This is a genomic window from Pseudoalteromonas sp. SWXJZ94C (assembly GCF_015864385.1).
In the GTDB taxonomy this organism is placed as follows: domain Bacteria; phylum Pseudomonadota; class Gammaproteobacteria; order Enterobacterales; family Alteromonadaceae; genus Pseudoalteromonas.
In genome coordinates this window covers 1-115,343 of record NZ_JADYXF010000008.1, presented here as the reverse complement: position 1 = coordinate 115,343, position 115,343 = coordinate 1, and the positions used below count along the sequence as shown (strand labels likewise).

Below are 115,343 nucleotides of genomic sequence, written 5' to 3'. Positions count from 1 at the left end.
TTATTGGGATTTTAATACTTATAAAGCGAAGATACAGCCAAATTATAGCACTATTTATAGAAATTCTAAGATAGAAGATTTTGTGGTTACTGCATATGTAGCGGTTCGCATCAAAGCAGCAAATAAGGCTGGGCGTTCTACTTTGGATACAGTGCGATTTGCAGTTGCACTATACCATGGGATGAGAAAAATGGTAGTTACCGCGCAATCAGCTGTCAAAGATGACATTAATTGGTCACCCGTTGAAGTTGAATTGTTAAGACTGGGGCATAGAGATGAAGTGGATTATGTTAATGAGGTGGTAAAGTGAACCGAAGAAATATTTTCTTTTCGTTAATCTCCGTATCTGTTGTTATTTTTGCCAGCTACAATTGGTATCCAATGGAACCCATATTAACTGTTCATCTGCGTTGTGACAGAGAAATCAGCGGTAGTTTACAAGCCAATATGATTTTACCTAGCGGAAAATCTGAACAGGCTAAAAGCTTTGATATTAAGGAAGTTTGTAAAAATGGGAAAGTGGAATTTGATGATTACCAAAAGGAAAAAACAGTAAAATTTACGTTTACCTACAATGATGATAAAAAATATCAGATAATATCTAAATATGGAAGCGAGATTCAAAGCGATCAAAACGGATATTATTTGATTTTGAAAATTACGAATATGTTGCCTTTTATATCAAATGATAGAATTTAAAAAACACCTAATAAATAGGATTAAGTTAAATAAAAAACTAACAAGAAGCCATCGCTTAATTGAATTACGACAAGGAAAACAAAGTTAGGATGACACCCATCCTAACTATTACGAAAAAAGCCAACTAAAACAGTATGAAGTGTTCATTGTTATATAATGAATCGCGCAAAAAGCTGAGCTATGTAGACAAAATGAAAGTAAAAATAGACAGCCCCATAGGTCGACGACAATATAGCAAACGACTCGGGTGTATTGAGCCAGTGTTCGGGAACATTACAGTGAATAAAGGCATGAATAAATTGACCTTACGGGGTCAAACGAAAGTGAATGCGCAATGGCAACTGTATTGTCTCATTCATAATATAGAAAAGCTGCAAAACACGATGCATTAAGAAGGGTAAGCGCTTTTACCCTAAATAAAAGCCACTCAAGTACCCTTAATCCCTTTCAAAACGTCAATTAAAACAATATCAAACACTTTTTTATATCCTGCGTAAAAACACAGTAATCGATTGAACGAAAATAGGAACTCAGCTATGGTTTGTTTATCAATAAAAACAAATAAAAAATGAGTTAATCTACAGGCTCGTTAGGTGCAAAGATAACTCATGCATTCGAGGCAACATGGATATATATAATCCCAATAAAGTAGTAGAACCCGAAAACTGGTTAGCCCTAGATGAAGCTACAAGAATTGAATTAGTTCATGATTTCCATATTGGTTTAGATCACGAATTAACCGAGGATGCTTTAAGTGTACATTCATCAATTCATGTAATAGTTGAAAATCAATTAGCTATGAAGGTTAAATTAATACCAGAAACTTTCGCAAAACTCATGAGACAAGGCTTGAATAGGCATGAAACAATTCATGCTATTGGAGCAATTATATCAGCAGATATTTTCGATGTTATGAATGGTATTGTAGAAGAGTTTTCACCAAACAAGTACAGACGAAAGCTTGAAAAAATCACAGCAAAAAGATGGCTAAAAGGGCAGTATTAAAATTTGCACTTAACAAGCGCATGAAATTAACATGAAAATCAACAAGACACCCATAGTAAATTTTGCACTTTTCGAGGTTAGAGGCTAGCCTTTATTTAGTACAAAAAACGAGCTGGGTGTCTTATGGCGATTGCAAGAAAGCGTCAAGTAAGTTTGGTTGATACAAAATACTACCATTGTATTTCACGGTGTGTTCGTCGTGCATTTTTGTGTGGTGATGACCACTTTACTGGGAAGTCTTACGAGCATCGTAGAGGCTGGGTTGAAGATAAGCTGCTTGAATTAGCCAAGATATTTTGTATTGATGTATGTGCTTATGCCGTAATGAGTAATCATACCCATTTAGTACTGTATGTTGATGATAAGAAAGCGAATAGGCTGAATGATAAAGCGATTGTTATTCGCTGGCATAAACTCTGTAAAGGCACATTGTTAACGCAAAAATATCTACAGGGTGAAAAGCTAAGTAAAGTTGAACTCATCTTTTTCAATCAAACGGTTAAACAATACCGTGAACGCCTAGCAAGTATCAGTTGGTTTATGCGGTTACTAAATGAAGATATTGCGCGCAGAGCAAATAAAGAAGATAGCTGCACAGGACGATTCTGGGAGGGAAGATTCAAATCGCAAGCATTATTAGATGAAGCTGCACTTGCCGCCTGTATGGCGTATGTCGATTTAAACCCCATTAGAGCCAAGATGGCCAAAACGCCAGAAGAGTCAGACCATACCAGCGTCCAAGAACGTTTAACATACGCAAAGGATGGCAAACAACCCAAAAAACTAATTCGCTTTGCAGGCATGCCACGCCAAATAATGCCAAAAGGACTCCCGTTTGAGCTTAAATCGTACCTAGAACTTGTTGAATTAACAGGCCGTTGTATATGAGAAGACAAGCGAGGGTATATTGAAAGTACACACTTGCCTTTACTAGACAGAGTGAATATCTCCCCAGAAAACTGGTTAAAACTCACCACACAATTTACACGTGTATTTCATGGTGCAGTAGGCAGGCCATCTTCACAAGCAGGTTACTGTGAAAATTTAAACCGAAAGCGGCGGGCAAATATCAGTAATTGCGAAAAGCTACTGGCATAAAATTTAATTTACTCAGCAAAACTATTCAGAACAATAATAAACAAGACACCCATCCTAAATTTTGCACTTTACGGAGTTAGAGGCTAGCCTTTGTTTAGTGCAAAAAACAAGCAGGGTGTCTTATGGCAATCGCGAGAAAACGTCAAGTAAGTTTGGTTGATACAAAATACTACCATTGTATTTCACGTTGCGTGCGTCGTGCTTTTTTGTGTGGTGAAGATGACTTTACAGGTCAATCTTATGAGCATCGACGAGGCTGGGTTGAAGATAGGTTGCTCTTATTGGCAAAAATATTTTGTATTGATGTATGTGCTTATACCGTAATGAGTAATCATACGCATTTAGTAATGTATGTTGATGATAAAAAAGCGAATAGGCTAAATGATAAAGCGATTATTATCCGTTGGCATAAACTCTGTAAAGGCACACTATTAACACAAAAATATGTACAAGGTGAAAAATTAAGTAAAGTTGAGCTTATCTTTTTTAATCAAACAGTGAAGCAATACCGAGAACGCCTATCAAGTATCAGCTGGTTTATGCGATTACTAAATGAAGATATTGCGCGCAGAGCAAATAAAGAAGATAACTGCACTGGCAGGTTTTGGGAAGGCAGATTTAAATCGCAAGCATTACTAGATGAAGCAGCATTTGCAGCTTGTATGGCCTATGTTGATTTAAATCCCATCAGAGCCAAAATGGCTAATACACCAGAAGAATCAGACCACACCAGCGTACAAAAGCGATTAAAAAGCGCCACCATAAGCAAGCAGCCAAAACCACTACTGCGTTTTGCAGGCAAGCCACGTCAAATAATGCCCAAAGGGCTGCCGTTTGAGCTTAAATCGTACCTTGAGCTTGTTGAGCTAACAGGGCGGATAATACGAGAGGATAACCGCGGGTATATTGATAATATGAACCTACCTTTGTTAGAAAGGCTTAATATCTCCACAGAAAACTGGTTAAAACTCACTACGCAATTTACGCGCGTATTTCATGGTGCAGTAGGCAGGCCAAGCTCACAAGCAAGTTACTGTGAAAACTTAAACAGAAAGCGGCGTGTGAATATTAGCAACTGCGAAAAGTTACTCGCATAAATTAAAAAAACATTCAGTAAAATTAAAACTGCAATTATGCAGATATTCTCATGCGTATAATTCAGGTTTAATAGGGCTAATGACTTATTTAATAGATGAAATGAAAGCGACCCAGTAATAAAAGATTAATTCTGAACCTGAAGAGCAAATTTAGTGGCACAGTTTTGTTTGTTCAATTAATGTGGCTGTCTGGTTTGGTCTGAGGGCGAAATTAACAGTGACATCTATCCTAAATTTTGCTTTTAATTAAGATGGCTGTCGAGTTTAATTTTTGTTACTGGTCAATCTTACGAGCATCGACGAGGGTGGGGTGAAGATAAGTTACTTGAATTAGCTAAGGTATTTTGTATTGAAAAATTAACCCTTAAGGATTGTTTTTAGATTGCGTATTTATTAATAATTAAGTAATGTATTAGCATAATTTTATTATAAGGATATATATGTTTAATTTTTTAAAAAGATATGATGTACATTTATGTTCTGCTGTGTCTGGTCGATTACTAAACAACGGAGAGCCCTTAGTAGGTATCAAGGTTAAGCGGCAGCTGGAATACGCAGATAATAAAACAAGGATTGACACTACACGTACAGATAAACAGGGGGCTTTTACGATGCCTGCTGTTAATATACGTTCTAATACCCCAGGTCGGTTATTTGCAGAGCCAAAAACACTTCAATCAATTGGTTTTTTTTATAAAAAGAAATTCTATCCATTGTGGCTAACGTATTTATCTATGATAGAGCCGTGCCCTGCTTTTGATAAAAAACTATCTCAATTAAACGCTGACATAAAGGACGCTGCAGTTTTCTTTAGTTTTGAAAATATCAACGCTCCTAATCGATCTTCTGCTGCTTCCAGTATTTGTCGTTGGGACTCAGACTTTAAAATTCACCACTTCGAAGATGATGATGGTAATAAAATAAAATAAGGATATATAATGCGAGAACTTTCTCCTACACTAGCAGTATACTTTGCTGAAGCAGCATACGAAATAAAAAAGAAAGTTGATGGACGTTATGCCACTCCATCATTAGAATTTTTAAATGAAGATTTCGATTTCGATTTTAATAACGTTGCTCAAGGCGTTAGTGGTACTTTTATAGAGCACCTTTTTGGTCACAAAACAGGTTTTGCTCTTGTCGGTACAGGTATACCTCGTGGTAGATATGATGGCCATACGGTAATTGCTTTACGTGGCACAGACAACAAGCGTGATGCAATAACTGATGGAAATTGTGGTTTTTAAGTACCAGTGCGAATAATTTACCCGCTCACTCAGGGTTTAATAAAACATTCAATTCAATCCGCCCCTCGTTAGAAACTTACTTTAATAATAACACAACAGGACCTGTGCATTTTGTCGGTCATAGTTTAGGTGGTGCATTAGCAACCTTGGCCGCTAACTGGTTGCATAACAAACAAAGTAAACGAAAGATTAACTTATACACCTTTGGTGCACCGCGTGTAGGCTATGCCAGCTTTGCTGACAAAACTAGTAATAGCTTGCATAAAGTATTTCGTTGCGTACATGCGGGAGACCCCGTGACACACTTACCTTTTTGGCCTTTTGTTCATACGCAAGGGGAGTATTTATTAAATGCAGGTCAAACTATTTCAGCTAATGCACACCGTATGGCTGGTGATTCTCCCGGGTATATCAATACTGCTAGTGGTTTTAAATCTTTTGCCGCTATTAATAAAAACTGTGGTTTCCGACATCAAGAGCAGGTCAGACTCGATTATGAAGACCGCCATCAAGCTAGCTTTACTTCAAGATGGGCTTATCGTTTAGGTGCAGCCTTACTTACCTTGTTACGAGATACGGGGTATTTGTACGAAATCCAACATATGGTTACCAACAGCATAACTTTTTACGATAAAGTAGCAATATTACTAACTAAGATTGCTAAAATGCCAGGACACTTTGCTGAGCAACAAAAAGGTATGTTGGGTCATATGTTGGTGTTTGCCGGTAAGCCAGGAGTAGTTTTAACAGATTTATCGTATAGATTAATACGCTGGGTTTTATCTGTTACGCTTGAAGCAGTTGTACTGGTTGCAGGTATTGCATTCGATATGGTCAAACGACCATAAAAAGACAACGAACAACACGCGCTGAGATGAACGACTAGTAAAATTTAGCTATTAATTAATTGTAAATTTTCAAGCAAACAAAGTTAGGATGACACCCATCCTAACTATTACGAAAAAAGCCAACAAAAACAGCATAAAGAGTGCATTATTATAAATAATTAATCACACAAAAAGCTGAGCTACGTAGACATAATAAAAGTAACAATAGACAGCCCAATCGGATGGCGATAGCAGTTTATTAAAGAATGGCAAACGACTTGGCTGTATTAAACCTGCTTGCCTTTACTTTACGCTGCGGCAACTGTATTGCCTGGTTCATAATATAGAAAAGCTGCAAAACACGATGCACTGAGAAGGGGAAGCCCTTTTAACCTAAAATAAAACTACTCAAGCACCCGTAATCCCTTCTAAAACGCCAATTAAAACAACACCAAACACTTCTTTATATGCTACGTAAAAGTACAGTAATAGATTGAACCCAAATAGGAACTCAGCTATGGTTTGTTTATCAATAAAAATAAATTAGTGGTTCGATTAAATAAGCATGAATGCTCTTTGAGGGGGTTTTATGTTTGGCAGCAAGGTATAATAAGAATGAAACTTCTTACAACAGTGTTAACAATTTTATCTCTTAGTTTTTTGAGTTCATGCGAGAACGGTCCATCTTCTCAATCAGTGGAGATATTTCCTTTAAAGCAACTATCTTACACCGACTCAACAGTGTCCTATGCCGGCGATACCCTTAGCATTAATACTAAATATTTTGTTATCGCAAACGCACCAGACGATAAAGTTGCTCTACGTGAAGTGGTAGAGAGTTATAATAAAGAAACGTTAAGTGTAAAAGATACACAAAAATATTATGCTTTTTTCCGCATGTTTTATAGAGAAACGGATGCTATTGGCCGAGATTATGTTGAGAAACATGAAGGGTATTTTAATCATGATCGTATTGAGCACCATGGTGATGATCGTATTCTTGTGGTGAAGTGGGAAAATTATGGCAAGAACGTCACCTATGAGTTTGAATAAATTGAATATTATACCGGTTACCATTCAAAGTGTAGGTTTCAGTGGGAATTAAAATTATTTTAGGTTTAGGTAAAAAATTAATTAGGATGTAATTAGGATGACACCCATCCTAATTATTACGAAAAAGGTCAACAAAAACAGTATGAAGTGTTCATTGTTATATAATGAATCACGAAAAAAAGCTGAGCCATGTAGGCATAATGAAAGTAAAAATAGACAGCCCAGTCGGACGACGATAGCTGTTTATTAAAGAATGGCAAACGGCTCGGCTGTATCGAACCGGCTTTCTTTTAAATAAAAAGCGGAATATTACAGTGAATAAAGGGATGAATAAATTGACTTCACCCACTATAAATTTTGTTCTTTTAACCTCAAATAAGCCACAAAAAAACATCAGTAACTTCTATAAAACACCAATTAAAACAACATCAGATTATTTTTATCTTCTGCGTGAAAATACTGTAATCGATTGAACCAAAATAGGAACTCAGCTATGGTTTGTTTATCAATAAAAATAAATAAAAAGACGAGTTAATCTACGGGCTCATTAGTTGCCATCATCAAATTATGGGGATTCATTTTAGATGCGAGTGAAAGTGGTTGAAGGTGCAATAGTATCGATTCCTTTTGAAAGTACTTATGGGGTATGTAAAGTCCTGTATATATCTAAATATTTTAAAAATATAGCTCTTTTGAAAGTGTTTTCTGAGAAACTAGATAAAAATCAAAAACACCCAATTATACTGAAAAGTGATTCTTTTGAGTTGATATACACAGCAACCAAGCTAATTAAAAATGGTACGTGGCCTATCATTGGCACTGAACCGCTGTCTAAATTAGATCGAGAAGCTAATAAAAGAATTGTTGGTGGGGACGTTTGGGTAGCTGATGAATGCATGGGGGGAGCTACTGATAGTGAGTTAAAAAGCCTTCCTGAAATGAATGTATTTAATGTTATATACCTTGAGGGGAAAGTATCAAAATTCCCTCTTAAAAATGGCTGTCATGTTTAATTGTTCCTTACATTGCGTATAAAAGATTATTAATCTAACTAATTTGAAACAGCCTGATTTACCAACCAATAATATCAATTATAGGAATATTGATGAAACTGAAGAAAATCCAAGTGCCTAAGGAAATAGAACTTAGGTTTGGAGAAAAACAATCATGGAGTTTATATCTTGATGAAGAACAAGAAGTAAAACTTGCAGATGTGTTACAAAATAATTTAGTTGCAATGACTTTTGATTCATCAGTGAATTTTTATCTTGGAAATAATGAACTTGGTTTTTCGCTTGATGCAATTTCAAATGCAAGAATTTATGCGATTAAAGAAAAGCATAAGTCTGGCATAATTTGTCTTGAAGTATTTTTGGTGAGAGCTCAAAAATTGATACGAATACTCGAATCAGAATGCTTTTCTCAAGCCACATTAGATTGGTTTATTTCGAACAAAGAAGCCCTCGAAAATTATATTGGATTACCAATTTCAGTTCAGAGGTCACCATGGGATGAGAATAAGCATGACGGGCAATCTAAGCATTAGATTTTAATTAGTAAATTTTAATTTAAGTTTTTCTAAACTCAGTGTATAAAATGAGAATAAAGTAAGGTTTATTTGGTTACCCCTATAAAACCTTTAATAGGTCATATTAACAACCTTCATTGTGTTAAGTAAGTTATACTCATTTTTCATTACATCACGCATTGAGAATTCGTGGATATTAAAGGCACTTGTATTGCATCAGTTACTGATGAGCACGGCCCTGTTTATGTATATCAAACCCCAAAAAATCTAATCCTTAGCTTTGATGGAAAAATTTATCAAAGTTGCATCAAGTTAAATAACATCAATGGGTTAAATCTTGCTTATACACAAGCAATGATGACCGCACTCTTTTTTATACCAAATTTAAAAACTGCGATGATTATGGGGCTTGGTGCAGGCTCAATAGCAAAAAATCTTTATCATGCTTTTCCTGATCTTATTATACATACCGTTGAGTATCGCCAAGCAGTTGCTGACATGGCAATAAAATATTTTGGAGTCCCTGTATCAGATCGTCTTTTTATTCATATTGATGATGCGGCAAATTATATGAAAAAAACACAGGTAAAAACTGATGTTATTTTCTCTGATTTATATAGTTCAGAAGGTATGGAGTCGGATCAGGTGGATTCATCTTACTTACGACATTGTAAAAATGCGCTAACTTTTGATGGCGTACTTGTACTTAATATTTGCCATACCAAAGCGCAACTTAAAGAAAAATTTGACCAGTTACTTGATAAAGAGTTTGAAGGAAGAGTTCTAAGTTTTACAATAGAAGGTGGCAACAAAATCGTTTTTGCTTTTAACAACACTATGCCTTTATTAGTTAAGAGTGAGCTGATAGATAAAGCTATATCGTTACAAGCAATAATAAATGTACCAATGAAACGTTATGCTGAGCTGTTATTTAATCACGTTTGAAAAAACAGTAATGCGGCAGGCAAGTTTGATAAATATAAACAATAATTCAGATTTGATGAGATAGGTAAAATAAACTATCCAAAATGCTTTTACAAAGTAGGGATAAAATTGAGTAAATTACATTGTAAAAAAGCGATCATTTTAATAATAATCTGTGTATTGTTTATATTATCATTAAACATCCTCTCGTTTAGGAAAATGCTTTTATCGTCACCGCACTCTGTTTTTATGAGTCCTGATAAACAATATAGAATTGAGTTATTTTCCTATGACAATATATTACCTGTTATGCCAGGTAGCTCTGCAGGAGATGAAGCTGGATATATTAGGCTTTATAATAAAGATAATGAATTACTAAATGAGAAAGAAATTGAGATGGTGCAATTAGTAGAACCGATAAACTGGAGTGGTGATAAAGTGAGTATTAAATTAGTTGCTGACTGGAATTTACGTTAATTAGTTGCTGACTGGAATTTACGTTAATTAGTTGCTGACTGGAATTTACGTTAATTAGTTGTGCGGTATATTTAGTTTAACATGAACAATAAAGATATTGTTTTTATTCCTTTTTACATAAATATTTGGGCAATTTAACGTATTAAATTATTTTTAAATGACGTTATAAATATTTATTTGGAACAAGCCGAAGATTACAGGTTAGTAGAGCATTCATATTTATTGAATCTAATTATATTAAATAGAGCACTCTACTACGTGTAGTATTTTGATTATTTTACTGATAGTTCTTTTCGGATAATTTCAGCCCCAGCGCTCAAGGCATTTAGTTTACCTCTGGCTATGTGGTGAGGTAGAGGTGCCATGCCGCAGTTTGTGCACGGGTAGAGCTTGTCGGCATCTACAAATTGCAATGCTTTACGCAGTGTACTTGCTACTTCCTCTGGCGTTTCGATAGTATGATTTGCTACATCAATTGCGCCTACCATTACTTTTTTACCGCGGATAAGTTCTAGTAAATCCATTGGTACATGGGAGTTATGGCACTCTAGTGAGATAATATCGATATTAGATTGCTGAAGCTTAGGAAATGCCTCTTCGTATTGTCGCCATTCAGTTCCTAATGTTTTTTTCCAATCTGTATTGGCTTTAATGCCGTAGCCGTAGCAAATATGCACAGCTGTTTCGCATTTAAGACCTTCAATTGCGCGCTCTAATGTAGCAATACCCCAGTCGTTTACCTCATCAAAAAACACGTTAAACGCGGGCTCATCAAATTGAATAATATCAACGCCTGCGGCTTCTAACTCTTTTGCTTCTTGATTTAGAATTATGGCAAATTCCCACGCTAGTTTTTCGCGGCTTTTATAATGATCGTCGTATAATGTGTCTATCATGGTCATTGGACCTGGCAAAGCCCATTTTATAGGTTGCTTTGTTTGCTTGCGTAAAAACTTGGCGTCTTCAACAAACACAGACTTTTGGCGGCTCACAGGGCCAACAACGGTGGGCACACTTGCGTCGTATCGGTCACGAATTTTTACTGTTTTGCGTTTTTCAAAATCAACACCGTTTAGGTGCTCTATAAACGTAGTTACAAAATGCTGTCTTGTTTGCTCGCCATCGCTAACAATATCAATACCTGCTTGTTGTTGGTCGAATAATGACAAACGCAGGGCGTCGTGCTTACCTTGGGTTAATTCGTCACCTTGTAATTTCCAAGGTGACCAAAGTGTTTCTGGCTCTGCAAGCCATAAAGGCTTAGGTAAACTGCCAGCGGTAGATGTAGGTAGTAATTTTTTCATAATAAATAATGCCGTATATTTTAGTTAATTATTAAACGTAGCGTTAAGCGCGTTATTACTGATTGTTACTATTAGTTGTTATGACAGATAGCGAGTAGAGAATTGCTCAAGAACCGTTTGGTACGGCTTGATAAAATGCTCTTGTGCAAATTTGCCTTGTTCATTTGCTAACTTGCCGCGCTCTTCTCGGTCATACACAATTTGAGTTAATGAATGATCCAAGTTTTTTAAGTTTGGTTTATATGATTTACCCGCTGTTGCATTGGCATTATAAATCTCTGGTCTGTAGATTTTTTGAAACGTTTCCATCGTACTAATGGTGCTTATAAGCTCAAGATTGCTGTAATCATTAAGTAAATCACCAAAGAAAAACAATGCTAAAGGCGCGGCACTATTTTGTGGCATAAAGTAACGTACCTGTAAGCCCATTTTTTTGAAGTATTGCTCTGTTAAAGATGATTCATTTGGTTCGTATTCTACGCCAAGTACCGGGTGTTGGTTTTCGGTGCGGTTATAGGTTTTGTTATCTGACACACTTAGGCATATAACCGGCGGTTTTTTAAAGTTTTGTTTGTATGTTTCTGAATTTACGAATGACTGAAATAGTTTGCCATGTAAAACCCCAAAGTCATCAGGAATACTAAATTGAGACTTACCTTTGTTATGCTCTTGTAGGAGTACGCTAAAGTCGTAGTCGCGCACATACGATGAAAAGTTGTTTCCTACAATGCCTTCAATGCGTTTATTTGTTTTATGATCAACAATATTTGTTTTTAATATTTCGATAGAGGGGAAGCTTTCGCCGCCGTCTTCAATACCTATCTCAACAGAGATAATTTCAAGCTCAACAGCATAACGCTCACCTTTGGTGTTATCCCAATGGGCTAGGGCATTAAAGCGGTTGTTAATCATGTTCAAGGCGTTACGCAAGTTTGATTTGCGGTATTCACCTCTTGCTAAATTAGCAAAATTGGTTGTGATACGTGTATTGGTTGATGGATGATAATTTTCGTCGAGTGAAACGCTTTTAATGTTAAATGTAAAATCTTTTTTCATCGTGTTATGTATCCAATTTTTATAATTTAAACCTGATTGATGCTTTGCGCTTTATTAACCTTTTAACTTAGTGTGCTGGTTTGTTATTCAGCAGCTTTAAGTTGTTAGTAATAGTGTTTAGCGCTAAGTGATGAGTAATTTATACGTGGGTTGGTACATGAATAAAAACGGTTTAATTTCACATAAAACATGAGTCATATTCATTACTTGATATGAATAGATGCAATTACATAAAAATCAGTCAAAATACGTGATTAAATTATAGGATTTTAGTAGGGAAGTGTAGGTGTCTAGACTTCTATTTAGGCTGTTTGTATTTATTTCATGTTGAACATGAATGATATTCAACACTTGTTTTTTAAACTAGAATAAACAAATATTTATATAGCTTTATTGTTTTTAAGTTTTATTTTAATTTAAAACAATGGTTTAGGTTGTTGTGTGGTGTAATTAAAGTCTTGTTGAAATGCACAGAACGGTGTTCCTCCCATTTATAACGTTTAGATAGCTAAGAGTAACTTGCGTTTAGCTACTCAAAAATCTATAGCCTTGTTATTTATTCGGCTGATTTTAATTTGTTAATTAACAGAGGTCGTTTTTTGAGTGAAATGTCTGTTAATGTAAAATCAAAGACATACTACTGACTAAATTGCTTAAAGGAATGATTACAAAATGACGGATAATAAAGTAGCTTTACTGCGGTTTCCCGCTTTTATAATTGACATTACTTTGGTTATGTTGCCATTGTATGTACTAACAACAGTAGGAAAAACATTTAATCTGTTTAATGAAAATATACCGATTGAATGGCTTATGCTTTGCTATATACCTATGATGTTTTTTATTTATTGGGTATTAAATATTAATGTGGGAAAAAGAATATTTGGTCTTAGCATCGTGGATGCAAATACTGGCAATAAGGCGACTGTTTTTCAATTATTTAAAAGGTCGCTTCTATTTTCACTTATAGTATCGTTTAATTTGGCTTTTATAATTCCGCTATTTGTATCTAAAAAGCATCAAAGTTTTCATGATATGTTAGCAAACACAGTCGTCGTCAAAAATCCTAAAAAGTAATGAACCTTTAATTTACGTTATTTTAGTTTACGTTATTGTTAGGTGTGCCAATTCGATATGGCATAAAAATTAACATATAGATAAAAGTACATAGAAAAGTAAATAGCAAATTTAGTTGTAGTACTGAGTAGTTGTAGCAATATTTATGAATGGCTCTATTAGGAGGTGGAAATGACCGATGCTGAACGATTACTAAAAGAAGAACTTATAAAAGCTAATCTAAAAAAGCTAGTTTTAGAGCTTGAAAATAATAACATACAAGAGCCTAAAGGATTAGCCTCAGGTAAAATGGTTGTAGAGTTAAAAGAGGACCATGATGAATGATTCTAAAATAGTAAATCAGATTTAATTTAAAGAACATTCATACAATTACTTAAAAAGTTACTTAAAAAGCTAAATACAGAGATTATTTATGACTAAGAATGTTGTGTGTGTAGTAGCTGCTTTATTTATTGTATCTTGTAGTTTTAACTATGAAGATAACTTTAAAATATTAACTTTTAAAAAAGTGATTGATGAGGAAAATACGCAATATAACGTGTGTGATAATTTATTACTTACTAAAACTGAAATTGCTTTGTATTTTGATATTGCAGAACAAGTGAGTAATGAAAAGGAACACGGTGAGTCACTTATTATGCCTTGTAAATATTCTGGGAAGTTAATAATGGACCACAAAACATATTCATACGACATTTTTGCTGGTGGAACTGGCTATATTTATAACAATAAAGGTTGGGTTGTAAAAAACTTTATCTGTAAGGATACGAGCTGTTGCAATAAATTTTCGAACTTATGCTGAATTTTTTGAACTTAGGCTTTTACATCATCCGATTCCGAGGTTTTTAGTTATCTTATGCCTTGGGAGCCGCAATTCAGTTAACTAAGGTTTTTTAAACTTAGACTTAGACTTAAACTTAGGGCTAGGAAGCACAATAAGAATTACTATCCATACGATCCAAAAACATACTGCGGGCAAAATATCATTAAGAATATAAGGCATGCTGGTATAGTATCCTTTTGGAGCAGAAGACTCAGAAGATACGAGGAAGATACTAATAGGCTTTAAGTAAGCCGGATAGTGGGGGTTTGATTTAAAAACAATACTCGCATAAGGCCAAACAAGTAACCAATAGATTGACCCCGATAACTTATTCCATAATATACGTTTAAAATTACTGACACTTACAAACATTTCTACTTCCATTTACTATTTCCACATAGTGGTTGCTTTGCGAGTTTATTAATAAGCTTATCCAACTACTTAACTACTAATCCACGCTTTTGCTGACTGAACAATACACATGATATTTCATTATCTATTAGAGCCCATAACTGTATTGCATTTAACTAAAAATTTATCTGATTATTTAACCTTACATTATAGTTAAAACAATTTACTAAGACCCTGTTGTGAATAAAGTTTTTATATCTCGTCTATCTGTAGTTCATTTAGAGGTAGGTAAAATTACGAACTTAAATATTACTCTGTAGAGTATATACCCGTAAGGAAGTACTAATAGATGGATTACTTAAAAAATTTAATAACAAAATTCATAAATGCGATGCAAAAACGTCCTGGTTTACTTGCTGTTTTAGCTTTTTTATCTGGTGTTGCTAGTTTTGTACTTGTTGATAGAAAAGAGTCGTTCTCGCAGGTTATTGCTATATTTTTGCTTGTTAGTTGGTTGTGGTTGATTATTGATAATTGGCTGCGTGATAAGGTGGAAGAAAAATTTGGTATTGCCGTTTCTCCTAACGTAATGCGTTTTGCATTACAGATGGTACAGCAAGAAAGTCTATTTTTTGCTTTACCCTTCTTTTTGGCTGTTACTCAGTGGGATCATCCACAAGCCATTTTTACTTCGCTAATTATTTTATGTGCTGTTGCCTCAGTTATTGATCCTTTTTATTACAAGAAGCTAGCCAAAAATCGTACATTATTTAGTATATTTCATAATTTTGCTTTGTTTGTTGTATTGCTTGTAACTTTACCCATTTTATTAAACCTTACAACAAGCCAAAGCCTCTTAATTGCTTTAGTTACTGCTGTATTTATTACACTTCCTAGCTTAGGTAATTTAATGCCTAATGTGCGCTGGTGGCGGTTTCCTATTCTTGTGCTTGTTTTATCTTCATTAAGCGCTGGTATTTGGCAGCTTAAAAGCTATATACCACCGGCAGCATTGCGTTTAACTGATATTACGCTGGCTCATGAAGTTGACTTACAACATAAAAAGCCCGTAGGGAGTATTAAACAGTTAGATTCTTATACGCTGCATCATCAAGGTTTATATAGCTGGACAGCCGTTAAAGCGCCAAGAGGCTTAAATGAAAAAATATTTCATGTATGGATACATAATAAAAAAGAAGTTGATCGGATAACGCTAAATATAAATGGCGGACGAGAGCTTGGTTATAGAGCATGGACACATAAAGTAAACTTTCCAAGTGATGCTGTAGGTAAGTGGCAAGTTAAGGTAGTTACTGAATCTGGTCAATTAATTGGTTTAACGAAATTTATTGTTACACCTTAACTAACTCAGTTGGCTGCAATTTGAACAAATAGCTGATATTGTTTTTTGCAGACTTAACTAATGGATATAAGTTATGAGTATTGCATTTGAAATTTTTATTTGGCTAATAATTGAAACTGGTTTGAGCTTTTTGTTTTACTCGACCGGCTGGTTACTTTTAAAAGTGGTAACGCTTGGGCGGTATAAAGGCGAGCTTAAAGACTTTGCATCGTATAGAGCGAGCAAAGCTAGAAAGGTTGATTTAATATTTCTATTAGGTTTTTGTTTTTATGTTGTATTAATTATCTTTATGGCTTATTTAAGTTATTAATTTATAAGGGCTGCTTATTTAAAGCAGCCCTTAGCTATTAATACAATGAGGTGACTTTATCTCATTGCGTTTAATGAGTAGCTCTATCGCCCCAAATATCTTCTAAGCGGCTATCTCGTCCACAACGCCAGCGGTAAGTATTGTAACGAATTGAGTTGTTTTTATAATAATCTTGGTGGTAGCTCTCTTTTCCTTTAATAGGATAGAAGGTACTCGCGTTTAATATTGGCGTAACAACGGTTTGATTTGGAAATTCAGCTATTACGGCTTCTTTTGTTTTTTCAGCTAATTTACGCTCTTGTTCATTAGCAACAAATATAGCACTTAGGTAACTTGGACCCTTATCACAAAATTGACCTCGTGCATCAAAGGGATCAATATTCACCCAGTAATGATCGAGTATACCTTGATAGCTTACTATTGCAGGGTCGTATGTAATTTCGACCGCTTCGTAATGACCACGATGATTACCATTGTATGTTGGGTTTTTTAACTCCCCACCAGTAAAACCAGAAATAACGTCAGTTACGCCTTCTAGCTTTTCAAAATCGCTTTCCATACACCAAAAACAACCACCGGCTAAAACGGCTTTTTCGGTTTTATCTGCATGGGCGAGTGACGCATAAAACAGTACAGATGAAGTTAAAACTATGCCTAATATTTTTTTCATAAAAATCTCACATCTAAATGATGAATGTATAAAGCGCTATGTAGTTATACAATTAGACCTGTTATTTACAAAACGTCTTTCATTTTTATTAAGTGCTAATTTTTGAAGTGACTATAAATAGATATGCACAAAGAATTAATAACAAAAAGGCTACCTAATAACTTAATAGGCAGCCTATTACTGATAAGTGGTTAAATAGCTTGTTACTTATTTTGTTGTTCTCTTGCTAATTGGTTTGGCAAAAGCTCCTCAACTATTTCGCGAGCAGGGAGGGTGTAGCGTGTACCGTCAAACATCACTGAGGTGAATTCATTAATATTAGTAATACCTGTTAGGGTCCAGCCTTCGCCGCGCTTTGGGCAATAGACAGTCGTTGTGGGTTGTATTACTTTAAACTCGTCGTTCATGGGAATGTGCACTCATATAATACTTGTTAATGGGATATGGTAAGTTAATAATGTATTTCCATAAAGAGCTATTTCAACTGACTAACTAAAAATAAATGTTTAAAAATTTAAAGTTACCTCGCGTTACTCTGCGTTTGATCACTCATAAGCATGCCGCTAAATTATTTACTATTTTAAATAATCCACTTGTTGCTCAATTTAATGATTATAAAACTCCGCTTAGCAAAGCCGATATTAAACAATTAATACAAGACGATATAAGCGCATACTACGAGGGCGAAGTTATTCGTCTAGCAATTGAACATAATACAGATAGAGATTTAATAGGCACATGTGGTTTATATAAAATAGAACATACAAGTAAGACTGCATTTATTGGTTTTGAACTCGATCCGCTTTTTTGGCAACAAGGTTTAATGTTTGAAGCGCTGGTGGGTTTTATAAGTGCTTTGCCAAGCGTACAGCAAATAAACTACCTTTTTGCTGAGGTGAGTACGCAAAATATACGTTCGCATACTTTATTAACTAAACTTGGATTTTCGCTTACGAGTAAAGCGGTCATACAAAGTATGTGTGGAGTGGGTGATTTAAAGTTAGATGAAAATGATGGTAAGGATAAAAGCGAAATTTGGTTTAAGTGCTTAAAAAGCTAAAATGTTTAATAACCACTTTTGAATATTTAATTAGAAAAGAGTCTATAATGTTATAAAAATAATCACTTTGAATAATGATGAAGTGTAAGCAAATGAATTTGTTACCCGAGTTTTATTAAACGTGTTCGCTTAACAAGGATTTTATATGCTAGAAAAACTCTCCCAAGATGCCCTCGTTATTTGGGCTACCATAGACCCAATAGGAACTATGGCGCTGTTTGCTGCGCTAACCTCACACCTAACAGATCAACAACGTCGTAAAACAGCCTTTAAAACGGTGCTCTATGCAGGGTGTGTATTATTAGGCTCTATTTTAATTGGTCAACTTATACTTAATGCAATGGGTATTAGGTTAGTATCGTTTCAATTAGGGGGCGGTATTATATTATTTTTATTTGGTTTACAGATGATTTTTGATAGCGACTCAAATAAAGCAAAGCAAGATCCAGAGCACGATATTGCAGTATTCCCGCTTGCCATACCTGCAACAGCAACTCCAGGCGCTATATTAGCGGTTATATTACTTACCGATAACCATATACATCCAATTTCGACTCAGATAGGCACAGCCCTTGTTACACTTGGCGTATTGGGCATTACATTAATATTGTTATTACTGTCGGGTAAAATTATTAAGCTAATTGGTACTGGTGGAGCATCTATTTTAACGCGTGTGATGGGGATGATATTAGCTGCGTTTTCAGTAGAACTTATTATGACAGCGCTTGAAATAAAACAATGGGTTAAGCTAGATTAAAATTAGCTGTTAATTCAATATTTAGGAAATGCCGTATGGCTGTAAAAATAACAAAACACTATTTTATAAATTTAAGTTTAGCCATTGTAATATTTGCTTTAGGTATTTTAGCCATTCGTTATTACAACCATTATGTATCTGCCTATACAGATATAACAATTAACTCTAAAGTGCTTAACGAATCGCGCAAAGTGTTTATTAGATTACCCGCTAATTACAATCCCCAAAAAGCGTACCCATTAATTATTAAAACAGATGGTAATTTTAATTTAGAAACATGGGATCAAGCACTTACAAAGCAAGCCAAAAGTGAAAAAGGGGATAAGGCTATATTGGTGTCTATTCCTAATTTATTTTTTACTGATACACGCAATCGCGATTTAGTGCCTCCTTATGCTCGACAAGAGGTAAATACAGAGCCTCGTTTAGAGCTTGAAACACTTCCTGAACCGAATGGGGAAGCCGATAAGTTTTTGCAATTTATAGAAACAGAGCTACTCCCGTATTTGTCGGCTAACTATAAGCTTACTGATAATCGTATTTTAAGTGGGTTTTCGGCTGGAGGGAGCTTTGTACTTTATACACTGCATACAAAGCCTGAGTTGTTTAATGGCTACTTTGCATTTAGCCCTGCTGCTTGGTATGACGACATGACCGTAGTTAAAAGAGTAGAGACATTTTTACAAAACGAATCTAGCAGACTTAAATCACGTACTTATTTGTATATATCTGTGGGTGGAGCAGAGAACCCATTAATGTTAGAGGCGTTTAATAATTTAGAGTCAGCTTTAACAGCAAATCCTAATACTAACCTTGTGTGGCAAAGTGCTATAAATGCAGGTGCAGAGCACTCAGATAATCCACCGCTTAGCGTAGCTACTGCTTTGGCGGGGTATAATAAGTTTATTAAAGAGTAAGTTTGTTTGGTTTAAGTATTAACTGTATAAATATACAGTTAATACTGTTTTATATATTTTTAATAACAAACAAACTTTATATTTTTAGACTTAGTTTAATATTATTAAGTACTTATACGTTTGTCTGGTTTTAAAGTCAGTTTTGTATAACGTTCTTAAGAACTGTGTTTATATACAGCTAATGGTCATTGAGTTAAAATGCTATCAATACTTAGCACTTATATAGCCCATAATTTGTTTACAGCTTTTAATGTACGTTGTGTGTTTAGAGGGTTAGTAATATGCTGTGTAAGTATCGTGCAATTTCAATATAACCTCACCAAAGTTACATCATAGTTTTAATACTGTTTTTGTAGTTAAAGAATAATAATAGTTAATGGCTGGTGGCTTTACATATAAAGAACACATCATACTAAATTTAGTTTAATACTTGCCTAAGCAATAGAGTGAATTGTAACTAAAATGATCAAAAAGGGAGTGCGAAATACAAGATGGTAGATTTAGAGAAGTAAAAGAGCATTTTATAAATGCTCTTTTACTACATATTAAGGCTTTGCTTTTTTAAAAACAATACGAGTGTAATTATAAATGCGAATACACTACAACTTATAAATACATTTTGCTCACCACCAGGAATATATTCCATAAAAGACGTAAAAAACTGACCCGAAAATACAGCCATCGTAAAGTAAGATAAATTTTTACCACGTACTTTTACATCGCTTAGTTCAACCGTCATATGATTTAAAAGAGGGATGCTAAAACCAAACCCTATGCCTATTAATATTGCGCCTAAAATTAAAAGTAGGGTGCTTGCGTATGTAAAACAAATATACGATAAACCAAAAGCTAAAAAAGCAAATGCCAACACTTTGGGTTCACCTAGCAACTTTGTTACTTTAGGCATAAAGCCAGCTGTAACCACTGCGACTAAAGATATAAATGCGAGTAATTGACCAATTTGTGACTCGTTATAATTTTGTGCATTCATAGTAATAGGAAGTAAAACGGTTGATGTAAAAAATATGGTCATTGCTAAAGTCGAGATTACATAAACACTTTTTAAAGAAAGTCCGTTAATCGTTTCAGCCGTGTTGAGCTCAACTATTTCTTCATTATTGTGGTTTGTTAAATTTTTATTTGGCACAAATAACAAAAGCATCGCTAAAAATACCCATGCAATTAAATAAAGTGAAAGTGGTAAGCCCCAAAACTGCGACGCAAGTAAACCACCTAAAAATAAAAATACAACACCACCTAGCTCTATTGCCATGCCTTGTTTTGCAATCATACCTAGGCGCGCTTCGCCTGTGTACCATGTTGAAATTAAAACAGTGCAACTAGCCATCACAACAGCAGTTATGCCACCAAGTAAAAATCGATTAGCAAATACTAATGTAGGACCATTTAAAAAATAAACACTGGCACCTGCAAGACCATATAAAAACAAACCAATTATTAAGAGTTTATAAGCGCCGTGTTTATCTATTAGTTTTCCCGCAATAGGAGCAAACACAACGGCACCTAACGAGGGAAGTGTAATTAAAAGTACGGCGTTATCGGTTATACCTAATCCTTGTGAAATACTTACTAAACCCGGAGCAAGTAAGGTGCCTACCATTATAGTTAAGCTAGCTATGCAAAGGAGTGTAAAGCTACCTGCTGTTTTTAATTTATTCATATGTACTCCTAAATTTTAAAGTAATTATTTTTTAGCTAAAGAGTTAAAAACTGCGCTTAGTAAAATAAATATAATGCTTACAACTACAACTCCTGGCCACTGATAAAGTGCAAATGCTTTTACACCAACCATTGAGCCAACAGCGCCGCCAATGTAATAACCAAGCATGTAAATTCCATTTATGCGGCTTTGCGCTGATGGATCAATACTAAAAACACGAACTTGGTTAGCGACTTGAGCACTAAATATGGCAAAGTCGATTAAGATAATACCCACTATTAATGATGCCAAACTGCCATTAAATAAACCGGTAATTGCAAAACCAATGGCCGCTAACGCAAGAGCAATCATTATTAAAGTTTTAGATCCTAGTTTGTTAACCCATTTACCAGATGACTTAGCACCAATTACTCCTGCCAAAGCAATTACGCCAAATAAACCAGCTTGTTGTGCGTTGTAGTTAAATGGTTCATCGCTTACATAAATAGCAAGTGTTGCCCAAAGTACGTTAAATGAAGCAAACCAAAAAGCACCTGAAAGTGTAAAATGTTGTAGCGATTTATGTTTAGTAAATAATGCCAATGTACTTTTAATAAGCGCCAAGTAACGCAAGTTAGTGCTGGGCTTGTTTGAAGGTAAAAAAATGCGGAGTAGTACACCAAATAAAGCTGCAAGTAATGCCGACATTAAAAATACATTTCGCCAGCCAAATTGCTCACCTACAAATCCGCTTAACGTTCTTGAAAGTAAAATACCAATGGTTAAGCCCATCATTAAGGTGCCTAATGTTGCACCTTTTTGATCTGCAGATACAAGCGATGCCGCAAACGGTATTAGCTGCTGGGTAATATTGGCGCTTACACCAATTAAAAATACCGAGATAAGTAACAACGAATAGTTTGGCGCTAGCATTGCAGTACCGCAAGCAAACACCAATAAACACGATAAAAGACTAATTAAACGCCTGCGGGTAATTGAGTCACCCAAAGGAGATATAAACAATAAGGCAAACGCATAACCAATTTGTGTTAACGCAGGAATACTACCTAGTTGCGAATTACTTAAGTTAAACTCGCTCGCTATAAGCGGCAAAATAGGTTGGCTGTAATATAAATTGGCAGCTGTTGCAGCAATTGCAGTGGTCATCAGTAATAATATAAACCGACTCAATGATTGATTATGTTCAGGCTTTGCCATAGTGCTCTCTGATTTTTAAACATGGGGTAATAATAAGAGTTCTTTACCTATAACAAAAATCATATTATTTTATAGAATCTATACAATAATTGTATTTAAGGCATGTTATGGACATAAAAACATTAAAGAGCTTTGTAAATGTTGCTAAGCATCAAAGTTTTTCAGAGGCAGCGAAAGAGCTACACACCGTGCAGCCGGCAATAAGCAGGCACATTGCACAGTTAGAAAACGAGCTTGATGTTGTATTATTTATAAGAAACTCGAGAGACGTTGCAATAACTCAAGCCGGTGAGCAGTTATTAAAAGATGCCAACGCAATTTTGGCGCTCGCTGCAAAAGCTAAAACTCAAGTTAAACGAGCGCACAATGGGCAGGTAGGTACACTTAATATTGCCCATTTAAGTTCAGCATGCCTAACCTTTATGGCAACACTTGTACGAAAATATAAACAGCAATATCCGCATGTGCATGTCACCTTGTTCGAAATGACCGCGACGGAACAAATAAACGCTTTTAAAAATGAATTAATTGATATTGGGTTTTCGCGACCATTACCTGAGTCAATTAGTGATGAATTTATAAAACACGATATTTATATCGATAAGTTAGTCGCTGTTTTAAATAAAGATCATAACGAGTCTGACAAATTGAGTATTGATTTGAATGACTTAAAAAATGATAAATTTGTTATTTTTGATCGAGACGAAGCAGTTGGTTTATTTGATGAAACCATAATGCTTTGTAAAAGTGCTGGTTTTTCGCCAAATATAATAAGCCACCCTCGACATATGCAAACATTAGTTACCGAAGTTGCAGCAGGGCTTGGAATATCGATTGCTCCACATTGTGTTCGTAAATTATATAGCGAAGGGTGTGTGTTTGTGGCAATAAAAAATGCGACTAAAAAAATACCGGTAGAAGTGCAATATAAACAAAGTAACTTAAACGCAACAGTACACGCTTTTGTTGATATAGCGCTGGCCGCAAAGCCCGAGATACAACGGAGCATGGCTTAAACACTTACTTAAAATCCGAGTAAAACTACTAAAACCCTACAATATAATTATCGTAGGGTTTTAAATAAATTTAGCTTAAATTAGCATTAAAGTTTATATCTAAAGCCAATAGCGATGCCATCATCTTCCGACTGTTCCATTAAAGCTTGCTGTTCTTTGTTATTACTTTGAAAGTCACCAAAATCTTTACGTGCTTCTACGTAAGCAATAGTGTCTGCATCAATAAGATAGTGCAAACCAATAACAGCAAATTGACGTTTAAATACATCATTTGGATCGGCGTTAAAGTTTGGCTGAATAACGTAGTCGTCGCCGGCGTCAAACAGGTTATAGGCAATAAAAGGGCGTAAGTCGTTATCAAAACGATACGATGCAAAGGTTTCGACCCCAATAGCATCTTTAATTAAACGTCCTAGGTTGTCGGTATCATGATTTTGGTTTTTATTAACGTTAGCCGCTACATATAAGCCAGGTGCATTAAAGTCGCCCCATTTAATACCCGCACCGTATATTAAGTCCTCAACTGAGCGGGTAGTACCATCACCAAAAGTAAGGTCAAACTCTCCTCTGTTTACACCTGCAGTAAGGGTAAGCATTTTAGTTACGTTATAAGTAACTGCACTGCCAAACGTTGAGTTAAATTCGACTCTTTGGGCTGCACTATCACCAGACTCCCATAATGTTTGGCATTGCGATTGTGATATATCGGTAATATCGCAGGTATAAAAATCATCGTTTTTTAATTGAGCTTGTATTGTAAAATCAAATTTTTTGTAGCTATTACGATACTGCACGAGTTTGTCGCCACGACCAGTTCCATTCACTGCGCCATCGTCTTTATTGTACGTATATACACCAGCGGCATTACCATCCCACACAAAGCTATTATTTGTGGCATAAACTACGTCGTACCAAGCACCCCATTGTTTACCAATTGTAAGTTGCCCGTATTTTTCATGAGAAAGACCCGCATAACCTAAACGGTTATACAAAAACTCATCTTGAATGGATTCAAAGCGGTTATTGTAAACAATGTCACTACTGCCCACAGGGTTTACACCCCATTCTACAAGTGCAAGTGCCATCCAATCATTTTTAAGTTTTCGCTCAAAACTAAAGTTGATTCGTGAAGTTCCATTGACGACTTCGGTCTGACCTTGAGTATTAATTACACGAACATCTACATAACCACCAACATTTAAGGCGTTAGTGTCATCTTTATACAATTCGACTGCGAATACAGTCGGAGCAGCTACAATAAGTGCACTAAACAGTGCCGCTAATTTTATGTTCATTTTATATTGCCTCAGTGTGTGAACGACTGTTTTTACCAAAGTGAAATTTTAATAGTTGCAGACTAACAAAGCACTATATAGCTCAAAAGTGAAAAATACTCATTAAAAGTGACAACAAAACACCATGAATATTCACTCACCGTTAACGTTGTTTTTATTGTGTTAAAAACATTTGATTATTGATGTGGTTAGATAGGTAAATAGTGCTGTAAAACGCTTAATAGCATAAATATTAATTTGAATTTATTTCACGTTGATTAAAAAATAACGTGTAGTGTAATTGCTCTAAAATAGCTTTATTTTCAATGGTATAACTAAAAATAATTTTAAGGTAATAAAATGCGATAGATTAAACCAGATAGATACCATCCATCATTTATCAATAAGAGATGCAAGACGCTGAGTTGTTTTTAAATATAGTTTTATTAATTGAAATAATTGAAATAATTGATAGAAGGTTACTTTAAGCCCAAATTTAATTCTTACTAAAATAAGCCACCAGCATTCCTATAAACTTTATTTATTACTGTACATTTAAATAAGGCTAGTACGCATTAAAAATGCACTGTAATGCCTGTGTTTGAAAATAATCTTTGATAGAAAAAAGGCCTGATTTGGTATAAACTGCGCGCAATTTAAATACATCCTTACACCCTCGGAGGGTAGCGCTATTATTAGTACAGCTAATGTCACCATGCAATTTGGTGCTAAACCATTATTTGAAAATATCTCAGCAAAATTTGGCGACGGAAACCGTTACGGTTTAATCGGTGCAAATGGTTGTGGTAAATCAACATTTATGAAAATTTTAAGTGGTGAGCTTGAAGCGTCTTCAGGTAATGTAAGTACTGATCCAAATGAACGCGTTGCTAAATTAAACCAAGACCAGTTTGCATACGAAGAATACTCAGTAATTGACACTGTGATCATGGGTCACAAGCAATTATGGGAAATTAAACAAGAGCGCGACCGTATTTATTCTTTACCAGAAATGAGTGAAGAAGACGGCATGAAAGTAGCCGATCTTGAAACTGAATTTGCCGAAATGGATGGTTACTCTGCTGAATCTAAAGCAGGCGAGCTTTTATTAGGCGTAGGTATTGGCACAGACCAACACTTTGGTCCAATGTCTGAAATAGCACCTGGTTTTAAACTGCGTGTGCTACTTGCTCAAGTATTGTTCTCAGACCCAGACATTATGCTACTGGATGAGCCTACCAATAACTTGGATATTTATACTATTAAGTGGTTAGAAGACGTGTTGAACCAACGCGACTGCACCATGATCATCATCTCGCATGACCGTCACTTTTTAAACTCTGTGTGTACACACATGGCCGACATTGACTACGGCGAGCTACGTATTTACTCAGGTAACTACGACGAATACATGTTTGCAGCAACGCAAGCCCGTGAGCAGTTATTAAGTGAAAACGCGAAGAAGAAAAACCAAATTGCTGAGCTTCAACAGTTTGTTTCGCGTTTCTCTGCTAACGCATCTAAAGCTAAGCAAGCAACATCGCGTGCTAAGCGTATTGATAAAATTCAGTTAGATGAAGTTAAAGCGTCATCACGTCAAACGCCGTTTATTCGTTTCGATCAAGAAAAACAGTTATTCCGCAACGCACTTGAAATGAATAATCTAACGCAAGGTTTTGACGATACAACTTTATTCTCAGGCCTTGAAGGTTTAGTAGAAGTTGGCGAACGTATTGCTATTATTGGTGAAAATGGTGTTGGTAAAACAACATTACTTAATACTTTAGCAGGGCGCTTGGCGCCTAAAGCCGGTGAGTTTAAGTTTTCTGAAAACGCGAACATTGGTTATTACGCGCAAGATCACGCTGACGAATTTGCAACCGACATGAACTTGTTTCAGTGGATGGAGCAATGGCAACAAGAAGGCGACGACGAGCAAGTAGTTCGTAGCTTTTTAGGTCGTATGTTGTTTTCGCAAAACGATATTAAAAAGTCAGTTAAAGTAATATCTGGTGGTGAGCAAGGTCGTATGCTGTTTGGTAAAATTATGATGCATAAACCAAACATATTACTTATGGATGAGCCAACCAACCACATGGATATGGAATCTATTGAAGCGCTTAACTTAGCACTTGAAGCCTACGAAGGGACATTGATGTTTGTATCGCACGATCGTCAATTTGTATCCTCTGTTGCTACTCGTATTTGGGAAGTTAAAGACGGTGAAATAATCGACTTTAGAGGCAACTACGCAGAATACTTAGCGAGTAAAGAAGCTTAATAACCTATTTACCCGTTAACTCTAAAAAGCCATGTTTAAACATGGTTTTTTTTGTTTTTGTGAGTCGCAATTAAACTTGGTTTGGGTATAATACCCGCCTAAAACCGGACATAAGTCCGCTATTTTGAAAATACATTACTGAGGAATATTTATGACTGTTGGCATTATTATGGGTTCTAAATCAGATTGGCCAACCATGGAACACGCAGCACTTATGCTAGAACACTTTGGCATTAAGTACGAAACTAAAGTTGTGTCTGCACACCGAACTCCTCAATTACTTGCTGATTACGCAAGTTCAGCCGCAGAACGCGGCATTAAAGTTATCATTGCGGGTGCTGGCGGCGCAGCGCATTTACCAGGTATGGCGGCTGCATTTACTTCGCTTCCTGTACTGGGTGTTCCAGTAAAATCAAAAGCATTAAACGGTGTTGATTCGTTACTGTCTATTTGCCAAATGCCAAAAGGCGTTGCAGTAGGCACATTAGCAATTGGCGAGCCCGGTGCTGCAAATGCAGGTTTATTAGCTGCGCAAATTTTAGGATGTCAAAATCCAGAAATTTTTGCAAAAATTGAAGCGTTTCGTAAACAACAAACCGAGACTATTTTAGCTAATCCAAATCCTGCAGAGTAATAATGAATATTCTAATTTTAGGTGCTGGTCAATTAGCTCGAATGATGAGCCTTGCCGGTGCACCACTTAATTTAAATGTGGTTGCTTACGATGTAGGCAGCAAAAAAATCATGCACCCGTTAACTGGTGAGGTTTATACAACCACACTAGAGCAGGCTATTATAGACGCTGACGCAATTACAGCAGAATTTGAACACATTCCTGATGATGTATTAACACTTTGTTGTAATAGCAATAAGTTTTACCCAGGAAAAGCGGCGATTAAAACTGGCGGCGACCGTGCTCTTGAAAAAGCATTACTTGATAAAACCGACGTAGCGTGTGCGCCGTATCAATTAATTACTGAAAAAGCACATCTAGAACAAGCTGTTAAAAGTTTAGGTAAGCCATTAGTCATTAAAACCTGCCAAGCGGGTTATGATGGTAAAGGTCAATGGCGTTTAAAATCTGACTTAGAAATAGATAAAATTTGGTCAGAAATGGCAGACTTTATTGCCTCTGGCACAGAGCAAGCACCGCACACTATTATTGCAGAAAAAATGATCCCATTTGATCGCGAAGTCTCCATTATTGGCGCACGCGATATACACGGTAACGTTGCTATATACCCATTAACAGAAAATGAGCACACAGATGGTGTGCTAACGTTTTCTATTGCAGGTAAAAATAATCATAGCGTGCAAACTCAAGCCACTACTGCATTTACAAAGTTAGCGAATGAACTTAATTATGTAGGCGTGCTAGCTATTGAGTTTTTTGACGTACAAGGCACGTTGCTTGTTAACGAAATTGCTCCACGTGTTCATAACTCTGGTCATTGGACGCAGCAGGGATGTCATTGTTCGCAGTTTGAAAACCACATGCGCGCTGTTGCCGGCTTACCTTTGGGTAACACTGAGCTTAAACAAATCACCGCGATGATAAATGTTCTTGGTCAACCAAGCATTCCAGCTGACGTTCTAAAGTTTGCAGATGTTACTAGCCATTGGTATGGTAAAGCACCAAAGCCTGGGCGTAAGATGGGTCATATAAACGTATCGGCAGATAGTATGAACGACTTGGCTGATAAAGTTGGAGAGCTCACAGAATATTTACCTGAGGAACAATACCCAGGTCTTTTAAAAGCGGCTGCAAACCTAATTTTACATTAAACAATTAATTCTTTGTTTTACTAAATGCCGAGCTTGCTCGGCATTTTTTTTGATTAAATAAAGCGCTTGGTTATCAAGTTTGTGAAATAATAAAGTTGTCTACAATTTTACAGTGAAATTATTTAATGAAACTTAAAGCAATTTATAGCGCAATACTTGTTGCGGCTTCTTTCAGTATAAGTGCATTTGCATCAGACTCTCTTCGTGTTGCTACATTTAATGTCAGCATGGATGCAACAAATCACACACCTAAAGGCGAGCAAGTTAAAAGCGATGCCTTAGTTAACGCACTTAAATCAAATAACCAACAAATTAAAAATATTGCTGAAATAATTCAACGTGTTCGTCCTGATATTATTTTACTTAATGAGTTTGATTTTGTACCTAAAGAGCAAGGTGTAGAGTACTTTAATAAGCACTATTTAAATGTAAGTCAGCAAAAGCAAGATGCTATAAATTATCCTTATTTTTATATAGCGCCTGTTAACACCGGTTTAGCAACAGAATTTGATTTAGATAACGATGGTAAAAAAAATAGCGTAATGGGCGATGCACAAGGTTTTGGCTTTTTTGAAGGGCATTACGGCATGGCCGTGCTTTCTAAATTCCCAATTGATTTTGATAAAATAAGAACGTTGCAAACCTTCAAATACAAAGACATGCCTAACGCGCAAATGCCATTAATGCCTAAAACAGGTGAAAACTGGTATAACGAGCAAGAGTGGCAAGCACTGAGACTGAGCTCTAAGTCGTTTTGGGATTTACCTGTTACTGTAAACAACAAGACCATACATGTACTTGCATCGCACCCAACGCCACCGGTGTTTGATGGTGAAGAAAATCGTAATGGTAAACGTAATCATGACGAAGTAAGGCTAATTGCCGATTATGTAGCAAATGCTAATTATATTTACGATGACCAAGGTAAAAAAGGGGGGCTAAAAGCCGATTCTCGCTTTGTTATTTTAGGCGATTTAAATGCAGCTCCCGAGGGCGACAAAGCACGTACTAATACAACCGATCAAATACTTAAAAATCCACTCATTAACGCCAGCTTTACTCCAAAAAGTACAGGCGCTAAAGAGCAATATAGCAGTGTACCTTATGGGCAAAACTACAGTGCAAATTGGCAGGCTCGAGTAGATTACGTACTACCGTCAAACTATGGATTAAAAATTAAAAACGGCGGTGTGTTTTGGCCAAGTAAAACAAGCGATGAGCATCGTTTAATTGAAGATAGAAACGCTTCAAGCGATCATCGACTGGTTTGGCTTGATTTAATAGTTGAATAAGCATAACCAAACGGCTGTAAAGCGCTATTAAACTGAGCTTTACCTTGTTTAATAGCTATTTATCTTAAAAAATTGCAATAACTTGAGTGCTTCTGCTTAAATACGGTCTAATTATAATAATTGTATAGAAGCACTATGATTTTTAATTTTTCTTCATCTAAAACGTTAGTGGCATTAGCTGTTGCCTCAAGTGTGATGCTTGCAGGTTGTGCTGCTACAGCAAATACTTCTTCTCCAACACAGCAAAGTGCTTTACCAGCAACTAATGTTGCTGCGGTTGTAAACACGCCAGCAGATACTGGCTCGCAAAATATAACACTAGAGCAAGCAATGGCCGATCCTGATTGGATGGGTAATCAACCAGAGCGTGCTTACTGGGCGAGCGATTCGGCTACTATTATTTATGCTCAAAAAGAGCAAGGTAATACACTACGCGATTTATTTAGCCAATCAGTTACCAGCCAAACAGCAGAGCAAGTAGCACTTAATAAACTTCATACTGTGGGCTCAAATAAAGCCGTTTATTCAAAAAATAAAACAATGGCTGCCTATACGTTTAAGGGCAATGTATTTGTTAAAAACCTAAAAACCGGTGAACTTAAACAAATTACAGCGACATCAGCGAGTGAGTCTAAACCACAATTTTTAAATAATGGCGATTTAGTTTACCGTCAAGGTAATGTATTTTTTAAAGTTGATTTAAAAACAGGTTTAACTACTGAGCTTGCTAACTTAAAACTTGCTGATGAGCCAAAAGGTATTGAAGAACCAAGCACTTATATTGCTAAAGAGCAGCATAAACTTATTAAATTTGTGGCGCTACAACAAAAAAACAAAAAAGATAAGCAAGCACGCAGTGAGCAAATTAATGAGCAAAACGATTCAATTGCTAACACCGCTTACTATTTAGGTGACGGTAATAAAGTTGCAGAGGCACAGCTTTCACCAAATGGCGATGCGTTATTAGTCGTTGTACAAAAGCAAAGTGATTGGCGTGGTGAGGGCGATATTATGCCAAATTACATTACTGATGATGCAACCATTGAGCCTAAAAAAGCACGCCGTCGTGTTGCAGATGCTAAAGAAGAAACATCGCAGCTTGTGTACATCAATTTAACTAGCAAAGAGCAAACATCACTTAGTTTTGATACTTTACCGGGCTTTGATGAAGATGTTTTAGCCGCAGTTAAAAAAGAAAACTACGCACGGATAGGCAAAACATATAAGTCTAAAAAGGCGCCTCGTGGCATTAACCTTATTATGGACTGGGGTTTTGAGCAAAGCCCAATAGTATGGAACGATGAGGGCTCACAAGTAGTTGTCATGCTTGAAGCGTGGGACAACAAAGACCGTTGGCTTGCGAACGTTGATTTTAAAAACAACAAACTTGTGTCGCAACATCGCCTGTATGACGATGCATGGATTGCTTACGCATTTAACGACTTTGGTTGGTTACACAACTCAAACACGCTTTATTACCTATCGGAAGAGTCAGGTTACAGCCAGCTTTATAAAAAGCCCGTAAATGGTAAAGCAACCGCGCTAACACAAGGTCAATTTGAAGTTTCTAACTTAACGCTTACCAGCGACGACAGCGCAATTTACTATAAAGCGAATGTTGAGCACCCAGGTCTGTACGAAATTTATCGTGTAAACCCGCAAACAGGTAATAGCGAGCAAGTAACTGATTTAAATGGTATGACCGATTACACGTTAAGCCCAGATGAAACCAAGTTACTCCTTAAGCACTCAACAATTACAATGCCTAATGAGCTTTATGTAGCAGATGCTAAAGCGAATACAAAAGCAACGCGATTAACGCACACTGTCTCGGATGAGTTTTTAGCTAAAAAACTAACTGCCCCTAAAATTGTTGCCGTGCCATCGAGCCATACAGATCAACCAATATATGCAAAAGTATATTACCCAGCAGATTACGTAGAGGGTGAAGTAGGCAAAAACCGCAAAGCGGTTATTTTTAATCACGGCGCGGGTTACTTACAAAACTCACACATGGGGTTTTCGGTTTATTTTCGTGAATTTATGTTTCATTCATTACTTGCAGATGAAGGTTACATAGTGATGGATATGGATTACCGCGCATCTAAAGGTTACGGACGTGATTGGCGTACCGCAATTTATCGTCAAATGGGGACTCCTGAAACACAAGATTTAGCCGATGGCGTTAAATGGATGGCACAAAATGCCAACGTTGATACCAAAGCAGTCGGTACTTATGGCGGCTCATACGGCGGCTTTATGACCTTTATGGCATTGTTTACTGCGCCTGAGTTATTTCAATCGGGTGCTGCACTTAGACCTGTTACCGATTGGGCACATTACAATACAGGTTACACGGCTAATATATTAAACCACCCTGACGTTGACCCAATTGCATATGAGCGCAGCTCACCAATTTATTACGCAGAGGGCTTAAACAAACGTTTATTAATTAATTCACCAATGGTTGACGATAATGTGTTTTTTCAAGATTCAGTACGTTTAGTGCAGCGTTTAATTGAGCTTGAAAAACAAAACTTTGAAACAGCTATATTCCCTGTTGAACCACATGGCTTTGTTCAGCCTTCAAGCTGGTTAGACGAATATCGTCGTATTTATAAGTTATTTAAAGAAACACTTTAATTCTTAATTCTTAATTCTTAAAGTATAAAAACAAACACGCCGCGTTAGTTAAATAAACTAACGCGGCGTTTTTTGGATTGAACAAAAATTACACTTTGCCTTTCTTTTTTAAGTATTCAACAACCAGCGGTATGGCTAATAAAGTGCCGCCAATTACGCCAATTAAATGCGCATCAATAGCGACAGTAGAGTTAATAAGTTTGCCTATATCAGCATTAGGGCCACTAAATTGCTCAAACGCTATTTTAATCCATACACCAATAAATAATAAATAACCCGATTTAAGCCCTACGGTTATGTCTTTAACAGCGCCCCAAATCAGCACGCCATGAAGCAATGCGCTTAAACCAGTATAAATATGGATACTTGGACAAAACCAGTACACACCTAAACCACACCAAAGTGCCAACGTACATATATTAAATGCATAGCGAGTAGGGGATGTATATTCACCATGTAGTAACCAAATTAATAAAACACCGCTGGCATTTAAACCTAAATGAGCCCAATTAGCATGTACAAACTGGCTGGTAAATATTCTCCATAGCTCGCCTTGATTAACTAAAGGTCGGTTAAATTCAAGTAAATTATTTAAATCAAATGCAGCAAAAATGGTACTAAAAAGCAGCAAAGTTATAGGCGGTAATAAATAACGTGGTTGTAGTGGTAAATTAAACATTTTATTGTAATTTTTTAGTATAAATTTTTGCATATTGTGCCCGTTTAACTTTAAGATGCCAATTACCTCATCGTAATTAAGTGTTTTTAGTATTTTTATGCATTTTAAACTTAACTCATTATTTGCCATTAGCCTGTGCGCGGTAACATTGCCTTCTTTTGCACAGCAAACAATTGAAACTCGCGAACCAGAAGCAGCAACAGGTCTTATTCATAAACAAGTTGTGACTGGTGATAAGTATATGGTTGCAGCAGCAAACCCATATGCTTCTCAAGCTGGGCAACGTATTTTAGCTCAAGGCGGTAGCGCAGTTGATGCTGCTATTGCTACTCAACTAGTGCTTACCTTAGTTGAACCGCAATCGTCGGGAATTGGTGGTGGTACATTTATGATGTATTACAACAAAGCAAACAATAAGCTAACAAGTTTTGATGGTCGTGAAACTGCACCTGCAGATGCAGATGAAACCTTGTTTTTAGATAAACATGGTAAAGCAGTAAAATGGATTGAAGCTGTTGTTGGCGGACGCTCTGTTGGCGTACCAGGTATTTTACATGCTTTTGCTAGTGCACATAAACAATACGGCACCTTACCGTGGAGTGAATTATTTACACCCGCAATAGAACTTGCTGAGCAGGGTTTTGTGGTGTCGCCTCGTTTACACGGCCTATTAGCGCGCCAACTAAATCCGGGTGTAATGAGCATGCCGGTAATTAACGAATATTTTTACCCTAATGGAAAATTAATTGAAGCGGGCACGGTTAAAAAAAACCAGCCACTTGCTGATTTATACAAAGACATTGCAAAACAGGGTATTGATGCGTTTTATAAAGGCGATAACGCTAAACAAATGGTTAATGCTGTTCAAAACTCTAAAATTGCACCTGGTAAGTTAAGCGTACAAGACTTAGCTGATTACAAAAGTAAAGAACGAGACGCTGTATGTATTGAATACCGTGCTTATAACGTATGTTCAATGGCACCACCAAGCAGTGGCGGTGTAGCGGTACTGCAAATGCTAGGCTTGCTTGAGCATAAAGATATGGCTGCCCTTAAACCAAATGGCGAAAAAGCAATTCATTACTTTAGCCAAGCATCGCGTATTGCATTTGCTGATCGTGACGTATACATGGGCGACCCCGACTTTACGCAAGTACCAACAAAAGAGTTACTAAACAAAGACTATATTGCATCACGCGCTAAATTAATTACCGAAACAGACCAAAAAGCCGTAGCCGGTAATCCAGTCGGGTATTTAAGTTATGCAATGGATGATTCTTATGAGTTGCCGTCAACGTCGCACGTATCGATTGTAGATAGTAAAGGTAACGCAGTGTCGATGACCAGCTCTATTGAAATGGCATTTGGCTCTACAGTTATGGTTAACGGGTTTATTTTAAATAACCAATTAACTGATTTTTCGCTTTCTCCACGCATTAACGGCAAACTTGTTGCTAACCGTGTAGAAGCCGGTAAGCGCCCGCGTAGCTCTATGTCACCCGTAATGGTATTTAATAAAGATGGCAGCTTACGTTTAGTTGTAGGCTCACCAGGTGGTAGTCGCATTATTGATTACGTAGCACAAGTGGTGGTTGGGGTTATTGATTGGAATTTATCAGCGCAAGATGCGATTAACTTACCTCGTACAACAAATCGTAACGATTACACCAGTCTTGAAAAAGGCACAGCGCTTGAAGCGATTGCACCTGCATTAACTAAACGTGGGCATAATGTGCGCGTTATCGATTTAAACTCAGGCTTACATGCTGTTGAAGTGAAAAACAACAAACTGTATGGCGGTGCCGACCCTCGTCGCGAAGGTGTTGCGTTGTCTGATTTAACGAAGAAAAACGCCACTATCAAATTTTAAATTATATAAATACCCAAGCCATCTAAAGAGAGTTTAGACGTTATTTATGCTGCTTTTTTGATTTTAGTAATAGGGTGACTATTATTTACAATCAATGGGTTGCATAAATAACGTTTAATTCCAACTGAAACTCGCATCTTAAGGCAGCTTGGGTATAATACAAGAACGAGTAAAGCTCGTATTTGTATATTCTCATTGGTCTGACAAGTTTCATATTCATTGCAATTAAACCTTTAACAATGATAATGGCAGATCATAACTTAAGACTTCGTTAAAGCCTGGAAATATGACAACAAATACTGATCCAAATTATCTTTACATACACCATTCTGGCCCTGGCCTAATTGAAACTCCGCTATTAAATAAAGGCAGTGCCTTTAGCAAAAAAGAACGCGAAAATTTCAATCTTGCTGGTTTACTTCCTCCTCGCTTTGAAACGATTGAAGAGCAAGTTGAACGTTGTTACCAGCAGTACTCAAGCTTTACTGACAACCTTAACAAGCATATTTACTTACGTGCGATTCAAGATAATAACGAAACACTTTACTACCGTTTAGTGCGCGATCATCTTGAAGAAATGATGCCAATTATTTATACCCCAACAGTGGGTGATGCCTGTGAAAAATTCTCAGATATCTACCGCAGTGCACGCGGTTTATTTATTTCGTACGACGATCGTTACCAAATTGACGATATTTTACGTAACGCTACAAAAGGCAAAGTAAAAGTTATTGTTGTAACTGATGGCGAGCGTATTTTAGGTCTTGGCGATCAAGGCATTGGCGGTATGGGTATCCCAATTGGTAAATTATCACTTTACACTGCGTGTGGTGGTATAAGCCCAGCATATACATTACCTGTAATGCTTGATGTAGGTACTAATAACGAAAAACTTTTAAACGATCCTATGTACATGGGTGCGCGTCATAAGCGTATTGCTCAAGACGAATACGATGAGTTTTTAGATTTATTTATTAAAGCAGTTAAACGCCGTTGGCCTAGTGTGTTACTTCAGTTTGAAGATTTTGCACAACCAAATGCAATGCCATTGCTTAAGCGTTACCGCAATGAAATATGTAGCTTTAACGATGACATTCAAGGTACTGCAGCTGTAACTGTTGGCTCTTTACTTGCCGCATGTCGTGTTAAAAATTCAACGCTAAGCCAGCAAAAAGTAGTTTTTGTTGGTGCAGGTTCTGCTGGTTGTGGTATTGCTGAGCAAATTATTAGCCAAATGGTTTTTGAAGGCATTACTGAAGCTCAAGCGCGTAGCCAAGTATTTATGGTTGACCGTTTTGGATTACTTTCTGAGGGAATGGAAGGCTTACGTGATTTCCAACAAGCATTAGCTCAACCGCAAGATAACTTAAGCGAATGGACTTACAGCGGTGAATACGCGTCATTACTTGATGTTATGCACTGTGCAGAGCCAGACATTCTAATTGGTGTATCTGGTCAACCGGGTTTATTTACAGAACAAGTAATACGCGCAATGCATGCTGGTTGTGAGCAGCCTGTAATTTTCCCATTAAGTAATCCGTCTAAGCAGGTAGAAGCGCTTCCTGAAGATGTAATTAAATGGACCGACGGTAAAGCACTTGTTGCAACCGGTAGCCCATTTGATCCGGTTGAATATAACGGTGAAATTTTCCCAATTCCACAATGTAACAATAGCTATATTTTTCCTGGTATTGGTTTGGGTGTTATTGCGGCTAAAGCAACCCGTATTACGGATGCAATGCTAAGTGTGTCTAGCGAAATGCTTGCTGAGTCTTCACCGCGTGCAAACACAGGTAAAGGTAGTTTATTACCAGCGCTTACTGAAATTGAAACGCTAAGTAAGCGAATTGCCTTTGCAGTTGCTAAAAAAGCAATTGAAGAGGGCGTTGCCCTTGAGATTTGTGATGACGCGCTATGGGCTGCAATCGATAGAAATTACTGGTTACCAAAATACCGTAATTACAAACGTTGTAGTGTTTAATTACGGTTATACGTAATTTAAAGTAAATGGCGTAATAGCATTAGTTACAACGCTTAACAAAAAACAGGCAATTGCCTGTTTTTTTGTGCTTGTTCATATTTAATTAACCACGTAAGGTCTTTAATAGCATTTACAAAATTAAAGGATCGACTTATGAAAACACTGACTCTCGTTTTAGGTAGTGCACTGGCTTTAAACGTTCTTAGCTTTGATACACTCGCTGCTGCAACTCCCGACGCCCCTCATATTTATGTTAAAGGCGAAGCCACACTCACAACAATGCCAGATTACGTACAACTTAGCGTTGGAATTACAGAAGTTGATAAAGATTTAATTGCGGCTAAAAATAAAACCGATTTAACTATCGCTAAAGCAATTAAACTCGTAAAAGAAATTGGTGTTTTGGAGAATGATATAAACGCGGGGCAAATTTCAATAAATCGAGATAGCCAATATAACCGCACTACCGGTAATCAAGAGTTTAACGGCTTTAAGGTTTCTCGCACGCTAACTGTAAAACTCAGCGATATAAATAAATACCCAGAGCTACTACAAAGCTTAGTTAACAACGGTATTAACGAAATTAATCAAACGCATTTTTTAGCAAGTAACTACAACGAGCTGCATAAAAAAGCGCAAAAGTTAGCAATTAAAGATGCACGTGACGCAGCAAAAGAGTTTAGTGAAGATTATGGCGTTGACTTAAAAGGATTGTACAGCGCGTCACTAAGCCCACTTAACGTGCAATCACAGCCTTATATGCGCGCAGAAAAAGTAATGATGGCTGATAGCGCACCAAGTAACTATGTACCTGATGCCTATTATGCAGGAGAGATTAAAGTAACAGCTTCAAGCTATGCTGTTTACTATATAGATTAAAACTTTATTTTTGGTGGCGCTCAAAACGCGCTACTAACTCTTCACCTTGCTCTTGGCTAATACGGGCAATAGAGTTAAGCATATTAGTAATTTCTCGCCTGTCGTACTCATTTGTTACATGTTCATTTATGTCATCAACAATCGCATTTAAATAATTAAATAAGCTGTTTCTTGCATTGGTATCTTTATGGGCAATAAACAAAATATTTTTAAATGCCTCAAGTACGTTCGTCATTACGTATGCATCGCCTTTGGCGTAATTACGCAGCGGTGTAAAGTTGTCGTGTAGCAGTTCATCAAAGCTTGTTTCGTGCAGATAAAGCAGTGGATTGTTATCACTGTGCTTAAACGAGTAATTAATATCGTTAATTGAAAGTCGTTGAATAAGCAAAATACTTAGCATATCAATTGATTTAACTGCAGTACCAGGATCGTTTATCCCAGGGCTCATTGCTTTAACAGCAATCTCTGATATTTGTGTTAACCCATAACGATAATGATCGCTTATATACTCTTCTATATAAAAAATAAAACAGTCGAGAATTTTATTTATCAGCTCTTCATCGTTTGCTATATCTTTATTGCACTTTAAAAACGGATAGCCTTTAACCGTAAAATAACCTTGGTTAACAGATATATACACCTTTATATCTTCCCCAGCTAAAATGGCACACAGCTTATCGGTATGCACGCCTTTATAATACCCTTCGGTTTTACTGCTAATAGAGTGCCACTGGCTAAAATCAGGAAAGTCTTCAATAGGGTTATCTTGTTGCCTTTGTATTATTGTTTTAATTTCGTTTTTAGTTTGGCTAAATAAACCATTTAACACGTTGTCTACCTGAATGGCACGAGAAATTGAATGTATAAAAAATACAAATAAACCCAATGAAATCAAACCAAATATAAGTGCAAACAATACGCCGATTGATGGAATAGCGGTGCTGCCACCATCTAGTTTATTAATATTTATAAGCATAATAATAGAATAGATTATGCTACCTAAGTAAAACCCTAATACCATTTGGTGCGATTTACGCGTTATAAGCCCTGGCACAACGCGAGGTGATAAGCTGGCACTGGCTGAGTTTAAAACAACCATAACCATAGAAAAACTAAACACAGTAAGTGAAATAATACTGCCTGCTAAGGTGCTTAAAATAGTACGCGCGTTTTCGGCACTATCAACAAGCACAACAGATATGAACGACTTTAATTGCTCAATAGGCGCTAAATATTCTACCGACATAGTAACAATAGCAAATACTAAAAAACCAACTGAGAGCATTGAAGGGTAAAAGCCAATACTGTTGATCATCTCTCGATAACTGTCGGCTACTTTACGTGGTACAAACATAAAATCCTTACGTATTATTATACGGGTGTATAAACAATACCTTAGCATATTTGTACATTAAACTTATGATAATGCATGCCATATTATGTGTTATTATTATGACGCAATACATTGCTACACAATAAACACTAACAACATTAAAATAATAACAGGACAACACTGTGATAATTTCAACTTATGCAGCACTACTTGCGTTTTACTATATTTATTTAAGCTTTAACGTAATAAAACTACGCAAAGCACAACAAGTATCATTAGGTGACAACGGTGAGCCGAGCCTTCAGCGTGCAATACGAGCTCATGGCAACTTTATGGAATATGTACCGTTTGCTATTATTTTACTTTTTTTAGTTGAGTATCAAGGTCTTGCTAGTCATTATTGTCATATACTAGGTGGGATGCTATTAGTAGGACGTGTATTTCATAATTCGGGCATTGTAGAAAAAAACATGAGATTTCGCCAAATTGGCGCTGTATTAACGTTTTTAGTTATAATTATTAGTGCATTTGTAATGCTGATTACTCGTAATAGTTAATATTATTTATTGCCTGATTTAAAAGATGAAAAAAATATTTATTATAGGTTTGCCACGCACCGGCACAACCAGCGTATGCCACACTTTATTAGAGTGTGGTGTAGCTACAGCACATACCGCGTATACTAATTTTTGCTTCAATAACGCGACTGCAATTGCAGATACCCCCATTTTTAACGACTACAAAACCCTTGATTTACATTACCCTAATTCAAAGTTTATATATTTAGAGCGAGAGCTTGCAGCTTGGCTGCCTTCAATAAAGCAATTATTAACACGTATGCACACTAATTTAACGCGTGCCGATGGTGGTTTTAATATTCATATAAAACGTTGTTATTTAAATACGTTTAGTGAGTTATCGTTGAATAAAATTAATGACGATAGCTACTTAGAATCTTGCTATGAAGAGCATTTTAAGGGTGCTAAAGCACATTTTAATAATCGTGGTCACGATTTTTTATCAATTGATATAGCAAAGCCCGAAAGCTATAAAAAGTTGTGTGACTTTTTACAATTAAAATGTGATAAAACAGATTTTGAAAAAATGAATATGGGCGGCAAAGTCACCGCATGGAACGATATTAAACACCCGTTAAAAATAGAGTCTACAGCTAAAGGACGTATTGATAAATTACTCCTATATACTAGGGTCTGTTGATCTTTGCGGATTAAAACTTGTTCAAACTAGGGGCTATTTAATCGCGGCGCGAGATTTGTAACCTAGTGGGCTAAGTCAAAACCGAGCAACAAAGAGTAAATAGCCCCTAGGAAGAACCCTTTGGGCAGCGCCTGTTTGGCATTAATGCTACGTTATCGCCTATTTATGGGGAATAACCACACTGTATAGGCTCTGCCTTGCCTAAATACCAAACAGACTGCTGCAAATTTAACCTTGAAAGATCAACAGACCCTAACTAGCATAACGGGTTTAGCAATTATCATATTGTTAAATAGAGTTAATATATAAGCTAATTGGTATTGCGAGATTTTTTAAATTAAATACGTTAAAATCTCCGTATTATTATTTAAGTTGTACAGATCATGTTTGAATTAAAATACCACACCCCATTTGAATGGACCGAAGTAGTGCTTGCTGACTTTGATACTTTTTTACAAGACCACGCTGCTGCAGAAAAAAAAGCATCGGGCATGGCGATGTCTATGCTTTCTCACTACCCAGATAAGCGAAAATTGGTTATAGCAATGACCGACCTAGCTCTCGAAGAAATGATTCATTTTAAAGAAGTACTTAAAATTTTAATTGAGCGTGACGTAAATTTAGGTGACGATAAAAAAGATTCATACATTAAACAAATTCGTGGATTATTTAGAAATGGTCGCGAAGAGTTTTTAATGGATCGCTTACTTGTTGGCGGTGTAATTGAAGCTCGGGGGCACGAGCGTTTTTCGTTAGTTGCTCAAGCACTTCCCAAAGGTAAAGAAAAAGAGTTTTATATCGCGATTGCTGAGTCAGAAGAAAAACATAAAAACCTTTTTGTAGAGCTTGCCTACGAGTACTTTGACAAAGCAGATGTAGATGTACGTCTAGAAGAGCTATTAATAGCTGAAGCGAAAATTTGTAAAAGCATTCCATTTACAGCGGCTCTTCATTAAGTTTTAATCGCGCAGAGTGGTTAATAAATTACACTCTGTGCATGTTTTAAGTAAAACTTCATTTCAATCCCCTAAAACGACACCGTTTAACTCCCTTTTATTCACAAAGTATTGATTTGCATTTTGCTAATCAAAATCAAAATCGTCATTTAAATAAAGCATAACTCATTAAAAAATAAAGCTAAAAAGTTTGGGTTAATAATTGCACTTACTCCTTTAAGCAAATTGAGGGAAAGGCTTATGTTAAAATTAACTTTTATACTACTGCTACTATCATTCACTGCTATAGCCAGTGAAAGTAACTTAGATTATATAGAAAACGCAAATGGTGAGCGGGTACAAAAAGTGTCGCACTTAGTTAAATGGACGCACACTCGCTTTGTGTTTAATCGAGATATTTCGCGAATAGCACTTGGTCATGAGGCCACGCTTGATGTAAATGTGGTTAATGGACGTGAGTTGTTAATTTTAGCCAAAAAGTTGGGTCGTACATCAATGATGGTGTGGTACGACGATAAAAGCTCTGAAACATTTTTACTTGGTGTAACCGAAGACTATAGCGTACTGGAAAATGCCTTAAACGATATTCACCCTGACGTGCAACTAACCATAGCGCCTGATCGCCATGCTGTAGTATTGCGCGGTGAAGTACCAACAATTAATTATCGTCATGCTGCTTATGAAGCTGCAAAAAACTACCTTTATGCCAGTAGCTCACAAGCATCACAACCTGTTATTACCTCAAATCCTAACCAAGGTATGTTTAACTCGCTTGCACAACGATTACAAGGCTTGGGTAACTCAAATGGTAGTAGCTCTCAAAACTCGAGCAAAGTCGCAATCATTAATTTAATAAAAGTAACTCAAGCACCCAAGCCAAAAGAAGAACGTATAAGCGAAGTTATTAAATCAATGGGTGCAGATAAGGTTAAAATTAAACGTATTTCTGTTGATGAATTATCAAATGACGACAGTGACGTGTTTTTCTTATCAGGTACTGTTAAAAACCAAATAGAACTCGTGCGTTTATTAAATGTGATTAATAAATTATTTGAACCAGAATTATCAACCCAAATGCCAGGCTCTTCGCTTGATCAAAGTAGTATGATGGGCGGTTCAACTCAAAATGAAAATTCAGATATTGAAGTACTAGCAAATGAATCTGGTGGTTTATTAAATGGCGGCGGCTCAGGTGTTACTTTAAGTAATGTGAACTCAAATATTGCACGTGCAACATTACTCTCAGTTGCTGGCGGTAAAGTATTGTCGAGCATTGAAGTAGAAGATTTACCGCAAATCCGAGTGTCAGTTCAATTATACGAAGTTAACCAACGTCGATTAAAGCAATGGCGTCCTGATATTAGTGTGCTTTCTAATGGCTATCAACAGCAAGAAGGGTTATTTGGTCTAGATGGAATGACTAATCGTGAGTCGGGTTCGTCAACGATTGAAAATGCATTGCAATTAATTGGTGGGCAACTAACTAATAATTTACAACTTTCGACTTCTCAATTTGCTATTGATATGCTGTTTTCTTTATTAGAACAAGAAGGTATTTCAAGAGTGCTTTCTAGACCCACTATTACTGTACTTGCAGGTGAGAGTGCGGTGTTTAAAGTAGGAGGGGAAGTACCCGTTCCAACCACATATAGTCCATCTGGTATCACTAGCGGACAGCAAGGTAATAGTGGGTCTGTATTTAGTGGTACTGAGTTTAAATCTTTTGGTGTTGAATTAAACGTACGTGCAATGGTTGATGATAAGGACCGAATAACACTTGATTTAAATCCTGTAATTTCAATGCCCGATACCACCTTAACAGCAGAAATAGCACAAAGCACAGGAAGTAGTTTAAATAGCAGCGCTTTTAATACGCGCAGCATGCAAACATCTACTCGGTTAAGAGATGGTCAACCTTTAATTATTGCAGGGCTAATAAGCGCTGATAGCAACTCAAGCCATGATTTTGTACCTAATGGTAGCGGCGAAAGCATGTTAGGGAAATTAAGCGAAACAACGAGTAAAAGTGAAAATAACCGTGAACTTATTATTGTAGTGACCCCTAATTTGGTGCGAGAACCAGTAAATACATTACGTTCATGGGAACCTGCTGATTTAGACTCTCAATTACTTAGTTTCATACAGGAGCAAGGACTATGAAAATATTTTACGTTATTTTACTACTTACTTTATCTGGTTGTGCTCACATTGACTATAAGCCAAGTGTTAATCCATATAGTGCTTTGGGTGATTTAGTTAATAAATATCAGTTAAATACACAGCAATTAAAGTGCGAAGGTATAAACGCAAGTAACTGTCTAACATTAGTGCATGAACTAAATCAGTTAATGCTAGAGCATCCAGGTAACACGGCTATATTGTCGATTGCAGCTTATTCATTTTATAAAAGTGGTAGAGCAAACCAAGCGCAACAAGTTATAAATACATTACTTAATAAACCTAATCCTCCATTAAATGCAATTACACTTGGTATAAGCTTGGCGATTGAGCAAGGGAATTTAGCAAAAGCTAAAAGTATTGCTCAATATGGAATTGATGTATTTGGAACTCAGTCATCACCTTACTTACAAATGGCGTCAATTCATTATGCTCAAGGTAGTTATGTTATTGCTTCTAATTATTTAGAGCTTGCCGCTAAGTTTGGATTAAAAAATACGATTTATTTTTACCATAAAGGATTAATAGAAGAAGGAAATGCTAATAACTTACTTGCATGTAACTATTATGAGCAAGTGTTATCTGTTGAGCCAGAGCATAAAAAAGCGCTTGCTAGGCGAGGAAAGCTTTCTATTTTAGGAAATTGTTATTCTTAAGGCCGAAAGGCCTTTTTTTACTCAAATTTTAAACAATCATTTATTCGCCTTAACGTAACTTTAATTTGTATTTTCTATAGTTAACTTTTCAAAGTATTAATCATGCAAGGTAGATTTACTAAAATTATGATATTTTAATAAATAACCCCATGCTTTATCACCCTTAAATTATGATCTCCCCTTATTTCTTCATTCTTTGTTTAAAACTGCGACAACAAGAAAGTACCTCAATAGTAACTGCTCTCTTTTATTCTCGAATTTATTTAATAGCGTTCGTAGCTTCACCTAATTTGAAAGCCCATAAGGTAGATTTGCGATAATTAAGCGAGATTCAATTTACATAAAATTTGTGGTTTTATATTTAGTTTTCAAATCATTCAGCCCTCATGAAGTGTGGTTATTAATATAAATAGGAAATAGTTCGTATGAATACCAAGCATGCGTTGTATTTGAACCATTGTTTTATCTATTTATACCCATTGATGTAAGAACGTAGGATAACGCAGAGGAGGTCAGTGAGATCGCTAGAACAAATACTAACATTTAAAGTTGAACACGCCCTTATACCACTATAAATATCGAGGAAAGCTTCTATGTACTATATTCAAAGCATACCACTGACTATGTTAATGCAAAGGAGTGTATGCATCGTTATGTTATATAAAAAGCTAAATACAAATATTCTGTCATAAATTTAATCTTAAAATGGGTAATCTTGAATTAAATTATACTTAATCATTACTCTAGTATTTTCAACAACGTAAATACGCATAATTAACATTCTTTGTTTAGAGTTTAGAGTTGAAATTTTGATTTGCATTTTGCAAATCAAAATAACCTGTATTTAAATGCAATCAGACCAAGTTAATTTAAGTTATTGTATTTATGAGGAATTATTGTTTGGCACAGTCTTCGCATTATATAAAGTGAGCATAAGCTCTTCTAATATTAAAGGTGAAGATGATGAAAACAACTAAACATAACTTAAACAGCAAAAAGCAAAAAGGTTTTGTACTTACTTCAGAGCTAATCATTCTTTCTACTTCTATGGTAGCTGCGCTTGTAATTGGTTTATCAACATTACGTGACTCAGTAACAAGTGAACTTGAAGATGTAGCTGAAGCAATTGGTTCACTTGACCAAAGCTACGTATTTGACGGAATGATTAATGCCGAAGGTACAGCTGAAGTATCTGGTTCAGGTTTTGTAGACTCTGTTGATGTGTATGCTGGCGATGAAAGCTCATTCACCTTTGTTACATCTGACTTTAGTGAAAATGCTGCGCTTATTAGTGCAACTCCAAGTGGTGATGCAGCAACTCGTACAGCAGCAGGCGGCTCACAAGGTAACTAATATTGAATATCAGGCTTAAGGCTCACTGCCACAAACGTGTGGCAGTGAAAGTTTGTCAGGAGGAACACCATGAAAAGTAAAAGTAACAAAGGCGCAACTACAGCGGCTCTCACATTACTCATCACTTCTGGCATGCTAGCTTCTGCTTTGGGTATTAGACAAGTAAATGATGAAAACAACATAACAGCTTGGGTCGTTAATAAAAACATGTCGGTTGGACAAACAATAACTGTGCATGATGTTGCGCAAAAAAGTATTGACCCAAGTAGCTATCCAAATATGTCACTGAGTATACAAAACCCTCGGGCAATGATTGGTCAAAAATTAGCAACTAATAAAATGTTAGAACAACCGCTATTTAACACCGATTTTATACGTGCTAAAAGCCAGAATTTATCAGAAGCAATACCAGCAGGTCGCGTTTTATACACTTTAAAGTTAAACAGTTTAGATATTCCGCTATCTCGTGTTCACAAAGGGGACCGTTTAGACATAGTCGCTAAAACAAATCGTTTAGTTAAAACGGTTGCTCATAATGTACAGCTAATTGGTGTATCGAAAGACGCTAAATCAAAAGCTGGTAAGGGTGGAGTTATGGATAACCTATCAAAAGAGTCATCATCTAACGGTAGCGTATCACTTGTTTTGGCTGTTTTACCAAAAGATGTGTATTCGTTAGCTGGTATAAACTCTGATGACAAAGTATCAATAATAGTACATAGCGCTTATGACATTGAACAAGGTCGTTTGCAAAATTTCTCTCGCTTACAAACCAGCCGTACAATTGAGGTGGTTAAGGGCGTTAAAAACGAAGCTGTTTATGTAGCTAAGTGAGTCATTATGTTTAACTTATCAAGCAAGCGTGAAGAAGTTCAAACAAATATAAGCACCTTCGAAGAGCTTAAAAAGCTACTGCACGATGCCGTAATTGAAGAATATGAGCATGATCCCTCCGCTCTTTTATCAGACAATGTCATTGAAAAAATCTCGGTTTTATGTACCGAAATCCCCCAATTTGAACAGCTTTCATTCAATCAACATCAGCAAGATCAAGTTGTACAAGCCGTGTATGACGAAATTCAAGGCTTAGGACCTATTGCGCAATTTATGCTTGATGACCAGGTTAGCGATATTCTAATAAATGACACGCAAAGTATCTGGATTGATAAACAAGGTAAATTGTTGTGTACAGCAAGTAAATTTGATGATGAGCGCCATTTACGTCGCTTTGTTGACCGTTTACTTGATGGTTGTGGACGCCAAGTAAATGCACTCATGCCTATTGTTGACGGAAAACTAAAAGACGGCAGTCGCGTACATATAGTTGTTCCACCTGCCTGTACGAGTGCTGCAATAGTATCTATTAGAAAATTTAATCATAAAAAAATAAATGAAGATTTTTTGATAACTAATAATTTTCTAAGTAAAAATATTTTATCATTTTTACAAAGCGCCGTTAAAACAGGCGTTAATATTTTAGTATGTGGTAACGCTGGAGCGGGTAAAACATCATTGCTAAACGTACTCGCAAATTCAATTAATTCAAACGAACGAGTTGTGACAATTGAAGAAAGTGCAGAGCTTAATTTACATCATAATCATGTTGTACAACTAGAAGCACACGATACTAACAGCGATGGTAAAGGAGCTGTAAATCTAAGAGATCTGGTTAAGGCCGCACTAAGAATGCGCGCAGATAGAATACTAGTAGGTGAAGTACGCTCAGGTGAAGTAATCGATATGCTACAAGCAATGAATTGTGGTCATCAAGGCTCTATGACAACCATACATGCTAACAGCGCTGTTGATGCAGTTACCCGTTTATCGACATTGGTTCAGCTACATAATGCACAACTTAGTGATACCCATACAAGTTCACTTATAGCATCAACTATACAGCTCATTGTTCATGTTTCTCGTTCTACCGATGGAAAGCGCACACTAAAAAGTATTGGTGAAATTAAGCGAGTTAATGGCGGTGCACTTTTTAGTCCTTTGTATAGTATTAATAATTCAGAACCAGTCGATGCACAATTGATTGATAACTCTACTGTTATTGAGTTCATGAAAACCCAAGGTGCAAACTCAGAAAAGTTAAAAGCATTGTTGCTAACAAAAACGGAGGCTAACAATGACTAAACTTGATTATTTATTAGCAATTGCCACCGTAATCACTTTTACACTTGCTGCGAGCGTATTTATTACTTTATACGTAAAAAAAAATGCTAGTTTAAACATAAAAAAAATCGATATTTTAGAAGAAAAAGACGTACTAACGCTTTCATTAAGAGTTCTAGGATTAAACATAAGTAATGCCTGGTTTATTAGCATGGCATTTTCTTTATCGAGTAGCTCATGGTTCATTGCCAAGCTTTATTATCCTCAAGCATCAACAAGTGCATTTATAGTTTCGATAGTTGTTTTTATTACATGTTTTATTACGGTAATAGATATTGCACATTATAAATTAGCAAAATTTGAATATCAGTTTTTAGAATATATAGAAACTATACAGTCGTGTTTAAGCACCGGGTTATCTTTGCAGCAATCAATGAAATTTGCAGATGAACATGCAGACCGCTATATAAAAAAACAGAGTACTTTATTATTACAACGTATGAGTATGGGCAGTGATGCCGAGACATCATTTACACCGTTAATAGAGAGATATAACTGTGAAACAGTTAGATTATTTGCACATAGTGTAATTACGCATACCCAAAGCCAATGCGACTTAACAGATATGCTAAAAAGTGTATGTAAAATGATGGCTTTAAGAACTCTAGAACGACAACAGCTTGAAGCAAAATTGTCTGGTACTAAGTATGCCGCCGTGTTTAGCGGTGTACTACCATACGCACTTATCCCTTTATTTAGTTACACAGATCCAACTTGGTTCGATCCTTTATTAAATGACCCTAACGGTATTGCATTTATAACCGTTGCTTTAATTTGTCAGCTATTTGGTTTTTTATGGTTAAGACTTAGTTTAAGGGTAACACTATGATTGATATATTTTTACTTGTTGGACTTTTAGTAAGTATGGGTTCGTTTATACATATTCAAAGACAATCTTTAAAAGTTGAGCTTGAGCAACCTGGTACAAAAAATATTAATTGGTACCCATTAATAGTTATATCAAAACGCCAATTAAGACAGGCTGGTATTCAGATTAACAAAATTGTTCTAAGCCTATATTGTTTTAAAGTTGCAGCCACTTTTTGTGCTTTTACAGCTATAGAGTTATCAGGCTATGACGTAAGCCGAACATTAACATTATTACTTTGTTTTATTAGTTTTTTCGCACCTGAGTTTTGGTTTTTTGTACGCAAAAATCAACGTAAAACCATCATAAATAATAGCTTAGAGTTTTTTTTACGCGTGTTACTGGTTTATATGCGTGCTGGGTTTTCGTTAGAACGTTCATTTGCTCTGGCGGTTGATCATGGGCTAAGTCAAAAACACCCATTATATAAAGAGCTAAAGTTATTTTTATTCGAACTAAGTGCAGGTAAAGATCGAGAGTTTGCATTTACTTCTCTTTATGAAAGAACGGGTGTAATTGGTATAAAAAAACTAGCTAACTTAATGTTAATTGGATCTAAATTAGGCACTCCTCTAATTCAAGCTGTAGAAGCTCAGTTAGAAAGCTTAGCGTTAAAAAAGAATATTTTATTAGCTAAAAAAGTAAATAAAAAAGCCATGCACACAACCTTTCCAATCATATTAATTTGTTTTCCGATGTTTTTGGTTTTAGTGTTTTTTCCCGCAGCATTGCAAGTGATGAATGTACTTAAAATGCTTGTAGAAGTTTTATAGGAGCGTCTAATGAAAAAATATTATCAACAAGGTTTCATTCTCACAATTGAGCTTATTCTAATAATTACAATATTAATCATCGGCTCTATCGGCGGTGTTATTTTAGTTAGAGATGCACTTATTAAACGCCACCAAGTTAAAGTAGATAATCAGATTACCGTAGTCGATGCAAACAATAAAAGGCTAGGTATTGCTATCGGTTTTGATGAACACCAAGCACCACTCGTTTTTTATACTGACCGTGAAGCAAATAACACATACCGCGCATTAATTGGAATACGGGACGACCGTTTTACCTCACGTGAAGCCGTATATTATGATGCCCCAAATTGCCAAGGTAATCCATGTTTAAAAGGATTAAGTGACGAAGCAACAGACAGTCAAGGCGTTAGTAAGCTAAATAATACCGGTAATGTAAGTTATATAAATGCTCTACAACAGGGACCTAATTACGCAATAGGGCAGTTGGGTAACTCAGTAATAGGACAGCTATTAAAAAGCACAGCGCAAGCATGCCCAGCAAGTGGAGATGAAATTGTATCGCGCTATATGTCGCAAAAAGTAGTTACCGGATCACCATGTGAAAGTTTTGCTATAGACAAACAGCTTGCCGATAGTAGTTGTTTCGTTGGCGCTACCGCATTAGGAAATCCATTATTGGGCACAAGTGATGAGTCACTTTCCCAATCATGTGATAGTTGCCAGACAGGGTATGAACCACAAGGCGACATACTTGATTTATATTTACCAAGTGTAGAGCCATTACTAAATACAGCGCTTAATGCATTATCACTTGTGGGAGTTGGTACTAATGTTGATATAGATCTTGGCACTATTTGCTGCCCCGAAGGTACAAATCTAGAAGAGGATGAAAATATAGTAGAAACACTGGTTTTTACTATTTTAAAAACAACATTTGAATTAGCAGGAATCGACTTAGCAAATAATATAGTTATTACAGAAACATTAAGTTTGATAGGTATAGAACCAGGTGTTACGTACTGCACAACAACACTAAATTTAGTTTCTGCACAGCAAGTAATTAATATAGCCACTAACGAACCGGCATTGAATAACTTAACACCTCCATTTAGCGTTTTATTGCCAACTCATCGCGGTCAAAACAGCACTACTTGGATACATACCCCACCTACCGGGGAAGGAGCACGTCAATGAACGCCTCAAATATAGTTGAAAACCAAGCTTACTTTCCTGATGAGCAAGCTAAAGAAACCGCTAAAGATATAAAAGAAACACTCACATTACTAAAGCAATTTTACGACGTGCCTATTGTTAAGTTTACTGATTTTAGTAACCAGTTGTCTGAAAAAATTATTACTTGTGACGACTCAATTGTTATTGAGAACGAACTAACCCAATATCAACAGCGTTGTACTGAAGAAAAACTTTATTTATACGAAGATACATTTTTTGATGGTGTATTTAATAATGACAATAATAGAATCCGTTTTTATGCTCAGTTCCCAATATATAGCAATAATAATACTTTAATGGGTTTATTAATAATCGCCAGTTTAGCGCCAAAAAGCTTAGCTGGTTCTCAAAAAGACCAATTTATTTCCTTTGCTCAGTTACTGCAAACACAGATTAATAAAAGTGCCAAGCCAAGCCAAGAGACTCAATCGTCAAAGCAAAACAGTAGCAAACGTAAAAATTATATTCATATTTTTAGTTTGGCACCTGTGTCGTTTTTAATTGCATTAGTTTTATGTGCGTTTACAGCTGTACTGCTTTATAGCCTTGAGAAAAAAGAATTACAAAATGAATATAATCAACAAACCCAGCAATTACGAGAGACCTTATTCAATGCGTTAGAGCGCTTTGATAACCAAGGGTTATACATATCTCAAAAAGATTTAATAGTTGCTGGTTTTTTACAAAGTCAGAGCAGCTACACAAAAGAGCAACTTAATAACTTAGTGCAATCACAAGCAGTTGGGAATCTAACATATAAAGGGTACGTTGTTTTTGACTCTGAGTATAACCAACTTGCCTTTTGGTCAAAAAACAACTTCAATCTAGCTGCTTATGGATTTAAAAATTGGTTAAGTAAATTCAATAATAGATCAAATAAAAACACAGTTGAAGTTTTTACTGTTGCAGATACAGCGTTTTTAGTGTCAGAAATAAAAATAAATGATAGATCAATTTATACTATAACTGCATTTGATTTAAGTAAGTTTTTAAAATCTATAATCGGTAAATTAAATACACAAAATTACGATATTTATATTTCTACACCACAGTTTACTTTAGGTAAACAAGGTGAGGTTAGCCCTCGTGTTATTACCCATAGTATAAGCGCATTGAGTAATCGTTTTCCGCCAACATGGCGATTACATGTTCAACCAATTAAAAAAATCACACCCCCAATTACTACAAAATATAGTTTATTTAGACTTGGATTTATTACATTTTTAGTATTTATTTCAGTATATTATTTTTTACGATTACCAAGGCGTTTACATGATGAGCTTAAACAAAAGAACCAATTAATACTTAATCGAGAAAAGTTGTTTTCAAGTTCTATTAATGCATTACCTCATGGTTTTGCCATTTTTAATAGTAATGAACAACCTGTTATTACAAATGATGCATTTAACCAATTATTTTCAAAAATACACAAGCAGAACAATCAATTATCTTATACACAGTTAATAAGTATCGCTCAACAACATAATATTATTAACCATTATCATGAGCATAATAAATTAGATAATGAACATAACCAACTAATAGACATTGGATTTACTGATGGGAAATGGATTACTGTACTTCAAAGACATACTAATTTTGGGGGCTTCGTATGCTATTTTCGTGATGATACAGAAGCACATCAAAAAGAGACTTTACTTGCTGATGTACTTAAAAAGTCGAAAGAATCTAATCAGTTAAAAGAAAAATTTGTAACTAGATTAAGCCAGCAATTAAAGGCTCCACTTACATCTCTGAAATCAATAATAGAGGTTTCAAAAAAGCCTATGAGTTCAGCTGATTTATCTAAGTATATAAGTAATATATCAATAGTAAGTGAACAATTAGAGTGTGTTATACAACAACTTATTAATATTAATAAATCAAAAAAAGGGAAATTAAAACTAAAAGTAAAACCGATTAATTTAAATAAAATACTAAATAATATATCAACAATTTTAAATAAAGAGGTAATAAATAAAAATGTATTAATTAATAACAATATTAATGATGATATTTCTATAATTAGTGATGAAAAATTAATATCACAATTGATTCTTCAGCTTTCATCAGAGTTTATAGGAAACTCTTATAAATCAAAACTTACTATAAATACGGAAGTTACCAAGCAAGATAAAAAAGACTTTTTAAATATACATTTTTCAATAGATAACTTAGCAAACAGTAATGATTTTTACGAACAGTTAAGAGAAGTTGTGACTAACGACACATTAAATAGTAATGATGACATTGATAGCTCATTAGAGATTAAGTTTTTTATATCGGTATTTAAAATGTTAGGTGGGCAAAAATTAGATATTAATGAACGTAATAAAACGACAACAATATCACTTTGCTTATTGATTAGTGTAACTAAACAACCGCTGTTAGAAGCGCTTAGTCCTATTGTTAGTGATGAAATTCCCGTAAAGCAAAATGTTGAAACAGCAAAAACGTTACTGTTAGTTGATGACGAACCGTTAGTTGAAATTGTTATTAAAGCCATGCTTAAAAATGAAAATATAATTATAGATTATGCATGTAACGCAATTGAGGCGATGTTGTTTGTTTCCCAGAATAACTACGACATAATTTTAATGGATATTGTTATGCCAGAGTTATCCGGAACAGATGCAATGTTAAAGATAAAAAAACATGTAGATTCAGGAACAAAAATAATAGCGCATACATCAAATTTAGATACAGATTCTAAATATGTAAAACTTGGGTTCGACGATACACTATTAAAACCAGTTAAACAGGCTGTATTAATAGAGAAAATAGGGCGCTTTTTACAATAAAAATGTGGCTAAAATAGTGAACAATTCAATACTATTCTTAAAATAATTCGCTTTTTGCTTTGCATTTTGCGAATTAAATAAATGAAAACAGAATGAAATTGATATCGTATTGATATTTAATGATAAATAATTGGTCTTATAATTGCTCTTGTACTATAAGAAGTAAATAACTAATACTTTAGTTAGGTAGCTTTTATTAAATGAAATGGCATTAATTTTTATTTAATAAAACACCTCAACTAATTTTATCTAAACATCTGGAGTAATTACTATCTCAGCTATCAAGCAATCAAAAAGTATAATTAAAAATTCGCCTGTGCTAGTTAATCCTGTATGCATGTCATCAGAAAAAAACGTTATAGACATAGCAAAATCAAAATCAATTGAAATCAGCTCTTTAAACGTAGTATCAATAAAGTTGAAACAAAAAAAATCTAACCACATACTTTTAGTTGATGACGATCCACTTGTTGAAGTTGTAATAAAAGCGATGCTAGAAGAAGAAAAGTTCACAATTGACTATGCATCCAGTGGCATAGAAGCGCTTATTATGGTCTCTCAAAATGACTACAACATTATTTTAATGGATATAGTTATGCCAGAGCTTTGTGGAATTGAAGCAATGAAAAAAATAAAAACTCATACAGAAAACACAGCGATAAAAATTGTTGCACATACATTGAATGAAAGTGCGAAAAATGATGTTGAATATAAACAACTAGGTTTTGATGGATTTATTTTAAAGCCTGCAAATAAAAATGTTTTAATTGAAAATATAAAATATTTATTAGAGTGATTAGCACCGTAAAGTAGGGTGGTTGTAACCCTTAAATATAATATATTAAAACTATAAAACACTAAGCTAGAGCTTAGTGTTTTATTTTTGACTTATAGTTAGCTCTAAATGTTTTAAATGACCATACCAACCTCCGAACCTAGCTTAGTCGTTATTATTAAAAAATAACTAATATAATATCCAACCCATATTTAAATTATTCCATAAACTTTTAAAGCGAAAAATTGAAATAATAATTAGCTGTTATTTTGTAATTATTTCAAAGATAAAGATCTTTTTTCACACTTTGTTATAGCTAATTGATGGAACTGTCTATTTTTTTCAAACTAAAATGATTTACTTATATTTTATTTTTCCTTAGAACCCTTATATAGCAAGGCTTAAAAGGTTTAAGTATTCTGATAACTAGAAAACATACTTTGTATTAGTGTTGGGATGATTTTTGCTGTACTAAATAACATTCCGTTTTATATCATTAATTCTATTTGAAATTAACGAGGCATTAGTATGAACAAAACACAGTACGTAACAGTTGAAGATCATCAGATTGCTTACCAAGATTCGGGTGAAGGCACGCCTTTATTATTGATACATGGTATACCTACAAACAAATTATTATGGCGAAATATAACACCAAAGCTTTCATCAAAACATTGTGTAATTGCTCCTGATTTACTAAATTTTGGCGAATCAGATATGCCAGACAATACTGATGTATCTATAAATGCTCAATGTAGAATAATGTGTAAGTTTTTAGATGCACTTGGTATTTCAAAAGCTAACATTGCAGCACACGATATTGGTGGTGGTGTTGCCCAATTAATGGCTGTAAATTACCCTGAAAAAGTAAACGGACTAATTTTAATTGACAGTGTATGTTTTGATTCATGGCCTATACCAGAATTTGAACCTTTACTAGAACCAGGTGTAGAAGAAAAAACGAGTGTGAAAGAGTTTGTTGATACGTTAAGAGATTTCATGCCTAAAGGCGTATTTGACTCAAACGTAATGACAGAAGAATTAATGAAAATGTATTTAACACCATGGAGTAACGAGAAAGGAAAAGCTGCATTATTTAATAATATGCGCAGACTTAATAAGGAATATACCGAAGCTATTACCGGCGACCTTAAAAGCTTACCTCATGAAACACTCATAATATGGGGTAAAGAAGATCAGTTTCAAAAGCCAAAGTATGCTCCAATGTTAGAAGAAGCAATTCCAAATTCATCACTGATCTGGTTAGACAAAGCAGCTCATTGGGTTGTTGATGAGCAACCTGAAAAAGTAGCTGAGCTTATTAGTGAGTTCATGAGTGATAAAACATTCTAGCGTTTGATACTGTAATTAAAATATAATTAATTCAGTAGCTTAAGTTCGCTAGGGTAATGATTACTAGCTAATTATTATTTATACCGTTTGGTCATATTAATAACTAAGCGGTATATTTAAACGGTATTTAAATATTAAAACAGTAATATAGTATAAAACAGCGAACAATAAATTTTAGGTTAAGTAGGATATTGCTCATTAAATAGCCTAAATGACGCGTATCTACGTTAACTAATGAAGGTGAGTAACTTGGTTGTGTAATTATTTATGCTATTTAACATAATATAAATTATAGGAAGTAACTGTATATAAAGAAAGAGCGCTTTATTGCGCCCTTACTATGTCCAATACTAGACGGTATCGGACATTAAGTGATTTTATTACTATAACGTAATTTATCAATCTGATTAGTTTATTAATCAATACTTAGTAAACGTTCTGCTGTGTACTCATTAGTAATTAAACCACTAATCATATTTGATCTAACAGCACCTAAAATTGCCAATACTTTTTCTTCACCAGCAGCAATTGCATATATCTGCTTATTTGCATTTGTTTTTAATGGCGTACTAGCAACTCGTTGATTAACGTTACAATCTAATAAGTTACCGTTTTTATCAAATACCCAACTAATCATTTCACCAACAGCACCAAGATCTTGTAACTCCTTAAGTTCTTGAGCATCAACAAAGCCATCTATATGTAACGGCGACTTTTCGCCTAAGCTACCAATGCCAACAAATGTTACATCTGCATCTTTAGCAAGTTTCAAATTACCGGTAATATTTTGTTGCGCATGTAATTGGTTTTTTTCTTCAACACTTCTTGGTAATACTGGTAATGGCATTGGGTAATGTTTTGCATTAGTGTGCTCGGCCATTCTTACAACAACATCGTATGGTGAAGCCGATCCATCAAGTGCCATGTTACCAAGCATCGCTACAATTTTATGTTGCGGACAATCAACTGTTATTAACTCATCAACGCACGCACGTAAAACTCGACCGGTGCCCATAGCAAGTACTTTGGGTTGTTCTGATTTTAAATGCCTTTCTATTTCTGCAGCGCCAGCTTGGGCTAAACCTAATGTAGATGCCGGCTCAGATGGATCGCTAGGTACAACTTCGCAAGAATCTAATCCAAAACGACTTTTTAACTTTTCAGCTAAATCCATACATTTGGCAATTGGGTGATCTAACCTAACTTTAATTAGACCTTGGCTAACTGATAATGCGACCATTCTTTGTGCAGATTGACGCGATATGTTTAGCTTTTTAGCTATTTCATCTTGTGTCTTACCGCCAACATAATACAACCACCCTGCTCTGGCCGCATCGTCTAGCTTTCTGATCTCTGTGTTCGATAGCTTTACCACGTAAACCTCTTAAAATAGAAGGAAAACTAAGTCCTTATTTTCATTACATAATTTTAATTATATGCGTTGCTATATAAATTATTTTACTAATATTTTGATATACAATTATGAACAACATGATTGTTGTTTATTAACGTAAATATACCATTCATTAGTAAAAAATACCTAAGTTTCATAGGATTATGTAATTAGAATTTGATTAATATCACCCTTATAATTATCTATAAGGATGATATCAAACACCACAAATACGTGCTTTAGCGTATTGTTAAACCGTCTTTATCAAACTTTAATATTTTATTAGTCGGTGCACTAAGAAATATACTGTCGCCATATTTTAATGGGCAATCTCCATCAGCTTTTACTGTTACGGTCCCTTTGCCTTCAATGTTTATATGTAAAAAACTTTCTGATCCTAAATGCTCAATTACACCTACAGTACCAGCCCAAGTTCCTTGCTCAGTTGATAGTGTTAAATGCTCTGGGCGTATACCAATACAGCTAACATTAGCGTCTTCATTTTGTGGTGCATCTATAAAATTCATTTTTGGGGAGCCAATAAAACCGGCTACAAATTTATTTACAGGCTTTTTGTAAAGCTCTAAAGGTGTACCCACTTGCTCAATAATACCGGCATTGAATACAGCAATTCTATCTGCCATTGTCATTGCTTCAACCTGATCGTGTGTAACATAAATCATTGTTGTAGCTAAACTTTTATGTAGTTCTGATATTTCTAGGCGCATATTTACACGCAATGATGCATCAAGGTTTGAAAGTGGCTCATCAAACAAAAAAGCCGAAGGCTGACGTACAATTGCGCGCCCTATTGCTACGCGCTGACGCTGACCACCCGATAATTGCCCAGGTTTACGGTCTAAATAATCAGTTAAATTTAGAATTTTAGCCGCATTAGCAATTTTACTTTCGATTTCTGCAGGGCTTACTTTTGCTCTTTTTAAAGGAAAAGCAATATTGTTTCGTACAGTCATATGCGGATATAACGCATAGGATTGAAACACCATTGCTAAGCCTCTTTTTGCTGGCGGTGTTTTAGTTGCATCTACGCCATCTATTTCTATATTGCCACTGGTTGTATCTTCAAGCCCTGCAATCATACGTAATAATGTTGATTTACCACAGCCCGACGGACCTACAAAAACAATGAACTCACCATCTTTTATTTCTAGATCGAGTGGTTTAATTACGTTTACTTCATCAAAGTTTTTAGTTACTTGTTTTAGTGTGATGCTGCCCATGTGTATTCTCCTATTTTACTGCGCCGAAACTTAATCCACGCACTAATTGTTTTTGACTAAACCAACCAAGTATTAAAATTGGCACAATGGCCATGGCAGATGCTGCCGATAACTTAGCGTAAAATAACCCCTCAGGGCTTGAGTAACTGGCAATAAATGCCGTTAAAGGTGCAGCATTTGCAGCGGTTAAAATAAGTGTCCAAAACGCTTCATTCCACGACAAAATAACATTGAGTAATAGCGTTGAGGCTATACCAGGTAAGGCTATTGGTAATAAAACATGAAATATTTCTTCACCAATTGTTGCACCATCCATACGAGAAGCTTCAAGTATTTCGTTTGGTATTTCTCTAAAGTAGGTGTAAAGCATCCATACCATTATTGGTAAATTAATTAGTGTCATCACAATCACTAAACCTAACTTTGTATCAAGTAACGCAAAGTCACGAAACAATAAATAAATAGGAATAAGTACGCCTACTGGCGGTAACATTTTGGTTGAAAGCATCCACATTAATAAATGCTTTGTTTTTTTAGTTTGTACAAAAGCCATAGACCAAGCAGCAGGTACCGCAATTAATAACCCCAGTAAACTTGAACCTAGCGATATAACCACAGAGTTCCAAAAATGGGTAAAGTAAGGCGAACGCGACAGTACATCGCGGTAATTTTCGAGCGTCCAATCAAACGCATATAAGCTTGGGCTTGCTGATATTGCTTCGGCTTCCGTTTTAAAGCTGGTTATTAACGTCCATAAAATTGGAAAGAAAATCATGCCGCTTATTGTCCATGCTGCAATGGTATAAATTAGTTTGGAACGACGGCTATCTTTTATAGTCATAATTAACCCTCCAAGTTTTTGCCAATTAAGCGCATTAAAAATATAGCGACTATATTTGCAATAATAACTGCAACTATGCCCCCTGCCGATCCGCCACCTACATCAAATTGAAGTAGTGATTGCGTGTAAATTAAGTACGTTATATTGGTTGATGAATAACCAGGACCACCGCTAGTTGTTACTAATATTTCGGCAAAAATTGACAATAAAAATATAGTTTCGATTAAAATTACAGCGGTTACCGCACGTGATAAATGCGGTAAAACGATGTAGAAGAACTTGCTAAATGGACCTGCACCATCTAAATCAGCAGCTTCTAATTGCTCACGGTCTAAAGATTGTATAGCTGTGAGTAGTATTAATGCTGCAAACGGTAACCACTGCCAAGACACAATAATGATGATTGATAATAACGGTATTTGAGCAAAAAAGTCGATAGGTTCAAAGCCAAGCCAAATCGCAAAGTGTGCAAATAAGCCATTAACTGGGTTCATTAGCATGTTTTTCCATACCAATGCCGACACAGTTGGCATTACAAAAAATGGAGCTAATACCATAATGCGAACATAATTTCGTCCCCATATTGCTTGGTCAAGTAAAATGGCTAAGCCAATACCACCGCAAATGGTGATAAGTAAAACCCCAGTTACTAAGTAAAGCGTATTAAAAAATGATTCAAAAAATGCTGGATCTGTTAGAAAAAATTCATAGTTTAGAAAACCTACAAATTCTTTTTCTCCTGGTACTAATAAATTGTAATCAATAAATGAAAAATACAATGTCATGCACAGAGGAACTATCATCCAAGCAAGTAATAAAATTACACTAGGAAGTAGCATCAGCCGTGCAAGCGTACGCGAGTTAGTTGTTGCCATATGTAGACCTTAAAAAAGCCAATTCTATTTACTCTTTAACTATCGAGTGAAAATCAGAAACCCTTGATAGTCTTTATAACTAACAAGTAAATAGAATTGACATAAAATATTGGGTAAGTTTGAGTACTTACCCGCCCATTACATGCTATTTAGGATAGCGAGCTTTACGCATTGTTCGCTCAACGAGGTGTTGAGATGTACTAAGCGCTTGTTTTACGGTCATTTGGCCTGTTAATGCAGCTGAAAATTGTTGACCAACAGCGGTGCCGATTCCTTGAAACTCAGGAATAGCGACAAACTGAATACCTACATAAGGCACCGGTTTAACCGTTGGATTTTTAGGGTCAGCAGATTGGATAGAATCTAAAGTAATTTGCGCAAACGGTGCTGCGTCCATGTACTTTTGATTGTTGTATAGTGATTTACGTGTACCTGGTGGTACTTTTGCCCAGCCTTTTTTGTCGGCTACAAGTTGCGTGTATTCTTTAGATGTTGCCCAGCTAATAAACTTCATCGCTGCATCTGGTTTTTTGCTGCTTGCCGGTACGGCTAAAGTCCACGACCATAACCAATTACCGCGTTTACCTAAGCCATTATCTGGCGCAAGGGCAAATCCTACTTTATCGGCAACTTCAGAGTCTTTTTTGTTAGTAACAAATGCGCCAGCAACAGTAGCATCAATCCAAATACCACATTTTCCGGTTTGGAATAAAGCAAGGTTTTCGTTAAACCCGTTTGCAGATGAACCGGCAGGTCCCGACTCTTTCATTACATCTACATAATACTGTAATGTATTTTCCCACTCTGGGGTATTGAACTGAGGTTTCCAATTTTCATCAAACCAACGAGCACCGAACGAATTAGCCATTGATGTAATAAGCGCAACATTCTCACCCCAACCGGCTTTACCGCGTAAACAAAGACCATAAACACCCTCTTTTTTATCGGTCATGGCTTTGGCGGCCTTACGTATAAAGTCCCACGTTGGTGCTTTAGGCATAGTTAGCCCTGCTTTTTCCATTAAGTCAGTGCGATACATAACCATTGAACTTTCACCATAAAATGGTGCTGCATAAAGTTTATCGTTAATAGTTAAACCGCTTCGGATTGCAGGTATTAAATCGTCTAAATCGTAGTTTTCGCCTAAATTATCCAGCTCTTTTAGCCAATTTTGCTTGCCCCAAATAGGTACTTCATAAGTACCTATGGTCATTACATCGTATTGGCCGCCTTTTGTTGCTACATCGGTAGTGACACGTTGGCGAAGAATGTTTTCTTCTAGCGTTACCCATTTTAGGTCTATGTCAGGGTTTTGGCGGGTAAAGTCACTGCTTAGCTCTTTCATGGTGATCATGTCACCATTATTTACAGTGGCTATTGTAATTGTTTCTTTTGCAACAGCGCCCATGCTTATAAAGCCACACGCGAGCATAATTAATTTATTTTTCATCGGGTATTCCCCATATACAAAGTTAATGTCTCATTAAATACCGTTAAATTAGCCTTTATTTTTATCGCAGTTTTAATTAATTAAACTGCTAGCAAACTACCTTTTAAATACAGGTAAACCGCTAAATAAAGAGGCCGAGCTAGCCGGCTAATATCTTAAAACTTAACAGAAATTTCAGAAGTAAAACCATCAAATCCTTTACCGATTTGACCGCCCGAATTAACACCTTCTTCTTGATTAACATACTCAACTTTTAAAAGCGTTTTATCGTTAAACCAGTAACCAGCAGCTACTTGAATACGCTCTACTGTATTGTCTGTTTGTTCAATTAGATCTGAGGTGTTTTCGGCTTCTGCATAACGAGCCGCTACATATAACTTTTTAGGGATAACATATTGTTGTGCTTCAAACACGAAGTACTCTACTGATGAGTCGCCTTCTATTACACTGTTTGAATCAAAAGTAGTGCCGTTTTCATCAGCTATTCCATTTGTACCAAAGTAGGTAATACCGGCAACTGCGTTACCAGCCGCATCCGCAAACGTGTAGTCATCAGACGATTTACCAACCATAAAAATGAGGCTCGTTTCGTCAGATGGTTGATAAGCTAAATTAAACTGGATAATTGATTGCTCAAGGCCAGGCATGGCGCCCACGTGAGTATCACGTTCATTTGAAGGTGATGCTGAGAAATTATAGTTTTCACCATCGCCAAAGCGATAATTTGTTGTTGTTACACCATCAAGACTTGCTACACCATTTTCAAAACGTAATTGGTCGCCTTGATTCGCTTTTAATAAGTTTAAACCGGCTTTAAAGCCACCTTCAAATTCTAGAGTACCTTGAAGTCGGTAGTTGTAACCTCGGTCTTCTTGAAAAGCTTCACCAAAACTAGAGGTAGTGATATGACCTGTAACATTATAAGCACGCACTACACCGCTATCGAAAGTTTCGCTATAGCTTAGCTGCGCGCCATTTTCTGCGGTTGCATAATCTGTTATACCGTTACCAATTAATGCATTACCTTGGTTATCTGCACCGTCTTGAAAGCCTTTAAATTGAAAAGGCGAACCACCAATGTTACCCAAGCGTAATATTAAATTAGCATTATCTTTTGGTGTTCCATAAAGGCCTAGTAGGTCAAACTCAATACCTGCAAAGTCATTATGGAATGAAAAATCACGGTCCTCACCACCAAAGTCATTAGGCTCTTCGGCAATGTCTATGTCGGCTGTGATGTATTCATTAATATGAAATTTAAGCATTAGATTTGCTCTAATACGTCCAAACCCTGACTCTTGTTCTTCATCTTCTGGACGAAATGCGCCATCTTTCGCTTGAATTGACTGAAAGTTTTGCATTAATAAGAAATCTACGTCAATGCGATCTAAGTACTCTGAAACATCAGCCTGTGCAGGTGCTGATGTAGCCATAGCTGCCGCTATGAGAGAAATTGCAAATTTAGTATTTTTATTATTTAACATAATAAGCTCTTTATTTAGTGTGGTGTGTAAGTACAGTGTGTAGATGAGAAAATACTGAGCAATAACATAAGAAACCAATGAAACTGCACTTGTGAGCATAAGCCCATCTGGTGAGCATAATCACAGAATGAATTTAGAACGTCAACGATTTTTTATTACATAACGTTTACAAAAAATAGAGTTATAGTTTAAATATTTTTGAATCAATAAGTTAAGTAGCAAATTTGTTACAGTAATTTAAGTCGGAAATTCTGTTTTAGATGTATTTATTTAAAACAAGTAAACGGTTTGTTTGATATATGAACCAGAGTGAATTAAATAAAATACTCATGCGCGGGTTTTAGTGGTTTAAATTTACTCAAGCTAGGTTAAAGGAAACACTTAATGTTAAATAACGATCATTACTTATATATGTAGCAAAAAATATATAGCCAACTAAACGTTGTAGATTTTTATATAGATAAAAAATAATAAAAGCTGTAAACGGTATATTAATTACGCTTTTTTAAGCAACTATCTTGAGCTTACGTGGGGGTTAGCATAGTATTGAAAATACTTAAGATGTATTAAATATAGAAGTAATTAACATATGGAATTTGTTCGCCCTCTAGAGCCTATCCTCATCATTGATGATGTTAAGGAAATACGTGATTATCTAAATCAAATTTTAACTGAGCTCGGCTTTGAAGACATTTTAGAAAGCGCCAACTTCAACTCAGCTAAACCATTAATGAATGAAAAATCACCCAATGTTATTTTTTTAGACGTTGATTTACCTGACTCTGATGGCACCGATATTCTGGAGTTTATAAATGATACATACCCACATGCTCACGTTGTTATGTGCTCTGGGCATAATAGCTTCGAAAATGTTCAAAACACGTGGGAATTAGGTGCGAAAGGTTTTATAGCAAAACCTTTTAACGCTAAAAAAGTTGATACCGTAATGAAACGCCTCGAACTCATAGAATAATAAAAAAGGTTAACATGCAAAGTACCGTTACAGCGATTATAGAAGATTTATCAGGTGTTATTTTTGGCAAAAAACAACAAATTAAACTAGCGCTTACCTGCCTATTTAGTGACGGACATTTACTAATTGAGGATTTACCTGGCATGGGTAAAACAACGCTTTCACATGCTTTAGCTGCGGTACTCGGATTATCTTATCAACGTATACAGTTTACAAGTGATTTATTACCTGCCGATATTTTAGGCACAAATATATTTAATAGTAACGAGCACACATTTACTTTTCACAAAGGTCCCATATTTAGCCAGGTTGTATTAGCCGACGAAATAAATAGAGCGGGTCCTAAAACACAAAGTGCTTTACTAGAGGCAATGGAAGAGCAACAAGTTACTGTTGACGGTAAAAAGTATTCACTTCCAGCTTCTTTTTTTGTGATTGCTACACAAAATCCATTATATCAGTCTGGTACTTACCCATTACCTGAATCTCAGTTAGACCGTTTTTTAATGCGAATTAGTTTAGGGTTTCCACCAAAAGAAGCCGAAAAGCGTTTAATTTTAAATATGCAAAAACGTGACTACTCTATGTTACCAAAGCGAATAAATGAGCAGCAACTAGCAGAAATACAAACGGCTATTAGCAGCATTACAATAAGCTCTCCGGTAATTGACTACATTATTGAATTAGTAAACTACACACGTAATAGTAATGCATTTGCTGCGTCACTATCACCGCGTGCAAGTATGGCTTTAGCTAAAGCTGCAAAATCATGGGCTTATATTGACGGACGAGATTTTGTAATGCCAGAAGATGTGCAGGCAGTATTTGCAAGTGTATGTCAGCACCGATTAGGCTTACATAACGAGTCGGGTGAGGCACAGGTAAACGATATTTTAAAAGCTGTTTTGGTACCGGTATAAAATCTTATGCCAAAAAAAACAGTTAAGCGCCCTACTTTATTTAAGTCATTTAAGCGCGCAATATTTAATAAGCTATTAAAAAATAAACACTTAAAAAACTCCATCACCCTTGAGCATAAAACAATATATGTTTTACCATCATCTCTTGGATGGTACTTTGTTATTGTTGCTATATTAAACTTTATTATGGGTATTAATTATCAAAACAACTTAATTTTGATAATGGCTTATTTGATGTTTGTGGTAATAATAATTTCAGTACTTATGGGGTACAGTAATGCAAAGGGATTAACTGTAACTTTTAAAAGTGTATTTCCGAGTTTTTCCCCTCAGAAACCTAGTTCTCAATTTATTTTACAAAGTCCTACAATTTGCCAATCTGTATTACTCACCTATCAAGGCGAATTACAAACCCAAGTACACAGTGATGAGGTTAATAATAAACCCCAAACAATAACTCTTAATTTACCTTATTCACACCGTGGGCAATATGCATTTGAACGAATAAAAATTGCGAGCAACTATCCATTTGGTTTAGTTACAGTGTGGAGTTACATTCAGCTACAAAGCGAGACTTTTGTTTACCCTTCTCTTGAAAAAGTATTAAGTGATGAGCACGTTAGTGCACTTGATGAACAATCAGATAGCGGGATAGCAAAAGAAGCTGGTAGCGAAGAGTTTGAATCTTTAATTCCTCACTTACCAGAGATGGGTCTGCAAAGAATTTCGTGGAAACATTATGCTAAAACGCAGCAATTACTTGTGAAAGAATTTGTTGATTTTAAAACAGCAAATGCTCTATTCGATTTTAAGTTAATGCATGGCGATACTGAACAGCGCTTAAGTCAACTGTGCTTTTTAGTCTGCGAAGCCACAGAGCAAAATACTCCTTTTATGCTAAAACTACCCAATAAAACACTAAACACCAATACAGGGCAGCATCATAAACAGCAATGCCTAGAATTATTAAGTGCATTTAATGGGGCTGTATAATGAATATAATTAAAAATGAAAAAGTAATAAATTTTTCTTTATGCTTTATATATGCGTGTTTGATTATATTTTTTATCGCACACTTACCCATTGTATTTATTAGTGTTTTAACAATACTGTGTGTATGGAATTTTTATATTACAACAACAAATAAATCCAAACCTAATGCGTGGTTAGCTAATATATTAGCAGGTGCCGCTCTTGGGTTAATGATTTACAGTGTTGGAATGTCTGACACGGTTATTTTATTTGTTGCTATGTTATTGCTTTCTAGCATATTTAAGTTATTACAGGCTAAAACTAAAAAGCACTACCATATAATTACAACTCTTACGTTTTTCTCTCTTTCGGCTGTATATTTATTTAACCAAAGCATCGTTACCACACTCGTTGTAAGCGGCTTATACATATTAAACTTTGCAGTGCTTGGCTTATTAGAATCAAAACATAATTTGAAAGTAACGTCTAAACAAAGCGGTAAATTACTATTGCTTGCTTTGCCCTTAGCAATATTTTTATTATTATTTTTACCAAAAATGCCTGCGTTTTGGCAATTACCAGGTCCAAAACTTGCTAAAACAGGGCTTTCTGAACAAGTTGATCCTTTTGATATAGCTAAATTATCGAACTCAGATGAACTCGTCTTTAGAGCCACATTTAATAAGCAATCTCCAAGCTCTCCTTATTATTGGCGTGCTATTGTGCATGACGAATTTAATGGAAATGCTTGGTTAACATCCGACTTTTTAAAATATAATAATTCACCTGTTCAAGAGCTAAACGCAGGCGATGAAACGAAAGTTGAATACTCAGTAATAGCAGAACCCGCAACACAAAAATGGTTGTATGGACTTTCTTTCTCAACAAGTAATACAGATGGCGTGCAAGGAAACGCGCTTGGATTACTGAGGAAAAAGAAATATCAGGCAAAAAATCTGCAATACAATGTAAGCAGTGTAGCGCTTAATCAAACTCCTTTGTCACCAAGAAAAACGAAGCAATACACACTTCTTACAAGTAAAAACAATAGTAAAACACTAACACTCTCAGAAAATTTAAAACAACAAACAAAAAGTGACCGTGAATTTTATAATGCGTTATTACAGTACTTTGTAGATAAAAAGTTTACCTACACCTTAACGCCTTCACCTATGAGTGGCGACGATACTATTGATCAGTTTATATTTGATAATCAACGTGGCTTTTGTGGTCACTACGCCAGTGCCGCCGCTTATATATTTAGAAGTGCGGGAATTCCTGCTCGCGTAGTTAGTGGATATTTAGGTGGTGAACTTAATCAAAGTAATAATACGCTAACTGTTCGCCAGTATGATGCCCATGCATGGGTAGAAGTCTATTTAGAAAGCGAAGGTTGGGAGATTTTTGATGCTACCGCCGTTGTAGCACCAGAGCGTTTAAATGGCTCGCTTTCTCAAAATGAAGAATTAAACGATGAGTTCAAAAGTAATCTAGATTTTGGGCTTGTTAGCCTAAGTAATTTTGCAGCAATTAACTGGTTAAGGTTAGAACTCGAAAATTTAGATTATCAATGGGCAAGTTGGGTTCTTGGATTTGATGATGAAAAGCAAAGTGACTTTTTAAAATCAATTTTTGGAAGCAAAAACATTTGGTTGGTACCCTTAATTGTACTTTTAACAGCAGGCTTTTGTTTTATTGGGTACTTTGTGTATTTAAACTGGCCAAAACAAGGCTCTGCTAAATTAGCCCCGATGGTTAAAGAGTATTATCAAATAGTAAGTTGGGCTGAAAAACAAAAATTAAATATATCTGAGAATTTAACACCTAGTCAGCAACTTCAATATTTTGCAGTGCATTTGCCACAAGTTGCACAATCAATAAACGAATTTAGTGAATTATTTAACCAAGTACGTTATGAAAAAAAACCATTTACAAAAGAGCGTAAAACTCACGCTAAAGATCTGATAAAATTAATTAAAACTTCAAAACAGAGAAAACTATGAATGCTGTTGTTATAGGCGTTATTTTAATGCTTGGGCTATCTTTGGCCCGTGTAAACGTCATTGTTGCCATGACTATAAGTGCGTTAGTTGCAGGCCTAACTGCAGGTTTGGGGATAAAAGAAAGTGTTGATGCATTCAATTCAGGGCTTTCTGCAGGTGCGGAGATTGCACTAAGTTATGCAATGTTAGGTGCATTTGCCGTGGCTATTTCTAAATCAGGATTAACACGCATACTCGCCAATAAATTATTAGCGAAGGTAAATGCAAAAGACAGCAGTAATGAAACGTTCTTGAGCTACTTTATTTTATTAATTATTCTAGGTTGTGCTATTTCGTCACAAAACTTAGTACCAGTACACATTGCGTTTATTCCTATTTTAATTCCGCCCCTACTCGTTGTTTTTAATAAGTTACGATTAGATAGACGTGCTATAGCGTGCATTTTAACATTTGGATTAGCAACTTCTTACATGGTGTTGCCTTATGGTTTTGGCGGAATTTATTTATATTCTATTTTACATAAAAATCTTGTTGATAATGGTCTAGACATTGTAAATACACAAGTTCCTATTGCGATGATTATTCCTGCACTTGGTATGTTTATTGGGTTAATTATTGCAGTATTTATTACCTATAAAAAACGCCGTGAATACACAGAGCAGCCATTAACAACTCAGAGCAAATCGGCTGATGTCGAAAACCCTAAAAAAGTAATGATTGTAGGGCTTTTTGCAGTACTTGCCTCGCTTGTTGCACAAAACCTAAGTGGTTCAATGATTTTAGGGGGTTTAGTTGGTGTAATGATATTTAGTGTATTTGGTGTGGTTAAATGGGAAGAAAACGGCGACGTATTTAGCAAAGGCGTTGCGATGATGGCCATGATTGGTTTTATTATGATATCAGCACAAGGCTTTGCATCGGTTATGCAAGCCACTGGCGATGTAGCGAGCTTAGTACACAGTGGGGCCGCCCTTTTTGATGGTAATAAACCTTTGGCTGCCGGTGTTATTTTGTTAGTCGGGTTATTAATTACAATGGGAATTGGTAGTTCGTTTTCAACAGTGCCTATTATTGCAACTTTGTTTGTTCCTTTGTGTTTAGATCTTGGGTTTTCGGTTATGGCTACCGCCGCACTTGTTGGTACTGCGGGTGCTTTAGGTGATGCAGGCTCTCCTGCTTCAGACTCAACGCTTGGTCCAACATCAGGTTTAAATGCCGATGGTCAGCACGACCATATTAGAGACTCTGTTATTCCAACATTTATTCACTTTAACATCCCACTACTAATATTTGGCTGGATTGCAGCAATGGTGCTTTAAGTGGTATGTAAGTAAGTACTCGTAAATTTAATTAAAAGCTAAATGTAACTAAAAGGTATGTTAAAAGCATACCTTTTTTGCTTCTAACAACTCTTATCCCTATCAATTGCCTCCCTATTTTGATTACTTTTGTAGTAAATATTAACTGCGCTGTTGAGATTAGACCCAATAAATACTTAGTATGATGTGTTCTTTATGGTTTTTTATATAAGCACCAATTAAGGTGCTTATATAATATTACTCTACCGCGTCTTTAAAGCTTTAAATTACTCAAAACCATAAATCATTTTATCGCATACCACAGGTGTTGGTCTGTGGTTATCATCGACTGCTACAAACGTAAAGCTACCACTAATAGCAGAGTGCTTATCGTCTCTGTGCATCGTTTCTAATAGTATATCTACATCAACTTTTAAGCTGGTGTTACCTACATAGACTACTTTAGCTATTAACTCGGCAAAAGTACCAGCTGGTATCGCTTCTTTAAAATCAACTCTATCTGAAGATATAGTTACCAAAGGTTTACGACAAAAACGAGTAGCTGCTATAAATGCCACTTCATCCATCCACGCCAGTGCATCACCACCAAATAATGTATTATGATGATTAGTACGCCCTGGAAACACTGTTTTAGTTACCGATGTGGTTGAATCTTCAATGCGCTGAGCAATTATTTCATCGCGATTTACGTCAGTCATAATCTCTACTTTTTGTTTGCTAATGTATCTTGCATTAGTAATGCTGGATCTAGGCGTTCGCCTTTCCAGTTAAAACGCCAATCTAGGTGAGGACCCGTTACACGCCCTGTTGCACCAATTTCAGCTACTTTGTTGCCTTGCGTTATTGTATCACCCACTTTTACGTCAAGCTTACTCAAATGAATGTAAGTTGAGGTAATACCATGTCCATGGTCAATTATTAATGTACCGCCTGAGTAGTATAAATCAGGTTCAGCAAAAACCACTGTGCCACTAATAGGCGCGTAAACAGGTGAGCCTGTTTTATTCGCGATATCTAAGCCAAAGTGCGGACGACGAGGCTCGCCATTAAAGTAGCGCTGACTTCCATAAACACCCGATATACGTCCTTCTGCAGGCTTTAACACTGGGTCTAAAAAGTACACTAAATCAGAGTCAACTTCTCGAGCTTTACGAACAGCAACTGCTTCGCGGCTTATACGCGCGCTAACTTCTTTTGGTGGCGAAACATATTTTTTAGCTACGCCGGTAATTTTATCTATTTTATATTCGCGCTTAGTAATAGCTATCGGCTGTGAATGCGATTTACCCGTGTTATCTACCCATTTTAAAGTATGAGTAGTATCAGCGTCTCGACCAAAACCAAATACAAAATCACCATTTGCTGAAAGTTTTAAGTCTTTGCCATCTAAGCTTACTGATTTAGCGTTTTCTAGCTTTCCAGTAACTAAACCGCCTTGTGTTAAATGCCCTTTTAACTCAAGCGCCATAGCACTAAAGCTAGCAGAGGCAACAAGCGCTGTTGCTAAAAGTGTTTTAAACATAACTAATCGATCCTTTTCCAACACCTTCATAAGCGGTTACTTTCACTGCTTTTTCTGGATATTGAGCTTTAATTTGACCAGCTATATGTTCAGCAATACATTCTACAGTGGTATCTACTGGTAAAATATCGCAACGAGATTCGCTAATAGCCATTTCAAAATAGCCTTGTGCCGATGTATAAGCAAAACATACATCACCCGCTTTGGCTGTTATATGTTTTAAATCAGGTGCGTTAATTTGATCTTCACTTGTGGCTAAGTAAATATCTTCCCACTTTTGAGACCATTCTTTTTGCAAGCGCGGCATAGTAATGCCATCTAGGCTAATACCAATTTGAGAACGATGCCCATGAATAATGCGCTGGCAATTACCGTCATGCTTTTTAAGGCCATGGCTGTAATGATAATAAAAACTTTGGCTGTGTTCAGGCTTAAGAGACAGCTCTATTTTTTCAATGTTATCTGGTAGCTTCGGTAGAATAGTCGCAATTAAAAATTCAGTAACCGATTCAACAGTTACTTCGTCTGCGTTAATCATGCAATAAGCTTGATGAGGAGCACTCATAGCTAAGTGGTTGTTTTCACCAAATGTACAATCGAGTGTTTTATGCTCGTCAAATTCAGATACAACGCCATTAAGCCCTGTAGGAATTGCTAAACGGTGATCAATACACTCATCTATAATGCCTTTAATTTGCTTTTTAACTAAACCAAAGTCTAAAACCATAGACTCTTCGTTAAGTTTTCCGTGCAAAGTTAAATCAACAATCCAGCTCTCGCCAACGGCGCCGCGTTTGTTACATAAGTAAGAAAAATCAATCACAGTTAGTGAGTTAACAAAAAGGATCATAAACTTCCTTTAGACTGGTTATAAGACAGCACTAATTATAATGATTTTTAATTGTAATTGCGCGGTTTTATAGTGCAAAAACCAGTCACACTGCTTGATTGATTATTTAATATGCAATATTTTGATTTTTTAACTGCTCCGAGTTGTTTAGCGTACAAGTGTACGCTAAAGTACTTGGCAATTTCTAAGCGAAGATAAGTGTTATGGAACCTAAAAATAGCTATACAAAAGAAGATTTGATCCTTTGCGGTCAAGGTGAAATGTTTGGTGAAGGCAACTGCCGTTTACCAAGTGACAACATGTTAATGATGGATCGTATTACCTCTATTACTGCTGATGGCGGAATTCATGGTAAAGGCGAAATTGTTGCTGAGCTTGATATTGACCCTAGCCTGTGGTTTTTCGATTGCCATTTTAAAGGCGACCCAGTAATGCCAGGTTGTTTAGGATTAGATGCTATGTGGCAACTAGTTGGCTTTTACTTAGGTTGGTCTGGTGGTCCTGGTCTTGGTCGTGCGCTAGGTGTGGGTGAAGTTAAATTTACTGGTCAAATTTTACCGACTAATAAAAAAGTAACTTACCGCCTTGTAATAAAACGTTTAATAAAACGTAAATTATTTATGGGCGTTGCCGATGGCACTGTAGAAGTTGATGGCCGAGTAATCTACGAAGCAAAAGATTTAAAAGTGGGCTTATTTCAAGACACTAGCGCGTTTTAATTACTTAAACTAAATTCTGTTTAGGGTTTAGTTTAAAAGTTAACGCACAAACAAAAAGGCCTCCAACATGGAGGCCTTTTTGCTTAAATTCGATTATTGATTTTAGGTTTTGTACATGTTGCGATTTTCAATCGCCTCACGCCAACCTCCTAACCACTCTGACTTTGGATCTACTTGTTGATAAGGGCATAGCTCTTTTGAGCGACCTGCTAAACCTGCTTTAAAACCTTGAGAATGAGCTCTTTCTAAACGATCTCTTTTCTGTCTCTTCATCGGTAATATCCTCACCTTTTTATTTATATATTGTGTAGCATTAGTGAAATCTACATTTAATGAATAGTTAATAAAAATGTAAAATTCAAATTGTAAAAGCAATTAAATTGTTTGACTTTAACTAAGCTGCTGATGCAAAAATGAATTAACATTTAAAAAAGTAAGTGGTCATACAACATTTAATTTGACCGGTTCGTAAAAACAAATTGGCGATTTAATAATCGCTAAAAAGCACTTATGTGCTTTAATTGTGACCGACTAATATTGACTAAGTTCCAAACAAAAATGTAATCGTGACACTTTTATTTCATTAATCTTAAATTAGTAGCCCGCCCTAAATATGAACTATTTTTAAACAATTTAAATTTATACTTGATTATTTAAAGTCGATCGGTCTAATATGACTGTATGAACAAAAATACATCAACACCAACACGCCGTGGTCGCCCACCAAAAATAGCCAGAGAAAACGCCGATACAAAAGCGTTACTTATTCGCACAGGCCTAGAAACCCTAACCGAATTTGGCTTTAGCGCCACAGGGCTCGATACAATTTTAAAAAAAGCAGCTGTACCTAAAGGCTCTTTTTATCATTACTTTAAAAGTAAAGAAGCCTACGGTATTGCGTTAGTTGATGCATACGACAGTTATTTTATTGCCAAGCTTACCCATTACCTACAGCAAGAAGATATTCCCCCACTTGAGCGAATCGTTAACTTTACCCAAAGCGCAATTAAAGGGATGAAAAAATACGATTACAAACGAGGCTGTTTAGTCGGTAACTTAAATCAAGAGCTTAACCATTTAAGTGAAGAGTTTAAAACCAGATTAATGCAAAGCTACACCGCATGGCAAAACCATGTAGAGGTTTGCTTAAACCAGGCTAAGCAACAAGGCACTATTGCAAGCCATGTAAACACGCAATTAATGAGTGAGTACTTTTGGATTGGTTGGGAAGGTGCTGTTATGCGCGCCAAGCTCACAAAATCAAATACCCCACTTACTTTGTATACAGAAATGTTTTTACGCGCATTATTAACCTAATGCGTTTTTATTTACCAATTAAAAGACGATCGGTCTAAAAGGATATCCCATGAGTAACCCAATTAAAGCCATTGTTATTAATAAAGAAGATAATAACTACAGCGCTTCATTATCAACTATCGAAAATAGTGATTTACCAAACGAAAATGTTTCTATCGACGTGCTATACAGCACACTTAACTATAAAGATGGTTTAGCAATTACGGGTAAAGGCCCCGTTGTACGTAGTTTTCCTATGGTGCCAGGTATTGATTTAGTGGGTACTGTTACAAATTCCACCAGCGATGAATTTAAAAATGGCGATAACGTAATATTAAATGGCTTTGGTGTAGGCGAAAAACATTGGGGCGGGCTTGCTCAAAAAGCAGCACTTAATAGCGATTGGCTAATCCCCTTACCTACTGGTATTTCACCAAAACAAGCTATGCAGATAGGTACAGCGGGTTACACTGCCATGCTAAGTGTTATCGCGCTTCAAAAACAAGGGGTTACCCCTGAGTCTGGCGAAATACTGGTAACAGGTGCCAATGGTGGCGTAGGCAGCTTTGCTATTTATTTATTAAACCAGCTTGGTTATAACGTAACAGCAGCAACGGGTCGATTAGATCAAAGTGAGTATTTAAAAGAATTAGGCGCTAAACAGGTAATTGACAGAAACGAACTTTCAAACCCGGGTAAGCCTTTGCAAAAAGAGCGTTTTGCAGCGGCAATAGATTCGGTAGGCAGCCATACACTTGCAAACATTTGTGCATCATTAAAATATGGTGGTGTAGTAACCGCCTGCGGACTTGCACAAGGTATGGATTTACCAGCATCTGTAGCACCCTTTATACTTCGTGGCGTATCACTTATAGGAATTGATAGCGTAATGCGCCCTAAAGCCGACAGAGTTGAAGCATGGGATCGTTTAGCTAAATTAGTAAGCGCTGATTATTTAGATAAAATTTCTACAGAAATATCACTCGAACACGTAATTGATAACGCAGAGCGACTTATGGAAGGTAAAATTCGTGGTCGTGTTGTAGTTAATTGCCAAAGTTAAGCTATTTACTCTGTTAAAGCCCCGTTATTAAATTTATAATGCAATTTGTATTTTAATAACGAGGCAACACCTATGAGCAACCAAGAACTTTTCAGTAATAATCCACTGCAAGGCGTAAAATTAGAACAAGTGGTTGAAGAGCTGGTTGAACAATACGGGTGGGAACTCCTACACGCTTATTTACAACTTAACTGCTTTAAAAATAATCCTGATGTTAAGTCTGCGGTTAAATTTTTACGTAAAACACAATGGGCACAAGAAAAAGTAGATAACTTTTACCTTTATCGTCTTAAAAACTTACCTAAGCCTGATGATGTTCAATACGAACTACCACCACGAGATCGTGTGATCCCAGCTGATCATAAACCAGGTGAGCCGTGTGAACTTAGTTTTGTTGATGCTAAGCGTATTGTAGAGAAAAAAGAATCTAAACAACGTGCACGCGATCGTAAACAGCGTTCTAATTCTAGTAACCCTTGGGGTAACTAAAAATATATTAGTTTAAGGTTGAAGAGCTGTTTGTTAATAGCTCTTCGACTATCTTCTCATTAACTTCAATTATATCCGCGTTACATAGCCAATAAATAACAATTAATATCCTCGATTTTTCCAAAAGTCTGTTTCAGTGCGCTCTGCCTCTAATGCCACATTAAAAGTTTTATCAGCAATGATTTTTCCATTAAGCTCAATCGTCATACGCCAATCACCCAATTTATTTTCTATTGGCAGCCAAAGCGTATCGCCTAAATAAAAGTTCCAATCACTGTTTTTAACGTATACATCGCCTTCAAAAGGGTCCATTACATCACCGTTACTGTCGGGAATATCTGGATGGTAAATACAATAATGAAGCTTTTCGCCTTTACCTTTTTTAATATTTACGATTAAGCCAAACTCAATATCTACCTCAGCTATTACATTTGTTGTAAATTGCTCTATTTGTGGCAATGCTTTACTTTCGCTATCCCACTTGGAGTAAATGCCGTGGCTTTGTAACGTCACTACAGGTTTTATTTTAGCCATTAAGGTAGCCTTTTATATTAGCTATTTTGGCATTAGTTTAACTTTTTTTAATTTTACAATAAAACACAATTTAATAAACCTTAATGCCCGTACTGCTAAAATGTCGTACTTTACAATACGTCTGTTAACATAATTGCTAGTTTGTCATCATTGTTTACACACTATTTGCACAATTGCTGATTATTGTATGCGTAACTTAATTGATCAGGTGTACTGCAATGAAACAACACGCGCTAATAAATAAAAAACGCAACATAGTAAATGGTTTAAAGCTCACTTCCCTTGCTTTAATTGTTTCATCGTTAGTTGCATGTGGTGGTGATAACGAAACCTTAGCTGATAGCTCAGCAACCACGGATGATTCATTACAAACCACCACAGATAACGGCACAGGTACCAGTAGTTCAACCCAAGGTGTACTTTGTGAATATAGCTACAGCGAATATAACGATTCTGAATCAGTACAAGCCACCAGCGCTGCAGATTGGTCATGCACAGGAACTACACGCGACTTAGTAGCTAATGGCATACCCGATCACGAAGTAGGCACCTTTCCTAATGCCGACAACCCAAATACTATTTCTGAGCAATCAGTAAATGAAAGCTACACACTTGAGCCTATAGAAACAACACAAGCAACTATGCTTGGTGGTCCTCGTGGAATGATAGGCGTTGTACTTAACGGTATTAAAATAGACGCAGGCACAGGCGGAAGTTGCGATGATTCAGGCACCGATTGCGATTTGGGCGACAATAGCGGCAACTGGAACATAGAAGCCCTAAGCCAAGACACATTTAGTTTTGGAACAGACGACAACAATGCACACGTACAACCCGATGGCACATATCATTACCATGGTATGCCAGAGGGCTTTGTAGCACTGCAAGGTGGTAGTAGCACAACTATGACTTTAATAGGCTGGGCAGCAGACGGCTTTCCTATTTATGCACGCTATGGCTATTCAGACTCGAGTGACGCAACTTCAGCCTTAACCGCAATGACCGCAAGCTACCAGCACGTAACAACAGTAAGCGCAAACCGCCCTTCTACTGATATATACCCATTAGGTACATTTGCACAAGATTGGGAATACGTAGCAGGCTCTGGTGATTTAGACGAATGTAATGGCCGTGTTGGCGTAACACCTGAGTTTCCTAGCGGAATATACCACTACTTCGCAACAGACACTTACCCGTTTTTTCAACGTTGCGTTAAAGGCGAAGTTTAGTTAGGAGTAAGTTATGCATTGCATAAAAAAATGTCTATTCAGTATGGTAGCGTTAGGTTTATTGAGCACACCAAACTTAGCAAACGCGCATTTAATGGTTGCAGAGCACGGAACATTAAACTTTGTAGATAATAACGTGTTTATTGTGCTTTCAATTCCTATGTCGGCTTTTAAAGGAGTTGATGAAAATAAGGATGGGAAAGTATCGATAGATGAGTTTAATGCTCACAAAAAACAAATAAGTAAGCGAGTTAAAAAGAACGTTTATTTAGCAGATCATCAGTATAAATTTACTATTGACGGACTTTTGCTAAACCCAGAAGCGTCGCATAAACATAAAAACACCAATATAGATCAAATAACAATTTCAGGGCGTTACTCTATGCCAACTAAACTAACTAAGGTTAATTTTAACGTTAAGTTATTTAGTAATGACAAACATAAGCAGCGCTATCAAATTACGACTACAAATAAAAAGCAAAAACTTACTCATCAATTTGACCTAACACCAACGTTGCCGTTCAGTAAGGTATTTTAAGCAGTAACCCTAACCGAATAATTAAGTAGCAAAGAGTACAAGCCATACCTGCTTGTGCTCTTTTTTATCTTTACCCTTTTTACTTTTTGTAACAGCACTCTTTTTATAAAGAAACAAGCTTAGGATTTTTAGGAAAGTAATGCTCTTCTTGCTGCTCACATAAACTAAACTCACGTGTGTTTTTATAGGGGAGCTTCATAAAACCCGCAACACCAACATCAGTAATATTTACCGCGTATTGCATAAGTTTATTAAGCAAACGTTTAAACTCAACTTCTTTGGTCGAATCGAGTAATCGGTAGTAATGGTGAATTTTCATTCTGTCCGGCAGTGCTTCAAAAATAATACACCCTGTATGGTGAATTTGGTTAAGCTCAAATACGCACTTGATTACTTTTTTAGGGAGCTGTAGTTGTTCATCAGGGTCTTTACCGTCTTCAAAGTATGAATGAGGCCGGGTTATTTCGTTTGTTTTCATACTTACTATTTCATACTCAAGCTCTGGTAAGCTTTCAAACTTAAACGCGCCCGTACCATCTCGCTCTAGCTGAATAGTTTTACGCGCATCAAACAAACAACACTTAAATAAACCTTTTTGATTAATAGCTTGGGCAAGCATAACCGTATTATTAATCGCATCACTAAACGCATCACCCAATGATTCGTCATGCATAATTAAAGACGATTCAACAAATAACGACTCATCTCTCCAATGAAAGCTAAGCCCGCCTACTACAGGATACTTTGCTAATCGGCTAATAGATGCTAAAAATGCTTTTTCGTTATCACCCGTATCAAACAAAAACTCTTTATAATAACGATCAAGCTGCGCATCGTTAACATCTAGTAGTTGTTGTTTATGATCGGCTTGGCGTAAAAACTGTTTTCTTGAACTGTACACAACAGTATCGGGTTGCTCAGCCTTGCCATACCAAAAAGGGATATCTGCTTTTTGTTGTTTTTTATCAAACTCAGGTAAATATACTTTAGCCATAGTCGTAATGTTTCGCATAAAGTAATCACCAGCTCCATCACGTATAGCCTTACTCTTAGAAAGCATGCCATCAATTACTTTCGCCAGCTCCTTTGGTAAACCTAAGCTGCTTGCAGGAATTGCTTGTGCGCCAAACCGACACGACTGCGCCGACGCTAACGCATACAACGTAGCGGCTACGCCTTGTTCGTCAAAACGCGGTGATGATTGCTCTCCCGACATTTGCGCTTCGCCAATAAAGTACACATCCCCCATACGGGCATTGGTAGTACTTAAATCACCCGACATTAAATCCATAAAGTTACTAGCAACTGGGTTTCCATCGCTATCTAGCTGTGCATACACAGAGCTGCCCCAATCCACTAACGAGAGCGCATCAGTGTTTGCATCCCATACTAAGTTTGAAGGCTTTATATCACCATGCACTATAGGTTGCTGGCTAATGCCATTTTTATGATGGCGTAAATCAATTAGCACGTTGCGTAACCTAACTGCTAGCGACATTATTTGCGCCGCACTAAAGCGCCCGGTTTTAAGTGATACTTTTTCAAGGTCTTCGCCAATGGCACGTGCCATCATTAAAATCCCTTGCTTTTTAACGCGTTCAAATGCATAAAAAGTAGGTACTAGCGGGTTATTAATTTGCGAAAGCATATACGCTTCATCTTCAAGGCGATCACGTACACTTTGGGCAAGCGTTATACGGGAAAATTTAAACACCCAAGGTAAACCGTTATCGTCATCTCCTGCAAACACAAAACCAAAAGCACCCGAGCCAATCATTTCAACGTTTTTATAGCCCAACACTGTTAACTGCTTAATACAAATATTAAGCCACTGACGGTGTTTTTTAGCATCATGATGCGATAGCAAATAAACAGATTGCTCTTCGTTGATGTAAAAATTGCGGATTTCTTTGGCTTTCAATGCAAATACTCAAATTAATAAAAACAAAATCGAGTTAATTATTAGTTTTATATAATGAGATTACAATAGCTTGCTAAATAAGTTTACTAATTCAATTGAATCATTTAAATATGTAGATTAAGGAAGTTTACAGGTGCTAGGCTTTCTTGCTTTTAATTTTGTAACTCATGATGATCTATTACTTATAAGTTATTATCAGTAAAGGTCTAAAGCCACCCAAACACTGCATATATGAATACTCAACAAAACACTGTATATAAAAACAGTGGTACTTTAATGTGTCACTAAAGAGTACTTAATAGCATTAATAAAAACCAAAAAACGGTGTGTAATATTAAAATACACACCGCTACTTTACAGTCTAACTATATACAATCGAACTATAAATTGTGTTTTTGCTTATCCTAAACGTTAATCAGGAATACCTACCCAAGTAATAGACGAAGAGGCAAAGTTAATTTGCATATTATCTACAACAGTCATAATTGTAAGATCAATTTTTAAAACTTGTTTTGCAATAGGATTAGGCGTTTTAATATTTGCAGCATTTTTTGGTCATGTTTTTGTTAGCGAGTACGCAGAAATAATACTTACCTTAATCGGTTCAGGGATTATTGTTTATAGTCATTTACGTAACTATCAATTGCGAAATAAAAGCCCCTTGTATGCATCCTAATTTTATATATCAGTAAGGGGTTTAAATAATAAAGTAGCTAATACAACTAAAAGCATATTTGACACTTATACTTCCATATTTTTTACACATTTACGCAGTAATGTGCCACTGTATAAATTGATAATTTACTAAATGTGTAAAGGATATAAGTCATGAGGCTAAAAAATTATAATACATTAGCGACAATACTCACTTTTAGCACCCTCGCAATTGGAGGATGTAACGACTCCCCCTACTGATTCGAATCACATTAAGGATGTGAGCACAAAAGTTAAAGCACCTACTAACGGATTAGACGTTTCTATGTTCAGTAAAGGGGCTTTTAGTAAAAAACCTGAAATTGTAGACTGTACAACAATGCAAGGCACAGCAACTAAGTGCTATAAATTTACAACTACAGGTGCCCCTGCGGGTCGTGAACCTGGTCCTTTTTGCCCAAGAACAACTACCGATGGCGCCGATGTTTCGGGAAGCTGGTTTAGTAAAGAAGGAACAGGCGATTTAGTCGATTTAACAGGCGAGTTCATCTTAAAGTTAGATGAGTATTATGGTGATGAAAAATGGATACTTTACGATGCTAAAACAAATAAGATTCGTTATACAGCATCAAAAGAGTCATGCTCTGGTGCAGCCCGCCCTGATGTTGAAGAACAATACAAACAAAACTGTATAGAGTGCGAACTTGCCTATCTTGATGAAGACTTTTCTTTAACTTATCTTATTCCTCTGAGCCCTATACCGGCATCTCAAACAGGTAGGCTACGTACCGTAGGTATTGCACTTGATGGCACCGAACTTTCGGGTCCTGCACCAATAAATGCAATTTTAGAAAGTTACACTATTGCAGCTTTTGATGACTGCGGCGGGCATATTAATTTACATCAGGGGTATCATTATCACTCTACAACAGGATGTACCGATACACCAACAAGCGAAGACGGGCATGCCGGATTAATAGGCTACGCTGTTGATGGCTATGGGATTTATGCAATGAGAGATGCACTAGGTAAAGAAGAGTCTCTTGATGAATGCCGAGGTACTACAGATACAACTCGCGGATATCATTATCATGCAGCAAGCCCAAGCGAAAATATGTTTATTGGTTGCCTTCATGGAGAGTCAATAAAAGAAGCTGGCGGACCGCCTGATGGGGCTAAAGATAGCCCTAAAGATGGTGAACCTCCTTCGGGCCATAGCGCCCCTCCTAAAAACGAAGGCACCCAATAATGATACATAAACAAATAAAATATTATTATTTACTTACTGTGAGCACTTTATTGCTAGTAACAGGATACGTTAGTGCACATTCTGGACCACTCAACAAAATTGCCATACAAGCATGCGGCGAAAAACAAAAGTCGCAATCATGTCAATACCTAGACGGTCACAACAATCTATACATAGGTAGCTGTCAGTACATGGCAGATGATTTAATGTGCGTAAGAAACCAGCCAATTAAAAAGGTAGATAAGGAGAAAGATAACTCCATACAAGAGGTAGGTGAGCACAAACACACTCATAATACATAATGAAAAAATACATATTAAGTAGGCGAGAAATAAAACGGTAGAATATAACTTATTCAAGGGCTTATATAAAAAATGGTATAAGCCTAGTTATGTTTTACCGTAATCTATAGTTTTTTAAATAATAGGTATGCTTAGTTTTTTCTGTATTGGTAACTAAAACCTACACCACCCCAAAAAACGTTACGCAAAGTTTCATCCCCTGCATAACGGCTCTCATCTTTATTAACCGCTAAACTATAACTTGTATAGGTATAGAGCTCTAGTTGGTCAAGAACTTGATAAGATAACCCCGCCTTAAATTGAACATTATTAAACCCATTATGACCATCAGATACATAATCGGCATTAAAGCCAAGCCCCGTTTGAATGTCTAATACAAGAGTATCGTTTAAGTGATAATCTTTTTTAACAGCGAGTTCTAAAAATGCCCCTTTAGCATCAAATGAATAATATACACTGCTTATTAGCTGAAATTTATCATCATAAAAATACGAAAAATCTAAACTAATTTCGTTATCGTATGCGTTACTACTCGCCTCATGAGACAAAATATAGTTATAGCCCGCAAATACTTCAAATATATCAAATAATTGCGTAGCATAAATTATGTTTAAATTTAGCTCTGAATAATCAGAATTAATACCACTGGCAGCCCAAGGTATAAAAGCTATATTGTTATAATTAAACTCCGATGCTACAGAAACAATCCCATTTCCAGATAAATTATCACGCCCTTCGCTTATATAACGACTTTCCCACAATGGGTGTAAGTGTAAATCAGCCCCCTCTTTTACATAGATTTGGCTTGCTTCATCGAGAATTATATTTCCACCAACACCCACTTCAAGTTCTTGAGAGTTTTCATTTATTGATGATTGTGCGGTAGCAGTAAATACAACACAAAAGGCAGATACAAAAATAAAAACTGATAAATTATTGTTCATTAATTTAAACCTAAACTTAATTGACGGGCAGATAAAAAATAGTCGCACATACTAATCGTTTAATATGCACCTGAGCAATCTAAATATAGTTATGTGAGTGATACTGTCTAGACCTAATTTTTTAATTAGATCTATCTTGAACATAACATTAACTTTGTGAACTAAACACGAAGAAGTATTTTAAAAATTAAACATGCTCTTACAATTGATACAACTTTATAAAAAATAATGATTCAATATTATTATCACTACAACCTTTAATAACTAACGCTTGCCTAATAACGTGCAGAGCCCATATAATTGAAAGTGTAGTAATAATTTAGACTAACAAATAGGCTATTTGATACGATAAAAACGGCTTAATAGCTCACTAGTCTATATAACTTTTATTTGGACTCCTCTGTCGTTCCCAATATTAAATTGACATAAAACCAATCAATATTATTTATTAAGGATAATCAATGTTTAAAAAAGTAGTAGTAACTTTATCAATCGTTGTAGCAAGTTTAGGATTTACTTCTGTAGTTTTTGCAGATGATAGCGTTAAAAAAGACATTGTAGATATTGCATTAGAAAATGGTTCGCTTAATACTTTTGGCGAAGCTCTAAAGGCTGCTAATCTAGTTGATACGTTGAAAAGTGAGGGCCCTTTCACCGTGTTTGCACCAACAGATAAAGCATTCGCAAATTTACCGGAAGGAACACTTGAAGCCCTTCTAAAACCTGAAAATAAAAGTAAATTAACAGCAATACTTAGCTATCACATAGTTAAAAGTAAACTAACAGGAAATGACATTGTTAAAGCGACTAGTTTTGAAACTAGTCAGGGTCAAAAGTTAACAGTTTCTACAGCGGGTGGCAGAGTAATGATAAACAATGCTGGCGTGTCAATGATCGATGTTAAAGCAAGTAACGGCGTGATTCATGTTATAGACGCAGTATTAATGCCAAAAGAGTAATTTTAGTTAATAAGCGCAGTTTTAATAACTGCGCTTATATAGATAAAAATAATGTGATCTATAAAACAGACATTAATCTCTCAAGGTTCACATCTATTTATTAACCTCTCTGCATACAACCTGACCTCTTCAGGTAGCATATCCGTACTAAAGTCTGTAATACCTGGTCTTAAAAAATCGAGCATAAGTGTCCCTCTAAACTGATCAGAACCATTCCATGCTTCATGTTCAACCGTATCATCAAAGATCAAACATTTACCTTCTTCCCAGTAACGAGTTTCACTTCCAACTCTTAATTTACATTCGCTTGGTACAACTAAGCCAAGATGAAGTCGATATACACTTTCAGCCCACCCTACATGTGGCTCTATATGGGTCTGTGGCGCCAAAAGTGAAAAACCAGCAAGGGAAACCCCATCAATACTTTGAATTAACCTAGCGGTTTCGGGACATTTTTTACATGCACTCTCAATAGGGATACCAAGCGCATGTAAACCAAAAACACTCCAGCCATATCCATGCATTTGTTGCTGAATCCAAGGATCAAACACATCATTCGAAAGTGAGCGAAATTCGTCACGAATTTTCTCCCAATTTACCTCAAGTTCAGAAACAAAAGGAAACCGAGAAGGTTCAATAAACATTATTAGTAATCCATAAAATAATAACCATAGTGTAGAAATGAGGTAGCAATAAAATTTATTTAGTAAATAGACACCATAACAAACTATATAATTTTTTAAATACTTACTAAAAAAACCTCATCTTGAAATTTTCATGATTTATTCGTTATGCTTTTTTATTAAGAAGCTTTTTATTTAATTTTTTTATAATTAAAATATACACAACAGGTGTAATGAAAATGCCAACAGTATTGCACCATAAACATTATTAGCTATAAAAAATAGCCCCCATAAAACACATACCTAATAAGCAAAACCTAGCAATTCATCAAGTAAGCTAAATTTTTTGTTACTCATATTTAACAGACCACTTGTTGTGTTCAAACCAATAATTATTTAGCAAATGGAAAAATCATTAAGATTAGGACCTATTTATCTTTCGAGGTTAAATTTACAGCAGTGTGCTTGGTGTTTAGGCAAGGCAGAGCCTATGTAGTGTGGTTATTCCCCATAAATAGGCGATAACGTAGCATAAATTCCAAACATGCGCTGCCCGAAGGGTTCTGTCCAGGGGCAATTTACACTTTGTTACCTACATGGATGTAAGCAGTAGAATAACGCAGGAGCAGTTATCGAGCCCATAGGTTACAAACCTTACGCCGCGATTAAATAGCCCCTAGATTGAACAAATTTTAATCCTGAAAGGTCAACAGGCCCTAATAACTAATAAATATAGAAGTGAGGTGCCAGCGTTAACTAAATAAAACTAACGGATGACAAAAACTCATCACTTTGTGTATTTAATCCAACGCACAATAAGTTATAAACACCCTGCTTATACATAAACATACGGTTTTTAACTGATTTACCCTCTTTACTTGTTATATTCATTTCGTAACCATTAACACCATCGTGCTCAATATAGTTTTCGCTATTCATAACCCCGCCAAAACGTCTAAGTAGCCCCTGCCTACCAGGACGAATACCGTCTTCTAACGTGCCTTTGGGTACACCCTCGCCCAAATACTCCGATATTGAAACAACGCAAGAAGTGTCCTCATCTTTAGCTCTAAAAGTAGTAACTTTAAATTTACCATAACCGGTTATGTCATTTATCTTCGATGATATTTCTGGTTTGCTTAAAAAAGTAGCTTTAAAGTTATAATCTTCAAAAACGAGCTCTTGGGATGATGAGCTTAATAATGATGTTTCTGCCGTAAAATATTTATAAGCACCAAATGCAATTACTAAAATTAAAATATACTTAACCAAGGTACGTTATCCTTCTTCTTTTGTTTTTATTAGGCAGGTAAATAGAATTTTTTACTCGTTAGTTATAAGTCCAAGCATCTGTTATTGTTACTTCGCACTTGTTATAACTAGTTGTTTCTTTTTGAGCTATCCCTCTTACTCTAAAGTTAGTTAAAGTATTTGGTAAAATATTTAAATCGTCATCTGTTACAGATAACGTATCAACTAATACATTTTGATCAGTTACAAAATCTACCTGAAACTTTACTTGTTTAAACGAAAAATCAGAGTCATTTTCTATTTGCCCCATGCATGCTACATAAAGCCCATCGTTTTCGTTTTTACTACTAATTTCAGTTACTTTGGCGTTTAGGTTTTTCATTGCTTTATCTTCTTGCGCTGTAACAAAAATATTTTGATAAAATATAAAGCCAAAAACCCCAACAATACATAAAGCTAATGCACCAATTAACACTGGGTTGTTTTCTAAATTAGAATATTTTGCTTGTAACGAAGTACATTGCGGACATTTTTTAGCACGTCCATCTATAGCGCTAAAACACATAATACATTCTTTCGTGCTGTGCATAATCATCCTTGATAACGGTAAAACAAAAAAGTAACTATTTTAATAAGCTTAAGTGTACCCATATAAACGCAACCGTAAACAAAAACTAGGCTTTACTAAATCACAACTTTAAACAAAGCAAAATCACTGTGTAAATAAGCAGTGTATTTTATGCACTGGTTTATATAGAAAATAATTTGGCTTTTTCATTATTTAACAGCCTATCTTTATTTCTATCGTAAATAACTTCGGCTTCGCTTTGAGTAATTACGCCTTGATCGAGTAAAAATTCTAAGCTTTCTTTATATATTTCTAATTTTTTTGAGTTGTCGAGTTCTGGTCTTATTTTAAGGCTTTTTATTTCTGTAGATAACATACTTTGAAACTCACTCAACTCTTTACTATTAGGCTTATTGTTCCAAAGAGTCAGAGCCGGATTACCGTTATTTCGAAAGCGATATACAACCACGTCTGTTATTTTATAAAAATACTGTTGAATGCATATTAATGCTGGTACTAAAAAAATCAAACCTGCGTTGAGTGACTTCGGATCTAAATTTATTGCCGACTCGATAAAAAAGCGAACAACACCAATTAAAAAAAAAGCAGATAGACCTAACAGTATTAAAGGTCTATGAAAGTACTTATCTGACTCCTCATCAAGATCGAATAAACTAAAAACCTCTTCATTCATCCCTTTAATAGAAGATTGAGTAACTTTAACTTTCCCATTATCGAGCAGCTCTACTTTTTTACGTCCCTGCATAAATTTTTTCTGTTCAAATGTTCTCATTTATTATTCCCTAATATCATTACAGCTTTTTATGCTGAACATTTTGATTCCGTTAATGTTAAATATCAACCATATAATTTAAAATATATATCTGCACTATTATTTCAGACAGTAAAAAGACTAAACAGATTTAAAAAACAAACCATTTTGAGAGGATTTATTAAAGGGAAATTAAAAAACCGAACTTTGAGCTAAGCTTGCTAAGATAAGCTCAGTTCGGTTTGATTGGGAGTAAAGTTTTAGCGTAATGTAAATAACGTTTAAAACTTAAAAGTGCCAGTTAAGCGTACGCTACGCGGTGTACCGGGTTGAACCCACACATCTGCAAATGAGTTAGTGTAGTAGGTTTCATCAAATAAGTTATCAACCTCGGCGCGTAACCCAAATGATTTAGTTACATCAACATCTACAAACGCGCGCGCGGTTGTGTAGCTCGGTAGTTTAAAATCGGTTCCAAAAAAGCCGTTTCGTGAACCTACATAAACCAAGCCACCGCCATATTTAGCAGCTTTACCGTAAAGCTCTGTTGATTTAACAAGCTGTAAACTGACCTGATTCTCAGGAATATTTAACAGTGAACTTCCCGCATCTACATTAAAACCAAAATTAGCATCAAAAAACGAGTTTTGAATAGTTGCATCAACATACGCATACGACAGCCACAAGGTTAAGTCCTCAGTAAGCTCGCCATTCATATCAATTTCAACGCCTTTACTTTGTGCTTCGCCAATGGCGGCACTTGTAAAAACAGTTGGGTCGTCAACCACCAGCATATTGTCTTGCTCTACCTTAAATACAGCAACAGTACCAAAGAGTGCGCCGTCGTTTAGGGTAAACTTAACCCCTACCTCTGCTGACGTAGATTGATTTGGCTCAAAGCCATCACCGTTTGAGTCAGTACCCGATAAAGGTCTAAAGTTTTCGCCGTACGCTGCATATACAGAGATTGAATCATACACTTCATAAACAATGCCAAACTGTGGGCTAATACGCGATTCACTTTGTTTAGACTTTGTATCAGACAAGCGATTATTTAACGTTTGCTCGTAATCATCAAAGCGTGCACCAACGCGAATATCAAGCTTATCGGTTATGCTTATTTGATCTTGAATAAATACACCAAGCGACTTCTGTATTTCTATGCGGTCAGTATTAGAGGTGGACGTTGGCAACGGGTATGCACCATACACAGGGTTAAACACATTAATATATTGATCACCCCGTACGCGCAATACAACTTGGTCGTTTTCAAAACGATCTGAATCAACCCCCATAATCAAGCGGTGCTTTAAACCACCTAGTTTAATATGACCAGTTAACTCACCGCGAAATACTTGGTATTGCGCGTCGTAATCGCGGTAACGTCTAAAGCGATTTACCTCACCGTCAATTACACCATCAAAGCCGGTTTCGGTTGCAAAACCTTCAAGTGATGTATCACGGTAATTTGCCCCCAGTAATACACTCCAGTTATCATTAAAATCATGAATAAACTCTAATTGATGCCCTAGTACGTCTGCCTCTATTGGGCCATCACCAGGTTCGCCTAAAAAGCGACTTTCTGGAATTAAACCAAGCTCGCCATCTATGGCTAATACGCCTCGATCAAATGGCACTTCTTGGTCGCTATATTCAAGTTCGAAAATAAGCTGGCTATTATCGTTAATATTCCACGCTATTGAAGGGCTAAAGCCTTGTTTAGTTGTTTCAATGGTATCGCGAAAGCTTTTTGCATCCTCATAAAAACCAACCAGCCTAATTGCAACATCGTCAGATACCGGCGTTGTATAATCTATGTCAGCACGGTAAGTATCAAAACTGCCAACACTTAGCTTAAGCTCCCCTTGTGTATCAAACGTTGGGCGTTTAGTAACTAAGTTTACGGTGCCGCCAGGCTCGCCACGGCCAAATAAAGCCGCACGTGGTCCCTTTAAAACCTCAACCGATTCAATACCCGATAAATCACGCGAGCCACCAAAACCACGCCCAGCGTTAAATCCATTAACGAGGTAATTGCTTGGTAAGTTTTCATCGCCTACAAAACCTCGCAGTGCAAAGCTATTCCAAAGTCCACCAAAGTTATTTTGCCGTGCAACCGACGCCGACAAATCAAGCGCTTGATTTAAATTAAGAGCACCTGCGTCCTCGAGTGCCTCTAAATCTATTTTAAGCTCTGACTGAGGGGTTTCTAAAGGGCTAAAATTACCTTGATAAGCTTGGCGAGTCCCCGTAACGGCAAGCCTTTCAATAACGCTAGCATTTGCGCTATCAATTTGCTCATTTTTATCAGCTGCCATTCCCTGACTGCTAAATAAACTCACTAAACATGTACTTAAATAAGTAAGTTTCAGCCCTTTTTTATTAGTATTCATTATAAACCTTGCTAGTTAGTTAACTGATAAATTTTCTTTTAACTGAACGCCTATAACCTCAGGCTTATCCTTTTCATTAAGTATTGTTTTACTAAAGCTTGGCATGTTGTTGAGCGCGGCTTTAGTCATATCACCTTTAATAAATAACCAAGGATAGTAAAACTCTCTCAGGCATTTATGAAACCCTCGTATTTGGTACTCGTATCTCGATGCCGCTATTGCATCTGTTTTTGCTTTTCGCGTTAAGCTGCGTTGTAGCAATAATGGAGGTGAAAACCACGATACAACGCCTGCTAACTGATACTTTTTGCGCGCAGCATCACGGTACGCATGCGATAGAACAGCCGCTTTTTCATCCCCTACTTGTTGAAAGGCGTAATACCATTTCCATTCAAACTCACTTTGCATATCAACGTTATCTTTCCATTCGAGGTGATTAGCTACAAAAGCGTCCATTGTGGTCTGTTTTGGTAGGTCCCATGCATCGTTAACTGCTTCGCGCTGGGTAAGTACAATTTCGCCACCTTTAGGTGAGTGCACAGTTTTGTTAATGGCTAAATCACCTAAAATAGGAATAATAAAAGCAACTAACACCCATATACCCATTAAAGCGGAGGCTACACGCGGTGCGCTGTTTGCTTGCTTACCCATTAAAATACTCAGTGCAGTCCAAAAAACTAAATAGGCAACGCACATAACTGCTATTAAAAAAACATCATAAATGGAACTACCTGCAACGTAAGCACCAGCAAAAAATGGCAGCATTAAACACGCGAGTAATAAAATAAATCTCACTGCTATACGTGCACCCCATAAAGCAAAATAAGAGCGCACTGTGGTGACTAATAAATCGTAACGACCACTCGTACGTTCGCTGGCAAATAAATCATGGAACAGCAAAATGACTATTAGTGGTGCTAATGCACTTAACACAAACGCAAAATCAATTTTACCGGCTTGAGCAAGCTCTGCATTTTGCGCATCGCTTTCGTAAATTTGTCCCTCAAGTGCGAGTAAGTTTATGCGGTGTTTCCATGGGTAGATATCGCGATCCCCCAAGGCTGCAAACGCTAAATTTGAAGGCGATGAATACGTTAAATGAAATGTATAATAAGCCAGCATACCTGCATCAGTTTGTTGGCTTTGCACATTTAAGCGCTCGGTTAAATCAGCCGATTTTAAACGCTCAATAGTTTGGCGTTGCTGGCTTACTTCACTAAGCCCACTTAAAACCGCAAACGCAGACACCGTAAATGTACAAAGTAAAAGCACCACTAAATATTTTTGACGAAGTAAAAAGCCAAACTCTCGTTTTAGGTGTAAAAGCAAATAGCTCATAACAAACGTTTCCCTACAAATTTTATACCGCCTACTAACACAGCAATCCACAGTAATAACTGTAAAAATGCAGATGTACTTCGATCGGCTCGTACCAATGCACTATCGCTATTAAAGGTAAAGTTTTGCAGTATTTGCCAATTATCTGCGCTCACACGTGCTTTTTTAGTTGCGGTTGCATTGGCGTTACGATTTATGTCGTCTTGGTAGGTCAGCTTTTCACTATGAACTTTGTTAAGCCCTTGCACAAAATCAAAGCGTAATTGTTCGGTTTCGCGTAAAAAACGGTGATGTGTTTCAATGCTCGTACCAACAACAATCATAGATAATGATTTAATTGCCACCATAGGTGTAACCCAACCAAAATTACGCGAAAGCTGAGTTTGTTTAAGCTCCGCTTGCATGCGTTGCTCTGCAAACTTATTTAAAACAGCCGTTTGTTTAGCCTCAGACTCTCCAGCAACCACTCCTCTAAAGTTAACGGGTAACTCGTCTAACGTTTCAACGTTGTATTTTTTAAGTAGTGATTGTTTAAACTGCTTAAAAGCAGGATCGTTGGCATTGTGCCCATCGCCTAGCTTTCTTAGCTCTGCTTTTACTGCAAAATCGGTTTCTATTTTACCTTGTGATGGCACAACAGTAGCTGCAGTTGTACTCGCTACTCGTGGCATAACAATACACAGTAAAATCCATAAAAAGATAAGAGCGGTAAAGCTGCCACTATTTTTACTAAACACGCTAGAGGCTAATAAAATAAGTAATACCCACACAAATAAATACAGGGCATAACCCAAAATAAAACTGGCTACAGCAAGTAAACTTTCGCCATTTAAAACAGTGAATAAAGATGAAACCATAAGCGGAATTAAAATTAACCCTACAACACAAATAAGCGCCAAGCCTTTACCTGCAATAAGCGTTAAACCCGATGTCCCCTGCGAGAGTAAATAAGGCAACGTTTGCAATTCGCGTTCGCGGCTAATAGCGCTGTAACCAATTAAAATAAGTAACAACGGAGCAAGCGTTTGCACAATAAACGCAGGCGTTAAACTGCCTAATTTAGTCAAAGCTGTGCCCTGGCGGTTATCTGCAAACATTGCGCTATTTTGCCTGTGCCCTTCTAAAAATATTGAGTTACCAGTAAATGCATCAATACCAGGGTCGAGCGTACTTAAAGGGGCTGGCGTTCTAAAAGCATAGTGCCCGTAGTGCACCATTCTGTGTGGGTGTCGGTCGGGTTGATCAACAAAGCTTTTATCGCTCGTTGTTTGTAGTGCGTGCCTAGTGTGGCTTAATTCAATCATGGTAATGGCTGTTACAATTACCGAGGTAAGTGTAAGTACCAAACCAATAACAAGTACAGTGACTGCCAATTTAGAACGCAACCAATAACGCCATTCATCCTTGGCAATAAGCACTACTTTTGAGACGTTGTTTATATTCATTCATTGCCTCGGCTCTTATAATCACCAAAAGCAGCGTGAACTTGTTCGGTATTAATACGACCATTTTCAGGAGCATTGAATTCCCCCACCAGCTCGCCATTTTTTAATAAACCAATGCGATTAGCAACTTGGCAAGCGCCATAAACATCATGCGTTACCATTAAAATAGTCGCGCCAGTAAGGGCAAGTTCGCGTACAAGCTGATTAAATTCATCAATAGCAACAGGATCAAGACCAGAGGTTGGCTCGTCTAATAAAAAAATAGGGGCTTCTCGCAATATGGCAAGCGCGATTGCTGTTTTTTGTCTCATGCCTTTTGAATACGTTTGCATGTAGCGATCCCACGCATCAGGTTGTAATGCAACACGATTAAAAGCAGTATTAATGTCATCGCGTGACTTTTTAATACCCGCTAACGATAAAAAATATTCAACGTTTTCGCGTGCGGTTAAATGCGGGTATAACGTAGCAGACTCTGGCAAATATGCAGTTTTCCCGCGAACAAAATCAAGTGCTTTAGTCACTTCTTTGCCCGCAACTTTTACAGAACCTTTTGTGGGCTTATTAAATCCCAACAAGGTCTTTAAAGTAGTTGATTTACCCGCACCATTACCACCAAGCAGTGCATACACCTCACCGGCAGCGACGCTAAAGTTTAAGTTTTTTAAAATAGCATTGTTTTTAATACTAAAACTTAACGCACTTACTTCAATAATTGGTTGGGCTTTGTGTGTTTGTATATTACCTACTGGTTTTGTTTCAGGGCTTAGTGAATCAACAGATGTTGATTTATTATCTACAGTTGATGTTGCCACACTCAAACTCTACTATCATTATTTACAGTTTAGCAATGTTATACTATAGCAATGTGCAATTGCAACAATATAACATATTAATAATTTACAAATGAGAAGATTAAGATATTTTGGTTAAAAATTTGTAAGTCTGAGTAGTTTAAAACTTGCTGAGCAATAAATTGATTTTACTACTTAAGTAAGCAGCTTTTAAAAGGTCTAGTCGCTTTGTATTAATTTTAAATAATAGCTATCAATAGCGGCTAAAAAATTAGCGGGAGGTTTTATATTAAGATCTGAAATTAAATGGATATCATAGAATCAAGAAAACAATATCCATTTTCACTTATTTATAACTCATGTTCACCTAAAGGAGAGCTATAAATAGCTCTACTGCCAGCTTCAAGCGTCTCTTTTATCCATACGTTATATACAAATAAATTTCTTTTCGTTATTTTTGCTATCTCAGCATCTGGAATTAAATTATGGTCTGTTAAAATTCGGATAGACTCAAAATCACATTCTTCAGAACCCGTTTGAGTTGCCCATAGCGTCAAACTCTTAATACATTTATTCAGAGTTTTTACATCATAAGAGGCTATTATTTGAATTATAAGGGTGTATCTCCAGTCGTAATCCGGTTTATTCGCCTCTTCGAGAATCCTATGTACTTCTTTTTCTCCAAGCTTTATAAAATACTCATAAATTGACCCAGCAATTGGCCAATTTGGATCACAAGTCCAAGATAACAACTCATCCATGTACTTAATATTTTGTGGATACCCAATAGCTATAATTTCATCTACTGCAGCTTGATCGCACTTATCTGATATTTTAATAGTCATTAAAATTCCTTTATACCTTTTATTATCAGAATCACTTTTATAGGCTTTAAATAACAGCTATCAATTTATTTTTAGCCATTCGTTTTTAAAAAGAAAAGCCAGCCATGGGTCATCTTCTAACTCATTTTTATAAAAGTTATTGTAGTGTTGAACATCTACTCTAAAAAGTGATGCGTATTTTTGACCCATTATTACTTCACTTATAAATTTTGAAAAATCATCTGCTAAAAAAACAAACGTATCCTTATTTGCTTTACTATTTCCTAAAGCAATTTTACCGCTACGGTGTAAAAGTAAAGGATCTCCACCGGCTTCATAACCAAATGGCATCCAAGTTTCTTTAGCATAAATATCATTATAAGAATTTGATACGCTATAAAAGTTACTTTTCTCTAAGAACCTGCATTGTGCAATATCAGCCCCATCAGTAAGCTCTAAAAATTCAATATAGTCTTTTGTAACAAATGGATACTCTATCTTCAAATTTGAGATAAAGTCACTTTTAGCACCTGTTTTTTTTAAATAAAAATCATCCTGAATTTCATCATTAGTATCAACGCAAGATGCGACAAATAAAAGCTTATCTTTCCAATTCATAGTAACTCCGACTCTCTTTTCATCTAAATTTTTATATAGATACAAAAGCTATTTAATTAAGTGATTTTTAGTAAGTACAACCTTCAGTAGATATAGGCATTAGCGTAATTACAGCTACCACACGAATAGTTTAAAATAACAGAGTATCAAAAAAGCTGTCGTTAACCCTCCCCAGCCAATAAACTTGGTAACGTACTCAGGTGAATGGTTATTAAAATGTGGGAATATAATTGCCCCAAATGACAGTAAAGGTAATAAACCAAAAAGCTTCGCTGCATATTGAGTTGGGTAAGGTGAAAAAGGTGTAACTAATTTATAAATGACTATATAAATACTATAAACCACAAAAGCAATACCAGCCTCTTTCAGGGAAGTATTAGTACTATCAATAAAAAAATACAAACCACAGAGGAATATAAATACGGGTAGTTCAATCAATCTAGATCATCCTTGCTCTATCAAAAATTAAAAATAACGTGTGCATAGCATTTTATTTATATTCAAAGCATAGCTAAGTTGCTTAAATCATTTAACGCAGTTTAAATAAACGAACACCACTATAATAAATCTCTAAAAAATGTGCCACAAAATTTACTCCACAATAAGTAAGTCCGTTTTATTTAGATCGGGACCTACCTCTAGAAAGCCTATCCAATTTAAAAGGATTTTCTCAAAAGATCCTAAACTAAAAACTGAAAACAACTTTCCTCGAAGAGTGAATAAACTTTAGCTTTATTTAAACACGACATAAACTGTTTATAGCCAACACCAGTATCGTCCATTAATAGACTATCAATAAAAAAAAACCGTCTTTATGGACTAAGCTGGCTTTGCAGAACGGCATAATTCGACAGTGTAATTCCTTCCATGAAAACTCAACGTTCAAACATATCCCTATAAGTAAATAAAGCAGGCTAAACTAGTCACCACCCTAACAGAAAAAATTAAATGCGAAATTTAAGATGAGTTTCAGATACAAATTTTATACTCAAGCCCACTCACTAATAGTTAGCGGGATAAAAAATCCAATACTGTACGATTTACTTGTTCAGCCTGATCGACCGTTAAAAAGTGCCCTGCATCTAAGACCTGTATAGTCTGAACATTTTTCAACATTTTCTTTGCCCGCTCAAGACTATCTAAATTATTCATTATGTCATTGTCGCCAATCATCACTAATGTAGGTAGGGTAATTTGTTGGAGCTGCTGATCTGAAAATGGTCGCATTTCGGTGATTAAACCAGGCATTGGATTGTCATCAAGCGCTGCCACATATTGATCTAAATAAATAGGGTTAATCATGTGTACTTTGGTAGACAAAGTTTTTAAGCTCTCTTGAGCCTCATCGCGCACAGGGTTTAACGTAAACAGAATACTCGACAATAAGTCACCGCTAAACTCAAGCCAACCAAACGTTTGCGCAGGGCTAAGTAATACCAAACGTTGAATACGCGACATTTCGTTATTTGATTCAGCCAATGCAATAGCGGTTGCCTGCCAACCTCCTCGAGAGGCACCAACTAAGTTTAGCGAGTCCAATTGCAGTAGATCAAATAATTCTTGGTACCAACTTACCACTTCAGCCATGCCAGAAATATCTGTATTAGCAATAGAGCCTCCAGAGCCGAGCAAATCGTCAATGGCATAAACCCGATAGTGTTTGGCTAATGCCGCTATATTTGGGTACCACATAGCTGAGTTCGTCTGCATACCATGCAATAAAACAACAACCTCTGCATCCTCCGATCCTGCAACAATAACCCGTGCCTGACCAAGTGACGTAGGAATACTAAGCTCACGATAATCTACCGGCCACAAACTTAAAGCACGGCGATAAAGCTGCTCATCGGATAATGTTTTAGCCGATAGCTTTTGCAACTTAGCATTTTCTACATGACGTTCAGGTATCAAATAAGATTGTAGATCATGATCCACTTCTACTTGATCGTCAAACCAATCGCACCCAACCAATAATGTCAGTGTAGTAAGTATCACGCACGTGCCTTTCCAGATTTTCATCTGTACTCCTGTATAATAAATGCATTGGTATTTTTAGTATAAGATGTTCTAGAGTTTAACCCATGCTATTTACTAACTAAAACAAATACTAATTAAATAGAAATCCATCTTAATTGAAAAAATATATCAATACTTCCAAATTTACTTTTTAGACTTAGTATTTTTCTATTGTTTTGTAGTTTTTCTCACTAAACCAATTAAATAAGCTATTTTAGACGTTAAACCCAAATCAAACGCATGAAAATACAGTTGTAATCTTTTACTGACTAGTTGAAGCGTTATGCGAACAGCTTTCGCAATTACTAGCATTCGCTTGGCGTTTTCTATTTAATTTTTTACAGTAACTTTCTTGTGAATCTGATTTGCCAACGGCCTCATGAAATACGTGCATAAATTGCTTGGCGAGTTTTAACTGGTTTTCTGGGGAAATATTTACACGGTTTTAATAACGATAAATTCGTTTTTCGATATACCCTCACTAGCCTCTCGCATGTTAAGCGTTTTTGAACGCTGGTATATCAGATTTTTCTAGGATGTTGACCATTTTGGCTCTAATAGAGTTTAAATCCACATAGGTAATACACGCAGCAAAACAATTAGGGGGTGTCACTGTTGTTTTATGTGAATAAAAAATTAGAAGCATGCACTTTAATGAAAATTAAGAACTTGAATGTAAATTTTGACCCTTTACAAAGAGTAAAGTATAGTGAGTAAAATATCGCCGGATGTGGTATTTAAATATTTAATTAAATTAATGGACTAACTAATGAAATTGGCTCTCTTTTTATTCCTTTTACTCATCTCGAAGTATGCTTTTTCTGCAATAGAATCCTCCAAAATATATTACAGTTTTGACACTGAAAAAGAAGCAACCTTGTTTATTGTTCCTGGTGAAAAAGAAGACACTTACTATCTAAATTATGTAGGATTTGAGCATCGCTTTGACGGGAAAACATTGCTATATGAAAAACTCAATAACCATACTGGCAATGGCTACTATCTAAAGCTAGTTGGCATGCCAAACGTTAATTTCAGAAATGATAATAATCAAACGATTATCTCTGGTACTCTAATTTCATATTCAAATGTTTATTTAGATGATAATTCAATAACAAAAATTGTTTATTCTGGTACAACAGACAAGGCAAAAGCTAGCAGGGTTATCCAGCAATACAAAAAAAGACAATTTGAAACATTTAGTAAAGTTGAAGCAAAGAGATTATATAAAAAACATCTAGCATCACTTATTGATAATTGTAGAGCAGACTTAGATATTAATATTGATTGGTCTCGTTTTGAAAATATGGGTATAAAGTCAGCCCCATCTAAACTTTCTGCATACTTACAATCTTTAGAACAAATTTGTAAAATAGATAGTGATTACGCTATCGCAATTAAATCAATAAAGAAAATTATTGTTATCCCTTCACAAATACCTACATCTCATTCAGCTAAATTACAGGGTTCTGAATTAACAATTAAAATCGGTTTTAAGGTAGAGAATATAACCGAGACTAGTTATAAACTTATGTATGATATTTTTTAATTACTTAAAGGAAGACACTATGAAACAAAAAATTATTGCAGGGCTAATTATTGCAGTATTCAGTTCATCTGCTTTGGCATCAATCAAAGATAAAAAAGCAATACGCGCAGCCGATACTAGTATTGCTGATGAAACAGCAAAAGTTATAGCTTCTTGTGGGAATACTAAATTAGATGTAAATGTTAACTGGGAAGATTACAAAAAAATGTTAGCTGCAAATGAAGCAAAGCTTGCCGATAATAAATACAAAAGTGAGTGGGTCATAACTCATTCAGGACAACGAACAGTTTCTGTTTTAGAAGCCATAGCTAATATATGTAAAGACGACGCTGATTACAAAGAAGAATTAGCACTTTTAACTAAAATTGAAGTATCTGCTAAGCAGGACTTTAAAGATTCACAAAGTGAATTCACACTTAACGATACGGTTCTAAAAATAGCCACTGGTCACAAGATGACCCGAAGCGCATCTGATTTTGCTAAAAAAATAAAAGCGTTATACTAACTATATATTCGACTTAAAAAGCCAGCTTTTCAAACTGGCTTTTGTTTAAAAAAATACATAGGCAGATTTAACTCCTAAGTTAATAACCGCTAGGCAGCTATTACTGCCATTTGCTCAGTCATTAATTGAACAAGTAAAGCTGTGCTACTAAACTTACTTTTTTGACTAAGCCATCCCTACTCGTTATTCGCGAATCCCTCATTAAATAAGCCACTACAGCTACAAAAACTACATTACACATGAAAATGACTGCATGATACAATTTTAACTTTTTACTGAGTAGCTTAAATTTCATGGGAACAACTTTCGCAATTATCGGCATTCGCTCGCCGTTTTCTATTTAAGTTTTTACAGTAACCTTCTTGTGAATCAAATTTAAAAACTACCTCATGAAATACGCGCGTAAATTACTTGGCGAGTTTTAACTGGTTTTCTGGGGAAATATTTACACGCTCTAATAGCGGTAAATTTGTTATTCGATATACCCTCGCTTGCCTCTCATATACAACGACCTGTCAATTAAACAAGTTTATACACGCAATAAAACAATTAGTGTGGGTGTAACCGCTGCTTCCTTACTGTTGTTTCCTATTCTCACGTGCCATATAAGCACAGCTAAAATGAATAATTATTGTTATTGGTCAATGTTTGTAGCTGTCCAATAATTTTTAATTAATGAGTACCTATAATTACTCGTAAATAAACCAAAGAAACGTACATATCTACTTGACTGAAATTAACTAATGGGTGAGCCAATTATTTATTAATCAACGTTTTTAAGTATAATTTAAAAATAGTGTAGGAAATATTATCGAGCATAAGTTCGAGTGAAATTATGTTCACTTTCTTTTTCAAATGTATATTTTACGAATTGTCCGTTTTTTGTTTTTCCCCCTAGTATCATTCCTTCAGAAAGTGAAAAATTGGGAGCAAACTTTACAATAACTAAATTACTATTATCTTCTACTAAAATTTGATAGTTATTAATAGAGCTATTTTTTAATACAAAATCATTGTAGGCAACTACAACATATGGAATTGCCCAGCCAGAAAATTTAATAATCTCATTACTCATATTCTTATCTTCCATATCATTACCAGTTACTAAAGTAGAATAACTATTTAAAAGTATGACCAAACTTAAAACTACACTCCTCTTCATATCTATTCCTCTACTTCACATGTTGTTTTAGTTTTAGCATCGTAACTTTTGTAATAATGCCTAGGGCTGGCAACATGCCCTTTATTTTTTTATTTTCGGGTGATTACGGTAATCCCCCCGCAATAAATTTACAGCTGTGCCAGGTCAATAAATCTACTAAGCTTTTTCATATCTTCAATCCAGCGAGATACATTATTGTACTTTTCAATACATAAGCCTGCCTCGTCCATATAAAGAAGCGTTGAATAGCCCCAGCAAACCATGTGCAAGTGAATCACAGTCAGCAAGTCCACCTTCAAAAACATCTTAAATGTGTTAATAAGGCGACCTTTCTTTATAGAATCAAATAACTCATTTTCCATCATAAATAAAAGAATATCTATTTTCGCAACTTGCTCAATATTAATTTCGGGATACCAGTTAGCGTACCACTCTTACGCGCCAAGTAACGAATAATAGCCAATGAATCACCGATCGTTACTGTTCCACTTCAGTCGTAATCAAAAAATTACCCCTTAGTGGCAACCCTAAGCGCGAAAAAGAATAACAATTGTAAAAAATAATGATTAATCAAAGCAATAAGAAGTTTATTTCAACTTCAATCTTTAAAGTACATTGAACAATGAACTTATCAATTGTTAAAATGCACATCTATTTTTCTATCAAGAGATACAATGGCAAACTTCAATACTCATCTTAATACTGCCGTAATCGTCACAGGCTTAGCCTCAGCCACCTTATTATCTGCAGGACATATTGAATTAAAAAGTGCGCTCTGGTTATGGTTTTTAGGTTCAATTGGCGGCTTATTACCCGATATAGATTCAGATAACTCTACATCACTCGATACTATTTTTAACTTATTTGCACTCAGCGCTGTATTACTGGTACTGCATTACATAACCACCGAGCTAATTATTGAAATTAGTTTTATCGAGTTAATCGTAGTGCCCTTATTGGTTTACGGATTTATGAAATATGTTATTAGACCAATTTTTGAATGGATCACAGTACATAGAGGTAGTTGCCACTCTTTACTATTTATACTGTTATGTGCGTTATTGACGACTCAAGTAGCATGGAAACTGAACGACCAATCAACCACACAAACAGCCATCTTTGCTTGGTTAACGGGTGGGTTTGTTTTACTAGGAGGATTAATTCATTTATTGCTGGATGAAATTTACAGTGTAGATTTAAGTAATGTCAGAATTAAACGCTCTTTCGGCACCGCTCTAAAAATAGCTGACTTCGATAATAAGTTAATTACCTTGTGTTCGATTATTGCTATTGCAGGTTTAATCTATATTGCACCCCCTACAAAGCAAACTATTACAGCGTTAAGTGATTGGTCTCATTTTATATTTCTATCTTAAAAAGTAGGTATTAAGCTCTTTAAACGTATAGTGAAATATTAAGATAAGCCCATAAGCCTTGTATTATGGGCATTTAATCAATATATATTACAAGGTTTGCAGGTGATTAATCTTCTACATCAAAGTATAAAGATTATGATCAATAAAACTAATATACCATCCAGTTAAAACGCTCACATACATCGTCTAAAGGTGCGTCCATATATGCCATACCAATTACTGCGATAAGAACACTTGGTTTTTGACTAAAAAATACCAAGAAAACACAGAATCCGGCTTCACCTGAAAATACAAATGGTTTATTACGCCAATACTGGTCAAAATCAACAAATTTCAAAAAGGTATCGAAATCATCAATTCAAAATGTAATAGTGGAATTAAATGACAGACCGAGAAAAAAGTTTAATTATAAAAACGCCAGCCAAATTAATGGCTGAGTATATGGTAGCGTTAGCTGCTTAGCCGTTATGCACTTCAAGGTTGAATCTGCCTGTCATGGTTATTCCTTTAAAATTTAATTACACATCAGATCTCTAACTAACGTTAGGCTCTCCTGCAATTTTTGCAAAAAGTAATTGTATAAAATGGAGTTATACTACATACATAAATGAGCATAGCAAAAATCTTACAATGCAGCTTTTGTAGATTAATAACTTTTGCAAGTGGGTTCAGACTCATAACCAAGATAATAATAACCGCCCCAAACTAGAGACCCATCCTTTTTTGATATAGAAAATTGTATTCCTTCAGATGTATTACAAAAGTCAAAATCGAGGTTCAAGTCAACTTTAGATTCTAAAACGCCAATAGCTAAATTTATCGGATTTTTAGATTTGACTAAATAATAGGTGTATCCTGATTGCGTATTAACTTCAACCCTATCATCAAGAAGCGGGTAACATTTTTCACCATCTGTTGTTTTTTCTTGAACCACTGCATTCTCTACAGCTGCCCCCTCTCCAAGATGTATTAATTTAAAATCATGCTGAGAAGGAATATCAGGGTTTTTTATTGCTAAACAGTTACCATGCAACCATCCGACCTCTCTATCCATACTCTCATTAGTTGATTGGGAGAAAGCTGAACATGAAAAAGTTAAAGCTATTAAAATTAGGGGTAACCTCATTTTATCGTCCATTATATGACCAATGAGGAGCATCAGTTTTTAATTTTTTAACGCCATAAGACTCGCCAATAGAATGTAGTATCTTATTGGTATTTACATTAGAAGAAAACGTAGTAGACACTTCAGTTCCATCCTTTTTCTTAACTTTTATAGTACCAGTAAATTTGATTGTCATATCAATTGCTTTACCGCTGATATGATTACTCGTAAGTGAAGGCGGGTTAATACTTCTCGGCGGAACAGCCAATCCAAAACCATTGACCATTTCTAGTGCGCCAGCTTTACTTTTTGCTATATCCCCGTGGTCCCACTCTATATCAACCCCAGCCATTTTTTTCGCATCAGAAGGCTTACATTTACCTTGAGATATTTTCCATGACCAGTGAAAAAGGTAAGCCCTCTTATCACTCCTTTTTGTGGCTGAAACGTTGACTGTAGCGCCAGCATCTTTTAAAGATTTTATAAAAGCTTTTGTGCCAGTTTTAAAGGTGGCTTCAAGGTCATCTACATTATTGCTATTTTTTGCATGACTGTTTGCCCATGTAACCCAAGACTTCCCACTTTTAGTAGCCATATTTATACTTCCTCCTTGATTTATTTAACATCTAACGCTAACTTAAGCGAACTAAAATTATGGTTCAAATTTAGCAACAAAAAAGTAAAAAGCCAACTGTTTTTTTCCTTATGAATTAGTTTACAGACATAGGTGTCAGGTCTTATTTTTTGCCATTATTCTACTCACCCTCGAATAATGCAATTTAAAATACTCGCCAACTTCTTTAAAATATAACCTCCTGACGAGTATGCCGCCCTAATTGTATCATCCCGATTAGAAGACAATTGAGCATATTCAGCTTACAACAAAGCCTTTAATACAAAAGGAAAAAACAAAAAAACCTTACCCCATTTTTCTTTCTCATCCAAATAAACAGACTATTGTTAATTACCCGTGAAGTAACTAACGTATTTGATAATTCTAGCCATAGAGACTTTGCCATACCTAAACCGCCGTTTATATTTAGACTATTAAGACTATTAATAAAGTACTAATCCTAAATACTAAAAGGTAAAATACCCGACCTATTTGTTATTAATTATTATTTTTATAGGTTTAAGTGAAATAATTAAATAACTTTACCTGTCTTATATCAGATAGTAGAAACGCTAATTAGTTAAAAAGCCCCATCTGTTTGATTTATTCAAATCTGTTACCGCTTTTTAAAGCATTAAATATAAAATTATAAGAGGCCCATAATGGAATTTACGAATAAACGCATCACCCTAATTACAGCATCTTTATTGTTGTTATTGGCAATATCACAGGGTATTTATTCAGCCCTTTACAGTGCCGAAATTAGCTTTTCAAGGCAAGTTTCTTGGGGACTAGAAGCACTCATATTTACCTTGCTTGTTGCCTTTGCTGGTACGGCAATGGTACAAGCAAAACATTCTCAACTAGGATGGTCGGCTATCGCCTTTGCTGCGGTATTAAATATAGTACAGGTGAGTATTGGCCTTACGTTGTTTTCAACATTTGGTAAAGTTGCGGGTGCCGTAGAAGGTGCACAACCTTTAATTGGTGGCGTGGTTTCTTTGTCATTCATGATTTACTACACAGCTAAATTATTATTGGGATTAGCAGCACTTGTTTTTGGCCTGTCTTTCATCGCTAAAGGTGGCAAAGCAATTGGCGGACTTACAGCCTTAGCTGGCGGAGTTGCAATGTTAGCCAATGGCATTTTAATTACCTTTGGCCGTGATGGATTTCTTCCATCAGCTGTTGCTGGCGCTTCGGGCATGATTGCAACGTTACTTTTAGCGATATGTTTAATAAGCCTTTACCGTAAACAAGATTAAGGTTTAATATCACACAAGTGATGTAGCCTTTTGAATAAAGTATAAACATCGGCGTGTATTAGATATGCTAATTCGCTGATGTTTTACATTTAGAGCATTTGCCTAGCGTACCTCAAGTTAATGCCCTCTTTCGTAAACTAAGATTAATTCACAAAGAGGATATGATGCGCTGCGCTTTTAGAGAGTAAAAATAGCTAATATCAAAACCTTTTAACCAATTTATGTTTTGATGTATGTAGTCAAGATTTGCCCTCAATGACCTTATTTATTATTTGTAGAGCTACAAATTTGTATTAATTTATGAGCTAAATCGACACCAATTCTTAACTTATTCATAATTGAACTCCTAAAAATAATTTCTACTTCAGTTTAGAGGTTGGGAGTCCAATTATCTTGTTAGTGCGTAATTACGATTTAAGAAGTTTTGATAACGGAATAGGTACATTCCCTTTTGTTTCTTCTGCGGAGTATAATTCACATAAACGGCTAAGCTCTACTTCATACATATATTTACACTCTTCAAAATCATCACTATCGACTGTATCTGATTGCGAGAGCAAATCATAATATCGAATTGAGTCCTCTAAAGCCTGAATACAGACAGAAATACTACGTATATCTACATTAACCATGAGATTGAACCTTAATACGAATGTTTGCATTAAAAGCAAGTACATCTAATGCCTCAAAAACTAAACTAGACAGCCACTTTAATTGAACAAACAAAACTGTGACACTAATATTTGCTCTTCAAGTTCAAAATTTATCTTTTATCACTGGGTCACTTTATTTCATCCGTTAAATGAGTAATTAGCCCTATTAAACCTAAATTACACGCATGAAAATAACTGCATAATGCAGTTGTGATTTATTACTGAGTAGCTTAATTATGCGAGTAGCTTTTCGCAATTGCTAATATTTGATCGCCGTTTCCGCTTTAAATTTTCACAATAACTTACTTGTGAAGTGGGTCTGCCTACTGCGCCATGAAATACGCGCGTAAATTGCGTAGTAAGTTTTAACCAGTTTTCGGAGGATATATTAAGTCTTTCTAGCAAAGGAAGATTTATATTATTAATATGTCCGCGTTTATCCTCTCGCATTATTCGCCCTGTTAGCTCAACAAGTTCAAGGTACGATTTAAGCTCAAACGGCAGCCCTTTAGGCATAATCTGACGTGGCATACCTGCAAAACGCAGTAACTGCTTTGGTTGTTTACCTTCTGCCGCGCATGTTAAACGATTTTGTACACTGGTATGGTCTGACTCTTCTGGTGTGTTAGCCATTTTAGCTCTAATGGGATTTAAATCGACATAGGCCATACAGGCTGCAAGTGCTGCTTCATCTAGTAATGCTTGCGATTTAAATCTACCCTCCCAAAATCTACCCGTGCAGCTATCTTCTTTATTTGCTCTGCGGGCAATGTCTTCATTTAATAGCCGCATAAACCAGCTGATACTTGATAAGCGTTCGCGGTATTGCTTTACTGTTTGATTGAAAAAGATGAGTTCAACTTTACTTAGCTTTTCACCTTGTACATATTTTTGCGTTAACGATGTGCCTTTACACAGTTTATGCCAGCGAATAACAATCGCTTTATCATTCAGCCTGTTTGCTTTCTTATCATCTACATACAGTACTAAATGGGTGTGATTACTCATTACGGCATAAGCACATACATCAATACAAAATACCTTAGCTAATTCAGGCAGCTTATCTTCAACCCACCCTCGTCGATGCTCGTAAGATTGACCAGTAAAACGGTCTTCCCCACATAAAAATGCACGTCGCACGCACCGTGAAATACAGTGATAGTATTTTGTATCAACCAAACTTACTTGACGCTTTCTTGCAATTGCCATAAGACACCCTGCTCGTTTTTCGTACTAACTGAAACGTAGCCTTAAATTTTAAAAAGATCAAAATTTAGGATGGGTGTCACTGTTAATTTCCATTTCATTAGGAATACTTTGGATGAATTTTCTTTTTGTTGTCAATTGAAGACTCCTTGCCTTAAAAATTAATCGTTCAGTAGATTAATTCTTTATTTCCTCTGAGGTTAATCTCAAAAACATTAAATGTAAAAGGCTGCTTAATTTAAGCAGCCTTTTTAATAGCCTGTAGAACATGGACAACTTATAAAATTGCCCAATCTAAAGTCTCTGCTAGTTTTGCGTATTCTCAATAGGCCAATCTTTATGGAACAGACCAAACTAGACAGCCACATTTATTGAACAAACAAAACTGTGACACTAAATTTGCTCTTCAAGTTCAAAATTTATCTTTTATTGCTGGGTACTTTATTTCATCCGTTAAATAAGTAATTAGCCCTATTAAACCTAAATTACACGCATGAAAATAACTGCATAATACAGTTGTGATTTATTACTGAATAGTTTTACTGAGTAGCTTAAATTTTATGCGAGTAGCTTTTCGTAATTGCTGATATTTTCTTGTCGTGACGCATACTGAGTAAATTGCACCTTTGGTTGATAGTTAATTGTTTACAATGTATCTTGGCTAGGTATTTATTGAATAGAGCTATTTTTTTAAAGAAGTTTTATTGCTCTATTCAGATTTAAAATATTGACTTTAATTATTAATATAAATTAACAGCGAGTAGTTGAAATTATAAAAAAATCGCTGTTAATTAATGATTTATGTCAGATGGAATATAAAAATTAATGGAAGAAATAAAAAGGATAAAAAAGAAATAGAGGATTTTCTTATATGGAAATAATTACAACATCTAAACATCCGAGATACTATATGATAAACAAGCAAAAAAATTATTCAATGCTATATAAAGCATTAATTATCGCTCTACCAATACTTACAGCTACTTTTACAAGTAATGTAATAGCGGCTACAAATAAAGTTAACGTTGATGTTAATTTAGATACTAAACATCGTATCGGTAATATTCAAAGTTTCAATCGTGAAAAGTTTATTTCGTTACATTCAGCACCAACTGAAAATGATTGGAATGATGATAGCAAAGGTAATAATGAATTAGATGATTTGATCGGAAAATTCATCAAAGGTTACGACGTATATTTTGGTCGTGATACAGGGTATATGAAAAACCAACTTTTTGGTCAAGCACAAGATAACATCCGTTCAGGTTTTATTGACGAATCAACCGCAACAACTCTAGGGAAAGCAGCAGTAAATACCTTTGAAAAAAGCACTCAGGCCAGATTCGTTAATGGTAGACGTTTTAAAAATAGATCAGAAAATATGGTTGTTGCAGGTCAAGTTCACCCGTATTATCCTGATGGTACTAACATTGGCAATACTGGCTGGGCTTTCTCACAAACAGATACAGCGCAAGAGCCACTTGGTACAGCAACAGGTCACTATATGGGCCAGTTCTTAAAAAATTACTTTGCGCAAAGTAATACTGCAGTAGGTCATCCAAAACCTGCGTTTATAGAGGTAGTTAACGAACCTCTTTACGATCTTAATATCGATCCTAAAGATGGCAGAGCAAAAGCTCCTATTTCTGATATTTTTAGTTACCACACCAGTGTCGCTAAAGAAGTTCGTAAAACAAATAACGAAAAGTTAAATAAAGGCGTTAAAATTGCTGGATATACCACAGCATTCCCTAATTATGATTGGGATAACTTCCAACGCTGGGAAGACAACGATAAATTATTTATCGACACGGGAGGCAAAGATATGGATGTTTTTTCAATTCATTTATATGATTTTCCTACTCACCCACGCGGCGAAGAATATAGACGTGGTAGTAATGTTGAAGCAACCCTTGATATGTTAGAGCAATATTCAACGATTAAGTTTGGTCGAGTTAAACCATTATTAATCTCTGAATATGGTGCTTCGGTGCATGCATTACGTAATAAACCATGGACGCATGTTCGCGATGCTGAAAAATTACGTGGTTATAATGCGTTATTAACACAATTTTTAGAACGCCCTAATGTTATTGCTAAAGCTATCCCATTTATTCCAGTGAAAGCTGAATGGGGTAGACATGGTGATACCGGTTACCCATATGAAAACCGTTTAATGCGTCAAAATTTTGAGAAAGCAGGTCAAACAGGTACACAATGGGTATACACTGATTTAGTGAAGTTTTATCAATTATGGTCGAATGTTCGAGGTACGCATGTTGATAGTTGGGCATCAGATTTAGATATAATGGTTGATGCGTATGTGCAAAATAATAAAGCACACATCATCATGACGAGTTTAGAGTTTGAAGATACTGATGTTTCATTGAAAGCATTGGGTATTACGGGTAACTCGGTTAAATCAGTTCAAATAAAAACGTTATCTTACGATAATAATAACCATGCGTTATTGGAAACTAAAAACCTAACGAGTGTGCCAGGTACCGTATTTTTACCGAAAGAAAGTACTAAGATTATGACCATTACTTATCAAAACAAGATAAACATTGATAAAGTAAATCAAGAAACAAAGTATTACGCAACAACTTATAAAAAGCCGATTAAGGCGAATAGTAGTCTATTATTTAATATTAAAAATGTTGAAGTGGGAGCCCAAGGTGAAGCTGTATTACGCTTAGGTATGGGCCGTGCTCATGGTAAGTCTCTTGTTCCAGTTGTAAAAGTGAATGGTGTTACGGTAACAGTGCCAAAAGACTTTAGAGGATATGACCAAAAGAACGGTAAAACCCGTAACGGACGTGCAAGCTTCTTTGGCGTGATTGAAATCCCTGTACCTCATGACATTTTACAAGGCAGTAACTGGATTAATGTCACCTTTAATGATGCGGGTGGTTTTGCCACAAGTGCAGCTTTACAAGTAATAAACTCAGACGAGAGTATTACGCGTAGACTTTAAATTTCTATTATAAGCAGTTGAGGTAAGTAGTTTAAATAAGCTTTTACTGAACATTAAAATGGTATTCATAAATTATGAATACCATTTTGTTGTTTGTAATACTTACTAAATGCATAACTAGTCGTTAACGCATAAAAAAACTTAAGCATTAATTTTTGAATAAAAAATTTAGATTGGGTGTCTTGTTAATTTTAAGCAGCTTATCTTCAACCCACCCTCGTCGATGCTCGTAAGATTGACCAGTAAAACGGTCTTCTCCACATAAAAATGCGCGACGAACACAGCGTGAAATACAGTGATAGTACTTTGTATCAACCAAACTTACTTGACGCTTTCTTGCAATTGCCATAAGACACCCTGCCTGTTTTTTGCACAAACCAACTAAATTACACGCATGAAAATAACTGCATAATGCAGTTGTGATTTATTACTGAATAGTTTTACTGATTAGCTTACGTTTTATGCGAGTAGCTTTTCGCAGTTGCTAATATTTGATCGCCGTTTCCGCTTTAAGTTTTCACAGTAACTTGCTTGTGAAGTGGGCCTACCTACTGCACCATGGAATACGCGCGTAAATTGCGTGGTGAGTTTTAACCAGTTTTCTGGGGATATATTAATTCTTTCTAGCAAAGGAAGGTTCATACTATCAATGTGCCCGCGTTTATCCTCTCGTATTATTCGCCCTGTTAACTCAACAAGTTCAAGGTACGACTTAAGCTCAAACGGCAGCCCTTTGGGCATAATCTGACGAGGCATACCAGCAAAACGTAGTAACTGTTTTGGTTGTTTACTTTCTTCTGCGTGTGTTATGCGTTGTTGGACACTTGTATGATCTGATTCTTCGGGCGTTTCTGCCATGTTTGCTCTGATGGGGTTTAAATCAACATACGCCAAGCAGGCCGCAAGTGCTGCTTCATCTAGTAATGCTTGCGATTTGAATCTTCCCTCCCAGAACCTCCCTGTGCAGTTATCTTCTTTATTTGCTCTGCGCGCAATGTCTTCATTTAACAAACGCATAAACCAGCTAATACTTGCTAGACGTTCACGGTATTGTTTAACCGTTTGATTGAAAAAGATGAGTTCAACTTTACTTAGCTTTTCACCTTGTACATATTTTTGCGTTAACAATGTGCCTTTACAAAGCTTATGCCAACGAATAACAATCGCTTTATCATTTAGCCTATTTGCTTTCTTATCATCTACATACAGTACTAAATGGGTGTGATTACTCATTACGGCATAAGCACATACATCAATACAAAATACCTTTGCTAATTCAAGCAGCTTATCTTCAACCCACCCTCGTCGATGCTCGTAAGATTGACCAGTAAAACGGTCTTCCCCACATAAAAATGCACGTCGCACGCAACGCGAAATACAATGGTAGTATTTTGTATCAACCAAACTTACTTGACGTTTTCTTGCTATAGCCATAAGACACCTGCTTACTTTTTGCACTAAAGAAAGGCTAGCTGCTAACTTCGAAAAGTGCAAAATTTAGGATGGGTGTCACTGTTAATTATTGCTAAAGAAAGGCTAGCTGCTAACTTCGAAAAGTGCAAAATTTAGGATGGGTGTCACTGTTAATTATTCTGCCGCCCGTAACAAATGAAACTCGCCACAAGGTGTTAACCCAGACCAGTCAATCGTCACGCATGGGCGTCTAATCTGACCAATCACGCGGTGAGCGATTTCTTGGTAATAGTGGAAGCGGGCGTGCTGGACGCGAGGGTTGCCAAATAACCTATCCATTCGTTTAATATTGTGTTTAACCTTCGCGTTACTCTTTAGTTTTCGCCCCAATGCAGCAATGGATAAGAACTTATGTTGGCAGAGTGTTTCTACAGCTTTCATTAATGTGCAGTGGTTACGCTTATCAATAATACCCGCTGTATTAGAAAAAGTTTTATGTAATAATTTACTCAAGTGCATAGTCGATTTACTTTGTAATTTCTTTGGTCGGAAAAAACATATAAGATCAAAATTGGCTGTGCACTTCAACCGCTTTTTAAACTACCTTATTGATTTATATCATCAAACTGTGGGGATTCGTCAGGACCTGACCCTATTTATCTTACTATATGATCCTAACCATACTCATGATTACAATATCTACAAACTACAGCTGCAGCCTTAATTGTTTCAGCACATTTGATACACGTTTTTGTCTCTGACGTCTCTTTAAGTTCATATGTGACAGATAAAGTACCGTCTGGTTTAACTATTAACAGATAAATAAAGACCAATATACCAATGAGAACAAAACACAGCGCTAAAGCGACAATAAAAGCACCACAACCCCATTGTCCTTGAGACCAATTTTGAATTTTTGGGTAATAATTATGCTCTGCCATTTTTATGGAATCAGTTTGAAATAAAGAATTAGCTTTATCTTGCTTACCAATATAGTTTTTGATTATTACTTTTTTTCGAGCTGTTTCCTTTCTCTTTTTTTCTTTATCTGCTCGATTCATTTTGTTTTCTTTTTGCTCTTTAATTTTTTTTACTTCTAATTCTTTTTGTATATTTTTGGCTTTTTTTTCAATGTATTTATCAGCTTTGGCGTACACAACCCCGCATTTTGGACATTCATAATCGGGAGCTAAGTCAGAACTCTGTCTTTGATAATTACAATTTTTACACGTTGGGTGCATACCAACCTCCTACTGTGAATAACATTGATGAATAGCATTGACACTCACCCAAATTTTTTCAAAGTGATTAGAGTGGATGTCATCATAATTTTATAATTTTATCGCTTTAAATTTTAAAAAGATCAAAATTTAGGATGGGTGTCACTGTTAATTCTTCTAACTGAAACGTAGCCTTAAATTTTAAAAAGATCAAAATTTAGGATGGGTGTCACTGTTAATTCTCTGTTAATTCGGTGGAAAGTGAGCTTTAGCGCTTGCTGTCCACCTCAGGGCGTGTTGTTATATACCTTTGATTTGCAAACTTAAATTTTAAATAAGCTCTTCAATTAGCGATAGAAACTCACTAGAGGGGCTACCCTGTTCTATGTAATCAACAACAGATTTGTAATTTTTATTAACTCTATATTGTTTCATAGTAGGCTTTTGGGGATCCTTATAGTTTTCTATAACCCCTTTAGCCATTAGATTTGGTAACTGTTTTACCGCTGATAGTTTTTTTCTGACTTCTTCTTGTTTTCTGGGGTAGAAATTCCCCCTTTGATAAAATAGCTTGAATACTTTTTCTAACTCAGCTTTTATGGTATCCCGTGTACTTTCAAACTCCTCTTTTTTTCTGTTAACAAATGTTGAATCGAGGTTAAATCACAGCTACTAGCAAAAAGATTATCAGATATTTTATAGTTGATGCCCGCGCGTGGATCTATATCTTTGAATATTGAAGTATGAAATACAGTATGATCATCAATACTACATTCCCAAAAATATTCATAGTTATTAAAAGTACAGTCTTTAAGAACTTTACCTCTGAAATCAAAAGTTGGTTTTGAAGTTGTATTCCCAAATATATCTACTAAACAAACGCCTATTAATGCGCCATTTTCTCCAAACAGTTTTTCGAGTAACTCAGTTCTTGAATTTAGGTTTGATTGTTGGTTACTACATTTTTGTAATAAAGTCATAAGGAATGAAACGATTGATGATACAAACATTTCATGGTTAACCCCTTGAATATCATTAGCTGTCTCGATCACCTCAATACAAAATATAATAAGTTCATCGTCCAATTCTAATTTTTCTGCAACTGTTGCAGTAAAGCTACTGTCGTACTTTAGGTAACCACTAACTATCCTAACAAGCTCATCAGTGATCGTATCAGCATCTTTATTCTTAAAAAAGTAATATATCAGTAGGCCTTTAAAATATATATCAAATACATCATAGCGAAAATAAATCATATTATTTTCACATTGAATTAAAGGGTGACCTTTTATTTTTTCGATTAGTGAGTCGTCAAAATCTGAGACAATAGCAGTAAGCTCTTCCTTGATGTCATATAGGGAAATACCGTTCTGTTTGCCTGAGGCTATTCTGATAAATAATTCGACTTGCTGATCTATGGATAAACTTTCTAGCTTAACAATTTCACGGCGACAAACTTGAGCAACAAGCTGATCTGTATGATTGTCTGGAATTAAATATTGGCTTTCAAAAGACTCTTGATGATTTGTACTTAGCCCTTGTGAGTTTATTAAATATCCGATCATGTCTAAAAGGAAAGGTATATATGTTTTTCTACTTTTAGTTTCTAAAGACACAGAACTTTCTATAGCCAAATTCTCAGCCATTTCCATAGCTTTCACAACTTTTCTTTTATCACTCTTTAATTTTTGTTCAAAGAAATCATTGGCCAATTCTGTATTGAATGCTTTCAATGTAATTTCTGGTAATAATATTTTTTTACCCACTTCATTCCAAAAGTGGTCTCGACAAGTAATTAAAACCTTAGTTTTATTAAGACCGGACGAATACTCGTCAAATATTGATGTAATGAAGAGTTCAACATCAAATTTGTCTCCAAGTTTTGCAATGACCTCATCAATACCGTCAAGAACAACAACTAAACTACCATTATCAATTGATAATTGAAGTAACTCCTTATCAAACCTAGCTCCATCTATATCATCTGCATCCATCAATGCTTTATAAAAGTCAAAAACATCCGAAACTTTATTCTCAATACTAAAATTCCTAGATAATTCGCTAATGATTTCTTTTGAATCAATGAAAAGAATACCTGGTTCTGTGTTTGTATCGCTGACAGAATCTAAAAACTGCTTAGCTAATGTTGTCTTCCCAATCCCACCATGACCACTCACAACAAATAGAGGTTCATTTTCAGACTCAAACCATTCCTTTAATCTAGCGATTGCAGGTAAGTCACAAACATCACCCGCGTCATATAAACCATCAACATAAACAGGTAAATTGAATTTTTCATATGGAAGCATACAATCCTTGTATAAGTGCTCATATCCAAACTCATCAATAAAGAACACATACTCAGTAGTAAAAAGTCTTTTAATATTAGCCTTTCGTCTTTTTACATCTTTTATTTTAGGTCTGTCTATTAAGATAATTGAAGATTTAATGTTGTTTAATAATTTTCTTTTTTTTATTTCGGCCAGTGTTTTTCCTTGGTTTGAAGATTCATGAATATAAACAAATTCTTTCAGCCCAGAAAATCCATCTTCAAGCCTATATATTTCAAAAACAATATTATCTTTCCAATTCCTTTCTTTTATAGGGTACTTATCAGCCAAAGAAAAACTTGAATTCTTATCTATAAACAACTGAATGGTTTTCTCTATTGATTTCTCAGATGTAGACGGCTCAATTTCTTCATTCATTTTTTTATATAGGGTCGACTCACTATATTTTAGTAACTCTAACTTTAAAATTTCAATTTCATCAGGGGATGCTGTTCTCACTTCGTCAGACTTTTGTCCTTTTCGAACCAATATTGCACCTTGATCAAGGTGACGAGTCTTAGTTTTAAGCTCATTCTTCAGTTCAACTAATTGAGTAGGGCAAGGTATTTCAAACACTAATAAATTATCTTCCTCCACTGTTAACATTTTTATATTTATATCAATGAAAGAAGGCTTAGTAACTTTTTCAAGCCTTTGCAGTAGATCTTTTTTAAATCGAGTCAGATTTTTAAGTTGCTTGATGTTGCTCACATCTAAGTTATACGTTTTCTTCTCTGTTTCTGAAAACCCAAAAATTAGATACCGATATTCACCTGCTTTATTTATGTAACCATTAGCTAAAGAAATCAAATCTTTAATTAATTCCCCCCACTTATCAGCCATATCATCAGACAGAGTAGAGTCATCCCAATACCATTGTCTTTTAAATTCTAATGTAGGAGATTCTTCCTTTTCCAATAAAAGGCTGATTTCTTCTTTCATTACGTTTTCCTTATGTTAAAACACTGAAGCTTAAAATGGATACATTTGGCATATAACGCCGCATGAAACGGACAAAAATAGTGTGTTGAAATATGTAGCGAAGCGAAACGTAACCCACTGTTTTTTTTATTTCGTTTAAATGCCTTTTTAAACGTTTACATGTTAAAAAGAAAACTGTTTGATACTTGTGTCAGGTAGTTTTCCTAATTCAACTTTTTCATCACCGTAAAGCCAACTATTCATATCACTAGAATAAGACCACTTTAAATAAAATGGCCCAGCTTTGAATTTGAGTTTGCCATTTAAATCTATTAAATATCGACTATCATCTGTTTCTCTAGCTACAGCATATTTCTCGTACAAATCACCAATACCATTTTGCTCTGTAGCACCATTAGATGGCATGAATCGCCAAGTATATTTGGCTTTTTTGCCTGTTTCAGCAATTATGGATATGACTGCAATACCTTCTTCACCTTTCACTGCTAATAAATCATTATTAGATATTAACAATGATTTATTAGATTGTGTTGATGGCATTTTTTTATGCTTTTTTGTTTCTTCTGGCTTTGTAATTATTGTTTTAGGCTTTATTACTTCTTCTAATAAAGGTTTCTTAAAGTCACCTGTCGTTGAAGGTGTTTCGACCAAGTTGGTTTCAAATGCAGTAACCCCAGCGCCTAATACTGTAGTGGTCAATAAAATTTGGCCACAGTTTTAGAGTCTTTGTATCTAATCTCAGATTCATTTGGCGCTAAACCAGC

106 protein-coding genes and 3 pseudogenes (1 of these 109 running past the window's edge) are annotated in these 115,343 nt (G+C 35.9%); 64 read left to right on the top strand and 45 right to left on the bottom strand.

The window, feature by feature from the left end; translation table 11 throughout:
* The 14 genes and pseudogenes from I6F65_RS05305 to I6F65_RS05240 form a co-directional block, all read left to right on the top strand.
* Positions 1-310, top strand: the 3' end of a protein-coding gene (locus tag I6F65_RS05305) for a hypothetical protein (RefSeq protein WP_197111852.1). 527 nt of this gene lie to the left of the window's left edge; only the last 310 of its 837 coding nucleotides appear in the window; the start codon falls outside the window, past its left edge; the stop codon is at positions 308-310.
* A complete protein-coding gene (locus tag I6F65_RS05300) occupies positions 307-699 on the top strand; it encodes a hypothetical protein (protein WP_197111851.1) in 393 nt (130 codons plus the stop codon). The genes I6F65_RS05305 and I6F65_RS05300 overlap by 4 nt, the downstream gene beginning before the upstream one ends.
* 134 nt (positions 700-833) lie before the next feature.
* Positions 834-1,091 carry a transposase gene (locus I6F65_RS05295; protein WP_197111849.1) on the top strand — a complete coding sequence of 86 codons (258 nt, stop codon included), beginning with the start codon at positions 834-836 and terminating at the stop codon, positions 1,089-1,091.
* A 232-nt stretch (positions 1,092-1,323) separates the two neighbouring features.
* On the top strand, positions 1,324-1,704 hold the full coding sequence (locus I6F65_RS05290; protein WP_197111846.1) for a hypothetical protein: 381 nt from the start codon (positions 1,324-1,326) through the stop codon (positions 1,702-1,704).
* A gap of 123 nt (positions 1,705-1,827) precedes the next feature.
* Positions 1,828-2,802, top strand: a pseudogene (locus I6F65_RS05285) (transposase).
* A 122-nt stretch (positions 2,803-2,924) separates the two neighbouring features.
* Positions 2,925-3,899 carry a transposase gene (locus I6F65_RS05280; protein ID WP_197111845.1) on the top strand — a complete coding sequence of 325 codons (975 nt, stop codon included), beginning with the start codon at positions 2,925-2,927 and terminating at the stop codon, positions 3,897-3,899.
* Between the two features lie 440 nt (positions 3,900-4,339).
* Positions 4,340-4,828 carry a DUF6795 domain-containing protein gene (locus tag I6F65_RS05275; protein WP_197111843.1) on the top strand — a complete coding sequence of 163 codons (489 nt, stop codon included), beginning with the start codon at positions 4,340-4,342 and terminating at the stop codon, positions 4,826-4,828.
* Positions 4,829-4,837: 9 nt separating this feature from the next.
* Entirely contained in the window at positions 4,838-5,146 is a 309-nt protein-coding gene (locus I6F65_RS05270; protein ID WP_197111841.1) for a hypothetical protein, read from the top strand.
* The gene (locus I6F65_RS05265) at positions 5,134-5,994 is read left to right on the top strand and encodes a lipase family protein (protein WP_197111838.1); all 861 of its coding nucleotides are present in this window, start codon (positions 5,134-5,136) and stop codon (positions 5,992-5,994) included. Before I6F65_RS05270 ends, I6F65_RS05265 begins: the two co-directional genes overlap by 13 nt.
* Before the next feature lie 594 nt (positions 5,995-6,588).
* Positions 6,589-7,026: a hypothetical protein gene (locus I6F65_RS05260; RefSeq protein ID WP_197111836.1), complete on the top strand. Its 438-nt coding sequence runs from the start codon at positions 6,589-6,591 to the stop codon at positions 7,024-7,026.
* A 590-nt stretch (positions 7,027-7,616) separates the two neighbouring features.
* Entirely contained in the window at positions 7,617-8,039 is a 423-nt protein-coding gene (locus tag I6F65_RS05255) for an Imm26 family immunity protein (protein WP_197111834.1), read from the top strand.
* Positions 8,040-8,131: 92 nt separating this feature from the next.
* Positions 8,132-8,572, top strand: a complete 441-nt coding sequence (locus I6F65_RS05250; protein ID WP_166114162.1) for a hypothetical protein — start codon at positions 8,132-8,134, stop codon at positions 8,570-8,572.
* Between the two features lie 171 nt (positions 8,573-8,743).
* The gene (locus I6F65_RS05245; protein WP_197111832.1) at positions 8,744-9,499 is read left to right on the top strand and encodes a spermidine synthase; all 756 of its coding nucleotides are present in this window, start codon (positions 8,744-8,746) and stop codon (positions 9,497-9,499) included.
* Between the two features lie 108 nt (positions 9,500-9,607).
* Positions 9,608-9,955 carry a hypothetical protein gene (locus tag I6F65_RS05240; RefSeq protein ID WP_197111830.1) on the top strand — a complete coding sequence of 116 codons (348 nt, stop codon included), beginning with the start codon at positions 9,608-9,610 and terminating at the stop codon, positions 9,953-9,955.
* 272 nt (positions 9,956-10,227) lie between these two features.
* Here I6F65_RS05240 and I6F65_RS05235 read toward each other — a convergent pair whose 3' ends face one another.
* Positions 10,228-11,259 carry a methionine synthase gene (locus tag I6F65_RS05235; RefSeq protein ID WP_024612505.1) on the bottom strand — a complete coding sequence of 344 codons (1,032 nt, stop codon included), beginning with the start codon at positions 11,257-11,259 and terminating at the stop codon, positions 10,228-10,230.
* A gap of 78 nt (positions 11,260-11,337) precedes the next feature.
* Complete coding sequence (locus I6F65_RS05230) at positions 11,338-12,315, bottom strand: DUF1852 domain-containing protein (protein ID WP_166114171.1); 978 nt, start codon at positions 12,313-12,315, stop codon at positions 11,338-11,340.
* 672 nt (positions 12,316-12,987) lie between these two features.
* On the opposite strand from I6F65_RS05230, the gene I6F65_RS05225 reads away from it, so the two are divergent.
* The 5 genes from I6F65_RS05225 to I6F65_RS05205 all read left to right on the top strand — a co-directional run bounded on the left by I6F65_RS05225 (position 12,988) and on the right by I6F65_RS05205 (position 16,239).
* The gene (locus I6F65_RS05225; RefSeq protein WP_024612507.1) at positions 12,988-13,392 is read left to right on the top strand and encodes an RDD family protein; all 405 of its coding nucleotides are present in this window, start codon (positions 12,988-12,990) and stop codon (positions 13,390-13,392) included.
* A 171-nt stretch (positions 13,393-13,563) separates the two neighbouring features.
* Positions 13,564-13,716 carry a hypothetical protein gene (locus I6F65_RS05220; RefSeq protein WP_166114177.1) on the top strand — a complete coding sequence of 51 codons (153 nt, stop codon included), beginning with the start codon at positions 13,564-13,566 and terminating at the stop codon, positions 13,714-13,716.
* Between the two features lie 88 nt (positions 13,717-13,804).
* A complete protein-coding gene (locus I6F65_RS05215; RefSeq protein WP_166114180.1) occupies positions 13,805-14,194 on the top strand; it encodes a hypothetical protein in 390 nt (129 codons plus the stop codon).
* Between the two features lie 721 nt (positions 14,195-14,915).
* On the top strand, positions 14,916-15,929 hold the full coding sequence (locus I6F65_RS05210) for a DUF5924 family protein (RefSeq protein ID WP_197111828.1): 1,014 nt from the start codon (positions 14,916-14,918) through the stop codon (positions 15,927-15,929).
* Between the two features lie 73 nt (positions 15,930-16,002).
* Complete coding sequence (locus I6F65_RS05205; RefSeq protein ID WP_024612511.1) at positions 16,003-16,239, top strand: hypothetical protein; 237 nt, start codon at positions 16,003-16,005, stop codon at positions 16,237-16,239.
* A 70-nt stretch (positions 16,240-16,309) separates the two neighbouring features.
* Here I6F65_RS05205 and msrA read toward each other — a convergent pair whose 3' ends face one another.
* Positions 16,310-16,909: a peptide-methionine (S)-S-oxide reductase MsrA gene (gene msrA, locus I6F65_RS05200; protein ID WP_197111826.1), complete on the bottom strand. Its 600-nt coding sequence runs from the start codon at positions 16,907-16,909 to the stop codon at positions 16,310-16,312.
* Between the two features lie 203 nt (positions 16,910-17,112).
* On the bottom strand, positions 17,113-17,316 hold the full coding sequence (locus tag I6F65_RS05195; protein WP_024612513.1) for a hypothetical protein: 204 nt from the start codon (positions 17,314-17,316) through the stop codon (positions 17,113-17,115).
* 95 nt (positions 17,317-17,411) lie between these two features.
* Between I6F65_RS05195 and I6F65_RS05190 the strand changes: the two genes are divergently transcribed.
* The 3 genes from I6F65_RS05190 to I6F65_RS05180 all read left to right on the top strand — a co-directional run bounded on the left by I6F65_RS05190 (position 17,412) and on the right by I6F65_RS05180 (position 19,643).
* The gene (locus I6F65_RS05190) at positions 17,412-17,969 is read left to right on the top strand and encodes a GNAT family N-acetyltransferase (RefSeq protein ID WP_024612514.1); all 558 of its coding nucleotides are present in this window, start codon (positions 17,412-17,414) and stop codon (positions 17,967-17,969) included.
* A gap of 145 nt (positions 17,970-18,114) precedes the next feature.
* A complete protein-coding gene (locus I6F65_RS05185; protein WP_197111824.1) occupies positions 18,115-18,726 on the top strand; it encodes a MarC family protein in 612 nt (203 codons plus the stop codon).
* Positions 18,727-18,761: 35 nt separating this feature from the next.
* On the top strand, positions 18,762-19,643 hold the full coding sequence (locus tag I6F65_RS05180) for an alpha/beta hydrolase (RefSeq protein ID WP_197111822.1): 882 nt from the start codon (positions 18,762-18,764) through the stop codon (positions 19,641-19,643).
* A 538-nt stretch (positions 19,644-20,181) separates the two neighbouring features.
* On the opposite strand, the gene I6F65_RS05175 is transcribed toward I6F65_RS05180, so the two are convergent.
* A complete protein-coding gene (locus I6F65_RS05175) occupies positions 20,182-21,324 on the bottom strand; it encodes an MFS transporter (protein ID WP_197111821.1) in 1,143 nt (380 codons plus the stop codon).
* 24 nt (positions 21,325-21,348) lie between these two features.
* Positions 21,349-22,521 carry an MFS transporter gene (locus tag I6F65_RS05170; RefSeq protein WP_231613113.1) on the bottom strand — a complete coding sequence of 391 codons (1,173 nt, stop codon included), beginning with the start codon at positions 22,519-22,521 and terminating at the stop codon, positions 21,349-21,351.
* Between the two features lie 107 nt (positions 22,522-22,628).
* On the opposite strand from I6F65_RS05170, the gene I6F65_RS05165 reads away from it, so the two are divergent.
* Entirely contained in the window at positions 22,629-23,537 is a 909-nt protein-coding gene (locus I6F65_RS05165) for a LysR family transcriptional regulator (protein ID WP_197111818.1), read from the top strand.
* An 86-nt stretch (positions 23,538-23,623) separates the two neighbouring features.
* Here I6F65_RS05165 and I6F65_RS05160 read toward each other — a convergent pair whose 3' ends face one another.
* Positions 23,624-24,832 carry a porin gene (locus I6F65_RS05160; protein ID WP_197111816.1) on the bottom strand — a complete coding sequence of 403 codons (1,209 nt, stop codon included), beginning with the start codon at positions 24,830-24,832 and terminating at the stop codon, positions 23,624-23,626.
* Between the two features lie 670 nt (positions 24,833-25,502).
* On the opposite strand from I6F65_RS05160, the gene I6F65_RS05155 reads away from it, so the two are divergent.
* From I6F65_RS05155 to I6F65_RS05135, 5 genes are all read left to right on the top strand, one after another.
* On the top strand, positions 25,503-27,092 hold the full coding sequence (locus I6F65_RS05155) for an ABC-F family ATPase (protein WP_076917068.1): 1,590 nt from the start codon (positions 25,503-25,505) through the stop codon (positions 27,090-27,092).
* A gap of 151 nt (positions 27,093-27,243) precedes the next feature.
* Positions 27,244-27,726 carry a 5-(carboxyamino)imidazole ribonucleotide mutase gene (gene purE / locus I6F65_RS05150; RefSeq protein ID WP_197111814.1) on the top strand — a complete coding sequence of 161 codons (483 nt, stop codon included), beginning with the start codon at positions 27,244-27,246 and terminating at the stop codon, positions 27,724-27,726.
* Between the two features lie 2 nt (positions 27,727-27,728).
* Complete coding sequence (locus tag I6F65_RS05145) at positions 27,729-28,877, top strand: 5-(carboxyamino)imidazole ribonucleotide synthase (protein WP_197111812.1); 1,149 nt, start codon at positions 27,729-27,731, stop codon at positions 28,875-28,877.
* Positions 28,878-29,002: 125 nt separating this feature from the next.
* Positions 29,003-30,169 (top strand): endonuclease/exonuclease/phosphatase family protein, encoded by a 1,167-nt coding sequence (locus tag I6F65_RS05140; protein WP_197111810.1) that lies wholly within the window; start codon positions 29,003-29,005, stop codon positions 30,167-30,169.
* A 135-nt stretch (positions 30,170-30,304) separates the two neighbouring features.
* Positions 30,305-32,812 carry a prolyl oligopeptidase family serine peptidase gene (locus I6F65_RS05135; RefSeq protein ID WP_197111808.1) on the top strand — a complete coding sequence of 836 codons (2,508 nt, stop codon included), beginning with the start codon at positions 30,305-30,307 and terminating at the stop codon, positions 32,810-32,812.
* Between the two features lie 88 nt (positions 32,813-32,900).
* Here the strand turns inward: I6F65_RS05135 and rrtA are convergent, their stop codons facing one another.
* Positions 32,901-33,524: a rhombosortase gene (gene rrtA / locus I6F65_RS05130; protein WP_231613112.1), complete on the bottom strand. Its 624-nt coding sequence runs from the start codon at positions 33,522-33,524 to the stop codon at positions 32,901-32,903.
* 64 nt (positions 33,525-33,588) lie between these two features.
* Here rrtA and ggt point away from each other — a divergent pair, with 64 nt between their 5' ends.
* The 3 genes from ggt to I6F65_RS05115 all read left to right on the top strand — a co-directional run bounded on the left by ggt (position 33,589) and on the right by I6F65_RS05115 (position 38,221).
* Entirely contained in the window at positions 33,589-35,361 is a 1,773-nt protein-coding gene (ggt, locus tag I6F65_RS05125) for a gamma-glutamyltransferase (protein WP_024612525.1), read from the top strand.
* A gap of 286 nt (positions 35,362-35,647) precedes the next feature.
* Positions 35,648-37,342, top strand: coding sequence for an NAD-dependent malic enzyme (locus I6F65_RS05120; protein WP_024612526.1), 1,695 nt, complete (start codon positions 35,648-35,650; stop codon positions 37,340-37,342).
* Between the two features lie 153 nt (positions 37,343-37,495).
* Complete coding sequence (locus I6F65_RS05115) at positions 37,496-38,221, top strand: SIMPL domain-containing protein (RefSeq protein WP_166114225.1); 726 nt, start codon at positions 37,496-37,498, stop codon at positions 38,219-38,221.
* Positions 38,222-38,225: 4 nt separating this feature from the next.
* On the opposite strand, the gene I6F65_RS05110 is transcribed toward I6F65_RS05115, so the two are convergent.
* On the bottom strand, positions 38,226-39,578 hold the full coding sequence (locus tag I6F65_RS05110) for a DUF2254 domain-containing protein (protein ID WP_166114228.1): 1,353 nt from the start codon (positions 39,576-39,578) through the stop codon (positions 38,226-38,228).
* Positions 39,579-39,739: 161 nt separating this feature from the next.
* Between I6F65_RS05110 and I6F65_RS05105 the strand changes: the two genes are divergently transcribed.
* The 14 genes from I6F65_RS05105 (at position 39,740) to I6F65_RS05040 (ending at position 55,881) form a co-directional block, all read left to right on the top strand.
* On the top strand, positions 39,740-40,114 hold the full coding sequence (locus I6F65_RS05105) for an MAPEG family protein (RefSeq protein WP_166114231.1): 375 nt from the start codon (positions 39,740-39,742) through the stop codon (positions 40,112-40,114).
* A 25-nt stretch (positions 40,115-40,139) separates the two neighbouring features.
* Entirely contained in the window at positions 40,140-40,775 is a 636-nt protein-coding gene (locus tag I6F65_RS05100; RefSeq protein WP_197111807.1) for a sulfotransferase, read from the top strand.
* Positions 40,776-41,158: 383 nt separating this feature from the next.
* Positions 41,159-41,731, top strand: a complete 573-nt coding sequence (locus I6F65_RS05095; RefSeq protein ID WP_024612531.1) for a tRNA-(ms[2]io[6]A)-hydroxylase — start codon at positions 41,159-41,161, stop codon at positions 41,729-41,731.
* A 240-nt stretch (positions 41,732-41,971) separates the two neighbouring features.
* Positions 41,972-43,891 carry a pilus assembly protein N-terminal domain-containing protein gene (locus I6F65_RS05090; protein ID WP_024612532.1) on the top strand — a complete coding sequence of 640 codons (1,920 nt, stop codon included), beginning with the start codon at positions 41,972-41,974 and terminating at the stop codon, positions 43,889-43,891.
* The gene (locus I6F65_RS05085) at positions 43,888-44,565 is read left to right on the top strand and encodes a lipopolysaccharide assembly protein LapB (protein WP_024612533.1); all 678 of its coding nucleotides are present in this window, start codon (positions 43,888-43,890) and stop codon (positions 44,563-44,565) included. Before I6F65_RS05090 ends, I6F65_RS05085 begins: the two co-directional genes overlap by 4 nt.
* 963 nt (positions 44,566-45,528) lie before the next feature.
* Positions 45,529-45,918, top strand: a complete 390-nt coding sequence (locus I6F65_RS05080; protein WP_024612534.1) for a hypothetical protein — start codon at positions 45,529-45,531, stop codon at positions 45,916-45,918.
* 69 nt (positions 45,919-45,987) lie between these two features.
* Positions 45,988-46,752, top strand: coding sequence for a hypothetical protein (locus tag I6F65_RS05075; protein ID WP_024612535.1), 765 nt, complete (start codon positions 45,988-45,990; stop codon positions 46,750-46,752).
* 6 nt (positions 46,753-46,758) lie between these two features.
* Complete coding sequence (locus I6F65_RS05070; protein WP_166109047.1) at positions 46,759-48,057, top strand: CpaF family protein; 1,299 nt, start codon at positions 46,759-46,761, stop codon at positions 48,055-48,057.
* Positions 48,050-48,925, top strand: a complete 876-nt coding sequence (locus I6F65_RS05065) for a type II secretion system F family protein (protein ID WP_024612537.1) — start codon at positions 48,050-48,052, stop codon at positions 48,923-48,925. Before I6F65_RS05070 ends, I6F65_RS05065 begins: the two co-directional genes overlap by 8 nt.
* Positions 48,922-49,737, top strand: coding sequence for a type II secretion system F family protein (locus I6F65_RS05060; protein ID WP_024612538.1), 816 nt, complete (start codon positions 48,922-48,924; stop codon positions 49,735-49,737). Before I6F65_RS05065 ends, I6F65_RS05060 begins: the two co-directional genes overlap by 4 nt.
* Before the next feature lie 9 nt (positions 49,738-49,746).
* Positions 49,747-50,913, top strand: coding sequence for a hypothetical protein (locus tag I6F65_RS05055; RefSeq protein WP_197111806.1), 1,167 nt, complete (start codon positions 49,747-49,749; stop codon positions 50,911-50,913).
* Between the two features lie 107 nt (positions 50,914-51,020).
* Positions 51,021-53,753, top strand: coding sequence for a response regulator (locus I6F65_RS21710; protein ID WP_331461417.1), 2,733 nt, complete (start codon positions 51,021-51,023; stop codon positions 53,751-53,753).
* A 337-nt stretch (positions 53,754-54,090) separates the two neighbouring features.
* A complete protein-coding gene (locus tag I6F65_RS05045) occupies positions 54,091-54,549 on the top strand; it encodes a response regulator (RefSeq protein WP_166109049.1) in 459 nt (152 codons plus the stop codon).
* 507 nt (positions 54,550-55,056) lie between these two features.
* On the top strand, positions 55,057-55,881 hold the full coding sequence (locus I6F65_RS05040; protein ID WP_197111805.1) for an alpha/beta fold hydrolase: 825 nt from the start codon (positions 55,057-55,059) through the stop codon (positions 55,879-55,881).
* Positions 55,882-56,296: 415 nt separating this feature from the next.
* Here I6F65_RS05040 and I6F65_RS05035 read toward each other — a convergent pair whose 3' ends face one another.
* From I6F65_RS05035 to I6F65_RS05010, 6 genes are all read right to left on the bottom strand, one after another.
* Complete coding sequence (locus I6F65_RS05035) at positions 56,297-57,256, bottom strand: sugar-binding transcriptional regulator (protein ID WP_024612543.1); 960 nt, start codon at positions 57,254-57,256, stop codon at positions 56,297-56,299.
* A 257-nt stretch (positions 57,257-57,513) separates the two neighbouring features.
* On the bottom strand, positions 57,514-58,515 hold the full coding sequence (locus tag I6F65_RS05030; protein WP_166109051.1) for an ABC transporter ATP-binding protein: 1,002 nt from the start codon (positions 58,513-58,515) through the stop codon (positions 57,514-57,516).
* 10 nt (positions 58,516-58,525) lie between these two features.
* The gene (locus tag I6F65_RS05025) at positions 58,526-59,356 is read right to left on the bottom strand and encodes a carbohydrate ABC transporter permease (protein ID WP_024589367.1); all 831 of its coding nucleotides are present in this window, start codon (positions 59,354-59,356) and stop codon (positions 58,526-58,528) included.
* Positions 59,357-59,358: 2 nt separating this feature from the next.
* A complete protein-coding gene (locus I6F65_RS05020) occupies positions 59,359-60,231 on the bottom strand; it encodes a carbohydrate ABC transporter permease (RefSeq protein ID WP_024612545.1) in 873 nt (290 codons plus the stop codon).
* A gap of 145 nt (positions 60,232-60,376) precedes the next feature.
* A complete protein-coding gene (locus tag I6F65_RS05015; protein WP_197111804.1) occupies positions 60,377-61,681 on the bottom strand; it encodes a sugar ABC transporter substrate-binding protein in 1,305 nt (434 codons plus the stop codon).
* Between the two features lie 155 nt (positions 61,682-61,836).
* Positions 61,837-63,165: a hypothetical protein gene (locus I6F65_RS05010; protein ID WP_197111803.1), complete on the bottom strand. Its 1,329-nt coding sequence runs from the start codon at positions 63,163-63,165 to the stop codon at positions 61,837-61,839.
* 589 nt (positions 63,166-63,754) lie between these two features.
* Between I6F65_RS05010 and I6F65_RS05005 the strand changes: the two genes are divergently transcribed.
* The 5 genes from I6F65_RS05005 to I6F65_RS04985 are packed head-to-tail and all read left to right on the top strand — an operon-like array spanning position 63,755 to position 69,352.
* Positions 63,755-64,138 (top strand): response regulator, encoded by a 384-nt coding sequence (locus I6F65_RS05005; protein WP_024609803.1) that lies wholly within the window; start codon positions 63,755-63,757, stop codon positions 64,136-64,138.
* Positions 64,139-64,152: 14 nt separating this feature from the next.
* Entirely contained in the window at positions 64,153-65,058 is a 906-nt protein-coding gene (locus I6F65_RS05000; protein ID WP_197111802.1) for a MoxR family ATPase, read from the top strand.
* A 6-nt stretch (positions 65,059-65,064) separates the two neighbouring features.
* Positions 65,065-66,051, top strand: coding sequence for a DUF58 domain-containing protein (locus I6F65_RS04995; RefSeq protein WP_197111801.1), 987 nt, complete (start codon positions 65,065-65,067; stop codon positions 66,049-66,051).
* Complete coding sequence (locus I6F65_RS04990; protein WP_197111799.1) at positions 66,051-68,033, top strand: DUF3488 and transglutaminase-like domain-containing protein; 1,983 nt, start codon at positions 66,051-66,053, stop codon at positions 68,031-68,033. Before I6F65_RS04995 ends, I6F65_RS04990 begins: the two co-directional genes overlap by 1 nt.
* The gene (locus tag I6F65_RS04985) at positions 68,030-69,352 is read left to right on the top strand and encodes a Na+/H+ antiporter family protein (protein ID WP_166109059.1); all 1,323 of its coding nucleotides are present in this window, start codon (positions 68,030-68,032) and stop codon (positions 69,350-69,352) included. Before I6F65_RS04990 ends, I6F65_RS04985 begins: the two co-directional genes overlap by 4 nt.
* Positions 69,353-69,618: 266 nt before the next feature.
* On the opposite strand, the gene I6F65_RS04980 is transcribed toward I6F65_RS04985, so the two are convergent.
* From I6F65_RS04980 to I6F65_RS04970, 3 genes are read right to left on the bottom strand one after another with little or no spacing between them, the layout of a single operon-like run.
* Entirely contained in the window at positions 69,619-70,050 is a 432-nt protein-coding gene (locus I6F65_RS04980; RefSeq protein ID WP_024612085.1) for an acyl-CoA thioesterase, read from the bottom strand.
* 5 nt (positions 70,051-70,055) lie between these two features.
* A complete protein-coding gene (locus tag I6F65_RS04975; RefSeq protein WP_197111797.1) occupies positions 70,056-70,874 on the bottom strand; it encodes a M23 family metallopeptidase in 819 nt (272 codons plus the stop codon).
* Positions 70,867-71,724 carry a 6-carboxytetrahydropterin synthase gene (locus I6F65_RS04970; protein WP_197111795.1) on the bottom strand — a complete coding sequence of 286 codons (858 nt, stop codon included), beginning with the start codon at positions 71,722-71,724 and terminating at the stop codon, positions 70,867-70,869. The genes I6F65_RS04975 and I6F65_RS04970 overlap by 8 nt, the downstream gene beginning before the upstream one ends.
* Positions 71,725-71,927: 203 nt before the next feature.
* On the opposite strand from I6F65_RS04970, the gene fabA reads away from it, so the two are divergent.
* Positions 71,928-72,443, top strand: a complete 516-nt coding sequence (gene fabA, locus I6F65_RS04965; RefSeq protein ID WP_197111793.1) for a bifunctional 3-hydroxydecanoyl-ACP dehydratase/trans-2-decenoyl-ACP isomerase — start codon at positions 71,928-71,930, stop codon at positions 72,441-72,443.
* 102 nt (positions 72,444-72,545) lie between these two features.
* Here fabA and rmf read toward each other — a convergent pair whose 3' ends face one another.
* Positions 72,546-72,716 carry a ribosome modulation factor gene (rmf, locus tag I6F65_RS04960; protein ID WP_002960897.1) on the bottom strand — a complete coding sequence of 57 codons (171 nt, stop codon included), beginning with the start codon at positions 72,714-72,716 and terminating at the stop codon, positions 72,546-72,548.
* A 408-nt stretch (positions 72,717-73,124) separates the two neighbouring features.
* Here rmf and I6F65_RS04955 point away from each other — a divergent pair, with 408 nt between their 5' ends.
* The 3 genes from I6F65_RS04955 to I6F65_RS04945 all read left to right on the top strand — a co-directional run bounded on the left by I6F65_RS04955 (position 73,125) and on the right by I6F65_RS04945 (position 75,291).
* Entirely contained in the window at positions 73,125-73,760 is a 636-nt protein-coding gene (locus I6F65_RS04955) for a TetR/AcrR family transcriptional regulator (RefSeq protein WP_166109061.1), read from the top strand.
* 49 nt (positions 73,761-73,809) lie between these two features.
* On the top strand, positions 73,810-74,802 hold the full coding sequence (locus tag I6F65_RS04950; protein WP_197111792.1) for an MDR family oxidoreductase: 993 nt from the start codon (positions 73,810-73,812) through the stop codon (positions 74,800-74,802).
* Positions 74,803-74,874: 72 nt separating this feature from the next.
* The gene (locus I6F65_RS04945) at positions 74,875-75,291 is read left to right on the top strand and encodes a VF530 family DNA-binding protein (protein ID WP_007582761.1); all 417 of its coding nucleotides are present in this window, start codon (positions 74,875-74,877) and stop codon (positions 75,289-75,291) included.
* A gap of 102 nt (positions 75,292-75,393) precedes the next feature.
* Here I6F65_RS04945 and I6F65_RS04940 read toward each other — a convergent pair whose 3' ends face one another.
* Complete coding sequence (locus I6F65_RS04940; protein WP_024612090.1) at positions 75,394-75,825, bottom strand: DUF3859 domain-containing protein; 432 nt, start codon at positions 75,823-75,825, stop codon at positions 75,394-75,396.
* 218 nt (positions 75,826-76,043) lie between these two features.
* Here I6F65_RS04940 and I6F65_RS04935 point away from each other — a divergent pair, with 218 nt between their 5' ends.
* Together I6F65_RS04935 and I6F65_RS04930 are read left to right on the top strand one after the other, a co-directional pair.
* The gene (locus I6F65_RS04935) at positions 76,044-77,054 is read left to right on the top strand and encodes a YHYH protein (RefSeq protein WP_197111790.1); all 1,011 of its coding nucleotides are present in this window, start codon (positions 76,044-76,046) and stop codon (positions 77,052-77,054) included.
* Between the two features lie 13 nt (positions 77,055-77,067).
* Entirely contained in the window at positions 77,068-77,592 is a 525-nt protein-coding gene (locus tag I6F65_RS04930; protein ID WP_197111788.1) for a hypothetical protein, read from the top strand.
* Positions 77,593-77,695: 103 nt separating this feature from the next.
* Here I6F65_RS04930 and I6F65_RS04925 read toward each other — a convergent pair whose 3' ends face one another.
* Complete coding sequence (locus I6F65_RS04925) at positions 77,696-79,513, bottom strand: serine/threonine protein kinase (protein WP_166109066.1); 1,818 nt, start codon at positions 79,511-79,513, stop codon at positions 77,696-77,698.
* Positions 79,514-80,447: 934 nt separating this feature from the next.
* Here I6F65_RS04925 and I6F65_RS04920 point away from each other — a divergent pair.
* Entirely contained in the window at positions 80,448-81,416 is a 969-nt protein-coding gene (locus I6F65_RS04920; protein WP_331461416.1) for a YHYH protein, read from the top strand.
* The gene (locus tag I6F65_RS04915) at positions 81,416-81,718 is read left to right on the top strand and encodes a hypothetical protein (protein WP_197111786.1); all 303 of its coding nucleotides are present in this window, start codon (positions 81,416-81,418) and stop codon (positions 81,716-81,718) included. The genes I6F65_RS04920 and I6F65_RS04915 overlap by 1 nt, the downstream gene beginning before the upstream one ends.
* A 131-nt stretch (positions 81,719-81,849) precedes the next feature.
* On the opposite strand, the gene I6F65_RS04910 is transcribed toward I6F65_RS04915, so the two are convergent.
* Positions 81,850-82,662: a hypothetical protein gene (locus I6F65_RS04910; protein ID WP_197111784.1), complete on the bottom strand. Its 813-nt coding sequence runs from the start codon at positions 82,660-82,662 to the stop codon at positions 81,850-81,852.
* Positions 82,663-83,123: 461 nt separating this feature from the next.
* Here I6F65_RS04910 and I6F65_RS04905 point away from each other — a divergent pair, with 461 nt between their 5' ends.
* Positions 83,124-83,621, top strand: coding sequence for a fasciclin domain-containing protein (locus tag I6F65_RS04905; protein ID WP_166109070.1), 498 nt, complete (start codon positions 83,124-83,126; stop codon positions 83,619-83,621).
* Between the two features lie 80 nt (positions 83,622-83,701).
* Here I6F65_RS04905 and I6F65_RS04900 read toward each other — a convergent pair whose 3' ends face one another.
* From I6F65_RS04900 to I6F65_RS04850, 11 genes are all read right to left on the bottom strand, one after another.
* Positions 83,702-84,265: an aspartyl/asparaginyl beta-hydroxylase domain-containing protein gene (locus tag I6F65_RS04900; RefSeq protein ID WP_166109071.1), complete on the bottom strand. Its 564-nt coding sequence runs from the start codon at positions 84,263-84,265 to the stop codon at positions 83,702-83,704.
* 735 nt (positions 84,266-85,000) lie between these two features.
* Positions 85,001-85,516: a hypothetical protein gene (locus I6F65_RS04895; protein WP_197111782.1), complete on the bottom strand. Its 516-nt coding sequence runs from the start codon at positions 85,514-85,516 to the stop codon at positions 85,001-85,003.
* A 58-nt stretch (positions 85,517-85,574) separates the two neighbouring features.
* Positions 85,575-86,084, bottom strand: a complete 510-nt coding sequence (locus I6F65_RS04890) for a hypothetical protein (RefSeq protein WP_231613110.1) — start codon at positions 86,082-86,084, stop codon at positions 85,575-85,577.
* A gap of 160 nt (positions 86,085-86,244) precedes the next feature.
* A complete protein-coding gene (locus I6F65_RS04885) occupies positions 86,245-86,856 on the bottom strand; it encodes a hypothetical protein (RefSeq protein ID WP_166109072.1) in 612 nt (203 codons plus the stop codon).
* A 260-nt stretch (positions 86,857-87,116) separates the two neighbouring features.
* Entirely contained in the window at positions 87,117-89,228 is a 2,112-nt protein-coding gene (locus I6F65_RS04880) for a TonB-dependent siderophore receptor (protein WP_197111780.1), read from the bottom strand.
* Between the two features lie 15 nt (positions 89,229-89,243).
* Complete coding sequence (locus I6F65_RS04875) at positions 89,244-90,566, bottom strand: DUF3526 domain-containing protein (RefSeq protein WP_197111778.1); 1,323 nt, start codon at positions 90,564-90,566, stop codon at positions 89,244-89,246.
* Positions 90,563-92,011 (bottom strand): DUF3526 domain-containing protein, encoded by a 1,449-nt coding sequence (locus I6F65_RS04870; protein WP_197111777.1) that lies wholly within the window; start codon positions 92,009-92,011, stop codon positions 90,563-90,565. The genes I6F65_RS04875 and I6F65_RS04870 overlap by 4 nt, the downstream gene beginning before the upstream one ends.
* A complete protein-coding gene (locus I6F65_RS04865) occupies positions 92,008-92,751 on the bottom strand; it encodes an ABC transporter ATP-binding protein (RefSeq protein WP_197111865.1) in 744 nt (247 codons plus the stop codon). The genes I6F65_RS04870 and I6F65_RS04865 overlap by 4 nt, the downstream gene beginning before the upstream one ends.
* 404 nt (positions 92,752-93,155) lie before the next feature.
* Positions 93,156-93,650, bottom strand: coding sequence for a DUF5071 domain-containing protein (locus tag I6F65_RS04860; RefSeq protein WP_166109076.1), 495 nt, complete (start codon positions 93,648-93,650; stop codon positions 93,156-93,158).
* Between the two features lie 60 nt (positions 93,651-93,710).
* A complete protein-coding gene (locus I6F65_RS04855) occupies positions 93,711-94,247 on the bottom strand; it encodes an SMI1/KNR4 family protein (RefSeq protein ID WP_197111775.1) in 537 nt (178 codons plus the stop codon).
* 1,008 nt (positions 94,248-95,255) lie between these two features.
* Positions 95,256-96,266 (bottom strand): alpha/beta fold hydrolase, encoded by a 1,011-nt coding sequence (locus I6F65_RS04850; RefSeq protein ID WP_166109077.1) that lies wholly within the window; start codon positions 96,264-96,266, stop codon positions 95,256-95,258.
* A gap of 766 nt (positions 96,267-97,032) precedes the next feature.
* Here I6F65_RS04850 and I6F65_RS04845 point away from each other — a divergent pair.
* Positions 97,033-97,812: a hypothetical protein gene (locus tag I6F65_RS04845; RefSeq protein WP_166109078.1), complete on the top strand. Its 780-nt coding sequence runs from the start codon at positions 97,033-97,035 to the stop codon at positions 97,810-97,812.
* Between the two features lie 19 nt (positions 97,813-97,831).
* On the top strand, positions 97,832-98,317 hold the full coding sequence (locus tag I6F65_RS04840; RefSeq protein WP_166109079.1) for a hypothetical protein: 486 nt from the start codon (positions 97,832-97,834) through the stop codon (positions 98,315-98,317).
* An 808-nt stretch (positions 98,318-99,125) separates the two neighbouring features.
* Here the strand turns inward: I6F65_RS04840 and I6F65_RS04835 are convergent.
* Positions 99,126-99,479, bottom strand: a complete 354-nt coding sequence (locus I6F65_RS04835) for a hypothetical protein (RefSeq protein WP_197111773.1) — start codon at positions 99,477-99,479, stop codon at positions 99,126-99,128.
* Positions 99,480-100,153: 674 nt separating this feature from the next.
* Between I6F65_RS04835 and I6F65_RS04830 the strand changes: the two genes are divergently transcribed.
* Positions 100,154-100,855, top strand: coding sequence for a metal-dependent hydrolase (locus I6F65_RS04830; protein ID WP_024611733.1), 702 nt, complete (start codon positions 100,154-100,156; stop codon positions 100,853-100,855).
* A gap of 148 nt (positions 100,856-101,003) precedes the next feature.
* Here I6F65_RS04830 and I6F65_RS04825 read toward each other — a convergent pair whose 3' ends face one another.
* The 3 genes from I6F65_RS04825 to I6F65_RS04815 form a co-directional block, all read right to left on the bottom strand.
* Positions 101,004-101,192, bottom strand: a complete 189-nt coding sequence (locus I6F65_RS04825; protein WP_197111771.1) for a hypothetical protein — start codon at positions 101,190-101,192, stop codon at positions 101,004-101,006.
* 309 nt (positions 101,193-101,501) lie between these two features.
* Positions 101,502-101,993: a hypothetical protein gene (locus I6F65_RS04820; RefSeq protein WP_197111769.1), complete on the bottom strand. Its 492-nt coding sequence runs from the start codon at positions 101,991-101,993 to the stop codon at positions 101,502-101,504.
* Positions 101,983-102,555, bottom strand: a complete 573-nt coding sequence (locus I6F65_RS04815; protein ID WP_166109083.1) for a hypothetical protein — start codon at positions 102,553-102,555, stop codon at positions 101,983-101,985. The genes I6F65_RS04820 and I6F65_RS04815 overlap by 11 nt, the downstream gene beginning before the upstream one ends.
* 680 nt (positions 102,556-103,235) lie before the next feature.
* Between I6F65_RS04815 and I6F65_RS04810 the strand changes: the two genes are divergently transcribed.
* Positions 103,236-103,838: a thiamine biosynthesis protein ThiC gene (locus tag I6F65_RS04810; protein WP_197111767.1), complete on the top strand. Its 603-nt coding sequence runs from the start codon at positions 103,236-103,238 to the stop codon at positions 103,836-103,838.
* 407 nt (positions 103,839-104,245) lie between these two features.
* On the opposite strand, the gene I6F65_RS04805 is transcribed toward I6F65_RS04810, so the two are convergent.
* Positions 104,246-104,470, bottom strand: coding sequence for a hypothetical protein (locus I6F65_RS04805; protein WP_197111765.1), 225 nt, complete (start codon positions 104,468-104,470; stop codon positions 104,246-104,248).
* A gap of 255 nt (positions 104,471-104,725) precedes the next feature.
* Positions 104,726-105,700, bottom strand: coding sequence for a transposase (locus tag I6F65_RS04800; RefSeq protein ID WP_197111763.1), 975 nt, complete (start codon positions 105,698-105,700; stop codon positions 104,726-104,728).
* An 868-nt stretch (positions 105,701-106,568) separates the two neighbouring features.
* On the opposite strand from I6F65_RS04800, the gene I6F65_RS04795 reads away from it, so the two are divergent.
* Complete coding sequence (locus tag I6F65_RS04795; protein ID WP_197111761.1) at positions 106,569-108,674, top strand: hypothetical protein; 2,106 nt, start codon at positions 106,569-106,571, stop codon at positions 108,672-108,674.
* A gap of 187 nt (positions 108,675-108,861) precedes the next feature.
* On the opposite strand, the pseudogene I6F65_RS04790 reads toward I6F65_RS04795, so the two are convergent.
* The 6 genes and pseudogenes from I6F65_RS04790 to I6F65_RS04765 all read right to left on the bottom strand — a co-directional run.
* Positions 108,862-109,023 (bottom strand): annotated as a pseudogene (locus I6F65_RS04790) (transposase); the annotation flags it as partial.
* Positions 109,024-109,133: 110 nt separating this feature from the next.
* Entirely contained in the window at positions 109,134-110,108 is a 975-nt protein-coding gene (locus I6F65_RS04785; protein ID WP_197111750.1) for a transposase, read from the bottom strand.
* A 159-nt stretch (positions 110,109-110,267) separates the two neighbouring features.
* Positions 110,268-110,606, bottom strand: a pseudogene (locus I6F65_RS04780) (IS4 family transposase); the annotation flags it as partial.
* 155 nt (positions 110,607-110,761) lie between these two features.
* A complete protein-coding gene (locus tag I6F65_RS04775) occupies positions 110,762-111,328 on the bottom strand; it encodes a hypothetical protein (RefSeq protein WP_197111748.1) in 567 nt (188 codons plus the stop codon).
* A 575-nt stretch (positions 111,329-111,903) separates the two neighbouring features.
* Positions 111,904-114,579 carry an ATP-binding protein gene (locus I6F65_RS04770; protein ID WP_197111746.1) on the bottom strand — a complete coding sequence of 892 codons (2,676 nt, stop codon included), beginning with the start codon at positions 114,577-114,579 and terminating at the stop codon, positions 111,904-111,906.
* Positions 114,580-114,741: 162 nt separating this feature from the next.
* Positions 114,742-115,278, bottom strand: a complete 537-nt coding sequence (locus tag I6F65_RS04765; RefSeq protein ID WP_197111744.1) for a hypothetical protein — start codon at positions 115,276-115,278, stop codon at positions 114,742-114,744.
* Positions 115,279-115,343 lie beyond the last annotated feature (65 nt).

Excerpts from the sequence above, each read along its gene's own strand:
- I6F65_RS05295 (WP_197111849.1), top strand. The coding sequence starts at position 834 with ATGAAGTGTTCATTGTTATATAATGAATCGCGCAAAAAGCTGAGCTAT.
- I6F65_RS05290 (WP_197111846.1), top strand. The coding sequence starts at position 1,324 with ATGGATATATATAATCCCAATAAAGTAGTAGAACCCGAAAACTGGTTA.
- I6F65_RS05280 (WP_197111845.1), top strand. The coding sequence starts at position 2,925 with ATGGCAATCGCGAGAAAACGTCAAGTAAGTTTGGTTGATACAAAATAC.
- I6F65_RS05275 (WP_197111843.1), top strand. The coding sequence starts at position 4,340 with ATGTTTAATTTTTTAAAAAGATATGATGTACATTTATGTTCTGCTGTG.
- I6F65_RS05270 (WP_197111841.1), top strand. The coding sequence starts at position 4,838 with ATGCGAGAACTTTCTCCTACACTAGCAGTATACTTTGCTGAAGCAGCA.
- I6F65_RS05260 (WP_197111836.1), top strand. The coding sequence starts at position 6,589 with ATGAAACTTCTTACAACAGTGTTAACAATTTTATCTCTTAGTTTTTTG.
- I6F65_RS05250 (WP_166114162.1), top strand. The coding sequence starts at position 8,132 with ATGAAACTGAAGAAAATCCAAGTGCCTAAGGAAATAGAACTTAGGTTT.
- I6F65_RS05235 (WP_024612505.1), bottom strand. The coding sequence starts at position 11,259 with ATGAAAAAATTACTACCTACATCTACCGCTGGCAGTTTACCTAAGCCT.
- I6F65_RS05230 (WP_166114171.1), bottom strand. The coding sequence starts at position 12,315 with ATGAAAAAAGATTTTACATTTAACATTAAAAGCGTTTCACTCGACGAA.
- I6F65_RS05225 (WP_024612507.1), top strand. The coding sequence starts at position 12,988 with ATGACGGATAATAAAGTAGCTTTACTGCGGTTTCCCGCTTTTATAATT.
- I6F65_RS05220 (WP_166114177.1), top strand. The coding sequence starts at position 13,564 with ATGACCGATGCTGAACGATTACTAAAAGAAGAACTTATAAAAGCTAAT.
- I6F65_RS05215 (WP_166114180.1), top strand. The coding sequence starts at position 13,805 with ATGACTAAGAATGTTGTGTGTGTAGTAGCTGCTTTATTTATTGTATCT.
- I6F65_RS05210 (WP_197111828.1), top strand. The coding sequence starts at position 14,916 with ATGGATTACTTAAAAAATTTAATAACAAAATTCATAAATGCGATGCAA.
- I6F65_RS05205 (WP_024612511.1), top strand. The coding sequence starts at position 16,003 with ATGAGTATTGCATTTGAAATTTTTATTTGGCTAATAATTGAAACTGGT.
- msrA (WP_197111826.1), bottom strand. The coding sequence starts at position 16,909 with ATGAAAAAAATATTAGGCATAGTTTTAACTTCATCTGTACTGTTTTAT.
- I6F65_RS05195 (WP_024612513.1), bottom strand. The coding sequence starts at position 17,316 with ATGAACGACGAGTTTAAAGTAATACAACCCACAACGACTGTCTATTGC.
- I6F65_RS05190 (WP_024612514.1), top strand. The coding sequence starts at position 17,412 with ATGTTTAAAAATTTAAAGTTACCTCGCGTTACTCTGCGTTTGATCACT.
- I6F65_RS05185 (WP_197111824.1), top strand. The coding sequence starts at position 18,115 with ATGCTAGAAAAACTCTCCCAAGATGCCCTCGTTATTTGGGCTACCATA.
- I6F65_RS05180 (WP_197111822.1), top strand. The coding sequence starts at position 18,762 with ATGGCTGTAAAAATAACAAAACACTATTTTATAAATTTAAGTTTAGCC.
- I6F65_RS05175 (WP_197111821.1), bottom strand. The coding sequence starts at position 21,324 with ATGAATAAATTAAAAACAGCAGGTAGCTTTACACTCCTTTGCATAGCT.
- I6F65_RS05170 (WP_231613113.1), bottom strand. The coding sequence starts at position 22,521 with ATGGCAAAGCCTGAACATAATCAATCATTGAGTCGGTTTATATTATTA.
- I6F65_RS05165 (WP_197111818.1), top strand. The coding sequence starts at position 22,629 with ATGGACATAAAAACATTAAAGAGCTTTGTAAATGTTGCTAAGCATCAA.
- I6F65_RS05160 (WP_197111816.1), bottom strand. The coding sequence starts at position 24,832 with ATGAACATAAAATTAGCGGCACTGTTTAGTGCACTTATTGTAGCTGCT.
- purE (WP_197111814.1), top strand. The coding sequence starts at position 27,244 with ATGACTGTTGGCATTATTATGGGTTCTAAATCAGATTGGCCAACCATG.
- I6F65_RS05145 (WP_197111812.1), top strand. The coding sequence starts at position 27,729 with ATGAATATTCTAATTTTAGGTGCTGGTCAATTAGCTCGAATGATGAGC.
- I6F65_RS05140 (WP_197111810.1), top strand. The coding sequence starts at position 29,003 with ATGAAACTTAAAGCAATTTATAGCGCAATACTTGTTGCGGCTTCTTTC.
- I6F65_RS05135 (WP_197111808.1), top strand. The coding sequence starts at position 30,305 with ATGATTTTTAATTTTTCTTCATCTAAAACGTTAGTGGCATTAGCTGTT.
- rrtA (WP_231613112.1), bottom strand. The coding sequence starts at position 33,524 with ATGCAAAAATTTATACTAAAAAATTACAATAAAATGTTTAATTTACCA.
- ggt (WP_024612525.1), top strand. The coding sequence starts at position 33,589 with ATGCATTTTAAACTTAACTCATTATTTGCCATTAGCCTGTGCGCGGTA.
- I6F65_RS05120 (WP_024612526.1), top strand. The coding sequence starts at position 35,648 with ATGACAACAAATACTGATCCAAATTATCTTTACATACACCATTCTGGC.
- I6F65_RS05115 (WP_166114225.1), top strand. The coding sequence starts at position 37,496 with ATGAAAACACTGACTCTCGTTTTAGGTAGTGCACTGGCTTTAAACGTT.
- I6F65_RS05110 (WP_166114228.1), bottom strand. The coding sequence starts at position 39,578 with ATGTTTGTACCACGTAAAGTAGCCGACAGTTATCGAGAGATGATCAAC.
- I6F65_RS05100 (WP_197111807.1), top strand. The coding sequence starts at position 40,140 with ATGAAAAAAATATTTATTATAGGTTTGCCACGCACCGGCACAACCAGC.
- I6F65_RS05095 (WP_024612531.1), top strand. The coding sequence starts at position 41,159 with ATGTTTGAATTAAAATACCACACCCCATTTGAATGGACCGAAGTAGTG.
- I6F65_RS05090 (WP_024612532.1), top strand. The coding sequence starts at position 41,972 with ATGTTAAAATTAACTTTTATACTACTGCTACTATCATTCACTGCTATA.
- I6F65_RS05085 (WP_024612533.1), top strand. The coding sequence starts at position 43,888 with ATGAAAATATTTTACGTTATTTTACTACTTACTTTATCTGGTTGTGCT.
- I6F65_RS05080 (WP_024612534.1), top strand. The coding sequence starts at position 45,529 with ATGAAAACAACTAAACATAACTTAAACAGCAAAAAGCAAAAAGGTTTT.
- I6F65_RS05075 (WP_024612535.1), top strand. The coding sequence starts at position 45,988 with ATGAAAAGTAAAAGTAACAAAGGCGCAACTACAGCGGCTCTCACATTA.
- I6F65_RS05070 (WP_166109047.1), top strand. The coding sequence starts at position 46,759 with ATGTTTAACTTATCAAGCAAGCGTGAAGAAGTTCAAACAAATATAAGC.
- I6F65_RS05065 (WP_024612537.1), top strand. The coding sequence starts at position 48,050 with ATGACTAAACTTGATTATTTATTAGCAATTGCCACCGTAATCACTTTT.
- I6F65_RS05060 (WP_024612538.1), top strand. The coding sequence starts at position 48,922 with ATGATTGATATATTTTTACTTGTTGGACTTTTAGTAAGTATGGGTTCG.
- I6F65_RS05055 (WP_197111806.1), top strand. The coding sequence starts at position 49,747 with ATGAAAAAATATTATCAACAAGGTTTCATTCTCACAATTGAGCTTATT.
- I6F65_RS05045 (WP_166109049.1), top strand. The coding sequence starts at position 54,091 with ATGTCATCAGAAAAAAACGTTATAGACATAGCAAAATCAAAATCAATT.
- I6F65_RS05040 (WP_197111805.1), top strand. The coding sequence starts at position 55,057 with ATGAACAAAACACAGTACGTAACAGTTGAAGATCATCAGATTGCTTAC.
- I6F65_RS05030 (WP_166109051.1), bottom strand. The coding sequence starts at position 58,515 with ATGGGCAGCATCACACTAAAACAAGTAACTAAAAACTTTGATGAAGTA.
- I6F65_RS05025 (WP_024589367.1), bottom strand. The coding sequence starts at position 59,356 with ATGACTATAAAAGATAGCCGTCGTTCCAAACTAATTTATACCATTGCA.
- I6F65_RS05020 (WP_024612545.1), bottom strand. The coding sequence starts at position 60,231 with ATGGCAACAACTAACTCGCGTACGCTTGCACGGCTGATGCTACTTCCT.
- I6F65_RS05015 (WP_197111804.1), bottom strand. The coding sequence starts at position 61,681 with ATGAAAAATAAATTAATTATGCTCGCGTGTGGCTTTATAAGCATGGGC.
- I6F65_RS05010 (WP_197111803.1), bottom strand. The coding sequence starts at position 63,165 with ATGTTAAATAATAAAAATACTAAATTTGCAATTTCTCTCATAGCGGCA.
- I6F65_RS05005 (WP_024609803.1), top strand. The coding sequence starts at position 63,755 with ATGGAATTTGTTCGCCCTCTAGAGCCTATCCTCATCATTGATGATGTT.
- I6F65_RS05000 (WP_197111802.1), top strand. The coding sequence starts at position 64,153 with ATGCAAAGTACCGTTACAGCGATTATAGAAGATTTATCAGGTGTTATT.
- I6F65_RS04995 (WP_197111801.1), top strand. The coding sequence starts at position 65,065 with ATGCCAAAAAAAACAGTTAAGCGCCCTACTTTATTTAAGTCATTTAAG.
- I6F65_RS04990 (WP_197111799.1), top strand. The coding sequence starts at position 66,051 with ATGAATATAATTAAAAATGAAAAAGTAATAAATTTTTCTTTATGCTTT.
- I6F65_RS04985 (WP_166109059.1), top strand. The coding sequence starts at position 68,030 with ATGAATGCTGTTGTTATAGGCGTTATTTTAATGCTTGGGCTATCTTTG.
- I6F65_RS04980 (WP_024612085.1), bottom strand. The coding sequence starts at position 70,050 with ATGACTGACGTAAATCGCGATGAAATAATTGCTCAGCGCATTGAAGAT.
- I6F65_RS04975 (WP_197111797.1), bottom strand. The coding sequence starts at position 70,874 with ATGTTTAAAACACTTTTAGCAACAGCGCTTGTTGCCTCTGCTAGCTTT.
- I6F65_RS04970 (WP_197111795.1), bottom strand. The coding sequence starts at position 71,724 with ATGATCCTTTTTGTTAACTCACTAACTGTGATTGATTTTTCTTACTTA.
- fabA (WP_197111793.1), top strand. The coding sequence starts at position 71,928 with ATGGAACCTAAAAATAGCTATACAAAAGAAGATTTGATCCTTTGCGGT.
- rmf (WP_002960897.1), bottom strand. The coding sequence starts at position 72,716 with ATGAAGAGACAGAAAAGAGATCGTTTAGAAAGAGCTCATTCTCAAGGT.
- I6F65_RS04955 (WP_166109061.1), top strand. The coding sequence starts at position 73,125 with ATGAACAAAAATACATCAACACCAACACGCCGTGGTCGCCCACCAAAA.
- I6F65_RS04950 (WP_197111792.1), top strand. The coding sequence starts at position 73,810 with ATGAGTAACCCAATTAAAGCCATTGTTATTAATAAAGAAGATAATAAC.
- I6F65_RS04945 (WP_007582761.1), top strand. The coding sequence starts at position 74,875 with ATGAGCAACCAAGAACTTTTCAGTAATAATCCACTGCAAGGCGTAAAA.
- I6F65_RS04940 (WP_024612090.1), bottom strand. The coding sequence starts at position 75,825 with ATGGCTAAAATAAAACCTGTAGTGACGTTACAAAGCCACGGCATTTAC.
- I6F65_RS04935 (WP_197111790.1), top strand. The coding sequence starts at position 76,044 with ATGAAACAACACGCGCTAATAAATAAAAAACGCAACATAGTAAATGGT.
- I6F65_RS04930 (WP_197111788.1), top strand. The coding sequence starts at position 77,068 with ATGCATTGCATAAAAAAATGTCTATTCAGTATGGTAGCGTTAGGTTTA.
- I6F65_RS04915 (WP_197111786.1), top strand. The coding sequence starts at position 81,416 with ATGATACATAAACAAATAAAATATTATTATTTACTTACTGTGAGCACT.
- I6F65_RS04910 (WP_197111784.1), bottom strand. The coding sequence starts at position 82,662 with ATGAACAATAATTTATCAGTTTTTATTTTTGTATCTGCCTTTTGTGTT.
- I6F65_RS04905 (WP_166109070.1), top strand. The coding sequence starts at position 83,124 with ATGTTTAAAAAAGTAGTAGTAACTTTATCAATCGTTGTAGCAAGTTTA.
- I6F65_RS04900 (WP_166109071.1), bottom strand. The coding sequence starts at position 84,265 with ATGTTTATTGAACCTTCTCGGTTTCCTTTTGTTTCTGAACTTGAGGTA.
- I6F65_RS04890 (WP_231613110.1), bottom strand. The coding sequence starts at position 86,084 with ATGCACAGCACGAAAGAATGTATTATGTGTTTTAGCGCTATAGATGGA.
- I6F65_RS04885 (WP_166109072.1), bottom strand. The coding sequence starts at position 86,856 with ATGAGAACATTTGAACAGAAAAAATTTATGCAGGGACGTAAAAAAGTA.
- I6F65_RS04880 (WP_197111780.1), bottom strand. The coding sequence starts at position 89,228 with ATGAATACTAATAAAAAAGGGCTGAAACTTACTTATTTAAGTACATGT.
- I6F65_RS04875 (WP_197111778.1), bottom strand. The coding sequence starts at position 90,566 with ATGAGCTATTTGCTTTTACACCTAAAACGAGAGTTTGGCTTTTTACTT.
- I6F65_RS04870 (WP_197111777.1), bottom strand. The coding sequence starts at position 92,011 with ATGAATATAAACAACGTCTCAAAAGTAGTGCTTATTGCCAAGGATGAA.
- I6F65_RS04860 (WP_166109076.1), bottom strand. The coding sequence starts at position 93,650 with ATGACTATTAAAATATCAGATAAGTGCGATCAAGCTGCAGTAGATGAA.
- I6F65_RS04855 (WP_197111775.1), bottom strand. The coding sequence starts at position 94,247 with ATGAATTGGAAAGATAAGCTTTTATTTGTCGCATCTTGCGTTGATACT.
- I6F65_RS04850 (WP_166109077.1), bottom strand. The coding sequence starts at position 96,266 with ATGAAAATCTGGAAAGGCACGTGCGTGATACTTACTACACTGACATTA.
- I6F65_RS04845 (WP_166109078.1), top strand. The coding sequence starts at position 97,033 with ATGAAATTGGCTCTCTTTTTATTCCTTTTACTCATCTCGAAGTATGCT.
- I6F65_RS04840 (WP_166109079.1), top strand. The coding sequence starts at position 97,832 with ATGAAACAAAAAATTATTGCAGGGCTAATTATTGCAGTATTCAGTTCA.
- I6F65_RS04835 (WP_197111773.1), bottom strand. The coding sequence starts at position 99,479 with ATGAAGAGGAGTGTAGTTTTAAGTTTGGTCATACTTTTAAATAGTTAT.
- I6F65_RS04830 (WP_024611733.1), top strand. The coding sequence starts at position 100,154 with ATGGCAAACTTCAATACTCATCTTAATACTGCCGTAATCGTCACAGGC.
- I6F65_RS04820 (WP_197111769.1), bottom strand. The coding sequence starts at position 101,993 with ATGGACGATAAAATGAGGTTACCCCTAATTTTAATAGCTTTAACTTTT.
- I6F65_RS04815 (WP_166109083.1), bottom strand. The coding sequence starts at position 102,555 with ATGGCTACTAAAAGTGGGAAGTCTTGGGTTACATGGGCAAACAGTCAT.
- I6F65_RS04810 (WP_197111767.1), top strand. The coding sequence starts at position 103,236 with ATGGAATTTACGAATAAACGCATCACCCTAATTACAGCATCTTTATTG.
- I6F65_RS04805 (WP_197111765.1), bottom strand. The coding sequence starts at position 104,470 with ATGGTTAATGTAGATATACGTAGTATTTCTGTCTGTATTCAGGCTTTA.
- I6F65_RS04800 (WP_197111763.1), bottom strand. The coding sequence starts at position 105,700 with ATGGCAATTGCAAGAAAGCGTCAAGTAAGTTTGGTTGATACAAAATAC.
- I6F65_RS04795 (WP_197111761.1), top strand. The coding sequence starts at position 106,569 with ATGGAAATAATTACAACATCTAAACATCCGAGATACTATATGATAAAC.
- I6F65_RS04785 (WP_197111750.1), bottom strand. The coding sequence starts at position 110,108 with ATGGCTATAGCAAGAAAACGTCAAGTAAGTTTGGTTGATACAAAATAC.
- I6F65_RS04775 (WP_197111748.1), bottom strand. The coding sequence starts at position 111,328 with ATGCACCCAACGTGTAAAAATTGTAATTATCAAAGACAGAGTTCTGAC.
- I6F65_RS04770 (WP_197111746.1), bottom strand. The coding sequence starts at position 114,579 with ATGAAAGAAGAAATCAGCCTTTTATTGGAAAAGGAAGAATCTCCTACA.